This window comes from Kitasatospora sp. NPDC058190 (assembly GCF_042883685.1).
Taxonomy (GTDB): Bacteria; Actinomycetota; Actinomycetes; order Streptomycetales; family Streptomycetaceae; genus Kitasatospora.
Genome location: NZ_JBHVVI010000016.1, coordinates 1 through 109,541 on the forward strand (window position 1 = coordinate 1; position 109,541 = coordinate 109,541).

Sequence of the window (109,541 nt, forward strand, 5' to 3'; positions counted from 1 at the left end):
AGGTCGTCGATCTCGCCGGTGACGGTGGAGGCGACGGTGGTGGTGGTGCCGTGGTCGAGGTGGGTGCGGGCGGCGAGCAGGGCCTCCTCGGCGATGCCGGAGGCGTAGGAGGCACCGCCGCCGCCGTGGACGTGCAGGTCGACGAAGCCCGGGACGACGGTGTGGCCGGTCAGGTCCAGGTCGCCGGGCTCGGTCGCACCGCCGAAGCCGGCGATGCGCTCGCCCTGGACGGCGATCCGGTCGCCCTCGACGACGCCGCCGGGCAGGACGAGTCGGGCATTCGCCAGGGAAGTACGGTCACGGTCCGCGGTGGTCACGCGGTCACCTCCATCGAGAGCAGGTCCCAGGCGAGCAGGCCCGCGCCCAGGGACGCGGCGGTGTCTTTGAGCATGGCGGGTACGACCTCCGGGGGCATCTGGAAGGTCAGGCGCTCGGTGACCGCCGCGCGCAGCGGAGTGAGGAGCGTGTCGCCGGCCTCGGCCAGTCCGCCGCCGACGATCACCGTCGACGGGTCGAGCAGGCTCTGGGCGAGCACGATGCCGTCGGCCAGGGCGTCGACGGCCCGCTGCCAGACGGCGAGCGCGCGGTCGTCCCCGGCGTCCACCGCGGCGGCGCAGGATGCCGCGTCGGCGTCGGGGTCGCCGCTGGCCTCGGCCCAGGCGCGGGAGACGGCGGAGGCGGAGGCCAGCGTCTCCAGGCAGCCGCGGGCGCCGCAGCCGCACTGCGGTCCGCCCGGGCGGACCACGACGTGGCCGATCTCGCCGCCGTAGCCGTGGGCGCCGGCCTCGATCCGGCCGCTGATGCCGATGGCGCCGGCGATGCCGGTGCCCAGGGCGATGAACAGGAAGCGGTCCACGCCCCGGCCGGCACCGAGCCGGCCCTCGGCCAGGCCGCCCGAGCGCACGTCGTGGCCGAGGGCCACCGGCATCGCGGGGCCGCCGGGGGCGGCCAGGCGCTCGCCGAGCAGTGTGCGCAGCGGGAGGTCGCGCCAGCCGAGGTTCGCGGAGAAGACCGCGATCCCGTTCTTCTCGTCGATCGTGCCGGGGACGGCCACGCCGGCCGCGAGCGGGGCGACGCCGAAGCGACTGCGGCCCTCGTTCGCCAGATCGGCGGCGAAGTCGAGGATGGCGGCGACGACGGCGTCGGGGCCGTGCTCCCGCCCGGTCGGTCGGCGTGCCTCGAACAGCACGGAGCCGTCCTGGGCGAGCAGCGCGGCCTTCATGCCGGTGCCGCCTACATCGAGTGCGATGACGTGCTTCACGGAGGACAGTTTCCCTTGGTCGGGCCGAAGAGGTCTAGTCCAGTTCCTGGATTGGTCTGGTCCATACTGGGTGAGCTTTGTCTCGGGTGCGGGGGCGTCCGCCGGGCCCCGGCCGTCGGTGCGGGCGGTGTGTCGGCCGGCTGTTGCGCATCGTGCAATGAAGCCGGGCACTTCGGTAACTACTCGGCGGGTGGGGCCGAGTGGTGTGGACCAGTGGACAGCGGGTTTGGCAGTCTTGCGCGTCCCCCCTGCCGGATTCCCTCACAGTTCATCCCCTGAAGGCGGTACCCGCGTTGAACAGGCGCGCCCACGTTTCCACCCGTGTGTTCGGTAGTGCGATGGCCGGAGCGCTGGTGCTCACCGCGGTCAGCGCGTGCAGCGGGCAGGGCGCCGGGCCGGTCACGCTCAAGCTGGTCGCCGCGGACTACGGGGAGAGCGCCGAGACCAGCTCCAAGCACTACTGGGACGACGTCTCCAAGGCCTTCGAGGCCGCCAACCCGGGCATCAAGGTCCAGGTCGAGGTCGACAGCTGGACCGACATCGGCAAGAAGGTCGACGACATGATCGCGGCCGGGAAGTCGCCCGACCTGCTGCAGACCGGCGGGTTCGCCGACCAGGTCGCGGCGGACCGGCTGTACCCGGCGGCGGACGTGCTCTCGATGGACACCCAGGCGAAGTTCATGGACAACTTCGCGCACGCCGGGCAGGTACTGGGGACCCAGTACGGGATCCCGTTCGTGTCGTCGTCGCGGGTGCTCTTCTACAACAAGGCGATCTTCAGGCAGGCCGGCGTCACGCAGCCGCCGACCACCTGGAACGAGCTGCGGGCCGCGGCCGAGAAGATCAAGGCCAAGGTGCCGGGGGTGACCCCGTACGGGCTTCCGCTGGGGCCGGAGGAGGCGCCGGCCGAGTCGATGCTGTGGACGCTGAGCGGCGGCGGGAGCATCTCGGACGACGTCGGCAACTACACCATCGACAGCGACCAGAACCAGGCCACCTTCAGCTGGCTGAAGAACAACCTGGTGAGCACCGGGCTGACCTACGCCGACCCGGGCAAGATGAACCGCACGCCGGTGTTCCAGGACTTCGCGTCGGGCAAGGTCGCGATGTTGAACGGGCATCCGACGCTGCTGCGGATGGCGTCCGCAGGGAAGATCGACTTCGGGACGGCGCCGATCCCGAAGAAGGACGGGGTGGGGAAGACCGGGAGCCTCGGGGTCGCGGACTGGATGATGGCGTTCAAGGCCAACGGGCACAAGAACGAGATCAAGAAGTTCCTGTCCTTCGTCTACTCGCGCGACTACCAGCTGAAGTTCGACGAGCAGTACAACCTGCTGCCGGTGACCCAGGACGCGTTCAACCGGATGTCGTCCGATCCCAAGCACGAGGACCTCAAGCAGTTCGCGGTCGGGCTGACCAACGCGAGCTTCTACCCGTTCGGGGACCCGGCCTGGGGTGAGGTCAGCAACCGGATCAAGGCCGGGATCGGGCAGGCGGCCACGGGGGACCCGAAGCAGGTGCTCGGCGGGCTGCAGGACGCGGCGGTGAAGGAGGCGGCCCGGGTCCGCAAGCAGTAGGACCCGGGGCTTCCCGGTCTCAGCCGGGGAGCGTGATCGCGTAGGCCTTGCGGAGGGTCTCGTGGACGGTCCAGGTGGTGCGGTCGCCCTCGCGCAGGACGGCGCAGTCGCCGGGGCCGACCCGCAGGGTCGGGCCGCCCTCGATCTCGATGGTGGCCCGGCCGCTGAGCACCACGAACATCTCGTCGGCCTCGACGTCGGTGACCACGCCCGGGGTGATCTGCCAGATGCCGCGCAGCTGGCGGCCGTCGGGGGACTCGGCGAGGACCTTTCCGGTGACCTCGGGGGTTCCGGAGACGATCTGGGACGGGTCGAGGGGCTCGGGGGCGAGCTCGGCGGCGGGGATGTGCACGGCGAAGCTGATCATGGGTCGACGGTAGCCGTGCGGTGGGGCGTGGTCGTCCCGCAGAGTGTGTCAGGGTTCGGCGGGAGAATGACACTCCGTAGTGATGGGCGGAGGTGTCCTCGGTGGGCGAGCTGAGTGAGCGGGACCGGGCGGTGCTGGCGCTGGAGGGGCGGCAGTGGCGGACGGCGGGGGCCAAGGAGCGGGCGATCCGGGAGGAGTTGGGGCTCTCCTCCACGCGGTACTACCAGCTGCTGAACGGGCTGTTGGACCGGGAGGAGGCGTTGGCGGCCGCGCCGGTGCTGGTGAATCGCTTGCGGCGGGTTCGGGAGGCACGGCGGGGGGCTCGTTGAGGGGGCGTCTGTTGGTGGGGGGCTTTCGGGAGGGTGGGTGGGGGGTGCTGTAGGTGGGTTGGTGCGGGGGTGGGGGTATGGGCTGATGTATGGGCCTTGAAGAGATGGTCGTGCCGGTCACTGATGCCGGGCGGGACGGGTTGCGGGCGATTCTGGCGGCGCCGGGGGATGCGGTGGTCGCCCTGGACTTCGATGGGACCTTGGCGCCGATCGTGGCGGATCCGGCGCTGGCCCGGGCGCATCCGGGGGTGGTGGGGGCGCTGCGGGGGTTGGGGGCCGTGGTGGGGGCCGTGGTGGTGGTGACGGGGCGGCCGGCCGGGCTGGCGGCCGAGTACGGGGGGTTCGACGGGGTGCCGGGGCTGGTGGTGCTGGGGCACTACGGGGCCGAGCGGTGGGAGGGCGGCGTGGTGACCGCGCCCGAGGTGCATCCGGGGGTCGCGGGGGTGCGGGCGGCGTTGCCGGAGTTGTTGGAGCGGGTGGGGGCGCCCGAGGGGACGTGGGTGGAGGACAAGGGGCGCTCGGTGGCGGTGCACACCCGGCGGACGGGGGCGCCGGAGGAGACGTTGGAGTTGTTGCGGGCGCCGGTGGGGGAGTTGGCCGCCGAGTACGGGCTGGTGGTGGAGCCCGGTCGGCTGGTGTTGGAGCTGCGGCCGCCGGGGGTGGACAAGGGGGCGGCGCTGACCGGGTTCCTGCGGGAGCGGGGGGCGCGGTCGGTGCTCTTCGCGGGGGACGACCTGGGGGACGTGGCGGCCTTCGCGGCGGTGGAGGAGCTGCGTGGGCAGGGTGTGGCGGGGCTGCTGGTGTGCGCCGGCGCGGTGGGGGACGCGCCCGTGCGCGAACTCGCCGACCGGGCGGATGTGGTGGTCGACGGGCCCGAGGGTGTGGTGGAGCTGTTGGGTGCTTTGGGGGAGGCGGTCAGAGGGCGTTGAGCTGGTCGAGGAACCACTGCTGCGGGGGGAGCGCGGTGGCCGCGGCGGCGAGGCGCTTGGTGCGGTCGGCGCGCTCCCCCGGGCTCATGGTGAGGCCGGTGTGCAGGGCCTCGGCGGTGGCGATGACGTCGTAGGGGTTGACGGTGAGGGCGTCGTCCTTGAGTTCGCTGTGGGCGCCGGCCTCGCGGGAGAGGACGAGGGCGCAGCCGTTGTCGGAGACGACCGGTACTTCCTTGGCGACCAGGTTCATGCCGTCCCGGATGGGGTTGACGAGGGCGACGTCGGCCAGGCGGTAGGCGGCGAGGGAGCGCGGGAAGTCGTCGTTGACGTGCAGGATCAGGGGTTGCCAGGTGGGGGTGGCGAATTCGGTGTTGATGGCGTCGGCGAGGTGCCGCACCGACGCCGTGTAGTCGCGGTATTCGGCCAGGTCGGTGCGGGAGGGGTAGGCGAAGGCGATGTGCACGACCCGGTCGTGCCACTCGGGGTGGGTGCGGAGCAGGTGCCGGTAGGCCTGGAGGCCGCGGACGATGTTCTTGCTCAGCTCGGTGCGGTCGACCCGGACGATGGTGCGGCGGTCGCCGACGGAGGTGCGGAGGGCGGCGAGGCGCTCGTCCACGTCGGGGCGGTGGGCGCGTTCGCGGAGGAAGTCGGCGTCGGCGCCCAGGGCGTGGACGCCGAGGTGGGTGGTGCGGCCGTTGTGGGTGACGGTCATCGCGTCGTGGTCGACGGTGGCGCCGAGTTGGTCCTCGCAGCAGGCGGCGAAGGCGCGGGCCCAGCGTTCGGTGAGGAAGCCGGCCCGGTCGGCGCCGAGGATGCCGGTGAGGACGGCGCGGGCGACGTCGTCGGGGAGCATCCGGTAGTACTCGGGCGGGGCCCAGGGGGTGTGGGAGAAGTGGCCGATCCGCAGGTCGGGGCGGGCCGCGCGGAGCAGGGCCGGGGCCAGGGAGAGGTGGTAGTCCTGGACCAGGACCGCGGCGTTCGGTGCGGCTTCGGCGGCCAGGGCCTCGGCGAAGGCCGCGTTGTAGGCCTGGTAGGCGGCCCATTCGGTGCGGAAGCCCGCGTCGAAGGAGGGCGCGGTGGGGGTCGCGTAGAGCAGGTGGTGGACGAACCAGAGGGTGGAGTTGGCGACGCCGTTGTAGGCGTGGGCGAAGGTCTCCGGGTCTATGTCCAGCATCCGTACGGCCTGGCCGCCGACGTCGTGGCCGGCCAGGTCGAGGCGGCCGTCGGGGGCTTCTCCCGCGGCTCGGCGGTCGGCGTCGCCGAGGGCGGCGCACACCCAGACGGCGTTCGGGTCGTCGATCGCGGAGAGGCCGGAGACGAGGCCTCCGCCGCCGCGGCGCAGGGTCAGCGTGCCGTCGTCGGCGGCGCTGAACGACACCGGTCCCCGGTTGGAGGCCACCAGGACGGGGGCGGTGCCGGTCGCGCTCGAACGTTCGGTCGTGAGATCGCCCATGGTTGGCATCTTGCCGGGGGCTTGGGTCGGCAAACGTTTCAGTGGCGGGTCGCGTATTCGGGCACGGTGTGCATCGGGGGGCGTTCCAGGGCGGTCACGGGGTGGCTGTGGGCGGTGAAGGCGCGGGTTTCCGGGTCGCGGGTGAACTGGGTGAGGTGGGGGTGGACCAGGTCGGCGGAGGCCTTGAGGCGGTGGGTGCGGTCGAGGCGTTCCAGCGCGGTGCGGTAGATGGTGGCGGCCATCCGGCCGAGGGCCTGGCCGTCCTGGTGTCGGTGGTGTCGGACGCCGACGTCGACCTGGGCCAGGGCGTCCAGGCCGACCAGCTCCAACGCGTCGACCAGGAGGCCGAGTTCGACACCGTAGCCGGTGGGGAAGGGCAGCCGTTCGAGCAGTGAGCGGCGGGCCGCGTACTCGCCGCCGAGGGGCTGGACGAAACCGGCGAGTTCCGGCCAGTGGAGGTTGAGCAGGGGGCGGGCGACGAGTTCGGTGACCCGGCCGCCGCCGGCGGGGAGGATCGCGGCGGACTCCCCCGCGGCGGAGCCGCTCATCGTCACTTCGAGGGGGCGGTCGTACATGGCCTTGACCAGCTGGATGTCGGGTTCGGTGAGCAGGGGGCCGAGGATGCCGGAGACGAAGGCGGGGTCGAACTCGCGCAGGTCGGCGTCGACGAAGCAGACGATGTCGCCGCGGGTGACCAGCAACGAGCGCCAGAGCACCTCGCCCTTGCCGGGGACGGCGGGCAGCCGGGGCAGGATGGCGTCCCGTTGTTCCACCCGGGCGCCGGCCTCGGCGGCGACGGTGGCGGTGGCGTCGGTGGAGCCGGAGTCGAGTACGACCAGTTCGTCGACCAGAGGAAGCCGGTCCATCAGTTCGCGCCGGATGGTGCGGACGATGTCGCCGACGGTGGCCTCCTCGTCGAGTGCGGGGAGGACGACGCTGACGGTCTGCCGGGTGCGCCGCTTGGCCTCCAGCAGGGTGTGAACCGGCCGGTCGGCCGCGCTCCACGAGCGGCGGTGCAGCCAGGACGCCGCCTGCGGGAGGAGTGCGGGGGTCGGTTCGGCGGGCACGGTGAATCTCCTCGGCGAGGTCGGGTGGAACGGGCCATCTCGCGTGGCGGACGGTCCCTTTCAGGGTGGACGCCTTCGGATACAGTCTTCGTACAGCGGTCGGACCTTCGCACGCCGGGGTCGCCGCTGAACCACAACTTCACAAGCTCATCCAGAGGGACTGAGGGAACGGCCCGTTGACGTCCCGGCAACCTTCTCGCTCGGCTGTCCACAGGCCCCGGCGGGACAGGTGCCAATTCCGGCCCGTGGCGCGACCGCGCCACGGGGAAGATGAGGAGAGAGGCCTCCGCCATCATGGCTATCGACACTGCCGCACCCTCCCCCAGCCTTCGGCCGGGGGGACCCCCACCGGTCGACCTCGGCCCCGCCGCCGCCCTGTCCTGTCGGGAGTGCGGCACCCGCTTCCCGCTCGGCCCCAGCTTCGCCTGCCTGGAGTGCTTCGGGCCGCTGGAGATCGCGTACGAGTTCGGGAGCGAGCGGGCCGAGGAGCTGCGCAAGCGGATCGAGGCCGGTCCGGCCTCCATCTGGCGTTACGCGCCGCTGCTGCCGGTGCCCGCAGACGTGGCGTCCAAGCCGAACCTGAACCCGGGGTGGACCCCGCTGGTGAAGGCGGACAACCTGGGCCGGGAGCTCGGGTTCACCGCTCCGCTGCACGTGAAGGACGACTCCGGGAACCCGACGCACTCCTTCAAGGACCGGGTGGTGGCCTGCGCCATCGAGGCGGCGCGCGCGTTCGGGTACACCACGCTGTCCTGCTCCTCGACCGGCAACCTGGCCGGCGCGGTGGGCGCGGCGGCGGCCCGGGCCGGGTTCCGGTCCTGTGTCTTCATCCCGCACGACCTGGAGCAGGGCAAGGTCGTGATGGCCGGGGTGTACGGCGGCGAGCTGGTGGGCATCGAGGGCAACTACGACGACGTGAACCGCTTCTGCTCGGAGCTGATCGGGGACCCGGCCGGCGAGGGCTGGGGTTTCGTGAACGTCAACCTGCGTCCGTACTACGGCGAGGGCTCCAAGACGCTGGCCTACGAGATCTGCGAGCAGCTCGGCTGGCGGCTGCCGGAGCAGATCGTCATCCCGATCGCCTCGGGCTCGCAGCTGACGAAGATCGACAAGGGGTTGCAGGAGCTGATCAAGCTCGGCCTGGTGGAGGACCGGCCGTACCGGATCTTCGGCGCCCAGGCCGAGGGCTGCTCGCCGGTGTCGGCCGCGTTCAAGGCGGGCCGGGACGTGATCAAGCCGGTCAAGCCGGACACCATCGCCAAGTCGCTGGCGATCGGCAACCCGGCGGACGGTCCGTACGTGCTGGACATCGCCCGTCGGACCGGCGGGGCGGTCGAGGACGTCACGGACGAAGAGGTCGTGGCGGCGATCCGGCTGCTGGCCCGGACCGAGGGGATCTTCGCGGAGACCGCGGGCGGGGTGACCGTCGGCGTGCTGAAGAAGCTGGTCGAGACCGGTCAGCTGGACCCGGCCAAGGAGACCGTCGCGATCAACACCGGCGACGGCCTGAAGACGCTGGACGCCGTCTCCGACGCCGGGATGACCGCCGTCATCCGCCCGACGCTGGAGTCCTTCCGCTCCGCCGGTCTCGCGTCCGCCTGAACCACCCCCCACCCCCGCTAGGAGAGCCATGAGCGCCAAAGTCCGCATCCCCACCATCCTGCGCACCTACACCGGCGGCGCGGCCGAGGTGACCGCCGAGGGGGCCAGCCTGGCCGAGGTCATCGCCGACCTGGAGCAGAACCACGCGGGCATCTCCGCCCGGATCCTGGACGACACCGGGAAGCTGCGCCGCTTCGTCAACGTGTACGTGAACGACGACGACGTGCGGTTCGCCGAGGGCCTGGCGACCGAGATCAAGGACGGCGCGAACGTCTCGATCATCCCGGCGGTGGCCGGCGGCTGCTGAGCCGTCGCGTCCCGCTTCCCGGCCGCCCGTACGTACGGAATTCGACTCTCCGTATGTGCGGGCGGCCGCTGGCATTTCGGCGGGAATATTTCCGGGTCAAGTCGGAGTAGAGTGTGGCTCTGCTGGGAACGGGGCTTCCCTTCCGACTCGCGCAGTGCTTGGCCGGAGGTCGTCCGGACGCTGAGACCGACTCGCGTCCCGGGCCGTGAAACATGTCAGGCGGATGTCAGAATTCCTGCGGGGTTTTGGGTAATTCGTCCGCTATGTCCGGCAGGAAATGCCGATTTCACCCCGATTTGTTCGGCCTTGTCTCTTGACGGGGCTATGGAATTCCTGGCGGCTGGCCCTGTTGCAGAGGGCGTCGATCCGGATACATTCAGCGGCGGTCGGCGCAATCGACCGCCCATCGGAAGCCGTTCGGCTTTCTGTGCGGAGGATTGCGGCGTGCACGGCTGCGCTCAGGGGGGGTTCCCCGGGCCGGCCTTCAACCAGACCCGGGCCCGCGACCTGCGGGCACGTGAAGGGCCAGCACAGCACTAGGGGAGTTCGGAATGGCTCAGGGCACCGTCAAGTGGTTCAACGCGGAGAAGGGCTACGGCTTCATCGCGGTCGACGGTGGTGCGGACGTGTTCGTCCACTACAGCGCGATCCAGATGGACGGCTACCGCACCCTCGAGGAGGGCCAGCGGGTCGAGTTCGAGATCTCTCAGGGACAGAAGGGCCCGCAGGCGGACATGGTTCGCGCGGCGGTCTGACCCCTTCCGACTCCAGGAGCTCGGCGCGGCCCACCGCTGGTGGACCTCCTGCTTCTCGACGGGCCCGCACGACACGCGTCGTGCGGGCCCGTTCGCGTTCCCGTTCGCGTCCTCGTCCGCGCTCGCGGACGGGGCTCGACGGCGGCTCGCGGGTTGCCGATTGGGCTTGCACTCGACCACCCGGAGTGCTAATCATTGGCGTTAGCACTCACAGCGTGAGAGTGACAGCGGACCGGGTCGGTGAGGCCCCCGGGAGCGGTAGGGGAATGGACCCCCGCACACCAGGGCCGTCCGTCGCGGGCACCCCTTGGTCCGAGCAGTCGACCGTGTCCCGGAGGACCACTTCAGATGGCCAAGATCATCGCCTTTGATGAGGAAGCTCGCCGCGGCCTTGAGCGTGGCATGAACCAGCTCGCCGACGCAGTGAAGGTCACGCTCGGCCCCAAGGGTCGCAACGTCGTGCTGGAGAAGAAGTGGGGCGCCCCCACGATCACCAACGACGGTGTCTCCATCGCCAAGGAGATCGAGCTCGAGGACCCGTACGAGAAGATCGGTGCGGAGCTCGTCAAGGAGGTCGCCAAGAAGACGGACGACGTCGCGGGTGACGGCACCACCACCGCCACCGTGCTGGCCCAGGCCCTGGTTCGCGAGGGTCTGCGCAATGTCGCCGCCGGCGCCAACCCGATGGCCCTGAAGCGCGGCATCGAGAAGGCCGTCGCCGCCGTCTCGGACCAGCTGCTGGCCCAGGCCAAGGACGTGGAGACCAAGGAGCAGATCGCCTCCACCGCCTCCATCTCCGCCGCTGACACCCAGATCGGCGAGCTCATCGCCGAGGCCATGGACAAGGTCGGCAAGGAAGGCGTCATCACCGTCGAGGAGAGCAACACCTTCGGTCTGGAGCTCGAGCTCACCGAGGGCATGCGCTTCGACAAGGGCTACATCTCCGCCTACTTCGCCACCGACCTGGAGCGCATGGAGGCGACCTTCGAGGACCCGTACATCCTCATCGCCAACTCCAAGATCGGCTCGGTCAAGGACCTGCTCCCGCTGCTGGAGAAGGTCATGCAGAGCGGCAAGCCGCTCGTCATCATCGCCGAGGACGTCGAGGGCGAGGCCCTGTCGACCCTGGTCGTGAACAAGATCCGCGGCACCTTCAAGTCCGTCGCCGTCAAGGCCCCGGGCTTCGGCGACCGCCGCAAGGCCATGCTCGGCGACATCGCCATCCTCACCGGCGGCACCGTGATCTCCGAGGAGGTCGGCCTCAAGCTGGAGAACGCCGGCATCGACCTGCTGGGCACCGCCCGCAAGGTGGTCATCACCAAGGACGAGACCACCATCGTCGACGGTGGCGGCGACAGCGAGCAGGTCGCCGGTCGCGTGAACCAGATCCGTGCCGAGATCGAGAACAGCGACTCGGACTACGACCGCGAGAAGCTCCAGGAGCGCCTCGCCAAGCTGGCCGGCGGCGTGGCCGTCATCAAGGCCGGCGCGGCCACCGAGGTGGAGCTCAAGGAGCGCAAGCACCGCATCGAGGACGCCGTCCGCAACGCCAAGGCCGCCGTCGAGGAGGGCATCGTCGCCGGTGGTGGCGTCGCCCTGCTGCAGGCCGGTGTCGCCTTCGACAAGCTGGAGCTGGACGGCGACGAGGCCACCGGTGCCAACATCGTCAAGGTCGCGCTGGAGGCCCCGATCAAGCAGATCGCGACCAACGCCGGCCTGGAGGGTGGCGTCGTGGTGGAGAAGGTGCGCAACCTCCCCGCCGGTCACGGCCTGAACGCCGCCACCAACGAGTACGTCGACCTGGTCGCCGCGGGCATCATCGACCCGGCCAAGGTCACCCGCTCCGCGCTGCAGAACGCCGCCTCCATCGCGGCGCTGTTCCTCACCACCGAGGCCGTCATCGCCGACAAGCCGGAGAAGGCCGCCGCGGCCGCCGGCGGCGGCATGCCGGGCGGTGACATGGACTTCTGATCCTGATCGCTTCGATCGGATCGGTTGATTCCTCGTCCGCGTGGGCGGCTCCCTTCGGGGGGCCGCCCACGCGGCGTTTTCGCGCATCGACGGAGAATGGACGGATGGCTGACATCGAGACCGCCCTGCACAACGCGCGGGCACTGATCCTGGCCGACCTCACCGCGCGCGACGTGGCGGACGCCGCCGTCGTCTCGCTGGTGGAGCAGGCCGTCACGCACCGCCGCTGGTGGCTGGAGCAGTGGCCGGACGGCACCGAGTACGTGCTCGGGCTGGTCGCCCAGGACGTCCAGGACGCGCTACTGGAGGCGTACGGGCGGTGGCCGCTGTGCACCGCCTGCGCGGCCGACGGGGACCCGCACGCGCTGAGCGTGGAGCCGGAGTTGGGGCCGGAGCCGCACTGGGTGTGCGGCAAGCACGGCTCGGTGGTGGCGCCGGTGGGGGAACTGGTCTAGTTCTCCAGCCGCTTGAGCTCGGCCGTCAGGTTGGTGCGGGCGGCCGCGGTGAAGCGCTCGCGGGCGACGGGGGTGCGGTAGAGCGCCGGGAGCGCGAGGAGTTGGCGCAGCACGGCGGCCCGGCCCGCGCGGAAGTCCGGCTCCGGGACGAAGTCGTACTCCGCCCGGACGGCGGCCGCGTACGCCGCGTACGCCTCGGGGGAGCCGCCGAGGACGGCGAGGTCCGCGTCGCAGAGCACCTCGCCGTCGCGGTCGCCCGGGGAGGGGTCGTGGGTGACGGTGAGCAGGACGAGCCGTTCGACCTCGGCGACCCGCCCGGCGGGCAGGCCGGCGGCGGTCAGCGCGCGGACGGCCAGGGCGGCGCTGCGCTCCTCGTTCTCGGTGCGGTCGGGCCGGTAGACGGCGTCGTGGAACCAGGCGGCGAGCCGGACGGCGTCCGGGTCGGCGGCGTGCCCGGCGAGCTCGTCGACGTGCCGTAGGACCGCGCGCAGGTGCTCGGGGGTGTGGTAGCGGCGCTGCGGCTCCGACCAGCGGCGCAGCAGCTCCCGTCCGTACGGTTCGGGGTCGTCGCCGGCGCCGCAGTGGTGCAGCAGGGCGGTCCAGGCGGGGAGCAGGTCCTCGGTCGCGGTGGGCATGCGGCTCATTCTGTCGGCTGGTTCGGGTGGACGGTATATGCCGGTCAGCGATATATATAGACGCATGACAGAACGCTCCATGCAGGAGCCGACGCTGCTTCTGCTCACCGCGCTGGCCGACGCCCCGAGGCACGGCTACGCGCTCATCCAGGAAATCGCCGCGATCTCGGACGGCCGGGTCACGATGCGCACCGGCACGCTCTACGGCGCGCTCGACCGGCTGCTGGGCCAGGGCCTGATCGAGGTCGCCGCCGAGGAGGTCGTGGACGGCCGCGCCCGGCGCACCTACGCGCTGACCGACGCCGGTCGGGGCGCGCTGGCCACCGAGGCCGAGCGGCTGCGGGCCGTGGCCACCGAGGCCGAGCGCCGACTCTCCGTCGCCGTTGTCCGTCCGAGGGTCAGGGGGGCCTTCGCATGAATGAATCGACTGTTGCCGTACGGACCGCGCTGGCGCTCTACCCGGGCCGCTACCGCCGCGAGCGCGGCGACGAGCTAGCCGTCGTCTTCGCCGACACCACGGCGGAGGCGGGCAGGTTCGCCAAGGTCCGGGAGCTCTTCGACCTGGGTGCGTACGGGCTGCGGATGCGGACCGGGCTGACCTCGACCTCGCCGGGCGGGCGGCTGGCGGCGCTGACCGCGCCGCTCGCGGCCGGGGCGGTGGCGGGGATCGCGGCGGTGATGATGTACGCGGACGAGGGTGGGTACCAGGCTCCGAATTCCACGCGGGTGCTGCTGAGCCTGCTGGCCTTCTGGGTGTTGAACGGGTCGGCGGTGCTCTCGGCCGGCGCGGTGCTGCTCGGGCGGTGGACGGCGGCCCGGCTGCTCGCCGGGGCGACGGCCCTCGCGGTGGTGGCGGACCTGCTGCTGCAGCTGAGGGCGTCGATCGGCGGTGGGCTCTGGGAACTCCTCTACGACTTCCAGTGGGACGGGCCGTTCCTGCTCTGGGCCCTGGTGCTGCTGGCCGCGCCGCGCGACGCGCTGCCGTCGCCGACCTGGCGGGAGCGGGGCATGGTGGTGGCGGCGGCGCTGTCGAGCCCCTTCCTGGTGCTCTCGACCTCCTTCTACCGCAGCTGGCACCACCTGGACCTGCCGTGGCGGGCCGCGATGGTCTGCGTTCCGCTGCTGATGGCGCTGACCGCGCTGCGCGGGTGGTACGTGGTGGCCGTTCCGGGGCTCGCCGCGCTGCCGTGGACACTGAGCGTCAACCTCAACGCGATCTGGCAGCAGGTCGGTGGGACGTGGCGGCTGCTGCCGATGGCCGCGGTGACGGTCGCGGCGATGGTCGCGCTGGTGCTGGTGGGCCGCCGCAAGGGCCCGGCCGGGCCGGGTGGGCGGCAGCTGGCCTGAGGCCCGCGCCCGGAAAGGGGGCCGGAAAGGGGGTGCGGTCTCGCCGGGGGTGATCGGATGTGGCAGGCTGTCGAATATGTCTAGACCAATTTTCGAAGTCATCGCGCTGACGCCCCAGGACGCCCAGGCCGCCGAGTCGGGCGGTGCCGACCGGCTCGAACTGGTCACCGACATGGCCGCCGACGGACTCACCCCGTCCGTCGAGGACTTCGCCCGGATCCGGGCCGCCGTCGGCATCCCGCTGCGCGTCATGCTGCGGATCCGGGACGGCTTCGCCCCCGGCGACCTGGACGAGCTGTGCGAGCGGGCCGCCGCCCTGCGGGCCGAGGGGGCCGAGGAGTTCGTCCTCGGCTTCCTCGGCGTCGACGGCGCCGTCGACCTGGCCGCCACCACGGCCGTCGCGGAGGCGATCGCCGGTTGCCGCTGGACCTTCCACCGGGCGATCGACCACAGCGCCGACCGGGCCGCCCTGCGCGCCGCCGTCGGCTCCCTGCCCGGGCTGGACACCTTCCTCACCTCCGGCGCGGCCGCCGGGGTCGACGCCGGGCGCGAGGCGCTGGCGGCCGAGCTGGCCCGCGCGGGCCAGCCCGGGTACGGCCAGCGGATCCTGATCGGCGGCGGCCTGCGGGCCGAGCACCTCAAGGAGCTGCGGGCGGAGGGCTTCGACGCCTTCCACGTCGGCGGCGCGGTGCGCGTCGACGGGTGGGAGACGCCGGTGGACGCGGCCAAGGTCGCCGAGTGGCGGGCACTGATCGACGGCTGAGCGTGGAAGCGCCGACAGTCGGGCGAGCCGTGCCCGTCGTGCGGGGAGGGGGCCGGGGCGTTCGAGACCCGGCCCCTTCCGCGTCGTCAGCGCAGCTGCTCCGGCAGCGGCTCGGCGTGCAGGACCGTCAGACCGGAGACCGCGCGGGTCAGCGCCACGTACAGCCGGCGCAGGCCGGTCCGCTCGTCCGGCTCGCCGGCGATCACCGCGGCCGGCTCGTCCAGCACCACGTAGTCGTACTCCAGGCCCTTGGCCAGCGAGGCCGGGACCAGGGTCAGCCGGGAATCGGCGCTGGTCTCGGTGCCGGGGGTGAGGTGCGGCAGCCCGGCCGCGGTCAACGCCGCGGCGAGCAGCGGGATCCGGGCGTCGGCCGCGATCAGACCGGTCGAGCCCTCGTGCGCCAGCGCCTCCCGGCAGGCTTCCAGGACCGCCTCTTCCCACTCGGTGATCCGACGGATCGTCAGCGAGCCGGGGGTGTCGCGGACCGAGGTCGCCGGGGCCAGGCCCGGGGCGATCGCCGGGAGCAGCCGGGAGGCGTACGCGATGACCTCCTCCGGCACCCGGAAGCCCTTGGTCAGCTCCTCGACGTGCGCCTCCGGCTTGCCCAGGTGGTGCAGGGCGTCCGGCCAACTCGCCGTCGCCCACGGGGTGGTGCCCTGGGCGAGGTCGCCGAGGACGGTCGCCGAGCCGGTGGTGCAGCGGCGGCCGACCGCGCGGTACTGCATCGGGGAGAGGTCCTGGGCCTCGTCCAGCACCACGTGCCCGAGCGAGGGCGTGCGCTGCACCAGGTCCGTCGCCTCGTCCACCAGGACGGCGTCGGCCTGCGTCCAGCGGGCGGTCTTCACCGAGCGGCCGGGCTTGGGCCACAGCACCGCCTGCTGCTCCTCGGGGGTCAGCACGCCCTCGGCGCACTCGGCCAGGAACTCCGGTTCGGAGAGCAGCCGCAGCACCAGCTTGGCCGGGTCGACGGCCGGCCAGCACTCCTTGACCACGGTCTTGACCGCGCTGTTGCGGGCCACCGCGTCCTGCACCCGGTCGTCCGGGGCCTCGCCGCCCTGCTCCATCTTCAGCAGCACGGCGTGCGCGATGCGCTGCGGCAGGGCGTCCCGGGCGGCGCCGTAGCGGACGTCACGGGCCTTCAACTCCTCGATGATCTCGACCAGTTCGTACGCCGGAACGCGCCAGCGGCGGGAGCCGCGGACCACCACGCAGGGCTCGGTGGGCAGCGTGATGCCCGCCCGCACCGCCCGGCGCAGCACCTCGGCCATCCGGGCGTCGCCCTTCAGCCGGGCCGCCTCCGGGTCGTCCTCGCCCTTCACCTCGACGTGCGCGACCAGCTGCTGCACCGTGGCCTGGGCGACGTCCAGCTCGCCGAGGGCCGGGAGCACCTGCTCGATGTAGGAGAGGAAGGCGGTGTTCGGGCCGATCACCAGGGTGCCGGTCCGGGCCAGCCGCTCGCGGTGCGCGTACAGCAGGTAGGCGACACGGTGCAGGCCGACGGCGGTCTTCCCGGTGCCGGGCGCCCCCTGGACGCAGATGGTGCCCGTGACGTCGGAGCGGACGATCTCGTCCTGCTCGGGCTGGATGGTGGCGACGATGTCGCGCATCGGGCCGACGCGGGGCTTCTCGATCTCGGCGGCGAGCAGCGCGGAGGCGGTATCGAGCTCGGCCGGGTCGGTGAGGTGCTCGTCCTCGTAGGCGGTGAGCTCGCCGCCGGTGTAGCCGAAGCGGCGGCGGCGCTCGACGTCCATCGGCTCGGTGCGGCTGGCCCGGTAGAACGGCTGGGAGACCGGCGCGCGCCAGTCGATCACCATCGGGTCGCCGTCGGCGTCGTGGACGTGGCGGCGGCCGATGTAGAAGTTCTCTCCCACCCGTCGCCCACCACCACCCTTGCTCGACGCGCTTCGCGCGGCACCTCTTGTGCCGCCCTCGCTCAGCTCCTCGCTGATCGCGTGCAGGTAGTCGAGGCGGCCGAAGAACAGCGGGGTGTCGGCGAGGTCGGCCAGGGCGGCGATCCTGGCCTCGATCTGGTTCTGGAGGATGACGGCGGACACCCAGGTGCCGGTCACGTCGCGCAGGTCGAGCGACTGGACGTCCTCGCGCATCGCTCGCAGCGCGGCCCGGGACGCGGCGAGGTGGTCGCGTTCGCGCTGGAGGGGGTCGGTGGTGGGGGTGGCGGGCACAGCGAACCTTCCCGGCTGCCCCGGTCGCGGGTGCAGCGGATCGATGGAGCTCACGGTGAGTACAGCCGACCGGTTGCCGTGCGGTCGGCACCTCCCCCGGCTGCCTGCGGGACACCGCCAGGTACCACGGTTCGGGAGGGGGCAGGCGGACGATCTTAGACCCGTCCGTCTCAGGGTTCCAGCCCTGCAGGTCTCAGGGGGTGCCGTACACCCGGAGGACGACCGCCGTCCCGGTGGATACGGCCTTTGGAGTGATGCCGGGGGCCGGTCGGGTGCCTACCGTTGAAGACATGAGCACCCAGAACAGCACCTCCCGTTCGGGTCCGGCCGGCGCGACCGCCGTCCAGGGCCGCCACCGCAACCCGCTGAGCGCCGTCGTCCGCAACGTCGGCATCGCCCTGGACACCGCCGCGCGCGTGATCTTCCTCGGGCGCGACGGTGTCCGCTACTGAACGTTCCTACGGTTACAGCACGTCGTCCGCGTCGATGATGCGGTACGCGTACCCCTGCTCCGCCAGGAAGCGCTGCCGGTGGGCGGCGAAGTCCTGGTCCACGGTGTCCCGGGCGACCACCGAGTAGAAGTGCGCCGCATGCCCGTCCGCCTTGGGGCGCAGGACGCGGCCGAGGCGCTGGGCCTCCTCCTGGCGGGAGCCGAAGGTCCCGGAGACCTGGATGGCCACGGTGGCCTCGGGCAGGTCGATCGAGAAGTTCGCGACCTTGGACACCACCAGGACGCCGATCTCCTTGTTGCGGAACGCGTCGAAGAGCTTCTCGCGCTGGGCGTTGCTGGTCTCGCCCTTGATCACGGGGGCGTCCAGGACCTCCCCGAGCTCGTCCAGCTGGTCGATGTACTGGCCGATGATCAGCGTCTGGTCCTTCTCGTGCTTCTTGACCAGCGCCTCCACCACCCGCCGCTTGGTCGCCGTGGTGGCGCAGAAGCGGTAGCGCTCCTCCGGCTCGGCGGTGGCGTAGGCGAGCCGCTCGGAGTCGGTCAGGGTGACCCGTACCTCGCAGCAGTCGGCGGGCGCGATGTAGCCCTGCGCCTCGATCTCCTTCCACGGGGCGTCGAAGCGCTTCGGGCCGATCAGGCTGAACACGTCGCCCTCGCGGCCGTCCTCGCGCACCAGCGTGGCGGTCAGGCCGAGTCGGCGGCGGGCCTGCAGGTCGGCGGTGAACTTGAACACCGGCGCGGGCAGCAGGTGCACCTCGTCGTAGACCACCAGGCCCCAGTTGCGGGCGTCGAACAGCTCCAGGTGCGCGTAGACGCCCTTCCGCTTGGTCGTCATCACCTGGTAGGTGGCGATGGTGACCGGGCGGATCTCCTTCCTCGTCCCGCTGTACTCGCCGATCTCGTCCTCGGTGAGCGAGGTGCGCTTGACCAGTTCGTGCTTCCACTGGCGGGCCGAGACGGTGTTGGTGACCAGGATCAGCGTCGTCGACTTGGCGTGCGCCATCGCGGCCGCGCCGACCAGCGTCTTGCCGGCGCCGCAGGGCAGCACCACCACGCCCGAGCCGCCGTGCCAGAAGCCCTCGACGGCCTGCGCCTGGTACGGGCGCAGCTGCCAGCCGTCCTCGTCCAGGTCGATCGGATGCGCCTCGCCGTCCACGTACCCGGCGAAGTCCTCGGCGGGCCAGCCGAGTTTGAGCAGTACCTGCTTGATCTGCCCGCGCTCGGAGGGGTGCACCACCACGGTGTCCGGGTCGACCCGGGCGCCGACCAGCGGCACGATCTTCTTGGAGCGCAGCACCTCCTCCAGCACCGGCCGGTCGGTGGTGGTGAGCACCAGCCCGTGCGTCGGGTGCTTGACCAGCTGGAGCCGGCCGTAGCGGCCCATGGTGTCGGCCACGTCCACGAGCAGCGCGTGCGGCACCGGGTAGCGCGAGTACGTCACCAGGGCGTCCACCACCTGCTCGGCGTCGTGCCCGGCCGCGCGCGCGTTCCACAGCCCGAGCGGGGTCACCCGGTAGGTGTGCACGTGCTCGGGCGCCCGCTCCAACTCGGCGAACGGCGCGATGGCGCGGCGGCAGTCGGCGGCCTTGGGGTGGTCGATCTCCAGGAGAAGAGTTTTGTCGCTCTGGACGATGAGCGGTCCGTCGTTCACGCGGGGGAGCCCTCCACTGGCTGACAGGCTGGATTGACGCAGACCCTCCAGTGTCGCTCATTCCGCGCGGAACGTGGGCGGGCTCCTTCCACTCGCCGGCGTCCGCCCGTCAGTCGCTGCGAGTGACCACGGTCCGTACTCGCTCGTTGAGCAGGTCATGAAGACCTCGAAGCGTGTTCTCACCGCCCTCGCCCTGATGGGCACGGCCTTCGCCGCCACCGCCTCCTCGGCCGGTTCCGCCCACGCCCTCGCGGGCATCGGCGAGGGGCCCGGCGGTCTGCTGGCGGCCCCCGGATTCCTGATCGCCGACCAGGTCGGCGGCGGCTCGCTGCCGGTCGGGCAGGGGCAGATCGGCAGCCTGGCGGACCAGGCGGTCAAGGAGAAGATGAAGGAGGCGCACAGCCACTGACGCCCCGTCGCGAACGGTTACTCGTCCAGCTCCGCGACGCCGGTGATGCGGTGGAGGGCGAAGGTGCGCAGTTCGTCGGCGTGGTGGTCGAAGGCGGTGACGAAGCCGCCTTCGACCTTGACCGGGTCGATGATGCGCTGGCTGGCGATGCCCTCGGCGTTGAGGTAGCCGATCCACATCCGCTCGCCGAGCAGGACGGCCGTCTGCAGGGCGGCCAGGGTCTCGGCCGCGGCGGTGCGGGGGAGCTGGCGGGGGTCGGGGGTGGGCTCGCGGCGGGCGGCGGTGGCGGCGCGGTCGCCGGCCCGGATGGCCTTGATGGCGGCGGCGAGCAGGGTGTCGTCCGGGCTGGGCGGGCCGTCGGGGACGGGCGATGGCGGCGTCCGGGGTGGGGTGCGGTGGCTGTCCGGGCGGGTGATCAGCACGTCGCCCTCGGCGGACTCGGCGGCCGGGGCGTAACCCATCGTGCGCAGGGTGGCGAGCAGCACGTCCGGGGCGGCCTGGGAGGCGAGGACGGTGGGGGCGAGCAGCCGTAGCCGCAGGTCGGCGGCGCGGCGGTCGGCGAGCACCTCGCCGAGCAGCGACGGGTCGTCGCAGCGCAGGTAGGAGGAGGCGGCGCCGACCCGCAGGATGCCGTGGCGGCGGGCGACGTCGTCGATCAGGTAGCCGAGCGGCTGCGGGACGGGCGTACGGCTGTGCTGCGCCAGGAAGGTCTGCAGGTCGGCGGCGGTGCGTCCGGCGTCCAGGGCGCGGCGGACGGAGCCCGGGGTGAACCGGTAGACGGTGGCGCCGCCCTTGGACTCGATGTCGGCGCAGAGCGCGAGTGCCTGGGCGAGCGGGGTGAGCAGCGGGCCGGGGGCGATCGCGGTGAGGTCGGGCTGCAGGATCACGTGGTCCAGCGGCTGCGGCAGCAGCGGGGCCAGTACCTCGGCCGGGTCGGACTCGGCGGTGAGCAGCGCGCGGGCGGGGGCGGCGAGGGCGCCGCGGCCGGTGATGCCGAGGAGTTCGGCCTCGGCGAGGGTCCAGGTGGTGAGGTCGTCGCGCAGCTCGCGGCCGTCCGGGCCGGTCGGGCCGCCGCGCAGCGGGCGCTGCCAGCGCAGGGTGGGCAGCAGCTCCTCGGCGGTGGCCGGGGTGCCGGGCGGCAGTTCGGCGAGCAGGGCGAGGGTGGCGCGGCGGACGGACGGGGCGAGGGTGCGGTCCAGTTCGGGGCCGAGGGCGGCGCGCGGCTTGCCCTTGCCGTCCGGGGTGCCGGTGAGGGCGGACACCCGGGTGGCGGTGAGCCAGGCGGTGGCCAGCGCGGACCAGCGCTCGGCGGTGTCCAGCTGCAGCCAGCTGTCGTACCCGGGGGTCGGCGCCCAGCACTCGTCGGCCTCGCCGTCGGGGGCCAGCAGGCCCGCCGTGTAGGCGAGTTCGAGCCAGAAGGCGGCCAGCTGCTCGGTGGTCTCCAGGGTCTGGGCGGTGCGCTTGAGGTCCCGTACGCCGAGGCCGCCGGCCCGCAGGGTGGGCGGCGGGGTGAGGCCCCAGGCGTCCAGCAGCTCCTCGACGGTCTTCACGGCGGTGTGCGCCTGGCCGGCCGCGGCGCCGTCCACGGTGTGTGGATCGCGCGGGGCGGCGGCGGGCGCCGGCTCGGGCTGCACCGGTTCGACGGTGCGGTGGGTGCGGCCGCCGCGCAGGTGCAGCGCCAGTTCGCGGGGCAGGACGACGCTGCCCGGGCTGGTGGGCAGCAGCAGGCCGCGGGCGAGCAGCCACTCGACCGGGCTCTGCGCGTCCTCGGCGGTGACCGGGCGGGTGGCGTCCGGGACGGTGCCGGTGGGCGGGCCCCAGACCAGCCGCTCCAGCAGCCGCAGCGCGGGCTCGGGGGCGGTGTCGAGCAGTGCGGCGCAGCGGGTGCGGTCGGTGAGCAGGGAGGTCAGGGCGGCGACGGCGGTGACCGGGTCCGGGGTGGCCGGCTGCCCGGCGGAGGCGAGCAGCTGCTGCAGCCGGGCCGGGGACATGCCGACGGTGGCCTCGGCGAGGGTCGGGCCGAGGCCGGTGCGGCCGGGGTTGGCGGCGGTGGGAGCGAGCGCCTCGCGCACGGCGAGGACCAGTCGCAGGCCGTTGTCCGGGCCCCAGAGCAGCGCCCGGTCGCGCAGGGTGGCGATCGCGCGGGGGAGCGCGGTGGCGACGGCGGACCGGTCGGCCGGGGTGAGCGGGGTCGCGCCGGGGTGCGGCTTGACCTTGCTCGGGCCGGTCAGCAGGGTCCGTACGGCGGCCAGGCCGGTGCCGTCCGGGGCGGTGGCCAGAGCCTCGGCGACCTGCAGGGTGAAGCGGTCGAGCCGCTCCAGGGCGCGCAGTGCGGAGGCGCGCGAGGACAGCCGGGCGGACAGCTGGGTGAGGTCGCCGGGGACGGGGTTCAGCAGGTCGGGGCGGGAGCGGAGCAGGGCGGCGAGCGCGTCGTCGGGGCGTGCCCGCAGCTCCTCGGCGAGGGTGCGGGGGCCGGCGGGCGTCCTGCCCTGGCGTTGAGGGCCCTGCTGTGTGGTCATTCGACCTAGGTTAGTCGGGTGGGCGGACGACGGGATCCCCTCGTGCGGCCGGGCGCCCTTGCGGGGGAGCGATGCGTACGGGTGATCGCGGCGGACTCGCGCGGGCGGGGCACGGTGGGTAGCGTCACGGCCGAGGGCGGTTCGGTGGGCGGCCGCGCTCTCCATGGGCGAGCCGGGCGAGGCGGGGTGTCGGTGATGACGGACGGCGAGTGGTGGCGCAAGAGCGGGCCTTGGAGCGAGCGGGTGGGGGCGTCGGGCTCGTCGGGTTCAGCTGGTTCGTCTGGTTCGTCCAGCTCCTCCGGTGACGGTGCTGCGGCCTCGGGTGTTCCCGGCGTTCCGTCCGAGGACAGTGTGTACGGCCCGTCGGCCGCGCCCGCCGCGACCGGCGGCATCCCGAACGTGTCGCTGGACCTGCCGGGCGTCGCCGGGCCCGAGACCGGTTCGGAGGTGATCCCGCCGCCGACGGTGCAGAGTTCGAGCCCGTGGACCATGACGATGCTCGACTTCTCGGACACGCCGCAGCCCGCGTCGAAGCCGGTCCCCGAGCAACGGGCGGCGGAGGAGGCGGCCGCGCAGGCGGCTGCGGCCGCCGAACAGGCCGCGGCGAAGCCGAGGAAGCAGAGGAAGGCGAAGGCCGCCCCCGCCATCGCCGGCAAGGCCCCGGGCAAGGGCGCCCGCAAGCCGTCCCCGCTGATCCTGCTCTCCTGCGGACTGCTGGTCGGCGGCGCGGTGTCCGGTTTCTTCCCGGCCATGCTGGCGGGTTGGGGGCTGGGCTACCTGACCCGTCAGATCTCCGACACGATGCGCAAGTTCGTGATCCTCGGCATCCCGCTGGTCACGATGAGCGCGTCCACCCTGTTCGCGATGAATCACGCCAAGCAGGGCGGCGGCGCCGTCCAACCCGGCTCCCCGCTGGGCCAGTTCAGCTGGTCGATGGCCCCGGGCGTGCTGCGCACCGCGGCGGTGCTGACGGCGGTGGTCCTGCTGCTGCTCGGCCTGCGCCGCCGCCCGCCGCAGCAGGGCTGAGCACGGGACCGGCCCCGCACCAGGCGGTGCGGGGCCGGTCGTACGGCTGTGGGGCGCGGTCAGGCCCGGCGGCGACGCCACCAGACCATGGCCGCGCCGCCCGCCAGGAGCGCGGCGGCGGTGCCGGCCAGGGGCAGGACGTTCGCGCCGGTGCGGGCGAGGCTTCCGCCGCCACCGGTGCTGCTGCCGCCACTACCGCTGCCGCTGCCGCTGCCGCCGGCCGGGGCCGGGGCCGGGGAGGGGCTGGCGCTGCCGCCACCCGCCGGGGTGCTCGGCGCGGTGGTGGGCGTACCGGTGGGCGTGGCGCTCGGGGTGTCCGTCGGGCCGCCGGTGGGAGTGCCGGTGGGAGTGTCGGTCGGCGTCGGCGTCGGAGTGTCCGTCGGCGTCGGGGTCGGCGTCGGGGTCGGCGTCGGGGTCGGCGTCGGAGTCGGGCCGTTGTCGACCGGCCCGCCACCGCCGAGGAGCAGCAGGTCCGCCGTGTCGGCCTTGTCGGTCATCGCCTTCACCGAGGTCTGCGCGGAGCGCGGCAGGTCCTTGTGCTTGGCGGTGAACTCGGTCGCGCCGATGTCCTGCTTGGGTGACTGGGAGAAGTCCACGCCGCCCTCGAAGCAGACCTGCCCGTTGTTCCCGCAGGGGAAGCTGTAGTCGCCCTGGGTGAAGGACTTCACATAGTCCTCCCAGGTCTGGCGTGGCGTCCAGCTCTTGTTCCCGCCCCGGAGCGGCCACTGGGAGACGTCGTTGCTGTCGATGATCGACCGGTAGTCGGTGGCCTCCTGCTGGTCCTGCTGCCGCACGTACTCGGCGGCGACCCGGGCGCTGTAGACGCGGCGCAGGTCCGCGTACAGCGGGGCGGTGTTGACCTTGTGTTCGACGTCTGGGACGACGATCTCGCGGAACAGGCCTTCAACGGTCTTGCGCTGGGCGTCGGTGACCTGGCAATCCCCGTTCGGGCCGGGGGTGTTGATGGTTGTGGTCTCGGAGTTGACCTTCAACGGGGCGTCGATGATGTAGACACCGTTCTCGTCGGCGCGGATCTTCGCGGGATCGGGCACGATCCAGTTGCGGATGGCGGGCCGGCAGGGCACACCGGCGGCGTGCATGGCGTCCTCGAACTTCTTGCCGATGCCCTGGCGTGGGTCCACGTCCCGGGCGAAGTCGTGCTTCATCTCCAGGTCGGCCTGGAGCAGGACTCGCCCGGCGTCGGTCTTCCCGAAGGTCGGGTCCATGATCTTGTCGGGCTGGTCGGGGTTGAGGTTCACCCAGAACTTGTCCGGTGTCAGCGCGAGCCAGGTGAAGAAGGAGTCCGAGATGAGCTGTGCCTTCTCCTGGCCGCCCCAGCCGAGGTTCTCCTCGTCCTCGTCGGCCTTCTTGGCGGCGAACGCGTAGTTCAGCGCCTGCCCCTTGACCGGCTTGCCGACGTAGGAGAGCTGCAGGGTGGAGAAGTCCACGCCGCCCGGGCCGCGCACCCGCAGTCCGGTCGGGTCGTCGGCGCGGATGCGTGCCATCCGCTCGGCCATGTCCTTCGGGGTGGGCATGGAGCCGTCGACGATCCGGGCGGCGCCACCGGAGGGCTGCTTGGCTCCGGTGTTCATGTACGGGTCGGGCTTGGAGGTGTTCGGGTCGAACTTGGAGACGGGGACCCCGGTCGACCGGTGCTCGTAGCTGCGCACCCGAGGGTCCGCCGGGTCCGAACCCACTTCCTTGTTGACCTTGGCGATGTACTTCGTGGTCGCGCTCTTCTTCTCCTCGCCGAAGACGTACGTGACGCGTGCGTCCTTGCGCTGGGGGTCCTGCAGGAAGGCCTTGTTCGGGGCGTCCTGGTCGGTGTCACGGCCGCCGCCGGCCTTGAACTCCAGGAAGTCGTTGGTCTTGTAGTTGACCGCGTCCCACTTGCGGACCATCGGCTTGCCGTCCTTGCCGAGGACGGGGTTGCCGTCCTTGTCGAGGATCGGGATCTCCTCCTGGCAGAGCCAGTCGGGGCCGATCAGCCCGAGGTCCTTGACCACCTTCTCCTCGTAGAAGGCGCCGCGCCGGTTGTTGTTGTTCGGCAGGATGTAGGCGTCGGAGAGCCACTTCTCGAAGGTGCCGTACTTGTTGCCCCCGGTGCGATTCACGTAGTTCTTGAAGCGTGCGTAGACGCGCTCCTTGGTGTTCTCGGGGTATTTGGTGTAATCCTCGTCGAACTGGTCGAGGAAGGCCTTCTGTTGGGCGGGATCCGACGGGAGCGTGAGTCCGTCGAAGGCCTGGCGCGGGGCGTCGAAGTCGTACGAGTCCCAGGCGGACTCGTCCCGGACGCTGTCGGGAGACTTGTTCCAGGGGAAGGACGTCCCCTGCTGGCCGCCCCTGGCGCTCGGGTAGATGTCGTCGCAGCGCTTGCCCTTCGCCGCGTAGGCGGTGCCCTGCAGGCCGGGCAGGCCGGTGACCGCCAGGAGGGCGGTGCAGGCGAGTGCTAGGCCGCCGCGCGCCCAGATGCGCGCGCGGCGGGATATCAGGTCTGTCACGTGGCTACTCCCCCAAGGAGCCCGCTGATAACGGCAGTTGCGTGGACGGCGCCGAGACGGGCCCCCGATTGACGTGTGCGCCGCCAGAGTTTGAACAGTAGACGGCGGGAGGCGGTCGCGTCTCCTTGATTCGACGCCTTGCTGAACGTCAACCCACCTTGCACACAGGACTGTTACGCCTTGTCGCAGCGCTCGGCCCGTAGGCTGGTCGCATGGATGAGATCGACAGTCCGGAGTGGGCTGACAACCCCAGGCTGGCCGGATGGCTCGCCGCGCAGCGCCGGGCGTTTCCCGCGTGGACGGAGGAGCACGACGGCGACTGGGACTTCACGCCCGCCTCGCTCGACCGGCTCGAAGCGCTGATTCGCAGTCGGTTCGCGGACTGGGAGGCGGTCTACGGGGCCGCCGAGACGCCGCTTCTGACAGTCGCTGCCTGGTACCTGGGCGAGACGCTCATCCGGCGCTGCGGGGTGATGTGGCGCTGCAGCCCCGTCCCGCCTCCCCCGGACACCCCGGCGGGCGGCTACCCGCTGGTGACGTATGCCCGGGACAGCCTGACGGAGTACGAGCAGGATGTGCTCGATGATCTGGACGAGCGCCTGGTGTACTCGATGCCGCTCCTCGACCCGGCGGGTGCCATCCGGTCGCTGTTCGCGGCCCCGGACAGTCGACTGGCCAACGCCGTCGACCGGTTCGACCGGTTCCAGGAGTGGCGCCGAAGCCTCCCGGACGACATCTACTGATCCCGCCTGCCCGGGGCCCCGCCGGCTAGCGGAGTGCCGCGAAGCCCGTGCAGAGCAGCCGGATGCTGCGCGCGAACTTCTCGTCCTGGCTCAGCCGTGGGATCAAGTCGCCCATGACCAGGGGGAAGCGCTCGCACAGTTCGGCGTAGAGCTCGGCGGTGACGGTGGGCGCGGCGGCCGGCTGGTTCTGTTCCTGGAGCACGAAGCCGGTGACGTGGCTGAGCAGGGTGTCGGCGGCGATGCCGCAGTGGGCGGGGGGCAGTCCGGCGTCGAGGAGGGTGCGCAGTAGGCGTTCCATCAGGGCGAGGCCGCCGGTGCTGAGTGTGCCGGGGCTCTCGGCGAGGAGCTGGGCGCCGCCGGGGTGCTGCTTGATTTCGAGGCGCAGGGCGGCGGCCTGGGCCTCGACGCGGTCCTGCCAGGTGGCGGTGGGCGGGAGGGCGGCCAGGGCTTCGGTGCCCGCGTCGTGGGCCCGGCGGCAGACCCGGTCGGCCATCAGGGCGAGCAGTTCGTCCTTGCCGCGTACGTGGTAGTAGAGGCTGCCGGCGTGGGCGTCGAGTCGGTCGGCGACCTGCCGCATGGACAGGTTCTGGTAGCCGACCTCGGCGAATACGGCCATGCCCGCGTCGACGATGCGCTCCTTGGTGAGCTTCATGGATCCACCGTACATCGTTTTCCAACACCGTTCGAAAACTGTGCTAGCTTTGCGCCATCAGGTTTCGAACGGTGTTGGAAAACGCCGGAGTCCGGGGGGAGTGGCAGTCATGGGGGCGATCGTCTTCAACGTGACCACGGCCGCGCTGATGGTCATGATGGTCAACTGCGGGCTCGGCGTGGTCGGTCGCGACACCCTGCGCGGGCGGCCGGTCCCGTGGGCGGCGGTCGCCCTGACCGCGATCGCCGTCGGCGGCGTCCTGCTCCAGCTGGTCTGGTCCGGCGCCATGGACGCGCTGGACGCGGACCCCGCCAAGTCCGGCTGGTGGCGCGAGTTCACCTCGGTCTTCATGCAGAACGGCGGCCTCTTCGGCGGCCTGTGGAACCTCGTCACCCTCGCCGCCGTGGCCGCGCTCGCCCAGTGGTACTGGGGCGGCCCGCTCACCCTCGGCTTCTTCCTGGCCGGCATCCTGCTGCCCGGCCGGATCGACAGCCTGCTCGGCTTCGGCGGCGGCCCCAGCACCGACCCCCGCAACTTCGCCGGCAGCTCCGGCGCCACCTACTTCCTCGGCGCCACCCTCGCCCTCGCCTTCCTCACCCGCACCCGCCTGCCCAAGGAACTCGCCCTGGCGGCCGGCGTCCCGGCGCTGGGCCTGGCGATGTGGTTCGCCCAGGAGAACGGCCACGGGCTGGTGTCCGTCTACGGCTTCGTCCTCGGCGGAGCGGTCTGGGCGGTCCGCCGCCAGGTGGCGCGGCGTCAGGCGGCCCGCCGCCAGGTGGCGTGACGGTGGCGTGGGCCCCGGGCCCGTCGTCGGACTCCCGTTCCCGGGGGACGGCGGCGGGCCTGCGTCCGTTCTGCGACCCGGAGGGGCTCAACCGACCTGCCGCGCGGCCATGCTGAGGATCCCCGTGATGACGGCCGCCGGGTCGTCGGTCGGCAGCGAGTGCCCCGCGCCGGGCACGATTTCGACCCGGGCGGCCGGGACGAGCCGGTGCAGCCGCTCGGAGACGGTCCGGGCGTCGTTCATGGCGCTGCGCTCGCCGAGCAGGAAGAGCGCGGGGGCGCTCAGCCGGCCCAGCTCCTCGTCGGTGAGGGTGGTGGCCAGTGGCAGGCGGCGGCGGAAGCCGATCGAGGCGCGCATCAGGGTCATCAGCTCGGTCTCCAGGATGGCGCTGTTGCCGATCGCCCGGGCGAGTCGGGGCCGGAGCGCGCGGGGGGCCGTGGCGGCGAGGCCGCCGAGGATGAGCCAGGTGTAGAAGCGTCGGCCGACGTCGGCGAGGCCCGCCGTGTCGACCAGGGTGAGGCCGGCGGTCCGCCCGGGGTGGCGGATCTGGTGGTGGAGGGCGATCCAGCCGCCGTAGGAGCAGCCGACGACGTGGGCGGTCGGGAGGTCGAGGGCGGCGAGCAGTTCCTCCAGCCAGTCGGCGGCGTCGGGGCCGCCGGTGATCGGGGCGGTCTGCACGCTGGCGCCGGGTTCGCCGACGGTGTCCACGGCGATGACGGGGTGCTGCCGGGAGAGCTCGTCGATGTACCGGTGCCACATCAGGGCGTTGCCGCCGGAGCCGGGGAGCAGCACGATCGGCTGTCCGTGCGCGGGGCCGGTGCGGTGGACGCGGGTGGTGCCGAAGCCGGTCGGAACGTCGATCGGCGTCCGCTGTCCGGGCCAGAGCTGGGTCAGCGCGCGCTCGTAGGCGGCGCGGAAGCGGTCTTCGGCCTTGCCGTTCTTGAACTCGCTGATTCGCATGATACATATGTATCACATGCATGATACGGGTGTACCAGGAGTGGAGGGCGGACTGTGGAGGACGCGACATGACCGGGAATCCGACGGGCAACCCGACGGGCAACCCGACGGGCAAACCGACGGGCAACCCGACGGGCAACCCGACGGGCAAACCGACCGGGAATCCGACGGGGAAGGTCGACCACGAGGAGCGCCGACGGCAGATCGCCGAGGCCCTGCTGCGCATCGCCGACACCGAGGGCCTGCAGTCGGCCAGCATGCGGGCGGTCGCGACCGAGGCCGGCGTCTCGCTGAGGCTCGTCCAGTACTACTTCACGACCAAGCAGGGCCTGCTGCTGGACGCCCTGGCCAGGCTCGGCACCCAGCTCCAGGCCCGGATGGAACGCTGGATCGGCGAGGCGCGCGCCCCCCGGGAGGTGGTGACCGCGATCCTGTCCTGCATCCTGCCGACGGACGCCGAGAGCCGCCGGATCACCAGGACGTACGCGGCGTACTACACGCTGGTGCTCAGCGACCCCGAGGTGCTGGAGCAGCAGGCCGCGCAGCCGCCCGTCGTCCTGGAGGGCTTCCTGGTCAAGCAGCTCCGCGCCGCCCAACAGGCCGGGCAGATCGCGCCGGAGCGGGACGTCGAGATGGCGGCCGCCGGGCTGCTGGCGATGGTCAACGGGCTGGGGTCGAGCGTCCTCGGCGGCCAGCGGGACGGCGAACAGGCGCTGGCGATCCTCACCCACCACCTGGACGAACTCTTCCGGCCGTAATCCGTTCCGCGGGTCCGTCACATCCGCCCGCCGCGATCCGTCGGGACAGCAGTGGAGCACCACCGACGGCAGGAAGGGACGGCAGCGAGATGCTGACCGACATCATGTACGTGACGGTCTACGTCACCGACCAGGAGCGCGCCCTGGAGTTCTACGCGGGCCGGCTCGGCCTGGAGAAGCGCGTCGACTACCCGGGCCCCGACGGGCGGTTCCTGACCGTGGCCGTCCCGGGCAGCCCGCTGGAGATCATCCTCTGGCCGCACGCCCCGGCCGCGGGACAGCCCGCCGGACGCGAGTCCGGCGCGGCCGCGCCCGGCCCGCTCCTCATCGAGTCGGACGACCTGCGGGCGGACTTCGAGGTGCTGCGCGAGCGAGGCGTGGTCTTCGAGCAGCCCGAACCGGAGGACTACGGCTTCGGCGTCCGCACCGAGACCGCGGACCCGGACGGCAACCGCGTCTCCCTCCGCCAGCGCGCCGCCTGGCAGGGCGGCGGCAAGGCCTGAGTAGCCACGGTTGCGGGGTGGCCCCCTCATGCGGAGGGGGCCACCGTGCTGGGTCGGCTCGGTTGGGTCAGAAGCCGAAGGTGAGCAGGGCCGCCACCGTGTTGCCCTCGGCGTCCAGGCACGCGGTCGTGCTGGAGCCGTCCGGGCTGACCAGGATGCCCAGCACGGTGCCGGTGCCGGCCTCGTCCGGGATCATCAGCCACTCGTTCGCGAAGTCGCCCTCGACCGGTTCCACCGGCCAGTCGGTCGGGTCCACCGAGGAGCGCTGGAGCATCTCGCGGAGGTTCTCCAGCATCCATCCGTCGCCCTCGGCGGCGCGTGCGTGCAGTACGGCCCAGGCGCGCTTGAGTATCTGGGCGGCCGGTTCGATCCAGTTGTTGGTGGGGTTCGCGTGCAGCACGGCCAGGCCGGAGGGGGTCGCCACACGGTCGCCCCAGTCCTCCGTCCGAACCGGGATGGTGTCGCTGGGGTGCACCAGAGCGGCCACCGGGTCATTGGGTGAGTCCTCGCGGGAGACCAGGTAGACCGGAGTGCCGCCGGGCCGCATCGGAAAGCCCGAGCTTTCCGGCCCCAGCGGGTCGTAGATCGTGCCGTAGTCGGCGGACCCCTGGACCAGGCCGAGCCGCGCGATCCGCCAGCCGTCGATGGTCCACTCCTCCTCGGACGGATCGGTCAGGGCCGTGATCAGCGCGGGCAGGTACTCGTATTCGTCGTCATCGTCGTAGGACATCCGGTCTTCCTTAGGACTCGTAGGTGATGGGGAGCGTAGACCGTGACTCCGACACGCCGTCCCGCGAGGCCGGGGCGTCTCGGGCCTGCTGACGCGTTTCCTGGTGTGGGGGGGTTAGCACCCGTACGGGACGGGTGCTTTCCCCGTTCTTCGCAGCCGCCCGTCGAACCAGACTCGGGGCATGCCCACACAGTCCGTGACGATGACCAAGGCTCCCGAGGCCGCCCTCGCCGCACAGCCGGAGGGCGGTGGCAGCGACTTCGCCCGGTTGAGCCGTCGGATAGCCGCCGAGGGCCTGCTCGACCGGCGCCCCGGCTACTACGCCGTCCGCGCCGGCCTGGTGCTCGCCGCGTTCCTCGGCGGCTGGTGGGCGCTCTTCGCGCTGGGCGACACCTGGTGGCAGCTCGGCCTGGCGGCGGCGATGTCCGTCGTCTTCGCCCAGATCGGCCTGCTCTCACACGACCTGGCGCACCGCCAGGTGTTCAACCGGCGGCTGCCGAGCGAGATCGGCGGCCGGGTCGCGGCCAACCTGCTGATGGGCATGAGCTACGGCTGGTGGATGAACAAGCACACCCGCCACCACGCCAACCCGAACCACGAGGAACGGGACCCGGACGTCTCGCCCGACCTCGTCGTGTGGTCCCAGCGGCAGGCCCGGCAGGCGAGCGGACTCGCCCGGTTCATCGGCCGCCGGCAGGCGTACCTGTTCTTCCCGCTGCTCCTGCTGGAGGGCCTCAACCTCAGCTTCAACAGCTTCCGCGCACTGCGCAGCCCGGTGCTGAAGCGGCCGCTGCTGGAGGGCGCCCTGCTGGTCGTCCACTTCGCGGCCTACTTCGGCCTCGTCTTCGCTGCTCTGCCGCCTGGCAAGGCGGTCGCCTTCCTCGCCGTGCACCAGGCGCTGCTGGGCGTCTACCTGGGCTGCGTCTTCGCCCCGAACCACAAGGGCATGCTGATGGTGACCCCGGAGATGCGGCTCGACTTCCTGCGCCGCCAGGTGCTCACCTCGCGCAACGTCCGCGGCGGCCCGGTCCTCGACTCGGTGATGGGCGGCCTCAACTACCAGGTGGAGCATCACCTCTTCCCCAGCATGCCCACCCCCGCACTCGGGCGGGCCGCCCGGATCACCCGGGAGTTCTGCGCGGAGAAGGGCATCCCGTACTACGAGACGGGCCTGCTCCGCTCGTACCGCGAGATCCTCGGCCACCTGCACCGGACGGGCGAGCCGATCCGCTCCGGCGGCTGAGGGGGCGAGGGGGACGGAGTGGGAAGTCGGCGGGGCCGACTTCCCACTCCGTCTGGTCGGTGTCCTCAACCCCGGGAGGGCACGGGGTTGTTCGGGCTGTCCAGCCACACCGTCCGGCCGCCGTCGGGGGCGACGGTGAGCCCGAAGCGGTCGAAGCCGGGGCGGCCCTGGTCGTCCCACCACCGCCAGGCGGTTTCCACCTCGTCCCAGAGGCTGCGGGGGCCGGACTGGACGACCTCGTAGTCGGTGCGGTCGGGCTCCCAGTCGACGGTGGCCCAGGACGTGACGGCCGTGTCGTGCAGCCACAGGGTGTAGGTGCCGTCGGTGTACCGCTCGATCAGCGGGAAGGCTCGCGGTACCTGCACCCCGATGGCGAACATCGTCAGCCAGCCGCCGACTTCCTCCGGGGATAGGCGAGTTGACGATTTCGCTCCGTCGGCCGGCCACGGGCCGGACAGGTACTCCAGGCTGCCGGGCCGGGCGGTGCGCTGCTGGCGCAGCCGCATGAAGGCGGAGGATGCGACGAAGCGGCCGCACGCCGTACCGTCGCCGGCGACGGTGAGTCGAACCACGGCTTCCCCGCCGTACTCGGGGCCCCACGGGGCGACGATCACCCCGCCGGGCTTCGTTTGGGCCACCCAGGTGGGCGGAACCCGGCGGACCGAGCAGGTGGCGATCACCCGGTCGTACGGCGCGCTGTCCGGGTGGCCCTTCGACCCGTCGCCGACGACGAGGGTCGGGGAGTGCCTGGCGCGTGCGAGCCGGAGCTGCGCCTCGGCGGCGTTGTCCCGGTCGACCTCGACCGTGACGACGTTCCCGGAACCGAGGCGGTGGGACAGCAGGGCGGCGTTCCAGCCGGTGCCGGTGCCGATCTCCAGCACCCGGTGGCTGTCTTCCACCTCCAAGGCGGCGAGCATGGAGAACACCATGGTGGGCATGGAGTTGGAGGACGTGGGCACGGTGCCACGGGCTTCCCCGGTGTGGTCGCCGTCGTCCCACTGGGTGGTGAGCGGGACGTCGGAGTAGACGGCGTTCCACCAGGCGATCGGGTCGGCATGCCGGTTGACCGCTTCGCCCTGGCGCACCCCGTCACCCTGGCCGGGCCAGATCTGGGCCGGGACGAACCAGTGGCGCGGGACGGCGTTGTAGGAAGCCAGCCAGTCCGAGGTGAGAGACCCGTTCGCGATGAGCGCGGAGGCCAGCCGGGCCCGGCCGGCCTCCGCTTCGTGCATCTCGCTCACGCGTCAGCGACCCGTCGCCGGACCGCTGCCGTCCGAGGTGTTGCCGCCCTCGTCGCTGCCGCCCCCGCCGTGCTTGTTGCCGCTGCTGGAGTCGTCCTGCTGGCCGCCACCCTGGCCGTTGCCGGACCCGCCGCCGTGCTTGCCGTCGCTCAACATGGGCATGTGTGCTTCCCCCTTTTCCCGGTGGCGCCGAATGCCACTGTTGAGCAGCACGTTAGGTGGACGGCGATCGCCGATGCGTGGGTGATTCTCGAATATTCCGACACCGATCAGATGCGGTTCGCGAGCTTATTCGAACAGCTCTGAGAGACGGCTGTGAAGCGCCACCTGTGGCGCTTTGGGTATCTGAGAATAATCGAGAATCACCCCTGACGGAGGGCGAGTTGGCGTCGATCATGGGACTTCTCTGACAGTTCGGAGAGGGGAACGGCTATGGCAAGGCGGCTGCGGGTCATGGGTAGCACCTCGGGGGTCGGGGACTGTCCGACGCTGTACGAGGACGTCGACACCGGTGAAGTAGTGGTGCAGGGGTATGCCGTGACGGACCCGGAAGACGTGGCGCAACTCAAGTACGTGAAGGAGGATGAAGGCTTCGTAGTGGTGCCTCGCGAACTGCTCGTGAGGTTCGCACCGAAGGAGTCGACGCCAGTGCCGGAGTTCGTGCCTCAGCAGAAGATCACCGAGTTCATCAACGATGGGTTCGAGCACACCGCCTGGCGGTTGGAGACAAGGACGGGTTACCTCTCCGACAAGCAGATGCCGTCCTACGCAGAGTTCCTGCGGACGGGGGACACCGCAGGGGAGGTCGGGCACCCCTGGTTCGAGAACGTGCGCCGCATGGTGGACAAGGGCAAGAGGTTCGAGCGGGTACGTCTGGTGGACGAGCCGCCGACCGAGGGACAGCGGTACCTGTTGGCGTGCGCAAGGACCAACGTGGCGGCCGGCGAGGACATCCGGTACATGTGGCGGTCGGACGCCGAAGAGGCCGGGCTGGCAGGCCTGTCGGACTTCTGGCTCTTCGACTCCCGTACGGTCGCGCGCTTCCACTTCGAGGGGGAGCGCACTGTCGGCATGGAGCTGGTCACCGACCCGCTGGAAGTCCTTCGCGCCTGCCAGGCCCGGGATGCTGCCTGGCACCACGCAACCCGCTACGCGGAGTTCCGGGCTCAGGTACCTTCCGCCATGTGAGCACCGACTTTCAACAGGCGCGGGTCGCTCTCGGCGCCCGGATGCGTGAACTTCGCACCGAGAGCGGCCTGTCCGGGCGTGCCGTGGCCGCGCGGCTGGGATGGCCCCAGTCCAAGGTCAGCAAGTTGGAGACCGGCAGGCAGTCGCCCACCATGACCGATGTGGGCGCATGGGCCGAGGCCGTTGGGAGGCCCGATGCCGCTGCCGAGTTGGTGGGCAGGCTGCGGACACTGGAGACGCAGTACCGGTCATGGCGACGCCAACTCGCCGGCGGTGTCCGGCCGGTGCAGGAGGCGCACGCCGCACAAGGGAAGAAGACCACCAACCGTCAGTCGTTCGACCCGACCTTGGTTCCCGGTCTGCTGCAGACGGCTGATTACGCCCGCGCGGTACTCACTCGATTCGCCAGGGTTCATCCATCAATCCGCGATGTCGAGGCTGCGGTGATGGCCCGGATGGAACGCCAGAGAGCCCTCAACGATCGGATGAGATCATTCCACTTCCTGGTGTGGGAAGGCGCCCTTGTCTCCTGGCTCTGCTCTCCGGCCGTACTGGCCGATCAGCTGGAGTCCCTCGTCCCTTGGCTGGCGCGCGGGAACGTTCGACTCGGGATAGTGCCTTTCGACGCCGACCTGCGAGTGCCCGCAGGGGTCGGATTCTCGATCCATGACGGCACGTTGGTCATCACCGAGTCCTGGCACGCGGAGATGTGGTTGGACGATCCGGCGGACGTAGCGCTGCACATCCGGGCGTGGGATGCGTTGGCGGAGAGTGCTGTCTATGGTTCGGCGGCTCACCGGGTGATTGCTCGGGCCTGCCAGGCGCTTTGTCGGAATCGCTGAGAGTCACCCGCCGGCTCGGTCGTGCTCCGTTTGAATGTTCGCTTGAGTCCGACCGGCAATAGGCATTGGCGAGGTGGATTGGACGATAGAACGGGCATGGGCCCACGCGATCATGGAGTTCTCCACGTTCAGTGATCACGACGGGCGGCCGTGCCCGCGTTGCCGTCTCGCCTGCTCGAACCCATCTGGGGCCAACTCACCGCACTCCTGCCCAGCGATCCATCTGCCGGTCGGCTTTATATCCATGCGTGATCCATGCGTGCGGCTGACGCTCTGGACATGACATATGTGGACTGTATGGAAATATGGAATATATGGCACTTGGTGCTGAAGACTGGCGAGAGGAGCGCATCATGATCGCCAAGCTGCTCAGCAAGCTGTCCTTCACCCGCGACTACGGTGCGTACGGCGAGCACGACTGGGGTGCCTGACGCACTGTCGGTGGGCGCCCCCGGGCGCCCGCCGGCTCCTGGCCACACTGCCGGCGGTATCGGCCTGACAGGTGCGAGGGTCAGGGACGATCTCATGGGACGGATGAACGAGCCGCCGCGGTTGCCCGGAGGCGGCTTCGGGGTCTGGAGCCGCGACCGGCTGGCACTGGCGCGCCGTGGCGCTGAGGAATGCGGGGACGTCTGGCAGCTGGAGCCAGGCGTCTACGTCACTGCTACGGCCGGGCCGTGTGAAGAAGTCCTGCACCGTGCGCAGGACTTCCCCAAGCCGCCCTCGCCCCTCTTCCCGCCGTTGAAGCGGTCGAGCGGAGCGGTGCCGCCCGAGGAGCGGGCGCACGCTCACGCCGCCCGCATGCGCGGACTGCGCCCGCAGGCGGTTGCGGCCCGGATCGGTGAGATCGCGTCCGGGACCGCTCGATTCGCCGACCAGTGGCCCACGGGCCAGGACGTCGAGGTTCTGCCCCCGGTCCGGCACGCCCTGGCGGAGATCGGCGTGCGCTACCTCTTCTCCGAGGACGCTCCCACCCTGCTGCCCTTCGCCTCACAGCTCTTCCTGGCCCGGGAGGTGGTCGTACGCCCCTCACGCTGGGTATGGCCGCGCTGGGTCCCCACACCGGCACGGCGGTTCCGCACCCGGCAGCAGGTCGCCTTCACCGACGCCTTGCGGTCCGTCGTCCGCCGGCGCCGTTCATCGGGCCACCTCGGTGACGACGTGCTGGGACAGATGCTCCGGCCCTCCTCCCGCTACGGCCTGTTGCCGGAAGAGGCCGTCTTCGACAGTCTCCCCGGAATCACCGTCGCCACCTTCGAGACGCCTTCCCGGGCAGCCGGATGGATCCTGCTCCACCTGGCCCGGTACCCCCGGGCGGCGGCCCGTGTCGCGGCCGAAGCCGCCGTGCTGCCCGTGGACCCGGCCGAGACGACCAACGCGCACTTCGACGGCCTGCGATACACCCAGGCGCTGGTACGCGAGGTGCTCCGACTGCACCCCCCGAGCTGGCTGCTGACCCGGCGCGCCACGCGACGGACTCAGCTCGCCGACTACACCATCGACGCCGGTTCCACCGTTCTCGTCTGCCCCTACACCGCCCAGCGCGACGCACGGGAACACTCCGAGCCGGACCGGTTCCAGCCCGAACGCTGGCTCGATGATGCGGGCTCGCCGGCGAAACCCGGGGTCTTCCTCTCCTTCGGTACCGGGCCGCATGGCTGCGAGGGCGCCGCTCTGGCCATGGCGGTGCTGACGCTCCTGACCGCGCAGACCGCCCGCCGCTACGACGTGAGCGAGCCGCCCGGGCCGGAGCCCAGCTACCGGCTCACCACCTTCGGAGGTCTCACACCTGTCGGCCTGCGCCTGCGCGCCACCTCGCGCGGTTGAGGGCGGTCCCGCTCCGTGGGCATGGCCAGGCGCACATCCGAGGTGACGGTCCATCCGGCCGACGCCCGCCGGCCGCTGAACACTCGGTAGTCCAGGGCGACGAGCTCGTCGGCGAGATGGTCCGCTCCTACCTGGCGGCGCCTCACTCCAGGCGGACAGCTGTCCCACGATGTCCGTGGGAATCTCATGGTGTCCGAGCAATGTCGGTGACATCGCAGGTCGGCGCAGTAATTCCGACGTACTGACGGGTTGGGACGAAGGTTGAGACGCGGATCAGTCGAACATCCGTGTCCCGCGTCCCAGAATGATCAACAACGGCGGCGCCCGGGATGCCGGCCACCGGACCGGGCACATGGCCCGCCATCACGCAGCTCCCTTCAGCCGAGGCCTGTTCGCCGCTTTGGCGGACGGGCGCCTACAAGGAAGAAATCTCATGGGTATCCGCAAGCGCCTCACCACCACGCTGGCCGCCACCGCCCTGTGTGGGGCCGTCCTCGCCGCCACCGCCGGCACCGCGCAGGCTGCTACCGGCGCCTCCTACATCAGTGAAGGCCAGAGCGGGCTCCCGGTCTACTGCGTGCAGGTTGGCGTCAACTGGGGTTGGAACTTCGGCAGCAGCGCCCACATCGACAACGTCGACGGTTCGTTCGGGCCGAACACGCTCGGCCAGCTCGAGCAGTTCCAGAGTGCCACCGGTCTGACCCCCGACGGCGTGGTCGGGCAGGACACCGGCAGCAAGCTCTGGCAGGCTCTCCAGATCGCGATCTCCAAGGATGGCGACTTGAACACTCCGTGGGGCGTCCCGCTCAGCAACTGCTACCAGGTGCTTCCCACCCACAGCTGACGGCTTTCGCGCGTCGACGTGAGAGCCGGACCCCGACGTGCTGCCGCAGTCAGGCCGGGCTGTGGTTCCGGACCGAGCGCGGCGCCCGGATCGCCGTGACCTTCACGGATCTCGGGTGGAGATGCTGGAGCAGCTCGGACAGCCGGAGGCCCTGGGGTGGCCTGGTGGGCACACGACCCGGCCCGGGGCGGTGCCCGTGGTCGGCGTTACGCTGCTGCGGTTTCGAGAAGGCGCCGGAAGGCCGTCACCTGCGGGTGGCGGCCTTCCGGCTTCTACCGTGTCGGGTTTCCCCGGTGGGGTGGAATCCGCGGCTTCGGCTAGAGGATGTCGGCGACGGCCACCGTGGTGGTGCGGTCGTCGGCCTCGGCGAGGAGGGCGCCGCCCGGGGCCCACAGGGCGGCGCCGCCGCAGCCGGTCCACGGGCCCGACGGGCCGACGTGGTTGGCGAGGACGACGTGCATGGTGGAGTCCTTGGCGATGCCCGGGTAGACCGTCGCCCGTTCGTGGATGCCGTTGCCCGTGCCGTAGAGCGAGCTGGCGAGGTGGACGTGGCAGCCGTCGGCGGCGCCACGGGCGGTGAGGTCGGGGAAGTGGTTGTCGAAGCAGGTGGCGAGCGCGAAGCGGAGGCCGTTGAGTTCGAAGCGGCCGTCGCGGTCGCCTGCGGTGAAGATGCCCTGCTCGTTCTCGTAGAGGTGCTGCTTGAGGTAGGTGGTGATCAGCTCGCCGTCGCTGCCGTAGACGAAGGTTCCGAGGGCGGGCCGGGGGCCGTCGGTCGGGACGGCGCAGTTGACGACGGTGACGATCCCGGTGGATCGGAGGGCGTCCAGGCGGGCGTCGTCCGGGGGCGTCCAGAGGTTGGGATCGGCGGCTATGGCTTCGAGCTCGTACCCGGTGAGGGCGAGTTCGGGGAAGACGATCAGCTCGGCACCCTGCTCGCGCGCCTCGTTGGAGAGGGCGACGATCTGCCGGACGTTGGCGGGGATGTCGGCGGGGACGCAGGACAGTTGGGCTGCGGCGATCTTCATGGTGGTCAGGATGGCACGTCAGGCGTGGTGGTCGAACTCGCCGGCCTTGATGCCGTGGAGGAGGTCGGCGAGGGCGGTGGGGGTGGTGCGGATGATGATGTGGCCCTCGTCGGACTCGCGGAGTTCGACCGCCCCGTTGGCTGTACGGACCTCCACGCACTCGTTAGAAGCCCCGCTGTAGCTGGACTTCTGCCACATGGAGTCACGCATACTTGCCTCGCATTTCATCCCCGATGGATCGAATGAACTCCCGCGACTCGGGCTCGGAGAGCGCAGCGGAGTTCAGGTGCGCGAACACGTCTCGATGGCGGACCAGGCTTGGCTGGGCGTCAAAGTACATGCTGCCCATTGCAGTATCCATCTGGAGTGTGGCGAGTTCAGGCACGGGGCCCTCGATGAACATGATGTTCTCACCACCGCCGGGGAAGGTGTCGAGGTCGAAGGGCACTACACGGACCGAGATCCGACCAGCCAGTGAGTCATCTACGAGATGGTCGAGCTGATCGGCGAGAACCCGGGGTCCTCCGAACTGCATTCGCAGTGCCGCTTCGTGGATGAAGGACGCATACGGCACTCCGCCTTGCCGGACGGCCTCCTTCCGCCGCATACGGAATGACGTCCGGGCATCGAGGTCGTGGCTGGGGAACGAAGGGGCGAACCGGGAGAACACCGCAGCTGCGTAGTCCTCGGTCTGCTGCAGGCCAGGGATGTAAGTCGTGGCCCAGGTCGAGATGCTGTGTGCGTTCGCCTCAAGCTCGGCGATCTCCAGGAAGTCGGCGGAAAGCGTCCCGCGATACTTCTCCCACCAGCCCTTCCCACGCTCCGAGGTCATGTCGGCCAGCGCATTGATCAGCGGCTGGTTGCTGCACAGGCACGCGGCGGCGATGGTCCGCAGCCGCTCGACGCTGATTCCGCTCTTCCCGCTCTCCATCTGGGTGACCTGGGCTGCGTGGATGCCGAGTTGGCGTGCCAGCTGCAGGCCGCTGAGGCCAGCCTGCTCACGCATCCTTCGCAGCTCAGTCCCCACCCGCCGTTGGCGCAGAGTGGGGTTCGGTCGAAGGGCCATGGCGTCCTCTCTGCGGGTGGTGAGACCAGTGTGCCCCACGTTAGAGGGAAGTTTTTCGCGAAGGTCTTAAGCGAAAGACCGCGTGCGCTATGGTCGTTCTCACATCGATCCGATGGATCGTCAGTAACGCCTGCTAGCGGGCGCCGCAGAGCAGCCATGCCCATCTGCCTGGCCTGGCTCACGGCGACGTGTGTCCGCCGGATCTTCCTTCCCAACCACGCCCGGGAGAACTCCCATGCGTCACCTCAACACGCCCTCCTTCGCCCTCACCCGACAGTCCCTCCGCGACGCGATGATCCGCTCCGGCTGGCACCCCTCCGCCACCTTCGACGCCGAACTCGCCCTCGGCGAACTCCTCGTGAACGCCTGGCGGCACGGCCGCACGCCCGCGCCGATCGTCCAGATCCTCTTCCTCCACAAGGTTCTCCGGGTCTCCGTCTCCGACGAGAGCCCGATGCTCCCCGAGTCGCAGCCCCTCGCCCTCCTCGCCGAGTCCGGCCGGGGCCTCCAGCTCGTCGCCGGCCTCACCAGCCGCTGGGGCGTCGACCCGCAGGAGCGCGGCAAGTCCGTCTGGTTCGAGTGCGACCTGGACGCCGCCTGATGAGCGTCCGCCGCCACCCCATGAAGCCGACCGATCCCCGGATCCGGGCCTTCACCGACGACCACATCCGCACGCTCCTCGCCGAAGTCCAGGAGCGCGGCAGGAAGTTCGGCCTCATCTGGCCCTCCGCGAGCACGGACAAGACCATCGACGGCCGGGTCCTCGTCCGCTTCAACACGGCTCCGGCCTCAACCCTCCTCAACCTCCTCACGCTGCTCCTCGACGCCGAGCGGGACACTCCGTGCGGTTCCTGATCGGGGCGGCCTTCGCCGTCCTCCTCGCCCTCGCGATCGCCACGGTCGCCCTGGGCGTCATCACCGCCCTCAGGGCGACCCCGCCCGACGAGGACGCCTGAGCGCGGACAGCCGAAGAGGGCCGTCACCGCCCCGGCGATCACGGCCCTCCTGTTTTCCCGCAGAGTCCCTGTTCAGCTCTTCTTCTCGAAGCCCGCCAGCAGGCCGCGCGGGTCGAAGGTCACCCGGATCCGGGCGATCTTCCCGTTCTCCACGTGCATCCAGTTCGCCGTCGGCGCCGGCGGCGCAACCGTGGTGCACAGCTCGAACCAGGTGATCACCTCGTCGCCATCGGCCACCCGCACCTTCACGTCGATCTTCTCCAGCACCTGCCCGAGGCCCTTCAGCCCGCCCAGCGCCTCCTCGATCCCCGACGCCGTGCCCAGCGCCCCGACGAAGTCCACGTCGTCGGCCAGCAGCCCCCGGACGGTGTCGAAGTCGCCCGCCTCCCAGGCGGTGAAGTAGGTCTCGGCCAGCTCGCGCGCAGTCTTCGTCGTCGTCATGCCTCCATCCTCCCGACCACCCATCCATCCGTCCAGCAGATGGATCGGATGCCAGCTATCATCACGAGTTATGGAGATGCACCAGCTGCGCTACTTCGCCGCCGTCGTCGACGAGGGCTCCTTCACGGCGGCCGCCAACCGCCTGCACGTCAGCCAGTCCGGCATCAGCACCCAAGTGGCCAAACTGGAGCGCGAGTTGGATCAGCAGCTGCTCGACCGCTCCGGACGGCGCGTCCAGCTCACCCCCGCCGGCGAGGCCGTCCTCCCGCTCGCCAAGAACGCCCTCGCCACCCTCGACGCCATCCAGCACACCGCCGCCGAGTTCGCCGACGCCGTGCGCGGCCGGGTCCGCCTCGGCATGATCACCGGCTGCTCCATCCCGCCGTTCCTGGACACCGTCGCCGACCTCGGCCGCACTCACCCCGGCATCGAGCTGAGCCTGCACGAGGGCCACTCCGAGCTGCTGCAATCGCAGGTCCTGTCCGGCGCCCTCGACCTGGCCCTGATCGGCTACGCGGGCGAGGTGTCCCCGGGCCTGGAGGCCACCGTCGTCATCGACGAGCCGCTCGCCGCCGTCGTCCCGGCGGGACACCCCCTCGACCGAGCCGAGTTGCAGCTGCAGGACCTGCGCGGCGAGAAGATCCTCTGCCTCTCCGCCGGCACCGGCATCCGCGCCGCCTACGAGCGCTCCTGCGCCCACCTCGGTCTCGACGCCCGCGTGGACATCGACGCCAGCTCCCCGGTGGCCCTGCTCCGCCTCGCCGAGCGCGGCGCCGGGGTCGCCGTCCTCAGCGCCTCCTCCGCCCAGGGCGCCGGCCTGCGGGCCGTCCCACTCACCGACGCCGCCACCTACGCCCGCCTCGGGCTCATCGCCCGCCGCGACCAGCAGTCCCCGGCCGTCCGCCTCCTGCGCGCCAGGCTGCGGAAGGCGTTGGCGGGTTCCTAGCACTTCGGCCGCCTGCCTCGCCGCCCGCGTTCGGACCAGCGCGGGCGGCGAGGCGGGCGGTCGCGTGGCAGGGTGGCGCATATGAGTGCGAATCCAGCCGTTCCGGCCTCCTCCAGTACGGCGGGCGCACTGCGGGATGTCGTCCGGCCGGTTCCGGGCGACGGCCACGGTGAGCCGCTGCGCGTGCTGGTGCTGTCGGGGTCCTATCGGGCGGGATCGTTCAACGGGCAGCTGGCCGGGCTGACCGCCAAGCTGCTGTCCGAGAACGGCGCTGCCGTCGATCTTGCCCACCTGCGGGACTTCGACATGCCGTCGTACGACGGGGACGTCGAGACCGTTCAGGGCCAGCCGCGCAACTCCGTCGTCCTGCGCGATCGCCTTCAGGCGGCGCAGGCGTTCGTGCTCGCCTCGCCGGAGTACAACGCATCGGTCCCCGGCGTGGTGAAGAACGCGATCGACTGGCTGTCGCGCTTCCGCCCGCAGCCGTTCAAGGACAAGCACGCTCTGCTGGTCTCGGCTTCTCCCTCCATGATGGGAGGAAACCGAGGACTGTGGGCGCTCCGCGTTCCGCTGGAACATCTCGGGGCCCGTGTCTATCCGGACATGTTCAGCCTGGCGAAGGCCCACCAGGCGTTCGGTGACAGCGGCGACCTGAACGACACCGAACTGCAGGATCGGCTCGGTGCCACCGTGAAGGCGTTTCTCGGTCTCGTCGAGGCGGCCACGAACTACCCGGCGCTGCAACGCTGCTGGTACGAGTTCCTCGGCGACCGGACCAGCGCCCAGGTCACCCAGCGCGCCGAGACGTAGCCTGCCCGCCCTTCCCGGCAGGAGGCCCTTCCCCCGTCAGCCCTTCCAGCGCGGATCGCGCCCGGAGGCGGCCAGCGCGCGGTCCCACGCCGAGGTGTCGTCCGGCACGGGAACGACCTCGGCGAAGCCCGCGTACTGCCGGTACAGCTCGGCGTTCTCCTCGACGATCTCGCCCACCAGCTCGGCGAGTTCCTCGTCGACCTCGATCTCCCCGCCGACCGCCCGTGCGACGTCCCAGCCGTGCAGCACCAGTTCCAGGATCAGCATCCGGGCGATCCCCACCGCCGGAACCGGCGATCCGCCGAGGTCGACGTCCCCCTCCCAGGCGGCCGGCTCGCCCCAGGCCGCGACGGCCCGCTCCAGCTGCGCCGCGTAGGCGGAGCGCCAGTCGGCGTCCACGGTGAAGTCCCGGGCGATCAGCTCCTCGGGCAGCTCGGCCCGCCGGGCCCGGTGCTCCAGGCCGTGCGAGGTGTAGAGCACCCAGTGGTTGATCAGCGCGCGCGTGTCGAACTCCCCGCAGGGCGTCGGCGCGTCCAGCCGCTGACCGGCCGGGACGGCGGCGGCGACACCGGCCGCGGCGGAGGCGGCGCGGGCCAGGAACGGGTGCATCGGGTGAGCGTTCATGCCCCGATCCTGCGCCGGGCCGCACCGCGAGGTCTTGAAGAAACGCGACGACTAGCCTGGCCGCCATGGACTCTCCCGATCTCGGCCGAGGCGTGCTCCACCCCGCCAAGGCCGCCGAGCTGATCAGCGTGGAGCGGCTCGCGCCCGCGCCCGCCGTGGCGCGCTTCGTGGAGTTCTACTGGCTGGTGCGCTGGGACCTGACCGGCCTGCCCCCGTACGAGCAGAAGGTGCTCGCCCACCCCAACGTCCACCTGGTCTTCGAGGCCCCGCGGGCCCGCGTGTACGGGGTGGACCGCTCGCTCTTCGTCCGCCGCCTGGAGGGTGCCGGGCACGTGCTGGGCGTGAAGTTCCGCCCGGGGGCCTTCCGGCCCTTCGCGGGGCACCCGGTGAGCGCCCTCGCCGACCGGTCCGTCCCGGCCGCCGAGTACTTCGGCGCCGAGGCGGACCGGTGCAACGCCCGGATCCTCGACGAGCCGAGCGCCGAGCGGGCCGACGCCTTCCTGCTGCCCCGCCTCCCCGCGCCCGACCCGGTCGCCGAGGAGGTCGCCGCCGTGGTGGACCGGATCACCGGCTCCCCGGACCTGTTCCGGGTGGACGATCTGGCCCGCGAGCTGGGCGTGACCGTCCGCAGCCTCCAGCGGCTGTTCGCCGAGTACGTCGGCGCCTCCCCGAAGTGGGTGCTGCGCCGCGCCCGGCTGCACGAGGCCGCCGAACGGGCGGCGGCGGAAGGAGAAGTGGACCTGGCGGCGCTGGCCGTGGAACTCGGCTACGCCGACCAGGCCCACCTCACCCGGGACTTCACCGCAGCGGTCGGCATCTCCCCGGCCCGCTACGCGAGTTCGCGCTGAATCAGGCGGTGGCCGCGGCCGCCTCGGCGGCGGCCCGGCCCCGGGCGCTGGAACGCTTGGCGTAGACCATGGTGAAGTACACCAGCCCGCCGAGCACCACGAACGGGAGGATGTTGTTGATCGCCACCACCGTGCCGTGCGACAGGGTGTAGACGAACACGATCCGCAGCGCGGCCTCCAGGATGAAGGCGATGCCCCACACGACGGTCAGGTTGCGCTGGACCCGCCGGAAGTTCTCGTACTGCCACATCGAGTTCCACCAGGCCACCATCTCGGGCGTGCCGTCCGTGGCGAACTTGCGCCCGAAGAAGAACATGATCGGCTTCGGCGCGGCCAGCGACACCAGGTAGAGCACGCCGAGCAGGCCGGAGACGAAGGAGTCCTTGGCCAGCAGCATCTTCGGGTCGGTCGGGCCGATCAGCGCGACGATCAGGCTCAGGGCGACGAAGACCAGCGAGACGATGGCGAACTCGTCGATCCGGCGGTGCCAGGCCAGGTAGATCGCGGTGTCGACCACCGGGCCGAGGCCGGAGAGCAGGATGGCGGTGGACTCGCTGTAGCCGTGGTCGTGCAGCTGGTTGTAGATCATGATCGGCGCGACCACGTTGAACGCGATGCTGATCAGCCAGCCGAGTGCGGCGGCCTTTCCCTTGCGGTCGGGAGCGGTCGGAGCTGCCGCAGTTGACATGGTGTTTCCCCCCGGTCGGATGTGACGATGGCGGCCCATTGTGGCGGAAGCACCGGTCGGCCGCACAACCCCCGTCAAGTCGACTTGTCGTCAGTGGACGGACTACGCCCCGGGGAAGCCGAGGAAGCGCTGCAGCTCGTCCAGCATGAAGTTGGCGCCCGTGTACCCGATCCCCTGGAACCACAGCTGGTCCTCCACCGGGAACGCCCGGTGCGCCTTCACCGCCCCCAGCGCCTGCCAGCCCGGGCTCGCCAGCGTCGCGTTTTTGCCCGCCCGCTCCGGATCGCCGTAGGTCGCGTACAGCAGCAGGTCGCCGTCGGCCTTGCCGATCTGGTCCGGCGGGATCTCGAAGTCCGACTGGTCGACGTTCTGCGGATCCGGCCGCCCGACCCCGGCTTCGGCGAGCACGCTCCCGGGGAAGCTCTGCCGCCCGAACAGCCGGATCCCGCCGCCCTCCGTGAACCGCACCAGGCTCACCTTGCGCCCCGACAGCTTCGCCGCCGCCAGCGCCTGGGCGACCTGCCCGGCGTGCTTCTGGTACGCGGAGGCGAAGGCCGCGGCCGCCGTCACCCGGCTCAACGCCTGGGCGTGCAGCTGGAAGTTCGCCTTCCACGGCGCCCCGGTGGTCTGGGTGAGCACGGTCGGGGCGAGCGCGCTCAGCTGCCCGTACCGGTCGCCGTCGCGGGTCTGGTTGGAGAGGATCAGGTCCGGCCGCAGGGCCCGCACGGCCGCGAGGTCCGGCGCGCCGGCCGGGCCGACCATCCGGATGCCCGCCGTACGGGAGACCGGCCAGTAGCCCGGGAAGCGGGTGTCGGCGGCCGGGAGCGCGGCGCCGATCGGGGTGATGCCGAGCGTCAGCGCGGAGTCGAGCACATCGGTGTCCAGCACGACCACCCGCAGAGGCTCGCCGGGCACCACCACCGGCCCGGTCGCGGCGTTCACCGTGACCGGCGGCGCCGGGTTGGGGGAGGGGGGCGCGTTCGTCCCGAGGTTGTCGGGGGTCGGCGGGGCCGACTGCCCGGACGTGCACGCCGCGAGCGCGGCCCCGCCGAGGCCGACGAGGAACGGACGGCGGGCGATCCGGGGCATCGGCGGGTCCTCCGGCGTAGGTGGTGCGGCAACGGGCGGGAGCGCGTCGATTATGTCTGAAATGATGCCTAAAGTGCCGTTAAGCGGCCACGAACGACGTCAGGAACCCACGCATGGCGTCAGGCGTCCGCCGCTTCCTCCGCCGCCACCCACGGAGCACCCGGAACGACCAGCGGCGTGCCCGTCACCGGATCCGGCACCACCACCGACTCCAGCCCGAACACCTCCCGCACCAGCTCCGCCGTCACCACCTCCCCGGGCGCGCCCTGCGCCACCACCCGGCCGTCCCGCATCGCCACCAGGTGGTCGGCGTACCGGGCGGCCTGGTTGAGGTCGTGCAGCACGGCGACGACCGTCCGGCCGCGCTCGACGTTCAGCCGGCGCACCAGGTCCAGCACCTCGACCTGGTGGGCGATGTCCAGGTAGGTGGTCGGCTCGTCGAGCAGCAGGATGTCCGTGCCCTGGGCGAGCGCCATCGCGATCCAGGCGCGCTGGCGCTGCCCGCCCGACAACTCGTCCATGCTGCGCTCGGCCAGCCCCGCCGTGGAGGTGCGCTCCAGCGCCTCCGCGACCGCCGCCTCGTCCTCCGCCGACCACTGCTGCCACCAGCTCTGGTGCGGCTGGCGGCCCCGGGAGACCAGGTCCGCCACCGAGATGCCCTCCGGGGCGGTCGGCGACTGCGGCAGCAGGCCGAGCCGCTGGGCGATCCGCTTGGTCGGGATCCGCGCCAGCTCCAGCCCGTCGAGCAGCACGGCGCCCCGGACGGGCCTCAGCAGCCGGCCGAGGGCGCGCAGCAGCGTCGACTTGCCGCAGGCGTTCGGGCCGACGATCACCGTCACCCGGCCGTCGGGGATGCGGACGTCGAGGCCCTCGACGACCGTGCGCGCCTCGTAGGCCAGGGTGAGGCCCCGGGCCTCCAGGCGGTGCGTCCTCGGGGTCATCAGGAACCTCCACGGCGGATGGGGGTACCCCCGAACGGAGTTTGGGGGAGGATGAGCAGCCACATCAGGTACGGCGCGCCGACCATGCCGGTCACCACGCCCACCGGCAGCTCGGTCGGGGCGAGCAGACGCCGGGCGATCAGGTCGGCGAGCACCACGACGAGCGCGCCGGTCAGCGCCGAGCAGAACAGCGGGATCTGCGCCGAACGGGCCAGCCGCAGCGCGATCTGCGGGGCCATCAGCGCGACGAAGTCCACCGGCCCGGCGGCGCCGGCCGCGCAGGAGGCCAGCACGATGCCCAGCAGTGCCATGCCCAGCCGGATCCGGTCCAGCCGCAGGCCGAGGCCGACGGCGGTGGCGTCGTCGAAGGAGATCGACCGCTGGGCGCGCGCCGCCCACAGCGCCACCGGCAGGGCCGCCAGCAGCACCCAGGCCAGCCGCCCGGCCTGGTCGTAGCCGGAGCCGTTCAGACTGCCGGTCATCCAGACCTTGGCGGCCTGTGCCTGGAAGCCGTCGCCCTTGGTGAGGAAGACCGAGGTGAGGGAGGACAGCGCCACGCTGATCCCGATGCCGATCAGCACGAAGCGCTGCGCGTGCAGCCCGCGCCGCCAGGCCAGCGCGTACACCAGCAGCCCGGCCGCCAGTCCGCCGGCGACCGCCGCGTACGGCGCCTGCCCGGTGGAGCCGACCACCCCGTACGCCATCAGCCCGACGACGGTCGCGGTCGCACCCCAGGTCACGCCCACCACATCGGGGCTGGCCAGCGGATTGCGGGCGACGGTCTGGACCAGCGCCCCGGCCAGCCCGAGCGCCGCCCCGACCAGCAGCCCGACCACCACCCGCGGCAGCCGGAACTCCCCGACCACCAGCTCGTCGGGGCTCGGCCGACCGAGCACCACCTTGACCACCTCGCCGGGCGAGACGGTCGACTCGCCGAGGCAGAGCGAGGCGACGGCGGTCGCGGCGAGGACGACGAGCAGCCCGACGGCGGCGGCCGCGGAGCGCCGGTGGAGGAGGAGGGACGCCCGCCCGGCCCGCACCACGGAGTACCCGCGCAGGGACACCGCACTCATGCGGCGACCACCTTCCTGCGCCGGACCAGTGCCACCAGCACCGGCACTCCGACCAGTGCCGTCATCACGCCGGCCGGGACCTCGGACGGCGGGAAGAGCACCCGGCCGAGGGTGTCGGCGAGCAGCAGCAGGGCGGGGCCGAGGACGGCGGAGAAGGCGAGGATCCAGCGGTGGTCGGCGCCGGCGACGGCGCGGGCGGCGTGCGGGACGGCGAGGCCGACGAAGGCGATCGGGCCGGCCGCGGCCACCGCGGAGCCGGTCAGGACGGTGGCACCGAGGGCGCCGACCACGCGGACCAGGCCGGTCTTGGAGCCCAAGCCCTTGGCGGTGTCCTCGCCGAGCGCCAGCGCGTCCAGGCCGCGGGCCACCGCGACCACCAGCAGGGTGCCGATCGCGAGGAACGGCAGCAGCTGCCAGGCGACGTCCGCCGTGCGCCCGGAGAGCGACCCGACGTGCCAGAAACGGAACTGGTCCATGGTGGCCGCGTCCGTGGTCAGCACCAGGGCGTTGAGCGAGGCGATGAAGGCGGACATCGCCGAGCCGGCCAGCGCCAGCTTGATCGGGGTCGCCCCGCCCCGGCCGCGCCCGGCGAGGCCGTAGACCAGCACGGTGGCGATCACCGCGCCGGCGAAGCCGAACCACACGTACCCGGTGAGGGTGGAGACGCCGAAGCCGGAGATGGCGACGACCACGCCCGCCGCCGCGCCCTGGGAGACGCCCAGGATGCCCGGGTCGGCGATCGGGTTGCGGGTCAGGCCCTGCATCACGGCCCCGGCCAGGCCGAGCGCTGCGCCGACGGAAAGCCCGACGACCGTCCGCGGCAGCCGCAGCTCCCGGATCACCACGGCGTCGGCGCCGTCGCCGCCGTGCAGCAGCGCGTGGACCGTCCCGGAGAACGGGATGGTGCGGCTGCCGACCGCCAGGCTCAGCAGCACCGCGAGGGCCAGCGCGGCCAGCGCGGCGGCGAGCCACAGTGCTCGGCGACGGGGTGCGCGCCGCGTTCCCGGTGGTGCGGTGGTGTGTGGTGCGGTGGTGTCGGTCATGAGCCCTCTCCGCAGACAACTCAGGTAAACCTAAGTTCCGTCCGGAAGCCGGGGCAAATCCCTTCGTCGCCCTCGGTGTCCGTTGGATAGCCTGGCGGCATGCCCGTGATCCCCACCGCCCCGCTCACCGTCGGTTTCGACCTCGACATGACGCTGCTGGACACCCGTCCGGGTATTCGCGCCACCTACGAGGCGCTCTCCGCCGAGACCGGTACGCACATCGACGCCGACCTGGTGGTCACCCGGCTCGGCCCGCCGCTGCTGAACGAGATCCGCAACTGGTTCCCGGAGGACGAGGCGGAGCGGGCCGCCGCCCGCTACCGCGAGCTGTACCGGGACCACGCCTTCGCCCCGACCGTGCCCCTCCCGGGCGCGCACGCCGCCGTCGAGGCGGTCCGCGCCCACGGCGGCCGGGTCGCGGTGATCACCGGCAAGTACGAGCCGAACGCCCACCTCCACCTGGAGCACGCCGGGATATCGGCGGACATCGTGATCGGCGACCTCTGGGCGGAGACCAAGGGCGAGGCGCTGCGCGAGCACGGCGCGAGCGTCTACGTCGGCGACCACCTCGGCGACATCCGGGGCGCCCGGCACGCGGAGGCGGTCGCGGTCGGCGTGGCCACCGGCCCGTACGGCGCGGACGAGCTGCGCGAGGCCGGGGCGGACGTGGTGCTCGCGGACCTCACCGGCTTCCCGGAGTGGCTCGACCGGCACCTCGGGGTGGGCAGGTCCTAGGCGGGCTGCCGGGGCTCCACCCGGCGGCGCTGGGCCCGGGCGTTCAGGAACAGCCCGGTCAGCGCGGACAGGAAGCCGGCCGGCATCAGCATGCTCAGCCAGTACATCGCCGTCGGCAGCGGCGTCAGGTGCAGGAACAGCGGGACGAAGGTGACCATGGTGGCGAGCGCACCGAGGGCGAAGACGACCGTCCCGGCCTTGACGTACACGTCGCCGGGGTCGGCGCTCTGGCTGCTCACGACTGCTCACTCCTCCGGGGCTGCGCTGGGTGCCCCCAGTCTGGCAGAGCGACCGCCGGGGCGGCCCACCGGAGCGGGGCGGTCACGTTGCGCAGTTTCCCGGCAGCTGAACGTTTTGATCCCTGCTGGGCGGGGGTATGCAGGGGGTGCCGAGGGGCGCTGCAGGTGCGTCCCGTGTCCTCAGACCCGGGGGTGTGAGCCGATGGACTGCGCTGAGAAGCGCCCCGGCCGTGCCAGTACCGGGTCGCCCGTGGCCGCGAGATCCCCGCGCTCCCGTCGCCCCGGGCGGGCCTCGGAACGCGCCTCCTTCGCGGAACGCTGATGAGGCAGTGACGGACCGTTAGTCTGCTCCCGACAACGCGCCGACCGTGAGCGCCCTTGGGCGTCGAGCCGAGGTCGGCCGTCCTTTTTCCCACACCACCCAGTGATCCCCGGCCAGGGCCGGGATCCCTCACACCCATTCGAGGACTGTTCGAGATGCCCACCGGCCAGGTCAAGTGGTTCAACGAGACGAAGGGTTTCGGCTTCCTGTCGCGCGACGACGGTGGCGACGTCTTCGTCCACACCAAGGCGCTGCCCGCCGGTGTCACCGTGCTGAAGCCGGGCCAGCGGGTCGAGTTCGGCGTGGTCGCCGGCCATCGCGGGGACCAGGCGATGGCCGTGCAGCTGCTGGAGGCGCTGCCGTCGGTGGCCGCCGCCCAGCGCAGGAGCGCCGACGACATGGCGCCGATCGTCCAGGACCTGATCACCACCCTGGACGCGGTGCTGCCCGGCCTCCAGCGCGGTCGCTACCCGGCCAAGCCCACCGGCCAGAAGCTGGCCGGCCTGCTGCGCGCGGTGGCCGACCAGTTCGACGTCTGAGGCACCCCGGCGCCCTCGCGTTCGGGTGCCCTGGAGTCCCTGGAGTCCGGGGCTACCCGAACGCGAGCGCACCCGGGTCGAGCGGGGGCACCAGCCCCTCCGCGGCGGCCCGGGTGAGCAGCGCGCGGACGGCCTCGTAGCCCTCCTCGCCGAGGTCGGCGGTGAACTCGTTCACGTACAGCCCGATGTGCTGGTCGGCGACCGCCGGGTCCATCTCCTGGGCGTGCGCCAGCACGTACTCCCGGCTGGCCGCCGGCTCCGCCCAGGCCTGGCGGACGGAGGCGCGGATCGTGTCGGCGAGGGCGCGCAGCCGCTCGGCGCCCAGCGAGCGCTTGGCGACGATCGCGCCGAGCGGGATCGGCAGGCCGGTCCGCTCCTCCCAGGCCTCGCCCATGTCGGCCAGGCTGTGCAGGCCGTACTGCTGGTAGGTGAAGCGGGCCTCGTGGATCACCAGGCCGGCGTCCACCCGGCCGTCCCGGACGGCGGGCATGATCTCGTGGAACGGCAGCACGACGATCTCGCCGAAGCCGCCCGGTACCGCCTCGGCCGCCCAGAGCCGGAACAGCAGGTAGGCGGTGGAGCGCTCGGACGGCACCGCCACCGTCTTCCCGGCGAGCTCCGCGGGGGAGCCCACGCCCGGCAGGGTGAGCACCAGCGGGCCGCAGCCGCGCCCGAGAGCGCCGCCGCAGGGCAGCAGGGCGTACTCCTCCAGGACCCAGGGCAGCGCGCCGTAGCTGATCTTCAGCACGTCCAGCTCGCCGCGCTCGGCCAGGCCGTTGGTGATGTCGATGTCGGCGAAGGTCACCTCGGGGGCGTCCGCCCCGGGCACCAGGCCGTGCGCCCAGGCGTGGAAGACGAAGGTGTCGTTCGGGCAGGGCGAGTACGCGATGCTCAGCCGTTCAGCCACGGCCGGCCTCCTCGATCAGTTCGGCGACGGGCAGCGCGGCGAAGGCCCGCTCCAGGGCCTCCAAGGCCTCGCCGATCCGCCAGGCGGCCCGGTCGCGCGGGCCCACCGGGTTGGACACGGTCCGCAGTTCGAAGGCCGGCACGCCGTACCAGGCGGCGGCCTCGGCCACGCCGAAGCCCTCCATCGCCTCGGCGGCGGCGCCCGGATGGCGGGCGGCCAGCTCGTCGGCCCGCCCGGCGCTGCCGGTCACGGTGGAGACGGTCAGCACCGGGCCGGCGACGACGTCGATGCCCTGCGCGCCCAGCGCCCGGGCGGCCAGCTCCACGGCGGCCGGGGCAGGGGTGTGCCGGGTGGTGCCGAAGCCCAGCTCGGTGACGTCGGCGAAGCCCTCGGGGGTCTCGGCACCGAGGTCGGCGGCCACGATCGCGTCGGCCACCACGGTGGCGCCGACCGGGGCGTGCGGGGCGAAACCGCCGGCGATCCCGGCCGACGCGACCAGCCCGTACGGACGGGCGGCCAGCGCGGCGGAGGCGCCCGCCGCAGCGGCGCCCGGGCCGACCCCGGCGGCCAGCACGTCCACCGGAGCACCGTGCGCCCGGTGCAGCACACCCCCCTGCAGCGGCAGGGCGGCGGCCCCGCCGGGCAGGCCGCGCAGGACGGCCTCGGCCTCGGCGGGCACCGCGACGACGACGAGCAGCCGGGCCCGTTCGGGGCCCGACTGCTCGGGGTGCGCGTCGGTGACGTGCGCGGTCATCGCAGGATCGTCAGCTGGTCTGGGTGTTCAGCTGGAAGTACCAGACGGCGATCGGGTTGTCCGAGTTCTTGTCGCCCTCGACCACGGTGACCACGGTCTTGCCGCTGGCGTTCAGCGCCTTGCTGGCCTGCTGGGTGCCGGAGAAGGTCGGGCCCTGGGCGTACGAGAACAGGCTGAAGCGGCCGCCCTGGCTGGTCGAGCCGCCGTTGGTGAAGGCCCACCAGCCGGACTTGGCCACGTTCGGGCTGACACCGACGCCGAGCTGGTCGCTCGCCGTCACATCGCGGGTCGGCAGGGTGCCGTCCTTCAGCGCCTGGGCGGCGTCGTCCTGGCACTTCTGCTGCATGTCCTCGGTGATCGGGCTGCCGCCGTTCCAGCACAGCGGGTCAGCGGTGATCGAGGAGTTGCCGACCGTCAGGGTGGCACGGTGGGAGTTGTGCTCGGTCTGGCCGGCGGCGATCGCGACGGAGGTGCCCACCGTGGCGGCGCCGACCACAACGACGGCGCCGATGGCGGCGATGGCACGGGCATTGAGGCTCATGCGTCAGAATCTACCGGGCCGGGCCGATCACGCTACGCGGGGGTCGGCCACCGCGTGTTGCCCCACCGCCGGGCAGGGCCTGTCCGACAGGCCCTAGGCCACCCGCGGCGCGGCCGGGTGCCGCCACCGGCCCAGCCGCAGCAGCGAGTGGACCGTCCACAGCAGCACCAGACCGACCACCGCGGCCGCGATCGACAGGCCCAGCACCCCGTTCAGCGGCAGCACGATGCCGACCCCGCCGCCCGCCACCCAGGACAACTGCATCAGGGTCTCCGAACGGGCGAACGCCGAGGTCCGCACCGCCTCCGGGACGTCCCGCTGGATCAGCGCGTCCAGCGCCAGCTTGCCCAGCGAGGCCGCCATCCCGGCCAGGCCCGCGACCAGAACCACCGTCACCACGCCGTACCAGAGCGCGGCCGCCGCCGTCACACAGGCCGCCACCAGCAGCATCGCGGTGACCGTCGCCTCCGGGCCCCGGGTGCGCAGCCAGGAGCCCAGCAGCGAGCCCAGCGCGTTGCCCGCCCCGGCCGCCAGCGCCACCAGGCCCAGGGCCACGGTCGGCCGCAGGCCGCCGATCGGGTCGGTGCGCAGCAGGAAGGCCAGGAAGAACACCAGGAAGCCGACCAGCCAGCGCATCGCCGCCATCGCCCGCAGCGCCAGCACCACCGAGGGGCCGACGGTGCGCAGCGAGGCCTTCACCTTCGGCGGCTTGTGGTGGATCAGGTGCGAGCCCTCGCCGTGCACCTCGGCGTGCAGGACGGCCCGCTGCTCGCCCTTCGCCGAGTCGACCTCGTGCGGCAGGTGGAAGGCCATCAGGGTGCCGATCACGAACACCAGGAAGGCACCGCGCAGCGGCCAGCCCGGCCCGATCAGGTGCAGCAGCCCGCCCACCGCGGCCGCCACGCCGGTGGCCAGCAGCCCGGCCAGGGTGACCCGGGAGTTCGCCTTCACCAGGGACAGCCGGCTCGGCAGCAGCCGGGGCACCACGACGCTGCGCACCACCCCGTACGCCTTGGACGCCACCAGCACGCCCAGCGCCTCCGGGTAGAGCGCGATGCCGCCGCCGGAGATCACCCCGGCCATCGTCCAGGCCAGTGCGGCCCGGGCCAGCATCGACATCGCCATGGCCGCCCGGCGGCCGTGCGGGATCCGGTCCAGCAGCGGCCCGATCACCGGAGCCAGCAGGGCGAACGGGGCCATGGTGATCAGCAGGTAGAGGGCGACCCGGCCGCGGGCCTGGCCGGTGGGGACGGAGAAGAAGATGGTGGAGGCCAGCGCGATGGTGATCAGCATGTCGCCGAAGGAGTTCAGCGCGTGCAGCTCGATCAGCTTGGCGAGGCCGGACTCGCCGGCGCCCTCGGCGGAGGTGGCCCGGCGGATCCGGCGGCCGGTGCCGTGCACCAGCTTGCCGGCGCGGATGCCGGCGGCGGAGGCGACGCGGACCAGGAAGTGGCGGCGGGGCTCGGGGAGCTCCCCGTCCAGGTCGTCGTCGAGGGTGGGGAGGTGACGGGTGGGGGCGTCGTCCAGGTCGTCCGGAATGTCGTGAGCGTCCTGCTTCTCCAGGCTGACCCGGGCGGCGGGCGCCTCGGCACCGTCCCCCGACCGCGGTTCACCCGCAGCGGGGACAGGAGGTCGGTGTCGCGGCACGGCGTCCGCCTCGCCGGGGCTGACGGCCGGCGAGGGGCGCAGTGCGTGCTGCGACGGGTTGTCGTCCGCCACAAGCCCATCCTGCCCCAGATTCGCCGTGGCGACGCGGGATTCCGGTCCGCTCGGCGCGGTCGCGGAACGCTCGGCTCCGCCCCGGACTGTGCCGGGGTGCCGACCGGCGGGTAGCCTGCCCAAGGTCCGCCCGCCGGGGCGCCGGGCGCCCTCAGGCCGGTCGAGCGGCGCGGTCGGTACCCGCGGCGGCCCCGGGTCGCGCAGAATGGACGAGGGACTACCGAGCCGCGACGGAACAGGCAACACGCCGTGGGCGACAGAAGAACTGGGAGAGAATCGACGCCGTGAGTGCTGCGATGCGAAGCCGTACCCCCGACCGGCTCTGTGCCGAGGCCGTCGAACTCGCTCGTCAGGCTGCCGAGGAGGCCGTCGGACCCGAGGCGGTCGGTCCGCACCTGGGCGTCCAGGCGGACGCCGACCGCGTCGTCACCCACAGCTTCGACTGCCTGGACGCGGCCTACCGCGGCTGGCACTGGGCGGTCACCGTGGCGCGGGCGCCGCGGGCCAAGAACGTCACCCTCGACGAGGTCGTGCTGCTGCCCGGCCCCGACGCCGTGCTGGCGCCGGAGTGGGTGCCGTGGAGCGAGCGGCTGCGCCCGGGCGACATGGGCCCCGGCGACCTGCTGCCCACCGGCGCCGACGACGCGCGGCTGGAGCCCGGCTGGAGCGGCGAGGACGAGCCCGCGCCGAACTCCGTGGTCGCCGCCCTCGCGGCGGAGGAGGACGTGGTCGTCACCGACCCGCACGTCCAGCCCGCCCCGGCCCGCGCCCAGATCAACGCCGTCGCCGAGGAGCTCGGCATGGGCCGCAGCCGGGTGCTCTCCCGGCTCGGGCTGCACCTGGCCGCCGACCGCTGGGAGAAGTCCCACGGCCCGCAGACCCCGATGGCCCAGGCGGCGCCCGCCGCGTGCGGCAGCTGCGGCTTCCTGATCCCGATCGGTGGCTCGCTCGGGCAGGCCTTCGGCGTGTGCGGCAACGAGTTCGGCCCGGCCGACGGGCAGATCGTCTCCTTCGCGTACGGCTGCGGCGGGCACTCCGAGGCGGCCGTCATCCCGGCCCCGCCGGCGCCGTCCGAGCTGATCCTGGACGAGCTGGTGGTCGAGCCGCTGCAGCTCCACCCGGACCGCGCCTCCGGCTCGGTCGAGCCGGACGCCCCGGCGGAGGAGCTCGGGCACTCCTGAGCCGGTACTGTCCTGGGCCCGGGCGCTCCTGAGCCCGCGTCGCTCGACGGCCCGTCCCACCGGACCGGTGGGACGGGCCGCGGCGTTCCCGGGCATCCCCCGTGTCGTGGGCGACCGGCCTCCTCCGTGCCCCCGGTCCCGGCCTGCCGCCCGAGGACGACCCCGGCTCACGGCCGTTGGCCTGCGGATCTTTCGGGTACGGGCGCAGTCGGGCCGGGCCGTGGTCGGGAGTAGTCGGTGGGGCAGGGAAGAATGCCCTTACGACGTACAGGGCGGCGGAAGGCGGCAGGTCCAGTGGAACCTCGGATCATCGGCAGCGGCACGGACGAGCACCTCGCGGACCCGTTCGGGAGCGCCGCGCTGCGGCGCCGGGTGCTGGACGCCTGGGCCGCCTCGCCGGCCCGGTTCCGGGAGGACGCCAACGCCGAGGAGGAGCTGGCGCTCGGCGGCTACCGCGACCGCCTGGTCGTCGAGTTGGCGCAGAACGCGGCCGACGCGGCGGTGCGGGCCGGGCGCGGCCCCGGGCGGCTGCGGCTGACCCTGGCCGACGGCGTGCTGGCCGCCGCCAACACCGGCGCCCCGCTGGACGCGGCCGCCGTCGAGTCGCTGTCCACCCTGCGCGCCTCCTCCAAGCGCGGTGAGGAGCCCGCCGTCGGCCGGTTCGGCGTCGGCTTCGCCGCCGTCCTCGCCGTCACCGACGAGCCCGCCGTGCTGGGCTCCGCGGGCGGGGTGCGCTGGTCGCTCGGCGAGGCCCGCGCGCTGGCCGAGGCGCAGCCCGCGCTGACCGACGAGCTGCGCCGCCGGGACGGCCACGTGCCACTGCTGCGGCTGCCGTTCGCGGCCGAGGGCCCGGCCCCCGAGGGCTACGACACCGTGGTGGTGCTGCCGCTGCGGGACGTCGCCGCCGAGGACCTGACCCGCCGGCTGCTGGCCGGCATCGACGACGCGCTGCTGCTCACCCTGCCCGGCCTGGCCGAGGTGGTGGTGGAGACCCCGGACGGCACCCGGACGCTCACCCGCAGCGCCGCCGAGCCGCGCCCGGACGGCGTCACCGAGGTCACCGTCACCGACGACGCGGGCGGGCTGCCGCGGCAGACGGTCTGGCAGACCGTCGGCGCCTCCGGCCGGCTGGACGCGGAGCTGCTCGCCGACCGGCCCACCGAGGAGCGCACCCGCCCGTACTGGACCGTGACCTGGGCCGTCCCGGTCGCCGAGGACGGCGCCCCGCAGCGGCCCGCGATCGAGCCGGTGCTGCACGCGCCCACCCCCAGCGACGAGCCGATCGGCCTGCCCGCGCTACTGATCGCCTCCTACCCGCTGGACTCCACCCGCCGGCACCTCGCCCCCGGCCCGCTCGCCGACTTCCTCACCGAGCGCGCCGCCGACAGCTACGCCGAGCTGCTGCGCGCCCGCGGCGCCGACCTGGGCTCGCTCGGCCTGGTGCCGGGCCCGCTCGGGCAGGGCGCGCTGGACAACGCGCTGCGCGCGGCCGTGCTGTCCCGGCTGCCCGGCACGCCGTTCCTGCCGCACCCCGGCGTCGTCGAGGAGGGCACGCCCGCGCTGCGGCCCCGGGACGCGACGCTGCTGGAGGGCGCGGACGGCTCGGTGGTCGAGGCGCTGGCGCCGATCTTCCCGGGGCTGCTGCCGGCCGGGCTGGAGCGCCGCACCGAGCTGCGGGTGCTGAACGTGCGCCGGGTGCCGCTGGCCGAGGTGGTCGACCAGCTCGGCGGCCTGGACCGCGACCCGGCCTGGTGGCGCAACCTGTACGCGGCGCTCGGCGCGGCCGACCCGGAGGCGCTCGGCGCGCTGCCCGTGCCGCTCGCGGACGGGCGGACCGTCACCGGGCCCCGGCGGGTGCTGCTGCCCTCCGAGGACGCCGACTGGGCGGCCTTCCCCGGCTACCCCGAGACGCTGGCCGGGGCGCTCGCCGCGCTGGACCTGCGGCTGGCCCACCCGGAGGCCGCCCACCCGCTGCTGGCCAAGCTCGGCGCCGGCACCGCCACGCCCGCCGGGGTGCTGGACACCCCCGAGGTGCGGGCCGCCGTCGCCCGCTCGTACGAGGTGGCCGAGGACGACCTGGACGCCGCGCTCGAACTGGCCGACGCCGTCCTGGCCCTGGTGAAGGCCGCCGCCCCGGCGCCCGGCGAGCACCCGTGGCTGGCCCGGCTGGCGCTGCTGGACGACGAGGGCGAGCCCGCCCGCGCGGGCGAACTCGTGCTGCCCGGCAGCCCGTTCGCCGCCCTCGCGCGCGAGGAGGACGCCGGCTGGGTGGACGACGAGGTGCTGGAGCGCTGGGGCCCCGAGGTGCTCACGGCCGTCGGAGTGCTGGCCGACTTCGTGCTGGTGCGCGCCGAGGACGTGGTGCTCGACCCGGACGACCTGGAGCGCCTCGACCCGACCGCGCCGGCCGACCGGGCGGCCGGCGGCCACCCCACCGGCCTGCTGGACGAGGCGCCGGACGGGCTCGCCGACTGGGCCGAGGACGCCCTGGAGGCACTGCACGCGGACGAGGTGGTCGGCGTGCCGCCGGTGGCCGCCGAGCTGCTGGCCGTGCGCGACCTCGACCTGGTGGACGACGACGCCTGGCCCGAGGCGTTGGCCGCGCTCGCCCGCCCGCCGTACCGGGACGCCGTGGTCAACCCGGTGCGCACCCTGCTGCCGGACGGCTCCTACGCCGACCTGCCGCCGTACACCGCCTGGTGGCTGCGTGACCACCCGGTGCTGGCCGGCCGCGAGCCCGCCGGGCTGCGCGCCGCCGGGGCCGACCCGCTGCTGCGCGGCCTGTACGACGAGGCGCGCACCACCCTGGACGAGCAGTTCCTGCACGCGCTCGGGGTGCGCACCACGCTGGCCGCGCTGCTCGCCGAGAGCCACGGCCCGGACGAGGTGCTGGACCGGCTCACCGACCCGGACGCCGAGGTCGGGCACCGCCAACTGCACGGCATCCACAGTGCGTTGGCCCGGGTCGAGCGTGGGCGGATCGAACCGCTGGACGTGGTGCGGGCGCTGCCGCCGCTGGACCCGGACACCGGGCGCCGCCCGGACCACACAGTGGTGGTGGACGCCACCGAGGCGGTCGTCGCCGACGCCCCCGACCTGGTCCAGCTCCTGCACCCGTACCCGCTGCTGCCGGTCGCCCCGGCGCTCGCCGCGGACCTCGCCGAGCGGCTGCACGTGTCGCTGGCCAGCGAGGTGGCCGGCGGCCGGGTGCTCTCCGAGGGCGTGCTGCACCGGGTGCCGGCCGTGGTGCGGGAGCTGCTGCCCGGCTGCCCGGTCGCCTACGAGGAGCACGAGGAGCTCCTGGTGGTCGGCCCGGACGGCGGCGAGGCCGCGGTGGACTGGCGTTGGGACCGGGAGGCGGACGCCCCGGAGCCGCCGTACGACCCGGAGCTGGCCGAAGCCGCCGACGAGGACGACGAGTTCGAGATCCCGCCGGTGCCCGGACTGCTGCACGCGGCCACCCCGGAGGGCCTGGCGGCCGGGCTCGCCTGGTCGGTCGGGCAGTGGCACCGGCGCTTCGAGGTGCTGGCCGCGCTCAGCGAGCCGGACCGGGCGTACGAGCTGTCCGCGGCCCGCGACTTCGAGGGCTGAGTTTCAGCCGTTGCGCGGCTTGAGCCGCAGGTAGACGGTGGTGGTGACGGTCAGCCAGACCGCGCCGAGCGTCACCATCGCCGCTGCCTTCAGTGCGGGCGTGGGCCTGACCGCCAGGCCGACGCCCGCCATCGCCAGCGCCGTCAGCCCGGCCGCCAGCAGTCCGCCCAGGAAGGCGATGAACGCCTCCAATTCCCCACCCCTGCGCGCCATTCGGCACCCCCTTTCAGGGAGATGCTAAGCGCAGGGGGCGGTCATTCCAGGCCGCGACGCTTCATCCAGTGCCAGGCGGACTCCAGCGCCACGCCGCAGATCAGCGCGATGCCGACGCCCGTCCACGGGTCGCGCCCGCCGACCAGGGAGAGCTCGAAGAAGTCGGACAGCGCCGGGACCAGCAGGACCAGGGCGAACGCGCTGCCCATGGTGGCGATCAGCAGCAGCCGCCACCAGTTGTACGGGCGGGCGACGATGGCGAGCACCCAGATGGCGATCAGGAAGAGCGTCAGGGTGGCCACGCTGGTGTCGCCCTTGAGGTCGGTCGCGTGGTCGGAGCGGGCCAGCGCGTAGGCGACGAAGGTGCCGGTGCCGGCGATGACGCCACCGGGGATCGCCAGCCGCAGGACGCGCTTCACGAAGCCGGTGCGGGCCCGCTCGTTGTTGGGGGCCAGGGCCAGGAAGAAGGCCGGCACGCCGATGGTGAGGGTGGACAGCACGGTGGAGTGCCGGGGCAGGAACGGGTACGGCGAGTGGGTGAAGATCACCAGGAGCGCCAGCAGCACCGAGTAGACCGTCTTCACCAGGAACAGCCCGGCGACCCGCTCGATGTTGCCGATCACCCGGCGACCCTCGGCGACCACCGAGGGCATGGTCGCGAAGGAGTCGTTGAGCAGCACGATCTGGGCGACCGCCTTGGTGGCGTCCGAGCCGGTGCCCATCGCCACGCCGATGTCGGCGTCCTTGAGCGCGAGCACGTCGTTGACGCCGTCGCCGGTCATCGCCACGGTGTGGCCGCGGGACTGCAGCGCCCCGACCAGCCGGCGCTTCTGCTGCGGGGTGACCCGGCCGAAGACGCTGGTCCGGTCGGCCGTCTCGGCGAGTTGCTCGGGGTCCTCCGGCAGGGTGCGGGCGTCCAGCGGGCGGTCCGCGCCGGGCAGGCCGAGGTGGCCGGCCACCGCGCCGACCGAGACCGCCGCGTCCCCGGAGATCACCTTGGCCCGGACGTTCTGGCTCTCGAAGTAGCGCAGGGTGTCGGCGGCGTCCGCGCGCAGCCGCTGCTGGAGCACCACCAGGGCGAGCGGGGTGAGGTCGGCCGCCGGGTCGGGGGAGTCCAGCGGGATGGGCGTACGGCCGAGCAGCAGCACGCGCAGGCCCTGGGCGCCCAGCTCGTCCACCTCGGTGAGCGCCGGGTGACCGGCGGGCAGCAGCACGTCGGGGGCGCCGAGCAGCCAGCTGGCCTCGCCGCCCTGCGGCTCCAGCAGCTGGACGCCGCTCCACTTGCGGGCGGAGGAGAACGGCATCGCCTCGATCACCCGCCAGCCGTTGCCGCCCGGGCCCCCGCCGTCGCCCCGCCCGTACGCGTCGATCACGGCCTGCATCGACGGGTTGGGGCGGGCGTCGGCGCCGGCCATCACGGCGAGCGCGTGCTTGATGGTGTCCGGCTCGACCGGGGCGGGCTCGCCGTTGGAGATCACCCGCAGGTCGATCACGTCCATGCCGCCCTCGGTGAGGGTGCCGGTCTTGTCCAGGCAGACGGTGTCCACCCGGGCCAGGCCCTCGATCGCCGGGAGCTCCTGGACCAGGCACTGCTTGCGGCCGAGCCGGATCACGCCGATCGCGAAGGCCACCGAGGTCAGCAGCACCAGGCCCTCGGGGACCATCGGCACGATGCCGGCCACCATCCGGCGGACGGCCTCGCGCCAGTCCCGGCCCTCGACGGCCAGCTGGCTGACGATCAGGCCGAGCGCGGTGGGGATCAGCAGGTAGGTGATGAACCGCAGGATGCTGTTGATGCCGCTGCGCAGCTCCGACTTCACCAGGGTGAACTTGCTGGCCTCCTCGGCCAGCTGGGCCGCGTAGGCCTCGCGGCCGACCTTGGTGGCGGTGAAGGCGCCCGCGCCGGCCACCACGAAGCTGCCGGACATCACCTGGTCGCCGGGCTGTTTGAGGACCGGGTCGGGTTCGCCGGTGAGCAGCGACTCGTCGATCTCCAGGCCGTCCGCCTCGGTGACGTCGCCGTCCACGATCACCTTGTCGCCGATGCCGAGCAGCACGGTGTCGTCGAGGACGATGCCGGAGACGGCGACCTGCTGGACGGTGCCGTCCCGGCGGACCTGGGGGCGGGCCTCGCCGATCAGCGCGAGGCTGTCCAGGGTCTTCTTGGCGCGCAGTTCCTGGAAGATGCCGATCGCCGTGTTGGCCACGATGACCAGGCCGAACAGGCCGTCCTGGATCGGCCCGACGATCAGGATGATCCCGAACATGATGCCGATGATCGCGTTGAACCGGGTGAAGACGTTGGCCCGGACGATCTCCTTGGCGGACCGGCTGGACCGCACCGGGACGTCGTTGACCTGGCCGCTCGCGACGCGTTCGGCCACCTCGGCGGTGGTCAGTCCGCCGCGCCGCCCGGGCAGCAGCCCGAGGGGGTGCGCGCCGTCGGGGCGGTCTCCGTCGGCCGGCTGCTCTTCCGGGGGTTGGGCAGGCTGCGTCATGGCACCGACTCTACGGGTGCCTTATGTCCGATGCGTGCTACTAAAGGACTATTAGTCCGACTGGGCGGCCGGACCCGTGCCGTCGCCGGTGCCGTTGCCCGTGCTGTTGCCGTCGGCCTCGCGCAGGGCGGCCTCGGCGGCGCGGCTGCGGGCGATCGCGTCCCGCCGGGCGCGGCAGTACCAGAGGCCGATCAGGCCGAGCAGGCCGCCGGAGAGGCAGATCCAGGGCCAGCTGCCGTGCTTGTGGTCGGAGAGGGTGCCCTGGAAGGGGAGCAGGACGAGGAAGGCGACGAACCACAGCACCGTGCCGCCGCCGACGATGGCGACGTCGTTGGCCTCCAGCGGAGGGGGCGAGGGGTGCAGCGGCGTCTTGGGCATGGGGCCTAGCGTACGGTGCGGCGGGGGCGCGGCGGGGCCCCTGGGGGCGCTCCGGGACCCCCTGCGGGCTCTACGCGCGAAGATAGCGCGTGTGCGATCCGGAAACCATACTTAAAGGTCCACGCCCGGCCACCGTCGCCACGGGCGGTCCCCCTCTCCTCAGCACCCCCACAGAGGACGCCCAGCCATGCCAGTGGTCCAGCCGACCACCGAGTCGCCCGAGCCCGCCGACGCCGCGCCCCAGCCCCCCACGGGTGCACTGGACCGCTACTTCCGGATCAGTGAGCGCGGCTCCACCCTGCCGCGCGAGATCCGCGGCGGTGTCGCCACCTTCTTCACCATGGCGTACATCCTGGTGCTGAACCCGATCATCCTGGCCAGCGCCACGGACATGACCGGGGCCCACCTGAACAGCGCCCAGCTGGTCACCGCCACCGCGCTCACCGCGGGTCTCACCACCCTGCTGATGGGCGTGGTCGGCAACGTGCCGATCGGCCTGGCGGCCGGCCTCGGCGTCAACACCATCGTGGCGCTGCAGCTCGCGCCCAGGATGACCTGGCCGGACGCCATGGGCATGGTGGTGCTGGCCGGCTTCGCGATCATGCTGCTGGTCGCCACCGGCCTGCGCGAGCGGGTCATGAACGCCGTCCCGCTCGGCCTGCGCAAGGCCATCGCGATCGGCATCGGCCTGTTCATCAGCCTGGTCGGCCTGGTCGACTCCGGCTTCGTCACCCGCATCCCGGACGTCGCCCACACCACCGTCCCGCTGCAGCTCGGCGGCAACGGCCACCTGCTCGGCTGGCCGGTGCTGGTCTTCGTCGTCGGCCTGGTGCTCACCCTGATCCTGGTGATCCGCAAGGTGCCCGGCGCGATCCTGATCAGCATCGCGAGCTCCACCGTGCTCGCCGTGGTGATCGACAAGGTGGTCGACATCCCGGCGCTCAAGTGGGGCCTCACCGTCCCGACCTGGCCCGGCAACCCGGTGGCCGCCCCGGACTTCGGCCTGGTCGGCAAGGTCAGCCTGTTCGGCGGCTTCGAGAAGGTCGGCGTGCTCACCGGCCTGCTGTTCGTCTTCACCGTGCTGATGTCCTGCTTCTTCGACGCGATGGGCACCATCCTCGGCGTCGCCGACGAGGCCCACCTGCTGGACCGGAACGGCGACCTGCCGGGCATCAACAAGGTCCTGATGGTCGACGGCATCGCCACCGCGGCCGGCGGCGCCACCTCCGCCTCCGCCAACACCTGCTTCGTCGAGTCCACCGCCGGTGTCGGCGAGGGCGCCCGGACCGGCTTCGCCTCGATCGTCACCGGCCTGCTCTTCATGGTGGCGCTCTTCCTCACCCCGCTGGCCACCATGGTCCCGGCCCAGGCCGCCACCCCGGCGCTGGTCACGGTCGGCTTCCTGATCCTGGCGAACTCCGTCAAGGAGATCGACTGGGCCGACTACTCCATCGCGATCCCGGCCTTCCTGACCATCGTGATGATGCCGTTCACCTACTCGATCACCAACGGCATCGGCTTCGGCTTCATCGCCTTCTGCATCCTGCGCGTGGCCGCCGGCCGCGGCCGCAGCGTGCCGGCCCCGCTGTACGCGGTGGCGGCGGTGTTCGCCTTCTACTACCTGATGCCGGCCTTCGGCCTGCTCTGACGGCCGTCCTGCCCGCTTCGCGGCCCCGCCCTCCGGTCCTGGAGGGCGGGGCCGCGTCGTGCCCGCACCGGGTCAGTGGACGCAGAACTCGTTGCCCTCCGGGTCCTGCATGACGGTCCATTCGCCGCCGGGCTCCTTGACGTCCCGGAGCGCGGTGGCGCCGAGGGCTCCGAGGCGGGTGACGGTGGCCGCGCGCTCGCCCGGGCCGGGGTGGACGTCCAGGTGGAGGCGGTTCTTGCCGCGCCTGGTCTCCGGGACGGCCTGGAAGAGGACGCGGCGCCCGAGGCCGGTGTCCGAGGCGGGGTCGTACGGGTCCTCGGGGTGGCGGACGGCGGCGAGGGTGCGCCAGGCGGGGCGGCCGTCCAGCTCGGTGAGGTCCTCCGAGGTGATCGCGCCGGCGCCGAGCAGGCGGGTGATCAGGGTGCTGTGGTCCTCGACGGTGTAGTCGAGGGCGGCGCCCCAGAAGGCGGCCTGGCGGTGCGGGTCGGTGCAGTCGATGACGAGCTTCCAGTGCAGCGGCATGTAACCGTTTATATCGGTTACGCGGCGGCGCGGGCAATCACCGACGGTCGGAGGATCGCGCCGAAGCTGTCAAAAAGGCGATCGTGTAGGGCAATTGACGGTGGGCATACTGCCTGGACGGAGACGGGGAGGGGACTCGACCGATGGTGCAACAGGATCCGCCGGGGGGCGTTGAGGCGCGGCTGCTGCCGGAGTTGTTCTGGCGGGCGGACAAGGCCTCGCTGGACGGCCAGCGCGAGACGCTGCGCTGGCACCGCGGACTGATCGCGATGCTGGTGATCGCCGCGCTGATCGGGTCGCTCCCGGGCCCGGACCACAAGGGCGACAGCGATATCAAGCCACTGTTCTCGGTGGCCGCCTTCCTGATCGCCGGCTACTTCTGGTCCCGGCTGCGCCGCGGCAACCCGCAGGGCCGCTGGTACGAGGCGCGGGCGGCGGCCGAGTCGGTCAAGACGCTGGCCTGGAAGTACAGCGTCCGGGCCCGGCCGTTCGGCGGCGAGGCCGAGTCGGCGGACGCCGACCGCGGCTACCTGCTCCAGGTCGAGGACGTGCTGCGGGCCTTCGAGGACCCGGAGATCGTGCCGCCCGGCGCCGTCCCGGAGATCACCGAGGAGATGCGGCGCGCCCGGGCCGACAGCCTGACCGCCCGGCGCACCCTCTACCTGCGCACCCGGGTGGAGGGCCAGCGCACCTGGTACCGCTCGCGGGCCGAGTCCTGCGAGTCCCAGGCGGTCTCCTGGGGGCTCGGCATCGCGGCGCTGATCATCATCGGTGCGGCGGCGGCGATCGCCCAGGCCACCGGCGCCCTTGAAGTGCACATCTTCGGAGCCAGCTCGGCCGCGGCCGCCGCGATCATCGCCTGGACGCAGCTCAAGCAGCTGCGCCCGCTGGCCGCCGCCTACCAGCTGGCCGCGCGCGAGCTGGAGAACGTCGGCAACCAGCTCTCCGACCTCGACCTCAAGACGCCGGACGCCGAGGAGCGCTGGGCACGGCTGGCCGCCGAGGCGGAGGACGCGGTCTCCCGCGAGCACACCACCTGGCGGGCCCGCCGGGCGTTCCCGCGCTAGGGGCGCCCGGGCGCCTCCCGGCCGGGCCGGTGGGGTCCTCCCGGCCGGGTCCGCCAGTCCAACTCCGGGAAGAGGCTGGGGAGATCCGGCGAAGCACGGGCCACGCCGGGGCCACAGGTGTGCGGGGTGCGTGAGGGTAGGGCGGCAAGGGCCGGACCGTGACCATTACGTGTCCATGCCCTGGTTTCATCGCCTCCGCGCGCACCCGAAGCACCTGCCCGGAGGCCCCCCCTTGCGCATTCTCCTGATCGCGACCGCGTTCAACAGCCTGACCCAGCGTGTCCACACCGAGCTGCGCGAGCGCGGCCACCAGGTGGCCGTCCAACTCGCGCTCGGCGACGACCAGATGCGGGCCGTGGTGGCCCGGGTCGACCCGGAGCTGATCCTCTGCCCGATGCTCACCAAGGCCGTCCCGGCGGACATCTGGTCCACCCGGACGGTCCTGATCGTGCACCCGGGCCCGAAGGGCGACCGCGGCCCCTCCTCGCTCGACTGGGCGATCACCGAGGGCGTGCCGCGCTGGGGCGTCACCGTGCTGCAGGCCGTCGAGGAGATGGACGCGGGCGACATCTGGGCGTCCGTCGACTTCCCCGTCCCCGACTGCGGCAAGAGCGAGCTGTACCGGGGCGAGGTCGCCGACGCCGCCGTCGAGGCCGTCCTGCTGGCCGTCCAGCGGTACGAGGGCGGGTTGTTCACCCCCGAGCCGCTGGACTACGCCCGCCCGGACGTGCGCGGCGAGCTGCGGCCCTTCCTGCGCCAGGAGGCCCGCCGGATCGACTGGGAGCAGGACGACACCGCCACCGTGCTGCGCAAGCTGCGCGCCGCGGACTCCCAGCCCGGCGTCCTGGACGAGCTGTACGGGCGGGAGTTCTTCCTGCACGGCGGCCACCCCGAGGACGAGTTGCGCGGCCCGCGGCCCGGCGCGGTCATCGCCACCCGGGACGGCGCGATCTGCCGGGCCACCGTGGACGGCGCGGTCTGGATCCCGCAGCTGCGCCCGCGCCGCACCCCCGGCGGGCCGGTCACCTTCAAGCTGCCGGCCGCGACGGTGCTCGCCGACGAGCTGCACCGGGTCCGCGAGGTGCCGGTGACCCCGGTCGAGGCCGCCCGCCGGGACACCTGGTCGGAGCTGCGCTACCGCGAGGACGGCGACGTCGGCTACCTCGAATTCGCCTACGCGGGCGGGGCGATGAGCACCGAGCAGTGCCGCCGGCTGCTCGCCGCCTACCGGATGGCCGCCGACCGGCCCACCTCGGTGCTGGTGCTCGGCGCGCCCCGGGACTTCTACTCGAACGGGATCCACCTCAACGTCATCGAGGGCGCGGCCTTCCCGGCGCTGGAGTCCTGGGAGAACATCAACGCGATGGACGACCTGGTCGAGGCGATCCTGACCACCGGCGACAAGCTGACCGTCGCCGCGCTGGCCGGGAACGCGGCGGCCGGCGGCCTGATGCTGGCGCTCGCCGCCGACGAGGTGTGGTGCCGGGAGTCGGCGGTGCTCAACCCGCACTACCGGCTGATGGGCCTGTACGGCTCCGAGTACTGGACGTACACCCTGCCCGCCCGGGTCGGTGCGGAGCAGGCCGAGCAGCTCACCACCGAGGCGCTGCCGGTCGGGGCCGAACACGCCCGTCGGATCGGCCTGGTGGACCGTACGACCGGCGGGGACGCCGCCGAGTTCCGCCGCTGGGTGGCCCGGGAGGCCGCCCGGCTGGCCGACTCGCCGGAGCTCACCGGGCGGCTGGTGGACAAGAAGCGCCGCCGCGCCGAGGACGAGGAGGCCAAGCCACTGGCCGAGTACCGCGCGGAGGAACTGCGCCGGATGCACGCCAATTTCTACCGGGCGGGCGAGCCGTACCACGGGCTGCGGCGGGACTTCGTGCGCAAGGTCTGCCCGGTGGCCACGCCGGAGCACCTGACCGGGCTGCTCGGGCAGCCGGAGTAGTCGGATTGCCGCAGTAGCCGGAGCCGTCAGCCGGAGGCTCAGCGGTGACGCGGCGACGCGGTGACGCGGCGACGAACGAAACGACGTCCGGCCGGGGTGGGGGACCCGGCCGGACGTCGTTCCGTTCGTCACCGCCCCGGTTCAGCGCCGGGCGCCCGCCTCGCCCACCGGCCGCCGCTGCTGCTGCGGCGGCACCCGGCCGGGCTGTCCGGCCTTCGGGGTGAAGGAGGCGCGCGGCGGCAGCGGGGCGGCCGGGCCGGCCAGCAGCGGCTGCGCGGAGGTCTTGCTCGGCGAGACCGCGAAGGCCAGCGCACCGAAGAACACGTAGCAGCCCAGTCCGACCCCGAGCGGGAAGATGAACTCCAGCGCCATCACACCGTCCGCGGTGGAGTGCGAGTAGTCCAGCTGGACCGACAGCGCCGCCATCCCGGTGTAGTGCATGGCGCACACCGCCACGCCCATCACCGGCGCCGCCGCCAGGACGGCGAGGGTGCCGCGGATGTTCAGCGCGGCCCAGAGCGCGGCGGTCGCCGCGACCACGGCGATGGCGATCGAGCCGGCCACGGTGAGGTGGTCGTAGCCGAGGTGGCCGGGCAGCACCATCGCGGCCATGCCGAGGTAGTGCATCGCGGCGACCCCGAGTCCGGTGGTCAGCCCGCCGATCAGCAGGGACAGGACGGGACGGCTGCGCCAGTACCCGACAGTGAACAGCCCGATGCCGACGACGGCGACGGCGACCAGCAGGCTGAGCACGGTCAGCCCGGGCTGGTAGGTGATGTCGACGCCGCTGACCGAGAAGCCGAGCATGGCGATGAAGTGCATGGACCAGATGCCGGCACCGAGCGAGGTCGAGGCGAACAGCAGCCAGACGACCCGGCTGCGGCCCTGCGAGATGAGCGCCCAGCGGGCGCTGCGCAGGGCGACGAAGGCGCCGAGGCAGGCGACGAAGTACGAGACCGCCGGTGTCACCCAGCCGTGGTCGGCATGATGGATCTCACCCAAGAGAGCTCCCTGGACGGATGCGGGGATGCGGGCGCCAGGGCTCGGGCGGAGACGGGGGACCGGGGGCGGGGGGAACGGTGGAACGCGCGGAGACGGGCGCGGAGGGGGCTCCGCCAAGGGGAGACCTGGCGTGTGGTGCCCCTGACAACGGGGACAGTATCCACTGACCGGTGGTCGCACAAGGTTCGTGTTTTTCGTGAAGTCCCAGGTCAGCGTGGACCTTTACGTGTCCTGCAAGATCTTGGCACCAAGCCCTGACACCGCCTGCGCACGGCCCCCAGGCCCGTTTGTCGGTTACTCCAGCGGGGCTAGCCCGAACGGGTGGCCGGCCGGGTCGATCAGCACCTTGAGCGTGCGGCCGTGCTGGTAGCTGGGCTCGGTCGCGCCCAGCTCGAGGGCCTTGGCGGTCGCCTCGTCCAGGTCGTCGACGTAGAAGTCGAGGTGGAAGTGCTTGCTGCCGTCCGGCTCGGTCCACGGCTGGGGCCGGTAGCCCGTCACCCGTCCGAAGCCCAGCGGGCTGCCGCCCTCCGGGTTGTCCAGGATCGCGAAGTGCTCGTCCACGTGCCGGGTCTCCCAGCCCAGGAGCTCGCCGTAGAAGGAGGCCAGCGCGACCGGGTCGGCGCAGTCGATGGTGACCATGGCGAGCCGGGCGAAGCCGGTGTCGTCCTGCCCCTGCGGCCCGGACTGCCCGGACTGCCCGGGCGTGGCGGACTGCTCGTACGGCGCGGGCGGCGCGTACGGCACGTACGGCCCGGTTTGCTCGGCGGCGAGATCGGACATGGCTGGTCGGGCCTTCCTGGAGTCGGGAGTGGTGACCCATGACCAATATGGCACCGGGTCGATCTTCCGGCGCGGTGGGAACCCGTTTTTCCTTAGCGAGAGTAATGACGTAAGCTAAAGAGATGCCCGAGATGTCCGAGCAGGACCTCGCAGCGATCTCACAGCTGCGGTCGTCCACGATGCGCCTCTCCCGACGACTCAAACACCAGCGGGTGGAGGAGTCGCTGAGTCCCACCGAGATAGGGGTGCTGGGCACCCTCGCCCGGTGCGGGAAGGCGACACCGGGTGAGCTCGCCCGGAAGGAGCACGTACAGCCTCCTTCGATGACCAGGATCGTCGCGATGCTGGAGGAGAAGGGGCTGGTGCGGCGCGAGCCGCACCCCGAGGACCGCCGCCAGGTGGTCGTCAGCAGCACCGAGCAGGCCGAGGCGATCCTCGCGGAGAGCCGTCGGCGCCGAAACGTCTGGCTCGCCGAGCTCGCCCAAGGGCTCGACGACGAGGAGTGGGCCGTCCTCCGGGAGGCCGCGCCCGTGCTCTACAAGCTCGCACACCTCTAGGCATACCGACTCCGGCAAGCCGCCGGGAGAAGAAGGAGTCCGCATCACCGCAGGACCGACCACCGACACCAGGAGCGCGACGGCCACCGCCAGGGCCGTCGCGCCGCGAGGGGAGACCACAGTGACACCGCCGGCCGCAGCCAGCGCCGCCGCCATCCGTACCGACGACCCGACCACCGCCCCCGCCGCGGACAGTGCCGCGGCCGCCGACGCCCAGGCCCCCGCCCCCAGCGGGCTGCCCGGCAGCGGCGACGACGACCCCGACGAACGCACCGCGGCGGACCCCGCCGCTCAGAGCCGAACCCCATCGGCCCGCCCGTCGCCCGCCACCACCCTTTCAGCGACGAGCTCCACTCGGCCCCTCTCATCTCCCACAGGCGCCCGCTTCACGAGGCCCGGGGGGATGTTCTCCTCCCTGCGCGTTCGCAACTACCGCTACTACTTCGCCGGCCAGGTGGTGTCCAACACCGGCACCTGGATGCAGCGGATCGCCCAGGACTGGCTGGTGCTGAGCCTCACCGGCAGCCCGCTCGCGGTCGGCATCACCACCGCCATGCAGTTCCTGCCGATGCTGCTGCTCGGCCTGTTCGGAGGCGTGCTCGCCGACCGGATGCCCAAGCGCCGGCTGCTGATCTACACCCAGGGCACGATGGGCCTGCTCGCCGCGGGCCTGGCCGTGCTGACCGTCAGCGGCATCGTGACGCCGTACTACGTGTACGCCTTCGCGCTGCTGCTCGGCCTGGTCACCGTGGTGGACAACCCGACCCGGCAGGCCTTCGTCTCCGAGATGGTCGGGCCCAAGGACCTCGCCAACGCCGTCAGCCTGAACGCCGCGAACTTCCAGACCGCCCGCCTGGTCGGCCCGGCCGTCGCGGGTCTGCTGATCGCCGCGGTCGGCAGCGGCTGGGCGTTCGCCGTCAACGCGCTGTCCTTCGCCGCCGTGATCGGCGGGCTGCTCGCGATGCGGGAGAGCGAGCTGCGCCCGACCGAGCCGATCGCCCGCGAGAAGGGCCAGCTGCGCGAGGGCCTGCGCTACGTGAAGGAGCGGCCCGAGCTGCTCTGGCCGATGGTGCTGGCCGGGTTCATCGGCACCTTCGGCTTCAACTTCCCGACGCTGCTGTCCGGTTTCGCGTACGACACCTTCAAGGTGGGCGCCGGGCAGTACGGCCTGCTGAACACCGCGATGGCGGTCGGCTCGCTGGCCGGTGCGCTGCTCGCCGCCCGTCGGGGCGCGCCGCGGCTGCGCCGACTGGTCGGCGCGGCGCTGGCCTTCGGCACGCTGGAGGTGGTCGCGGCCTTCGCGCCCGACTACTGGACCTTCGCGCTGCTGCTGATGCTGATCGGGGTGTTCGGGCTGAGCTTCAACACCTCGGTCAACTCCATGCTGCAGCTGGCCACCGACCCCGAGATGCGCGGCCGGGTGATGGGCCTGCTGGTGCTGGTCTTCACCGGCGGCACGCCGATCGGCGCCCCGGTCGTCGGCTGGGTCACCGCCTCGTACGGGCCCCGGCTCGGCCTGCTGGCCTGCGGCGTGGTGTCCGCGCTGGCGGCCGCCGCGATCGGCGTGGTGCTGGCCCGCAGTGCGGACCTGCGGGTGCGCTTCGACCTGCACCCGGGCCGTGGCGGCCGGGTGGTGGCCGTCGTGCCGCGGACCCGCACGGCGAGCAAGTCGGAGCTGGCTCCGGCCTGCTGACGGTTCATCAGGTTCGTCGGGACTGCCAGGACCCCCGGGGGCTGCCCTCCGGGGGTCCTGCCGTGCGTCAGAGGCGGATGGCCAGCACCTGGCCCGGCCAGATGCCGGTCGGCTGCTCGACCTCGAAGGTCTCGGTCTCGGTGAAGCCGAGCGCCCGGTACTGGGCGACCAGCCTGCGGTCCGCGCCGCCGTAGCAGTCCACCCGCAGCAGGCCGATGCCGCGCCGGCGGGTCTCCTCGATCGCGTCGGCGATCAGCGCGGCGCCGATGCCGGAACCCTTGCGGCTGCGGTCGGTGACCAGATTGCGGACGTACAGCTCGCGCTCGTCCACGGCGGGGATCCACCGGCCGCGCTCCTCGGAGAGCACGCAGCAGCCGACCGTGCGGCCGTCGTCGTCCACGGCGAGGCGGATCAGGAAGGGCTCGGCGGCGTACGAGGAGACCTGGTCGACCCGGGCCGGGTTGGTACTGAACGGCTGGTCGCCCCACTGGCCGGTGCGGCCCTGGCCGGCCAGCCAGGACACGGCGCCGTCGAGCAGGGACAGGATGTCGGGGATGTCCGCGGAACCCCCGTTGCGGATCTTCATGGAGAACCGTTCTACTCCAAACGGCCGATCGAGGGAAGATGGGCCCATGAGGTTGTTCGTGGCGGTCCTCCCGCCGGTCACGGCGCTGCAGGGGCTCGCCGACGCCGTCGCCCCGGTGCGCGGGCTTCCCGGGGCGGACCGGCTGCGCTGGACCACCGCCGAGGGCTGGCACCTCACCCTGGCCTTTCTCGGCCAGGTGCCGGCCGAGCGGCTGCCCGAGCTGGAGACCGGCCTGGCCGCCGTCGCCGAGGTGCACCCGGTGCACCGGCTGCGGATCGCGGGCGCCGGCCGGTTCGGCGACCGGGTGCTCTGGGCCGGGGTGGAGGGCCAGACCTGGGCGCTGCGCCGGCTCGCGGAGGCGGTCGCCGAGGCCACCGCCGAGGCGACCGGGGACACCGACGCCTTCGCCTTCCACCCGCACCTCACGCTGGCCCGGGCCGGCTCCCACCGCGGCCAGCGGCGGGCCGTCCTGCGGGTCGCCGCGGCCGAGCTGGACGCCCTGGCGGCGGCGTTGGCGGAGTACCGGGGGCCGGAGTGGGAGGCCGCCGAGCTGCACCTGATGGAGAGCCGCCAGGACGGGGGCGCCACCCACTACGCGTCGCTGCACTCCTGGGCGCTGACCGACTGGAGCTGAGGCCGGGCCCGGGGGCGGGTCGGTCGTGCCGCCCCCGGGCCCGACGTGGGTCAGCCGGTGTAGTAGCCCTGGACGTCGGCTACGAGGTCGACGTTGCCGTGCGGGTTGTAGAGGTCGATGTAGCCGTCGGCGCTGACCGGGACGATGGTCATGGCGGCGGTGTCCTGCGAGGCCGCGTAGTTGAGGTTGGACGTGCCGGGCACCGGGTCGCCGGACTTGAAGGCGGTGATGTGGCCGTCCTGGTCGGCGTTGGTGCCGGTCAGGTTGATCACGACGGCGGCGATGTTGTCCGGCACGCCGTTGAGGCCGGTGACCTTCACGCGGGTGGTGGAGCCGGGGCCGGGCTGGGCCTGCGGGGCGCCGATGCCCTTGCGGGTGTCGAGCACCCGGGTCGGGGCGGCCGGGATGAACAGGCCGTGCGTGGACGGCACGGTGCTCGCCTGGTTGCCCTCGAACTTGCCGACGTAGTCGACCACCACGTGGGCCGCGCCGGAGTTGGTGTAGAGGGCGAGCTTCCCGTCGCTACCGGTGTAGGCGTACGACAGGTTGGTGACCGTCTGGCCCGCCGAGTAGTTGACGTCCGAGACCCGCCAGGGCTGCTGCCCGGCCGGGTACATGGTGAGGTGGGCGTCCTCGGTCGGCTCGGTGACGGTGGCCTGGACGACCAGGCTGCCGGTGGTCGCGTTCACCGAGGAGACGTCCAGGTTGTAGACGTTGTCCACGCCGCCGAGCAGCTTGCCCGGGTGGCCGCCGATGTCGGTGCGGGTGTCCAGCAGGCGGGTGGGCTTGCCGAGCGAGAAGGTGAAGCCCGGCGCGAGGGAGGGGTTGTCGCTCCGCGGGCTGTACCAGCCCTGCAGGTCGGCGACCAGGTGCACGTTGCCGACGTGGTTGTACAGGTCGACGATGCCGTCCTTGCCGACCTGGACGGTCACCCGGTTGCTGGTGACGTGGTGCCGGGGGTCGATGTTGAGGTTGGACACCGTGGGCACGGTCCCGCCGTCCGGGAACGCGGTGACGAAGCTGTCGTCCGTCGCGTCGACGGCCGTGACGTTCATGACCACGGCGGTCGGCAGCCGGTCGACCGGGACCTGCAGGAGCTTGGCGAAGTCGAGCTTGGTGACGCTGTTCGGGCCGACCTTGCCGCTGGGCGCGCCGTTGCCCACCCGGGTGTCCAGGACGCGGTAGTTCGAGGTCGAGTACCAGACGCTGGCCGGGCCGGTCTGGGTGGCGCCGTCGGCGAAGGCGGCCGGGGCGGCGGGCAGCACGGTGCCGGCCGCGAGGGCGATCGCGGCGATGGCCGCGGCGCGGGATGCGCGCATGGATGTTCCCCCTGATGAGTGGTGGTGTGGCGAGCGGTGGGGCCGGGCCCGACGTGGGTCAGCCGGTGTAGTAGCCCTGGACGTCGGCCACGAGGTCGACGTTGCCGTGCGGGTTGTAGAGGTCGATGTAGCCGTCGGCGCTGACCGGGACGATGGTCATGGCGGCGGTGTCCTGCGAGGCCGCGTAGTTGAGGTTGGACGTGCCGGGCACCGGGTCGCCGGACTTGAAGGCGGTGATGTGGCCGTCCTGGTCGGCGTTGGTGCCGGTCAGGTTGATCACGACGGCGGCGATGTTGTCCGGCACGCCGTTGAGGCCGGTGACCTTCACGCGGGTGGTGGAGCCGGGGCCGGGCTGGGCCTGCGGGGCGCCGATGCCCTTGCGGGTGTCGAGCACCCGGGTCGGGGCGGCCGGGACGAACAGGCCGTGGTCGGCGGCGTCACCGGTGGCGTTGAGGAACTTGCCGAGGTAGTCGATCACCACGTGCGTCGCGCCGGAGTTCGTGTAGAGCGCGAGGCCGTCGCGGCCGGCGTAGGCGTAGGAGACGTTGGTGACGGTCTGGCCCGCGTCGAAGTTGACGTCGGAGGTCTTCCACGGGTCCTGGAGCGCCGGGTACATGGTGAGGTGGGCGGGCTCGGTCGGCTCGGTGACGGTGGCCTGGACGACCAGGCTGCCGCCGCCCGACGCGACCGAGGAGACGTCCATGGCGAAGACGCCGTCCTCCCCGCTGGTGAGCTTGCCCGGGTGGCCGCCGACCTCGGTGCGGGTGTCCAGCAGGCGGGTGGGCGCGGCCAGGGCGAAGGTGGAGCCCGGGTAGCCGTTGGCGCCCCTGGCCGTGTAGAAGCCCTGCAGGTCGGCGACCAGGTGCACGTTGCCGACGTGGTTGTAGAGGTCGACCATGCCGTCGGCGCCGACCTGGACCGTCACCCGGTTGGTGGTGACCAGGTGCTTCGGGGAGACGTTGAGGTTGGACACCGTCGGGACGGCCTGGCCGTCGGGGTAGGCGGTGACGAAGCTGTCGTCGGTCGCCCCGACGGCGGTCACGTTCATGACCACGGCGGTGGGCGTGGCGCCGCTGGTCAGCCCGAGGATCTTCTTGATGTCGAGCTTGACGACGCCGTCGGGGCCGACCTTGCCGCTGGGCGCGCCGTTGCCGACGCGGGTGTCCAGGACGCGGTAGTTCGACACCGGGAACCAGGTGCTGTCGACGCCGACCTGGGCGCCGTCCGCGGCGGAGGCGGTGGCGGCCGACGGCAGGACGGTGCCCGCGGCGAGGAGGAGGGCGGCCAGAGCGGCCGTCCGGGATGCGCGCATGAGAAGGTTCCCCCTGATTTTGTGAAGATCACATGATCGTGTCGGGGGTCATGGTAGCGGGGTGCTCGGAGCGCCGGTCAACGGGATAACTTCCTTGCGACCGAGCCTGGTTCGAGTGCGGACGAAGCGGCCGTCGCCGACCGCCGTCGCGGGTGCCGGGTGGCCTCGCCGACCGGCCCGGGGTGAGCCGGAGGTACGCTCGTTGACCGTGGACCCAAAGACTCGCATGCGTATCGTGACCGGCACCCTGCTGCTCCTGCTGGTCATCGTGCTGATCAGCTCGCTGGCCGGCAAGTAGGCCCGGAACGGCGTGAGGGCCACCGCCCGCAGGCGGTGGCCCTCAGTCGCGCTCAGGTGGCGCGTCGTGCTCGGGAGGTGGTCAGAGCTGCTCGACCACGTAGTCGATGCACTGGGTGAGCGCCTCGACGTCCGCCGGGTCGATCGCCGGGAACATCGCGATGCGCAGCTGGTTGCGGCCCAGCTTGCGGTACGGCTCGGTGTCCACGATGCCGTTGGCGCGCAGTGCCTTGGCGACCGCGGCGGCGTCCACCGACTCGTCGAAGTCGATGGTGCCGACCACCTGGGAGCGCTCGGCGGGGTTCGCCACGAACGGGTTGGCGAAGGAGGACTTCTCGGCCCAGGCGTACAGCCGGGACGAGGAATCAGCCGTACGGGCGACCGCCCAGTCCAGCCCGCCGTTGCCGTTCAGCCACTCCAGCTGGTCGGCCAGCAGGAACAGGGTGGCGATCGACGGGGTGTTGTACGTCTGGTCCTTCGACGAGTTGTCGACGGCCGTCGGCAGCGAGAAGAACGGCGGGATGTAGCGGCCGGAGCCGGCGATCTCGGCGGCGCGCTCCAGGGCGGCCGGGGAGAAGGTGGCCAGCCACAGGCCGCCCTCGGAGGCGAAGGACTTCTGCGGGGCGAAGTAGTAGACGTCGGTCTCGGTGATGTCCACCGGCAGGCCGCCGGCGCCCGAGGTGGCGTCCACCAGGACCAGCGAGCCCTCGTCCGCGCCCACCGGGCGCTTGATCGGCATCGCGACGCCGGTCGAGGTCTCGTTGTGGGTGAGGCCGTAGACGTCCACGCCCGCCTCGGCGACCGGCAGCGGGTGGGTGCCCGGGGCGGTCTTGATCACGGTCGGCTCGGCCAGCCACGGCGCGGCCTTGACCGAGGAGGCGAACTTCGAGGAGAACTCGCCGAAGTCCAGGTGCTGGGACTTCTCCCGCACCAGACCGAAGGCGGCGATGTCCCAGAAGGCCGTGGAGCCGCCGTTGCCGAGGACGACCTGGTAGTCCTCCGGCAGCGAGAAGAGGCTGCTCACGCCCTCGCGCACGCGCTTGACCAGGTTCTTGACCGGGGCCTGGCGGTGCGAGGTGCCGAGCAGGGAGGTCTGGGTGGCGGCGAGGGCACTCAGTGCCTCGGGGCGCACCTTGGACGGTCCGCAGCCGAAACGGCCGTCTGCGGGCTTGATGTCAGCGGGGATCTGGATCTGAGCCACGCGCGCAGCCTACCGGCCGGGGCCTCGCCCGGGGTACGGTCGTCCGCCCGCTGAGACTGTGATCTTCGCTGCCCGCCGGACGCCGACAGCGGGCCCGGCCGAGGCCGGACCCGCTGGTCAGAGGTGGTGCACGGGGACGCGCTCAGCGTGCTCAGCGGGCGATGGCGTCCCAGCCCTCGATCTCCTCGGGGCGGCGCGGGCCGGGGCCCACGTAGCGCGCGGAGGGGCGCACGAGGCGACCGGTGCGCTTCTGCTCCAGGATGTGCGCCGACCAGCCCGCCGTCCGCGCGCAGGTGAACATCGAGGTGAACATGTGCGCCGGGACCTCGGCGAAGTCCAGCATGATGGCGGCCCAGAACTCGACGTTGGTGGCCAGCACGCGGTCCGGGCGGCGGTTGTGCAGCTCCTCCAGCGCGGCCTTCTCCAGCGCCTCGGCGACCTCGAAGCGCGGCGCGCCGAGCTCCTTGGCGGTGCGGCGCAGCACGCGGGCGCGCGGGTCCTCGGCGCGGTAGACGCGGTGGCCGAAGCCCATCAGCCGCTCGCCCTTGTCCAGCGCGTCCTTGACCCACTTGGTGGCGTCGCCGGTGCGCTCGATCTCCTCGATCATGCCCAGCACACGGGACGGCGCGCCGCCGTGCAGCGGGCCGGACATCGCGCCGACCGCACCGGAGAGCGCGGCCGCGACGTCGGCGCCGGTGGAGGCGATGACCCGGGCGGTGAAGGTGGAGGCGTTCATGCCGTGCTCGGCGGCCGAGGTCCAGTAGGCGTCGACGGCCTTGACGTGCTTCGGGTCCGGCTCGCCGCGCCAGCGGATCATGAACCGCTCGACGACCGTCTCGGCCTTGTCGATCTCGCTCTGCGGGACCATCGGCAGGCCCTGGCCGCGGGCGGACTGGGCGACGTAGGACAGCGCCATCACGGCGGCGCGGGCGAGGTCGTCGCGGGCCTGCTCGGCGGAGATGTCGAGCAGCGGCTTGAGGCCCCAGACCGGGGCGAGCATGGCGAGCGCGGACTGGACGTCGACCCGGATGTCGCCGGAGTGCACGGGGATCGGGAAGGGCTCGGCGGCCGGCAGGCCGGGGTTGAACTTGCCGTCCACCAGCAGGCCCCACACGTGGCCGAAGGAGACGTGGCCGACCAGGTCGTCGATGTCGACACCGCGGTACCGCAGCGCGCCGCCTTCACGGTCGGGTTCGGCGATCTCGCTCTCGAACGCGACGACTCCCTCAAGCCCGGGTACGAAGTCGGACATACGACGGCTCCTTCAGTTCTGCGATCGGTGCTCCGCCGTGGTGGGGCGGCGCGCCAGTGACCGAATCGTGGTTGGCACTCGGTGCCAGAGTGACAGGCACGGGGTGCATTGCGCCATACACCACCGTGGTGATGTTGCCCGCGGGCCCGGTTGACTTTCCGCCGAGGGTCGGTCGTGCCCGGGGGAGACCCGGAACCAAACATCTGGTTCCGGACAATTCCCCGTACGGCGGGCGGCCAAGCGGTGGCGAGTCACCATATCTCCGACCCGGGTTTGTCCTGAGGGAGCAGTGCCGGTTGCTTGTCGTACGGGATGATGTTGGCGTGCAGACCCCGGAACGCGCCCAGTCGACGCCCCTGAGCCCCGCCAGCCGGACCCTGGCCGACGAGCCCCGCCCCGGTCCGGACCTCACCGTGATGCGCAAGCACTACACCCACGAGGGCCTGGTCGAGGAGCGGCTCGCGCCCGAGCCGATCGGCCAGTTCACCCGCTGGTTCCTCGACGCGGACGACGCCGGGGTGGTGGAACCCAACGCCATGGTGCTCTCCACCGCCGACGCCGAGGGGCGGCCCAGCTCGCGCACCGTCCTGCTCAAGGGCTACGACGCGCGAGGATTCGTCTTCTACACCAACTACGGCTCCCGCAAGGGCTCCGAGCTCGCCGCGAACCCGCACGCCGCGCTGCTCTTCCCGTGGGTCGCGCTGGCCCGCCAGGTGATCGTCCAGGGCCGGGTGGAGAAGGTCGGCCGGGACGAGACCGCCGCCTACTTCCGCACCCGCCCGCACGGCTCCCAGCTCGGCGCCTGGGCCAGCGAGCAGTCCAGCCCGGTCAGCGGCCGGGACGTCCTCGAACAGCGCTACGCCGAACTGGAACGCCGCTACCCCGAGGGCGAGGGCGTCCCCGTTCCGCCGTTCTGGGGCGGCTACCGGGTGGTCCCGGAGAGCGTCGAGTTCTGGCAGGGGCGCGAGAACCGCCTGCACGACCGCCTCCGCTACCTCTCCGACCCCTCCCGCCCGACGGGGTGGCGGGTGGAGCGCCTCTGCCCGTGAGGGCGGGGCGGCTCCGGCCGTCAGCCACCTGGCCGTTTCCCGCGCTGCGATGACGCGCGACTGACGGTTCGTCAGTGTTAGAGTGCTGCCCGCGCGGACCAGGTCGGGTTTCTCCGGCCGGTAGCCTGCTGTGCCGGCACGATCGAGTGAGGGACTGATGGGCGTCACCGGTGTCGAAACCACCGCTGGACTCGGCTCCGACCTGGTCGACGTCGCCGCCCTGCCGCTCGACGAACTCGATTCTCTGCCCGACACCGTCCTCGGTGATCTGCTGCGCCGGGTCGTGGCGGAGGCGCTGACACCCGGCGCGGAGCCGCTCGCCGCCTTCCAGTCGGCGCTCGAACGCCAGGCTCTCCCCGCTGACCGGCCGCTGACCGCCGGTTAAACCCCCGAGCCAACCGAATTTCACCCAACTTTGCAGTTTGCCGGTGGAGTTCACGACATGCTGGGTACTAGACCAGCGCCGCCGTGGCACCGACCGGCTCGGGGGGACTCAGGTGATCGAACGGGAACAACGGCCGTACTTCTTCTTCAGCTACGCGCGTCGAGACTTCATGGAAGACGCCTTCGTCGACCAGTTCTTCAACGACCTGCGGGACGAACTCGGCCGCATCCTCGGCCCGGCCGTCCAGGCCGACGAGCTCGCCTTCCGTGACACCGAGCAGCTGCGCCTCGGCGACGAGTGGGCCGAGAAGCTGGCGCTGATGCTCGGTCGCAGCCGGACCATGGTCGCGCTCTACTCGCCCGCCTACTTCGCCAGCCTGTACTGCGGCAAGGAGTGGACCGCCTTCCGCGGCAGGGTCCGGCGCCACCACGAGGACACCGGGGAGCTGGTCTCGGCGCTGGTCCCGGTGCTCTGGGAGCCCGTCACGCCGAGCGAACTGGCCGGCGAGGTCACCAAGATCCAGTGGGCCCAGCCGGACATGGGGGACGCCTACGCCCGCCACGGTCTGCGCGCCCTGCTGCGCACCGCCCAGCAGGACGCCTACCGGCAGGTCGTCAGGGTGGTCGCCGGGCGGATCCGGGACGCGGCGGTGCGGCGGCTCGGCGACCTGCCCGAGTTCGACCTCGACGCCGTCCGCGGCTACTTCCCCGGGCCGGACGCGCCGGCGTCGGCCGAGCCCGGCATGGTGCGGCTGTTCATCGCGGCGGGCCGGGTCTCGGAGGCCGCCGCCGCGGGCGACGCCTGGACGGGCGGCCTGTACGGGGCCAGGCCCTGGCACTGGGCGCCGTACCACCCGCCCGTGCAGCCGTCGCTGGCCTCGCGCGCCCAGCGGGTGATCACCAACGCCGGGCACACCACCACGCTGGAGGAGATCGGTCCGGGCCTCGGCGAGAAGCTCGACCAGGCCCGCGAGGACAGCCAGGTCAGCGTCCTGCTGGTGGACCCGTGGGTGACCGACAGCGAGCGCTACCGGGCCGCGCTGCGCGAGTACGACGAGCAGAACCATCCGGTCACCGGAGTGGTGGTCCCGATGGGCAGCAGGGACCCGAACGGGGAGCGCGAAATGCCGTGGACCGGCGTACGCGGCGTGTTCCGCCGCAACTGGTTGCGCCGGAGCGACCTGGAGCACTTGTTCCGGGTGAAAGTGAATCAGGAGAGCTTCGATCGCGACCTCACCATCATGGTGACGGTTGCCCAGAACAAGCTGATGGACGACAACTTGGATTGGCGGGACGATGGCGAAGGCGCCTTCGGCCTCGGATCCGGTGGCGACGCCTTCGGCCTCGACGGCGGACCGGACATGCCCGGGCTGTCCATCCCGGCCGGCCCGCCGCCCGGTCCGCGTCAGAGCCCGCCCACGCGACGCGAGCCGGATCCGGACCCGAAGGAGATGCCCGGCCAGCGCCGGGGCGGCCACGACGGTTCCGTCCCGCTGAGGGGAGACGAGGACGATGACCATTGAGCCCGGCGCAGAGCCGGAGCGTGGCGGACCGGGTTCGGTCGTCACGTTCTACTCGTTCAAGGGCGGCACCGGCCGGACCATGGCGCTCGCCAACGTCGGCTGGATCCTCGCCAGCCGGGGCCTGCGCGTCCTGGTGGTCGACTGGGACCTGGAGGCACCCGGCCTCCACCGCTACTACCACCCGCTCCTGGTCGACCCCGAACTGCACGCCACCGACGGCCTGATCGACCTGCTGCGCACCTACGTCAGGCAGGCGCTGCCCACCGCCTCCGGGCCGGCCGGCCAGTCCCCGGCCGCCTGGCTGGACGAACCCGGCCGGCTGGACGGCTACATCTGCGGCCTCGCCCTCGACCTGCCGCCCGGCGGCCGGCTCGACTTCCTGCCCGCCGGCCGCCAGAACGCCGCCTACGCGGCCGCCGTGACCAGCTTCAACTGGCGCAGCTTCTACCACGGCCGGGACATCCGCGGCGGCGAGTTCCTGCGCGGGCTGCGCGACCGCTGGGCCCGCAGCTACGACTACGTGCTCATCGACAGCCGTACCGGGGTCAGCGACACCTCCGGCATCTGCACCGTCCTGATGCCCGACACCGTGGTCGACTGCTTCACCTTCAGCGCCCAGAACATCCGCGGCGGGGTCGACGCCGCCCGGGCCATCGCCGAGGCCGAGGAGCGGGCGATCCGCGTCCTGCCGGTGCCGATGCGGGTCGAGGACGCCGAGCAGGAACGCCTGGAGGCCGGCCGGGACTTCGCCCGCGAGGCCTTCGCCCCCTACCTCGGCCGCTGGCTGCCCGGGGACCGCCGAGCGGCCTACTGGGCCGACGTCGAGGTGCCGTACAAGCCGTTCTACGCCTACGAGGAGGTGCCGGCCACCGTCGCCGACCGGCCGCAGGAGGCGCGCAGCCTGCTCAACGCCTTCGAGCGGCTGGCCGAATGGGTCACCGACGGCCGGGTCCGGTCCCTGCGCCCGCTCAGCTCCGAGTCCCGCCGCCGGCTGTACGGCGCCTACCTGCGCTCCGCCCGCGCGGTCCCCCGACAGGTCTTCGTCAGCTACGCGCCCGAGGACCGGATGTGGGCCGAGTGGGCGGCCAACGCCCTCACCCGCTTCGGGTACCAGACCTCCCTGCACAACGCCTCCGAGCCGTACACCGGCCAGCGGCCCCCGGAGGTCGCCGGACCGCTCGACGGGCAGGGCCGGCTGCTCGCGCTGCTCTCGCCCGAGTACACCGCGCTGCCCCGCGCCGCCGAGGCCTGGCAGCTCCTGCAAGGCCGCGAACTCGCCTCCGGCGCCTCGGCGTTGGTCGCCTTACGGCTGCAGGACTCGGACGAGCCGGTGCCCCGCCCGTTCATCGGTCAGGCGGTGCCCGACCTCGTCCGGGCCTCCGCGACCGGCGCCGAGGCCCAGCTGTACGCCGAACTCGGCCCGCCGCCCGGCAGTAGCCGCCAACTGGACTCCGACAGCGGCGAGTTCCTCGCCCCCGCGCTCTTCCCCGGCACCGAGCCGCAAGTCCAGGAGGCGCCCTCGCGCAACGCCTCCTTCATCGGTCGCGGCAAGCTCCTCGAACTGCTCCGCAACCGCTTCACCGGAGGCCCGGGCGCCGTCCTCAGCCAGGTCCTCTACGGCTTCGGCGGCGCCGGCAAGTCGCAGATCGCCGCCGAGTACGCGCACCGCTTCAAGTCCGCCTACGACGTCATCTGGTGGGTGCCGGCCGAGGAACCCGCCAACATCCCGCAGAAACTCGCCGAACTCGCCCCGCGGCTCGGCGTGCCCACCAGCGACGACGTCGCGCACACCGCCGCCGCCGTCCTCGACGCGCTGCGCCGCGGCCGGCCCTACCGCCGATGGCTGCTCGTCTTCGACAACGCCGGCACTCCCGAGGAGCTCGCCCCCTGGCAGCCGGTCGGTTCCTCCGGCGGGCACGTCCTCATCACCTCCCGCAACCAGGGCTGGGCCCGGCACGCCGGCTTGGTCGAGGTCGACGTCTTCCTGCGCGAGGAGAGCGTCCGGCTGCTGCGCCGCTTCAACAGCGGCCTCTCCCCGGAGGACGCCGACCAGGTCGCGGACCGCCTCGGCGACCTGCCGCTGGCCGTCGGCCAGGCCGCCGTCTGGCTCCAGGAGACCTCGATGCCGATCGACACCTACCTCGGACTGCTGGCCGAAGAGCTCACCGAGATGCTGGAGCGCACCAGGCTGCGCCCCACCGACTACCCGCACTCCGCCGCCGCGACCTGGCGCATCTCGGTCGAGGAACTGCGCCGGATGAACGCCCCGGCCGCCCAGATCCTGGAGATCTGCGCATTCTTCGGCCCCGACGCGATCCCGATGCGGCTGCTCTACAGCCGGGCCGTCACCCGCGCCCTGCGGCTGCCTCCGCGCATGCCCCGCGACAAGCTCGCGATCGCCGAGTTCCTGCGTGCCAGCAACCGGTTCGGACTCGCCCGCACCGACCAGGGCAGCGAGACGATCACCGTGCACCGGCTGGTCCAGGCGGTGCTCCGGGACCAGGTCGAGGAGGACCGGCAGGCCGAGCTGCGCGCCGTCGTCCACGAGGCCCTCGCCACCGCCAACCCCGGCGACCCGGACGCCCCCGCCAACTGGGCCGAGTACGCCGCACTCCTGCCCCACCTCTGGCCGTCCGGCGCCGTCGACAGCGCCGACGAGGACGTCCGGCAGTGGATCATCGACTCGGTCCGCTACCAGTGGAAGCGCAGCCTGCACGAGTCCGGCCGGGAGCTGGCCGAACGGACCCTGGAGCGCTGGCGCCAGGACGGCTACGGCGGGACCGACTTCGACGTCGACAACGACGCCCAGACGCTCACGCTGCGCACCCAGCTGAGCAACATCCGCCGCTCCCAGGGCGCCCTCCAGGAGGCGTACGAGATGGACCGCGACATCCTGGAGCGCATCACCGCCAAGCTCGGCCCCGAACACTCGCACACCCTCGCCGTCGCCAGCAGCCTCGGCGCCGACCTGCGCTTCCTCGGCCGCTACGACGAGGCCAGGACGCTCGACCGCCGCACCCTCGACGCGGCCCGGCGCACCCTCGGCCCGGACCACCCGCGCACCCTGATGATCACCAACAACCTCGCCGTCTCCGACTACCTGGCCGGTGACCGCTACGCCGCCCTGGAGCGGCACCGCAGCAACTACCTCCAGCAGCGCAGCACCCTCGGCGCGCACAGCCTGTACACGCTGTCCTCCGCCTCCAACTACGCCCGCGACCTGCGCGAGACCGGCCGGCTGCGGGAGGCCCTGGACCTGCTGGAGGAGACCGTCCGGACGTACCAGCAGACCATCGGCGACAACCACACCGACACCCTGCGCGCCCGCAAGAACCTCGCCGTGGCGCTGCGCCGGGCCGGGCGGTACACCGAGGCCCTGGAGATCGACGAGGACATCTACCAGCGCTACCTGGACATCAACGGCCCCGAGCATCCGGACACCCTGGCCGCCGCCACCAACCTGGCCAGCGACTACAACGCGCTCGGCGACACCGACCGGGCCATCCCGCTCGCCGAACGGGCCCTCGCCCGCTACCGCGACTACCTGGGCGAGAACCACCCGGTGACGCTGGCCGGCGCCAACAACCTCTCGGTCTACCTGCGGCTGGCCGGCCGCCTGGCCGAGGCCCGGGAGCTGTCCGGGCGGACCCTCTCGCAGTTCCGGGCCGTCCTCGGTCCGCACCACCTCTACATCCCGATCGCGATGATGAACCACGCGAACGACCTGGCGCTGGGCGGGGAGATCCGGGCCGCGCTCGCCCTGGAACAGGAGGCGGCACCGCTGATGACCGAGGCGCTCGGCCCGGACCACTACGACTCCATCGGGATCAACTCCAACCTCGCGCTGTCGCTGGAGGCGGTCGGGGAGACCGAGCGGGCCGCCGAACTGCGGGAGGACTGCATCCGCCGGGCCCAGGTGACGCTGGGGGAGAAGCACCCGACCACCGTCGCCGTGAAGGCGAAGGCGCGACTCGACTCGGACGTGGAGCCTCCGCACGTGTGACGGACGGTCAGTGATGTCGCCGGGGCGGTGCTAGGTTCACGGGCATGGTGCCGTTCCGGCAGTTCCTGCTGAAGATCCACAGTCGGTGCAACCTGGCCTGCGACTACTGCTACATGTACGAGAGCGCCGACCAGAGCTGGCGCGACCGGCCGCGGCGGATGGAGCTGGCGACGGTCCGCCGGACCGCCCGGCGGATCGCCGACCACGCGGACGAGCAGGGGATCGACGAGGTCTCCGTGGTGCTGCACGGCGGCGAACCGCTGCTCGTCGGCGCCGCTCATCTGGACGCGCTGCTGGCCGAGTTGGCCGCCGTCGGGCCACGGGTGCGGTTCAGCCTGCAGACCAACGGGCTGCGGTTGCTGGACGAACCCGCGCTGCTCGACGTGCTGCACCGGTACCGGGTCGGCGTCGGGGTGTCGCTGGACGGCGCCCGGGCCGACCACGACCGGCACCGGCGGTCACCCTCCGGTGCGGGCAGCTGGGCCCGCACCGCGGAGGCGGTGCGGCTGCTCGGCTCGGACCGGCACCGGGAGCTGTTCGCCGGGCTGCTCTGCGTGGTCGACCTCGCGGCGGACCCGGTGGGCACCTACGAGGCGCTGCTGGAGTTCGCGCCGCCCCGGCTCGACCTGCTGCTGCCGCACGCGACCTGGCAGACACCCCCGGTGGGGGTGCGCAGGGTCCCGCCGTCCTCGCCGCCGTCGGGGGACGAGCCCGCGCCGTACGGGGAGTGGCTGATCGCCGCCTTCGACCGCTGGTACGACGCCCCGTACCGGGAGACCGGGGTCCGGTTGTTCGAGGAGCTGTCCGTGCTGCTGCTGGGTGGCCGGGCGGCCAGCGAGGCGGTGGGGCTGGCCCCGGTCGACCTGGTGGTGGTCGAGGCGGACGGCACCATCGAGCAGGCGGACAGCCTCAAGGCGGCGTACGACGGCGCCGCCGCGACGGGCCTGGACGTGTGGCGGCACGGCTTCGCGGACGCCGCCGCGCACCCGGCGTTCCGGGCCCGCCAGCGCGGCTTCGCCGGGCTGGGACCGGTCTGCGCGGCCTGCCCGCTGGCCCGGGTCTGCGGCGGCGGCCTCTACGCGCACCGGTACGCGGGTGACGGGTTCGCTCACCCGTCCGTGTACTGCGCGGACATGGACCGGTTGATCCGGCACATCGCCGGCAGCCTCCGGGCCGGGGTGGCGGAGCTGGCCGGGGCGGGGCGCGGGCGGCCGCGGGGATGCTAGGCCGTTCGGGTCATGCACGGGCCCGGACCGGCTGAGCCGTCGTCGCGCGGGGAGACTGCGGGCGGACACGGCGGGTTACTGCGAGGAAGGACGAAGCGGTGGCGGGTACGGGCGAGGTGGTGGCGGCCGGGGTGCCGGGCGCGCGTGGGGCGGACGGGCTGCCCCGGCACGGCGTGGACCGGGCGACCTTCCGGGCGATCGCGGGCGCGCGCGGCGGTCCGGAGGCCGTCCGGCTACTGCGCGCCGGGCAGTTGAGCAAGCGGGCGCTGCTGCTGCTGGCGCTGCGCCGGGCGGCGCCGCAGGACGAGGGGTACCGCGAGGCGTACGGGCAGGTGCGCGCCATGCAGCGGGACGACCGGTCGAGGTGGGAAGAGGTGCTGCTGCGGCCGGAGTTGGACGCCTGGGCGGCCGACTGCCTACGCGCGTTGTCGGGCGGCACAGCGGTGTCCCTGGACGGGCTGGGCGAGTTCGTCCGGGCCGAGGCGGGCCCGGCGCTCGCGCTGGAGTGCGACGGGCTGCGCTGGGAGCCGGTGGTCGACCACGTCGGGCCGCGTCGGGTGGACTTCGGGCGGCCCCCGGCCGGGCCGCTGTCGCCCGGTGAACTCTCGCTGTGGCACGAGCAGTTGGCCGAGGCCTGGCGGATCCTGGTCCGTCGCCACCGCCGGCACGCGCAGGCCCTCGCGGCCTGCGTCGGCACCGTCGTCCCGCTGCGGCCCGCGCCCGGCGGGGAGGGGGTCAGTGCCGCCGCCCGGCGGGCGTACGGGGCGGTGGCGGCCTCGCTGCCGGGGGATCCGGCGCTGCTCGCGCTGGCCCTGGTCCACGAGTTCCTGCACGTCCAACTCGGCGCCCTGCTGGACCTGGTGCCGCTGCACCGGCCCAACGGACCGGTGATCTACCACGCGCCCTGGCGGACCGATCCGCGTCCGGTCGGCGCGCTGTTGCAGGGGACGTACGCGCACCTGGGCGTCGCGTCCTTCTGGTGCGCCGAGGCGGCCGCCGGGGGAGCTGGAGGGGCCCGCGCGGAAGGCGAGTTCGCGCGCTGGCGGCAGCACACCCTGACCGCTGCGGAAACCCTGTTGGCGTGTGGCGAACTCACCTCGCAGGGATCGGAGTTCACCGAGGAGTTGGTCCGTTCCGTCCGCGAACTGGACGGCCCGGATCCGGGTGCCTGAACGCATTCCGCCATCCGGGCGCCGGGCGGGTGTCCCGGGGCCGCTGCCGCGCACCGGCGCGCGTCTGTGCGGAGGCGGGTCGGCGGGCTCGAACACCTGCTCCGATAACCGCGCTTCGGCGGGCGCAAAGGCGAAGTGTGCGACCGCTGAACGGGTGAATTCTTGGGGTTCCGGGCGCTGTGGTATGGCGTCGACTGGCTGGGCAGACCAACTTGAGGAGGCAAGGTGCCGCGCGGAGCCCGCGCGGGCACTACATTGGTCGCAACCGGGTGACCTACCCGCACTCGGCAGGTCCTAACCGCGTCTAAGGAAACGAATATGACTCCGGTAACCAGCACCAGGCCGGCCGGCAACCTCGCTGACACTCAGGAGACGCCGGAACGCCCGTCCCTCGCCGAACTCGCCGCACTGGGCGCCGAGGAACTCGCCGCCCGACTGCAGCGCGCTCTCCCCGGCGTGGAATCCGGCCTCGTGCCGGTCGCAGCCTTCAACTCATCGATCTGACCCGGCCCCGGAACACCGAACGGACCCCTGGCCGAGCTGAACCTGCCACACCTATGACGACGCGAATTCCGGTGCCACTGACGCAATTCGTGGTCAAGATGCACAGCCGGTGCGATCTCGCCTGCGACCACTGCTACGTCTACGAGCACGCGGACAGCAGCTGGCGCTCCCGCCCCAAGGTCATCGGGGACGAGATCCTGGCCAAGGCCGCCGAACGGATCGGCGAGCACGCGGCCGCCCATCGGCTGTCCGCCGTCCGGGTCGTCCTGCACGGGGGAGAGCCCCTGCTCGCCGGCCCGGACCGGTTGCGCCGCGCCGCCGAAGCGCTCCGGGCGGCACTCCCGCCCGGCTGCGCCCTCGACCTGCGCATCCACACCAACGGCGTGCTGCTGAGCCGCGCCTTCCTCTCGCTGTTCGCGGAGCTGGACGTCAAGGTCGGCATCTCGCTGGACGGCGACAAGGCCGCCAATGACCGCCACCGACGCTTCGCCGACGGACGCAGCAGCCACCCGATGGTGCTGCGGGCGGTCGCGCTGCTGAACGAGCCGGACCACCGGCACCTGTTCGCCGGGCTGCTGTGCACCATCGACATCGAGAACGACCCGGTCGCCGTGTACCGGGCGCTCGCCGAACTCCAGCCCCCCGCCGTCGACTTCCTGCTGCCGCACGCCACCTGGGAGGACCCGCCGAAGCGGGTCCCGGGCGGCGGCGAGACCCCGTACGCCGACTGGCTGCTCACCGTCCACAGGCTGTGGGAAGCGGACCGGCGACCGTTCGCCGTGCGGACCTTCGAGTCCGTGCACCGGACCCGGCGCGGGCTCTCCAGCCTCACCGAGTCGCTCGGCCTGGAGCCCTCGGACCTGGCGGTCCTGGAGACGGACGGCACCTTCGAGCAGGTCGACAGCCTCAAGACCGCGTACGACGGCGCGCCCGCCACCGGGCTGAACGTCTTCGAGCACAGCCTCGACGACCTCGCCCTCCACCCCGGCATCGTCGCCCGCCAGGCCGGTCTGGCCGGGCTGAGTGCCGACTGCCGTGCCTGCCCCGTGGTCCGCTCGTGCGGTGGCGGGCTGTACGCCCACCGCTACCGGGCGGACACTGGTTTCGACAATCCCTCCGTCTACTGCGGTGACCTCATGACGCTCATCAACGGCATTGCGGGAGGCGGTGGTTCGGCCCCGGTGCCCGCACAGGGTGGCGAGCCGCTGCTGCTGGCCGCGCTCGCTCCGGATCAACTCGACGAACTGGCCCGGGGGTACGGAGGGGCCGATACGGTTGCCGCCCTCGGGCGCTCCCAACTCTCGCTGACCCGCGCGATGCTGGCCGCCGCCTGGGACGCGTCCGGGCAGGGGCGATCCGAGGCGTGGGGGCTGCTGTCGGAGCTGGATGCCGCGAAGGATCCGGCCGTGGACGCGGTGCTGGCGCATCCGTACACGCGGGCCTGGGCGGCGCGGAGCCTCGGCGGTGACCTGTCGGTCGGGCTCGGGGAGTTGGCGGCGCTGGCCGCCGCGGCGGCGGTGCGGGCCAGGCGGGGGGACGCGGTCGCGGTGCCGGTGCGGGGCGGGTGGCTGCACCTGCCGACGCTGGGGCGGATCGCGGTGCCGGACGGGGAAGCGGTGGTCACCGGGCTGGCGGACGGGTTCGAGGTGCGGGCCGCCGACGGGTCGGTGTTCACCTCGTACGACCAGCCGCTGCGGCGGGTCCGGCTGGCGGGCGGGTGGACGGTCGCGCTGGAGGACGTCGACCCGCTGCGGAACAGCCACGGCCACGCGGTGGCCGGGAGGCTGTCGGGCGGCGAACTGCTGGGCTGGACGGGTGCGTTGCGGGAGGCCTGGGAGCTGCTCGGGCGGGACCTGCCCGGGTACGCGGAGGGCATCCGGGCCGGGCTGACGACGGTGACCCCGCTGCGGCCCGGGCCGGCGGGGCGGGACGTCAGCTCGGCGGCCCGGCAGGCGTACGGCGCGGTGGGCATCGCCCGGCCCGCGACGGCGCCGACGCTGGCGTTGCTGCTCGCGCACGAGTTCCAGCACGTGAAGCTGGGCGCGGTGCTCGACCTGTTCGACCTCTACGACCAGGCCGACGACCGGCTCTACTTCGCCCCCTGGCGGCCCGATCCGCGCCCGCTGGAGGGGCTGCTCCAGGGGACGTACGCGCACCTGGCGGTGACGGAGTACTGGGGCACCCGGACGGCCGCGTACGACGGGCTGCCGGGCGAGGCCGCCGACCGGGCGCGGGCGCAGTTCGCGCTCTGGCGGCGCTACACGGCGGAGGCGGTCGAGCGCTTGGCCGAGTCGGGGGCGCTGACGGCGCTCGGGCGGCGTTTCGCCGACGGGATGCGGGAAAGTGTTTCCCCGTGGCTCGCGGTGTCGCTGCCGGCGAAGGCGGAGCGGGACGCCGAGCGGGCGCGCCGGGAGCGTGACCAACTCCGCCTCACCGAGGCCTGATTCGCAGGAGCCGCTGTGTTGGCTGTCGCCGCCCTCGCCGATCGGTTCGCCCGGCTGGGAGTCCGCCCGGGCATGGTGCTGCACGTCCAGGCGTCGCTGCGAGCGCTCGGGCCGGTCGAGGGCGGGGCGGGCGGCGTGGTCGACGCGCTGCTCGAAGTCCTGGGGGAGGAGGGGACGTTGGTGGCCTACACGGCTACCCCCGAGAACTCCTCCACCTCGCGGATCTACCAGGCCGCCGTCGCTGGGCTCTCCCCGGCCGAAGTCGACGCCTACCGCGCGCGGATGCCGCGCTTCGACCCGACGACCACCCCGGCGTCCCCGACCATGGGCGCGCTCTCGGAGGCCGTCCGCAGCCGGCCCGGCGCCCTGCGCAGCGCCCACCCGCAGACCTCCTGGGCGGCGGTCGGGCCGCTGGCGGGGGAGATCACCGGGCACCACCCGCTCACCTCCCACCTGGGGCCGGACTCCCCGCTCGGGCGGTTGTACGACCTGGACGCCCGGGTACTGATGCTCGGCGTCGAGATGGCCCGCTTCACCCCCTTCCACCTCGCCGACCTGCGCCAGCCCGGCGTGCGGGTCCGCGAGTACCGCTGCGTCGCCCCGGACGGGTGGATCAGCTTCGAGGCTCCCGACCTGGACGACCTGCACTTCGGCGACCTGGGCACCCGCGTCCTCGCCGCCGCCACCGGCGTCACCACGGCCCGCATCGGCACCGCCGACTGCCGCCTCGTGCCGGTCCGGGAGGCCGTCGACCTCGCCGACCGGTTCCTCCGTACCTGAACGCTCCCGCGAAGGTCGGACTGCGGAGAGCCGTGTCACGCAAAGGAGCCCCCGCCGGCCTTCACCGGGCGGGGGCGGGGGCAGGGTCGGTCAGTGGTCGAGGTCGATCGTGAAGCGCCTCGTGCCCGGAGCGATCGTGTCGGCGTGGATCATGCCACGAGCCCGGTCGAAGTCCCCGGTGCCGCCGGTGATTCCGTTGTCGAACGAAGGGGGAGGGCCCGGGTTGAGGAACCCGATGACCATCCCCTGCGAGGAGAGCTGGCCGCCCGGGAGGTTGTAGGTCACGACGCACTCCTCCACTCCGCCGTTGTCGACCTGGGTGGTGGTGCAGGTGCCGCCGGTTTCGCCGACCTGGTTGCCGTCCTGGTCGAAGAGGATCGAGCGGAAGACGGCCCGATCGCCCTGGGCGGGGGCGCCGCCGGGGTTGACGGGGAAGCGGGTCTCCTCCGCGAGCCGGCCGATGAGGGTGAAGACCCGGCCTCTTCCCTTGGCGTGGGCGGAGTCGGTGTCCGTCGCGGCGGCGGCCGCGACAGGGGCGCAGGCGAGAAGAGTGGCCAGCGCAGTGGCCGTACCGAGACAGGCTGCTCTGAGGGGGCGCATCGTGTGGCTCCTGAGGTTGATGTCCGCGGAGGTCGAATGACGAACCGTCATCCGATCGCATTCATAACCTCGGCTCTGTCGCCGCCCGGAACGTCCGGCGCGACCCACCGGCAGATCCGACCGATCGGACCAAGCCGGGATTCGAGGCGGCCGACGGCTGACGGCTACTGGCTTTGCCGCCACTCGGCCCGGGTGAGCTCGTACTCGACCTCGCCGTGCTCGGAACCGGGGATCACGTCCGGCCAGTCGCCGGTGAAGTTTCGCAGGAACGACAGGCCGGACTTCTCCATCACGCGCCGGGAGCGGGTGTTGACGGCCATGGTGTTCGCCGTGACCCGCTCCACTCCGAGGTCGGTGAAGCCCTTGTCGATCAGCTCCCGGGACCCTTCGGTGGCGTAGCCCTTGCCCCAGGCGGCCTGGTTCAGCCGGTAGCCGAGCTCCACGACGGCGGGGCTGTGCTCGTCGAGGGGGCGGAACTCGAACCAGCCCAGGAAGGCGCCGGTGGCCTTCTCCTCGGCGGCCCAGAAGCCACGGGTGCCGAAGCACGGGTAGTCGTGGCGGAGGCGCGGCAGGATCCTCGCCCGGACCGTCTCCAGGCTGGTCGGCTTGCCGCCGTTGATGAAGCGCATGACCTCGGGGTCGTTGTCCAGCGCGAAGAGGTGGTCGGCGTCGGTTTCGGTGAACGGGCGTAGCACGAGGCGCTCGGTCTCAAGGAAGACATGCATGCCGCGATCTTGTCCGTTCGTCATCGGGCAGGCCACCGGATATCCGCTCCGAGGGTGTCTCCGCGGTAGCGTTCACTCTTCATCCATTGCAACGAGCTGAACGGTAGTTGTTGCATTCGATTCACGCCCACTGCAACGATTTCACCGCATCCACCTGCAGAGATGGCATTTTGACGCAACGATGGTGTTGCCAGATGCGCGAACGCAACGTAGCTTTTCCGTTGTCGAAAACGACGGGCCGACAAGGGGCCCGCCGCCGGAGAAGGAGAAGCAACCATGCAGAAGTTCGCCACCACCGCCCCGATCGCCGCCGTCCTGGACATCCCCGCCGGCCGCGTCCAGTTCATCGCCGCCGACCGCACCGACACCACCGTCGAGGTCCGCCCCGCCAACCCCGGCAAGAACCGCGACGTCCAGACCGCCGAACAGGCCGTCGTCTCCTACACCGACGGCGTCCTGCGCATCCACACCGCCGAGCCCGCCAACAAGCTGCTCGGCCCCGGCGCCGTCGAGGTCACCGTCCAGCTGCCCGCCGGCTCCCGCGTCGAGGCCCGCACCGACAGCTGCGAACTGCGCGTCGTCGGCCGCCTGGGCGACGTCGACTTCCAGGGCGCCTACCGCCAGACCAAGATCGACGAGGCCGCGAGCCTGCGCCTGAAGGCCGTCGACGGCGACATCGAGATCGGGCGCCTCACCGGCCCCGCCACCATCAGCACCGCCCGCGGCGACATCCGCGTCACCGAAGCCGTCCGCGGCACCCTCACCCTGCGCACCGAGATGGGCAGCATCACCGTCGGCGCCGCCGCCGGCACCTCCGCCTCCCTCGACGCCGGCACCAGCCACGGCCGCGTCACCAACTCCCTGCGCAACGACGGCACCACCGAGCTCGACATCCGCGCCACCACCAACCACGGCGACATCACGGCCCGCAGCCTCTGACCCGGCATCCGCCCCCCGTACCCCTCCACAGCGAGAGAAGGAACCGCCATGAGCACCATTGAGCCGCTCGCCGCCCAGGACCGCCCCGAGCTGCAGAAGGCCGTCCAGGACTTCGTCGACGCCGGCTTCGCCGGGGTGCAGATGCGGGTGCACGACGAGCGCGGCGAGTGGGTCGGCAGTGCCGGGGTGCACAAGCTGGGCGAGAGCGCCAAGCCGTCGACGGACGGGCAGTTCTGGGTGGGCAGCACCACCAAGACCTTCGTCGCCGCCCTGGTGCTGCACCTGGTGGCGGACGGCTTCATCGGGCTGGACTCCCCGGTGGCCGAGCACCTGCCCCGGTTCGGGCTGGACGAGCGGATCACCGTGCGGATGCTGCTGCAGCACACCAGCGGCGTCTACAACTGCACCGGCGAGTTGGACGAGGAGGGGACCTTCGTGCCCGGGCTGCCCTCGATCGGCAAGCCGTGGGTGGACAACCGGCTGCACAGCTACCGGCCGGAGGAGCTCGTCCAGTTCGCGCTGTCCCAGCCGGCGCGGTTCGAGCCGAGCGCCGACCAGAGCTACTCCAACACCAACTACACGCTGGCCGTGCTGCTGGTCGAGGCGCTCACCGGCCACTCGTACGCCGAGGAGATGGAGCAGCGGATCCTGCGGCCGCTCGGCCTGCACGGCACCGTGGTGCCGGGCGACTCGCCGGACATCCCCGGCCCGCATGCCCACGGCTACTACCGCTACCAGGACGGCGAGGAGTGGAAGGTGGTCGACGTCGCCCGCCAGAACCTCTCGCTGCTGATCGGCTCCGGGGACATGATCTCGACCACCCGGGACCTGCAGACCTTCTTCTCCGCGCTGCTCGGCGGCAGGCTCCTGCCGGCCGCACTGCTGGCCGAGATGCGGACGCCGCACGGGATGCTCGGCTACGGACTGGGCCTGTTCGTCCAGGAGTTGGGCCCGGACGACGGCGACGTCACCATCGTCCACCACAACGGCGGCGCCCCCGGCGGCTACGGCGCGCTGATGATCGCCACCCCGGACGGCAGCACCACCCTGACCGCCGGACTGACCACCGGCGACTCGGATGCGGACCCGGCCCAGGAGTTCCCGAAGGCGCTGGACCGGCTGATCAAGGCGGTGTTCTGCTGACCCTCCCCCTTTGCCCGGCCGCCCGTCGCCGCTTCGGCCCCGCCGAAGCGGCGACGTTGTGTTGGAGCCCTTCGGCGGGGCCTGTGCCTGACGGGCGGGGCTCAGCGGCCGGGCTTGTACTCGCGGTTGTCGCCGACGACGGCGCCGAAGGCCTTCCCCACCCACTGGGCGCAGTTCTTGCAGGGCGGTGCGACCTTCCCGTTCACGTCAACGGTCTTAAGCAGGTAGTACTTGGGGTTGACCCCCTTGCCGACCATCTCCGCGTAGAGGTGCGCCTCCGCGCAGTTGTGCGCCGGCCAGCCCTCCAACTGCTTGATGTCCGCCCATGGCGGTCGCCACCCCTGACCGACGGGGGTCCCCTGGGCCTCCTCGGAGAGCTCCTTGGCCTCCATGGTGCCCCGCTGATCCCGCGAGAAGCTGTCGTAACCGCTCGTCGCCGAGAAGATGTCGGAGTCGCGCTTCTTCCCGCCCTTGCCGTTCTTCTGGTTCAGCGGGGTCGCCGTCGCGAACTTCGTCGAGGGCTTCTGCACGGCGACCTTGTCCATCTGGGCGTCGAGGGTCTTCTTGCCCTTGGCCCGCTGGATCGCATGGCCCACCGCGGCATTGCCCACGGCTCGCTGGAGAGCGGTGGCCGTGGCCGGTGTGATGTGTGCGCCGGCTCGCACCGGAGGGGCTTCGGCCGAGGACGTCGCACGATTGCGCGGCCGCGACCGAGCCTTGAGCTGCTCAGGCTGCCTTCCGTAGTCACGCGCGCCCACGAGAACCCCTTCCGGTCGTCCGAACTCCCGCCACCAGCCTGGTGGTTGGTTCACGACCGTGGGAAGGCCCGTGAGGGCAGCGTTCGCTGCCCTCACGGGCCGGGGGTCAGGCGACGAAGTGGTCGAACTCGCCGGCCTTGGCGCCGTTGATCCAGGCGTTGAGCTTGGCGCGGGTGGTGGTGACGATGTGGGTGGGGTCGTCGGACTCGCGGATGTAGACGACGTCGCCCTCGGAGGCGATCTCTACACAGTCGGCCTTGTCGCCGCTGAAGCTCGACTTCTGCCAGTTGAGTTGGCTCATGGCTATCTTCCCTGGAGCTTGTAACGAACGTGCTGGATCAAGCCCAGCGAATCGCGCTGGGTGGATGACGGAGAGCGCGTAGCGGAATGCAGGGGAGGTAGCGCCAGGCCCCTGATCCGCTCGAACTTCCGTCGGAATGCTGCCACGTCCTCAGGGTCTCCCAAGAAGTACGAGCTGTGCGGCTGTTCCAGCAGAACGGTGTCCAGGCGTGCGTGAGCTCCGCGCATCAGGACGAACGGTGTCTCGGTCGACGAGTAGGTGGTGCAATCGAACGGGAGGATCTGGATCGTCACATGTGGCAACCTGCTGACTTCGATGAGGTGGTTCAGCTGGTCGCGCATGATGGTCGGTCCCCCATACATCATGTGCAGGGCTGCTTCATGGATCACCGTGCGGAACGGCGGTGCGTTCTCGACGGTCAGAAGTTCCTGGCGACGCTGGCGGAACTCGACCTTCTTCTCCGCGTAGTCGTGGATGACCTCGCTGTATGCCTTGGTCTGCAGGAGCCCGGGGATCAGCAGCGTCTGGTAGCTGTCCAGGGCTGTCGCGCTGGCCTCGAACTCCGCGAGATCGAGTGCGCTGGGGACTACATGAGGCTTGAACTCGGTCCACCAACCCTTCCCGGTGCTCTCGCTCATGGACGTGAGGCCAGCTCGGTACTCGGGGTCCGTTACCTCGCAGAGGTCGAGCCAGGTCTTCAGGCGCTCAAGTGTGAGGCCAATCCTGCCGGCCTCGATGTGGCTGATGTTCGGGCCCTTCACGCCCAGAGCCTCTCCGACTTCTGAGGCCGAGAGTCCAGCGGCATCCCGAACTCGGCGGAGCTCCTCGCCGAGGCGCCGCTGCCGCTCGTTGATCCCACTCCTGAAGCCCATGGGGCATGCCCTCCTCGCAGACCGTTGCCTACGGAAAGTATAGGTACATGTGCGGACCGTGTTGAAAACTTCCAGTGGATTCGCTTAAAGTCTTAACACGCCGCGCATCGTGGGTAGTTCCGATGCGCCTCCACTACACCGCTGGGAGATTCCCCATGTGTGACCCCAACCTCAACTCCCCCTCCCTCACCGTCTCCCGCGAGGCGTTGCGCGACGCCATGGAGCGCGCCGGGTACCGCGACCCCGTCATCGCGGACGCCGAACTCGCGCTCGTGGAGCTGATCGTGAACGCGTGGCGGCACGGGCTGACCGCCTCGCCCGTCGTCGTGGTCGAGATCGTCGCCGGCACCACGCGCGTCACCGTCGCCGACCGCAGCTCGACGCTGCCCCAGCAGCAGAAGCCGGACTCGCTCGCCGAGTCCGGCCGGGGGCTCCAGTTGGTCGAGGGGCTCACTCACCGCTGGGGCGCGGAGCCGCAGAAGCTCGGCAAGCGGGTCTGGTTCGAGCTGGAGCTGGGCGGCGCCGCGTGAACGCCCTCCACCCCATCCACCCGGCCGATCCGGCGATCCACCACCTGACCGGCTCGCAGATCACCGAGCTGATCGTGGAACTCCGCACCGAGGGGCGTGAGTTCGGGCTGCTCTGGCCGTCCGCCAAGCCCGGCGAGACCATCCTGAACGGCCGGGTCCTCGTCTCCCTCGGCAACGTCCCAGCCAGCACCGTGATCAACCTCCTCGCGCTGCTGCGCGAGTTCAAGCGCCACCGGAGCTGAGCGCAGCACTCGGGGATGGGTGCCAACTGTGGCACGCGGGCCCCGTCCGTCGAACGGGGCCCGCGCCGTCATCGATGTCCGTCCCTGTCCTTACGATCACGGCATGTCTGATGCCTTCACCGTCCTGTGGACCCAGGGGACCTGCCGTGAGCTGCGCAAAGCGGGTCTCGTGGGCGAGCGGCCGGCGGTCGCCTACAGCGGGATACACCAATCACTGCCTTCCTGGTCGGGTGCCCGTGCCGGGGACGACGTGTACGCGATGCACGTCAACCGGGGCGAGGTCTTCGTGGTGAGCCGGATGCAGGTGCTCGACCTGGAACGGCGCGACTGCTGCGACTCCGGTCACGGCGGCTGGTGGATTCTCGGTGAGGGCGGCTGCGGTGCCTCGGAGGTACACGTGGACGGGACGCCGGTGCGCTTCGACCAGCCGATACCGGGCGAGCTGCTGGAACGGCTCACCTGGCGCAACCGTAGAGGCCAGACCCGTGGCCTGAAGTATGTGGTGGACGGCCGCCTCGAACGCGCGGTCAGCCTCCAGGGCTTCTACCGGCTGATCCCCGAATCGGCCGACGAGCTCGCGGAGCTCGTCGGCCCGTGAGGCCTGCGCGGGAGGTCGACCACGGTGTACCGGGTCGTCAAACCGCTCCGAGCGCCTTGGCCACAGCCTCTCGCACCGCTCCTTCGGCAGGGGCGGGTCGGCCCGTGGCAGCAGCCATTTCCGCAAGCGAGGTCATTGCCACCTCGGGCAGCCCGCAGGCCGTGAAGGCCGAGAACGCTGCCAGGTCCGGTGCGATGTTCAGAGCGAACCCGTGGCTGGTCACGCCGCCACGAATCCTCATGCCGATCGAGGCGACCTTCCTGTGCTCCGGTGTCCAGACCCCCACCAAACTCTGGGCCTTGGGTGGGGTGTCGCGCCGAACGGCCGGCAGGCCCAGTGAGTCCAGGGCACTGATCAAGCCGTGCTCCAGCCAGCGCACGATGTCGCCGGGGCCGCGCTCGCGGAGATTGATCACCAGGTAGCCGATCAGCTGTCCCGGTCCGTGGTAGGTCGCCTGCCCGCCCCTGTCCACCTCGACGAGAGGGATCCCGGTGTGCGCGGGCAGTTCATGGCGCGGTGTCCGGGCGCTGTAGGTGATCACTGGGGGGTGGGTGAGCAGTACCAGCCGGTCGGCGATCAGCCCCTCTTGGCGCTGTCGGACCCAGGTGCCCATCTGCTCGACCGCTTCTGTGTAGGGGATCTCGCCCAGATCAACCCGTTCCAGCTCGCGCTCGCCCATATCCGACCCTCCCAGCGCCAACCCCGTTCGACGGACAGGCCGAGCGTACGCCGGAGCGCGTAGGAAGTCGGCCCGGCCGACTTCCTACGCAATGCAGGCCTACCCCGTTACGGGTTCCAGCCGGAGGTGCTGGTGCGACCAGGATGGCGGCTCGGCCAGGCCGAACCACACGCAGACGTCCTCGCCGGTGCGGATGGGAAGTTGGGGAAAGTCGTTCTCGGCGTGCTCGGTGCGGTGCACCGCATGCTCCGGGCGCAGGTGCCGGGCGGCGTAGGTGTCGAAGGTGGCCGCATCGGAGGCGGGGTGGCAGATGGTGGCGAGCACCTCGCGGGTGCCCGGCGCCGGGGTGAAGCCCGGCCCTTGCAGCAGCAGGACGTCGTCGCTGTCGACCATGGTGGCGTTGGCCGCGTCGCGGTGCTCCCGCCAGACCGGGCCGCCGTAGAAGGCCTCCAGCGAGCGGCGGCGCTCGACCATGTCGGGGAAGGCGCGCAGCCAGACGAAGCGGTCCGGGTCGTCCAGGTCGCGGAAGCGGCCCCCGAGGGTGATGCCCACCGCCTGCTGGCCGGTCACGAACTCGCGCTCGAAGAGCTCGATCAGGGTTTCGCGGGCGCCGGGGTGCAGGGTGTACTGGCGCAGTTCGACGACGAGGCTCATGCGCCGAGTCCCCCCAGGGCCGGTCCGGTCCGGGTGAAGTCCATCGTCCAGTTGAGCTCCCAGGTGGCGCCGCCGTCGGCCGAGAACTCCTGCTCCCAACGGGCGGTGTCCGGACCGAGGCGGTACCAGGTGAAGTGCACCCGGATCGGGCGGCCCTGGTACGTGTCCTCGCCGTGGAAGTCGCCGCGCTCGCCGGTGAAGCCGCCGATCACCGGGGGGTCGAGCCGTCCCGTCCGACTGTCGGACCAGTAGATCGACCACTGCTCGGTCGCACGGTCGAACAGCCGCAGGGTCGCGCCTCGGCGGTCGAGGGTGGGGAAGGCGATCTCGTCGATGTTGCCCGCACCCCCGAACAGCGGCCGGATCACGGACTGGCCGGGGAACTCCTCCCAGGTGCCGCCGCCGGTGAGCGGTGCGGTGAGGCGGCGGTTGGCCACGTCCCAGGAGCCGTGCAGGAAGTCGAAGTCGTTCATGGAGCGGAGGCTAGGACCGCTCCACTGACATCTGCTGTCAGTGGATACTGGGCGGCATGCGCGCGAGTCGGCTGGTCGCCCTGCTCCTCCTGCTGCAGAACCGTGGCCGGATGACCGCCCAGCAGCTGGCCGAGGAGCTGGAGGTCTCGGTCCGTACGGTCTACCGGGACGTCGAGGCGCTGGTCGCCGCCGGCATCCCGCTGTACGGCGAGGCCGGGCACGCGGGCGGCTACCGGCTGGTCGACGGCTACCGGACCCGTCTCACCGGGCTGACGGCCGACGAGGCGCAGGCCGCCTTCCTCGCCGCGCTCCCGGGCACCGCCGCCGAACTCGGCCTGGGCGAGGCGCTCGCCACCGCCCAGCTCAAGCTGCGGGCCGCCCTTCCAGCCGAGCTGCGCGAGCACGCCGGGCGGATCCAGGAGCGCTTCCTGCTCGACGCCCCCGGCTGGTACGGCGAGGCGGACGACACCCCGCACCTGGCGGCCGTCGCCGCTGCGGTGTGGGCGCGCCGGGCGGTGGTGCTGCGGTACCGGCGGTGGCGGGCGCCGGAGGAGATCGAGCGGCGGGTGGAGCCGTACGGGCTGGTGCTCAAGGCCGGCCGCTGGTACCTGGTCGCCGCCGGGCCGTCCGGGACGCGCACCTACCGGGTCGACCAGGTGATCGAACTAGGCGAGCTGGACGAGGAGTTCGCCGTACCGGACGGCTTCGACCTGGCAGCCTACTGGAGGACGTACCTGGAGGACTTCCGCGCCCGGCTGCACACCGGGGAGGCGCTGGTGCGGCTCACCCCGGAGGGCGCCCGCCGCCTCGGGGTGGCTCCCGCGAAGGAGGCCTGGGTGCCGATCGAGTCGATCGACCACGCCCACGGGGAGTTCCTGCGCTTCGGTGCCGACGTCGAGGTGCTCGAACCGGCCGAACTCCGCGACCGCATCGCCGACACCGTCCGGACCCTGGCCGCCCGCTACGACTCGTAAGGATCAGAGGCCGACGAAGTGGTCGAACTCGCCGTCCTTGGCGCCCAGGATCCAGGCGTTGAGCTTGGTGCGGGTGGTGGTGACGACGAGGTCGGGGTTGTCCGACTCGCGGATGTAGACGAACTCGCCCTCGGAGGCGATTTCGAGGCAGTTGGTGTTGGTGCCACTGAAGCTCGACCTCTGCCAGTTGAGCTGGTCCACGGGTGCCTCCCCTGATCGTTTCGCGATGGCCGAAACGAGGGTACTGCTCTACAGCGAGCACAGCGGCATCGTTTCGGTCATGTCAATTCGTGCGAGGCGTTGTGCTATTCCATTGGGGTGTCAGTCGTTCCTACACTGAAGCCCCGCCGCACGGGGGCTGCGGGAACCAGGTTGCCGACGGGCCCGGGGGAGGCACGTGTGACTGACCGTGGCTGGGACGAGGACGACGCCCGGCCGTACTTCTTCCTCTCCTACGCGCACACCCCCAAGTCCGGTGCGCGCGGAGCCGGAGACCCGAACCACTGGGTTCGGCAGCTGTACCGGGACCTGTGCGAGGCGGTGCTGCAACTCACCACCGTCCCGGCCGGGGTGCCGGTCGGGTTCATGGACGAGTCCATGCATCAGGGCGAGTTGTGGGCCGACCGGCTGTCGGAGGAGTTGGCGACCTGCCGGGTGTTCGTGCCGCTGTACTCACCCCGCTACTTCAACAGCGTTCCGTGCGGCCAGGAGTGGCACGCCTTCACCCGCCGTCCGGTCTATCCGGCGACCATCGACGCGGAGCGCACCAGTGGCGTCGTTCCGGTGCTCTGGGCGCCGATGAGCCGCTACCGGCTGCCCAAGGTGGCCAGTGAACTGCAGTTCAACCACGCGGGGTTCGGGCCCGACTACGCCACCGAGGGCCTGTACGCGCTGATGAAGCTGACCTACTTCCGCTCCGCCTACGAACTGGCCGTGCACCGGCTGGCGGCGCGGATCGTGCAGGTGGCGGAGGAGACGGTGATCCCGGTCGGGCGGCGGCTGGACTTCAACACGCTCCCCAGCGCCTTCAACGTGACCGCCCCGACCAAGCAGCTGCGGATCTCCGTACTCGCCTACCACCAGGGGGAGTTGCCGCCGGACCGCAATCCCGACTTCTACGGCGCCAAGCGCACCGACTGGCACCCCTACCGCCCGGCCGGGTCGCCGATCGCGCAGCACGCGGTGCGCCTGGCACGGCAGTTGGGGTTCCAACCGACCGTCCACGAGTTCGACGACGAGGTCGAGTCGATCATCGAGGGCAACGCCGAGGCCCCCGGACTGCTGCTGCTGGACCGGTGGGCGCTGCGCGACCCGCGCCGGCGGGAACTGGTCCGCCGCTTCGACCGCTCCGACGCCACCTGGGTGAGCGTCCTCGAACCGTGGAACACCGACGACCCCGAGTGCGACGGAGACGGCGGCGAGCTGGTCGGGTTGAGCGACCAGACGCTGCGGATCACCCGGCGCGCCGGCCGCCCCAGCTTCCTCGGGGTGACCGGCCCGACCGGGCTGAACACCCTGGAGGACTTCGACGACGCGCTGCCCCGGGCGGCGATGAAGGCCAAGTACGCCTTCGAGAGCCGCACCAGAGCCGAACCGGAGGAGCCGCCGGCACCCCGGCCGAGCCTGCGGGAGGCCTTCCGGCGCGGCCCGAGTCCCTACGGCCCGGACGGCCCCGAAGAAGGCGGGCACCGGGTCGACTCCTTCGGCCCGGACCCGCACGACCCCGACCGCAACGACCGCACCGACCGTGACAACGGCGATGACCCCGATGACGGGATGGCGCCCTTGGGAGGACCACGATGAGCGAGAACCGCACCAGGAACCTCCGCCTCGGCGGCCTCACCGCCGCCGAACTCGCCGCCCAGCGCGAGGCGGCGGTGCAGGACCGCAACGGCCGGATCATCACCTTCTACTCGTACAAGGGCGGCACCGGCCGCACCATGGCCCTCGCCAACACCGCCTGGATCCTGGCGGCCAACGGATTCCGCGTGCTCACCGTGGACTGGGACCTGGAGGCGCCCGGCCTGGCCAAGTTCTTCCACCCCTTCCTCGACCCGGCCTCCCTGGCCGGCACCACCGGGATGATGGACCTGATCGCCGAGTACCGCGAGGAGGCGCTGCGCCCGGTCGAGCACGCCGAGGGCTGGCACCTGGACTTCGCGCGGGTGCACCCGCACGCGCTCTCGCTCTCCTGGCCGCACTTCCCCTCCGGCGGCAGCCTGGACTTCCTCTCCGCCGGCCAGTTCAACCGGGACTACTCCGAGGCCGTCACCCACCTCGACTGGGACATCTTCTACGACCGCTTCGACGGCGGGCAGTTCTTCGACGCCCTCAAGGCCGACATGGCCAAGCGCTACGACTACGTGCTGATCGACTCCCGCACCGGCCTGTCCGACATCGCCGAGATCTGCACCGTGCAGATGCCCGACGACCTGGTGGTCTGCTTCACCCTCAGCGACCAGTCCATCGACGGCGCCTCCCGGATCGCCCAGCACATCCACGACCGCTACCGCGAGCGCGGCATCCGCATCCTGCCCGTCCCGATGCGCATCGACGAGGGCGAGAAGGAGAAGGCGGACGCCGGCCGCGCGCTCGCCCGGGTCCGCTTCGACGGCCTGCCGTCCGGCCTGGGCGGCGACGAGCTCGCCCAGTACTGGGGCTCGGTGGAGATCCCGTACCGGCCGTTCTACGCCTACGAGGAGATCCTCGCCACCTTCGGCGACCAGACCGGCACCCCCACCTCGATGCTGGCCGCCTGCGAGCGGCTCACCTCCATGATCACCGAGGGGCGGGTCACCGGCCTGCCGTCGATGGACGAGGAAGTGCGGCTGCGCTACGTGGACGCCTTCACCCGCCGCCGTCCGTCCGTCCCCGCCGACCTCTACCTGTCCTACGTGCCCGAGGACCGGATGTGGGCGGACTGGATCGAGTCGGTCCTGACCAGGGCCGGCTTCCGGGTGCTGCCGCGCGACCTCAGCGCCGGCACCGACCCGCGCGAGGAGACCGAGCGCGGCATCGACTCCGCCTACCGCACGGTCGCCGTGCTCTCGCCCGCCTACCAGCGCTCCCCGCAGGCGCGGGCGCTGTGGGAGTCGGTGGTCAGCTCCGACCCCTCCGGCACCCGGCGCCAGCTGCTGCCCGTGCGGGTCGGCGACGTCCGGCTCACCGCGCCGTTCAGCAACCGCAACCCGGTGGACCTGGTCGGCCGCGACGAGACCCAGTCGATCCAGAGCCTGCTACGGGCGCTCGGCCGCGGCGACGTCGCGCTCGACGACGCCCCCAGCGGCGGGCCGCGCTTCCCCGGCAGCAAGCCCTCGGTGTGGGACGTCCCGCCGCGCAACCCCTCCTTCACCGGCCGCGCCGCCGTCCTGGAGCAGCTGCGCAACCAGCTGCGCGGCGGCATGGCGGCCGTACTGCCCACCCCGCAGACCCTGTACGGGCTCGGCGGCGTCGGCAAGACCCAGGTGGCGCTGGAGTACGCCCACCGCTTCATGTCCGACTACGACCTGGTGTGGTGGATCGACGCCGAGCAGACCGAGCTGGTCGCCCCGGCGCTGGCCGAACTCGCCCGCCGGCTGGGCCTGCGGGTCGGCGACTCGGTCACCGAGGCCGCCGAGGCCGCCCGCGAGGCGCTGCGCCGCGGCGTGCCCACCTCGCGCTGGCTGCTGATCTTCGACAACGCCGACGAGCCCGCCGAGATCCGCCGGTTCTTCCCCGGCGGCTCCGGCCACATCCTGGTCACCTCCCGCAACCAGGCCTGGACCGGGCACGCCGAGGCGCTGGAGGTCGACGTCTTCACCCGCGGCGAGAGCGTCGAGCACCTGTGCCGGCGCGCCCGCAGCCTCTCCCGCGCGGACGCCGACCGGGTCGCCGAGGCCGTCGGCGACCTGCCGCTGGCCGTCGAGGTGGCCGCCGCCTGGCTGGACACCACCGGCACCCCGGTGGAGACCTACGTCGCCCAGCTGCACGCCGAGGCGGCCCGGGCGCTCGCCGTCGACCACCCCACCGACTACCCGACCCCGGTCGCCGCGACCTGGAACGTCTCGATCGGGCGGCTGCGCCAGCAGTCCCCGGCGGCGGTGCGGCTGCTGCAGCTGTGCGCCTTCTTCGCACCCGAGCCGATCTCGATGAACCTCTTCTACAGCGACCAGATGATCCGGGCGCTGGTGAAGTTCGACGCCGACCTCAGCGACAAGTTCATGCTGGGCAAGGTGATCCAGGCGATCGGCCGGTACGCGCTGGCCAAGGTCGACGCCGGCAGCAACAGCTTCCAGGTGCACCGGCTCGTCCAGGCGGTGATCCGGGCCGGGATGAGCGACGACGAGCAGGAGATCGCCGTCCACGAGGTGCATCGCATCCTCACCGGCGCCCGGCCCGTCCTCGGCGACACCGACGACCCGGCCAACTGGCCCGCCTTCGACGAGATCTGGCCGCACCTGTCGCCGTCCAAGGCGCACAACTGCGACGAGGCGGACACCCGCCAGCTGCTCATCGACCGGGTCCGCTACCTGTGGAAGCGCGGCGAGCTGGACCGCGCCCGCGACCTCGGCCACGCGCTGGACGCGGAGTGGACCAGCAAGCTCGGCGAGGACGACCGGCAGACCCTGCTGCTGCGCTTCCAGCTCGCCAACGTGCTCCGCTCCCAAGGCAATTACGCCGAGGCGCTGGCCCTGGACGAAGCCACCCTGGAGCGCCAGCGGGCGCTTCTCGGCGAGCACCACCCCTACACCCTGATGACGGCCGGCTCGCTCGGCGCCGACCGCCGGGCGCTCGGCCGGTTCCAGGCCGCACTGGACCTGGACCAGGAGATCCTGGAGCAGTTCCGGGAGTTGTTCGGCGACGACAACCCGCGCACGCTCTCCATGGCGAACAACCTGGCGATCGACTACCGGCTGGTCGGCAACAGCGAGGCCGCCCGCGAACTCGACCAGGAGACCCTGGACCGGCGCACCGCCGTGCTCGGCCCCAGGCACCCCTACACCCTGTCCACCAAGTCCAACCTGGCCCGCGACCTGCGCGAACTGGGCGACTACCGCGGCTCGGTGGACCTGCTCCAGGAGGTCACCTCCGACCTCGGCGACGTGCTCGACCCGGACCTGCCCGAGAACCTGCGCAACGCCAAGTCGCTGGCGGTCTCGCTGCGCCGGATCGGCCAGCTCGCCGAGGCCCGCCGGATCACCAAGGAGACCTACGAGCGCTACCTGGAGCGCTACGGCGCCGACGCCCCCGACGCGCTGGCCTGCGCGCTCAACCTGGCCGCCGACCACAGCGCCTCCGGCGACAAGGAGGCCGCCCGGGACCTCTGCTCCACCGTGTTCGAGGGCCACCGGCGGCTGTTCGGCGACGAGCACCCGTTCACCCTGGCCTGTGCCAACAACCTGGGCATCTACCTGCGCGGCAGCGGCGACGTCCAGGGCGCCATCGAGCGCGGCCGGCTCACCGTCGAGGGGCTGACCCGCTCGGTCGGGGCGGCGCACCCGTACACCCTCAACGCGGTGATCAACCTGGCCAACGCCTACGGCGACGACGGGCGGACAGAGCTCGCCGAGGAGCTCGGCCGGGCCGCCTACCAGGGCCTGTGCGAGCGCTACTCGCCGCAGCACCCGGACGCGGTGGCCTGCGAGGCCAACCTGGCGATCACCCTGCGGGCGGCCGGCCGGCACACCGAGGCCGCCGAGCGGCGCGCCCGGGCGATCGCCGAGCTGATCCGGCAGCTCGGCGAGGAACACCCCAACACGGTGTCGGCGCGCGGCTGGAAGCGGATCAACCGCGACCTGGAGCCGCAGCCGGTGTGACCAGGAGGGGGCGGGGTACGCTGCCGAACCATGAGTGACACCCCGCCCCCGGTTCTGGTCACCCGGCGCCTCGCGCCCGGCGTCATCGAGCGGCTCACCGCCCGGTACGCCGTCACCTGCCGCGACACCGACGTGCAGATGGACCGGGCCGAGCTGCTCGACGCCGTCCGCGGCCGCCGGGCCGTGCTCACCACCCTGAACGACCGGGTGGACGCGGAGTTCCTGGAGGCGGCGGGCCCGCAGCTGGAGATCGTCGCCAATCACGCGGTGGGCTTCCACAACATCGACCTGGCCGCCTGCGCCGAGCGCGGCGTGCACGTCACCAACACCCCCGGGGTGCTCACCACCGCCACCGCCGAGACGACCTGGGCGCTGCTGCTGGCCGCCACCCGCCGGCTCGGCGAGGGCGAGCGCCTGCTGCGCTCGGGCACGCCCTGGACCTGGGGGCCGAACTTCCTGCTCGGCCTGGAGCTGGCCGGCACCCCGCTGGGTGTGCTCGGCATGGGCCGGATCGGGCAGGCGGTGGCCCGCCGGGCCCGCGCCTTCGACATGCCGGTGAGCTACCACAACCGCCGCGAACTGCCACCGGAGCAGGCCGAGGGCGCGGAGTGGAAGCCGCTGGAGGAGCTGCTCGCCACCTCCACCGTGCTGGTCGTCACCTGCCCGTGCACCGAGGAGACCCGGCACCTGCTGGACGCCCGCCGACTGGCGATGCTGCCGCGCGGCGCGGTGGTGGTCAGCATGACCGCCGGCGTGGTGGACGAGGAGGCCCTCGCCGCCGCGCTGGAGTCCGGGGCGCTGTTCGCCGCCGCCGTCGACAACTTCGAGCACGAGCCGGACGTCCCGGCCACCCTGCTCGCCCAGGAGCGCGCGGTGCTGGTCCCGCACCTGGGCAGCGCCACCGTCCGCACCCGGCAGGCGATGGGCGGCCTCGCGGTGGACAACATCGTGGCCGTACTGGGCGGGGGCGAACCCTTGACCCCGGTGAAGGCCTAGCCAGGCCAGCCGCGCCCCGGTCCTAGCCGGCCGCCCACGCCAGGGCGGTGGTCATCACCCGGAACGCCCCGAAGTGCGCCGCCCCGGGTTCCAGGAACAGTTCGGAGCCCGGGATGTGGTCGCCCAGCCAGCGGGAGTGGTCGACCGGCGAGAACTGGTCGTCCGCGCCGTGCCACAGCCAGGTCGGCACCCGGATCGACCCGACCTCGAACCCCCAGTCGGCGGTGAAGGCCAGCACGTCGTCGATCCAGCCGTCCGCGCCGTGCCGGAACGCCTCCCGGTAGTTGCTCTGCAGCATCTGCCGCAGCCCGCTGTCCGCCACCACCTCCCGGTCGGCGGGGGAGAGTTCGGTGCGCAGCCCCTTCAGCAGCCGGACCGGGTCGTCCTTGATCTGCCGCGAGCGGAACTCCATCGAGTCCGCGATCCGGCTGTGCCCGCGCTCCGCCTCCCGGTAGGCGCGGATGTTGGACGGGGTCATCCCGGCGTACCAGTCCAGGCCGGTCGCGTCGCGCGGCGCGAGGCCCACCAGGACCGCGACCCGGCTCACCCGCTCCGGCAGCAGGGCCGCGCAGGCCAGGGCGTGCGGGCCGCCGCCGGAGCGGCCGAGCACCGCGAAGCCGCCCAGCCCCAACTCGTCGGCGATGGTGCGGACATCGGCCGCCGCGTGGGCCACCCGGCGGCCGAACAGCCGGGTGGAGTCGCCGTAGCCGGGCCGGTCGTAGGAGATCAGCCGCACTCCCAGCCGGTACAGCACGGTGCTGCGCGGGTGCGGGCCGACCCGGCTGCCGGGCATGCCGTGGAGCAGGAACACCGGACGGCCGCGCGGGTCGCCGAGGGACTCGACGGCAAGGGCGCGGCCGTCCGCCGTTTTGACCATCCGTAACGCCACGCGTTCCTCCTCAGTGCTCCCGGTCGGTGGTGGTGCGCACCTCCCGGCGGGCCTGCCAGGTGGTGTGCTCGCGGGACACCGCGTCCTCGGCGTCCCGGGCCAGCCGGGCCCAGATCTCCTCGGCGTCCACCGACTCAAGGTCCAGTTGGGCGAGTTGGAGGCGGATCAGCTCCAGCTCGTCGGCCGCCAGCCCGTACGCGGCGGCCAGGGGGCGGTACTGGCGCAGCTGCGCCCAGGCGGTGACCGAGGCGGCCACCGCGGAGACCGTGCCCAGTGCGTCGTAGGTGTACGCGCCGAGCGCCCGCAGCACCGCCAGCGCCAGGCCCAGCGCCGGCAGCAGCACGCCCAGCACGCCGGCCCAGTGCCCGGCCCGGGCGCAGTAGCGGGCCTTGGTGCGGTACCAGTCGTGCTGCACCCGGATCCGCTCGTTCAG

At 72.3% G+C, this 109,541-nt stretch carries 108 protein-coding genes and 1 riboswitch (1 of these 109 running past the window's edge); of the genes, 56 read left to right on the top strand and 52 right to left on the bottom strand.

The annotated features are described in order from the left end of the window. Both ACFVWU_RS10025 and ACFVWU_RS10030 read right to left on the bottom strand, forming a co-directional pair. A partial coding sequence (locus ACFVWU_RS10025) for an amidohydrolase family protein (protein ID WP_387617677.1) occupies nt 1-317 on the bottom strand: 317 nt, incomplete at its 3' end. Next, entirely contained in the window at nt 314-1,261 is a 948-nt protein-coding gene (locus tag ACFVWU_RS10030) for an ROK family protein (protein WP_387617679.1), read from the bottom strand. The genes ACFVWU_RS10030 and ACFVWU_RS10025, both read right to left, overlap by 4 nt. A 338-nt stretch (nt 1,262-1,599) precedes the next feature. On the opposite strand from ACFVWU_RS10030, the gene ACFVWU_RS10035 reads away from it, so the two are divergent. Beyond that, nucleotides 1,600-2,838 carry an extracellular solute-binding protein gene (locus tag ACFVWU_RS10035; RefSeq protein WP_387617680.1) on the top strand — a complete coding sequence of 413 codons (1,239 nt, stop codon included), beginning with the start codon at nt 1,600-1,602 and terminating at the stop codon, nt 2,836-2,838. Nucleotides 2,839-2,857: 19 nt separating this feature from the next. Here the strand turns inward: ACFVWU_RS10035 and ACFVWU_RS10040 are convergent, their stop codons facing one another. After that, complete coding sequence (locus tag ACFVWU_RS10040) at nt 2,858-3,205, bottom strand: cupin domain-containing protein (RefSeq protein ID WP_387617681.1); 348 nt, start codon at nt 3,203-3,205, stop codon at nt 2,858-2,860. Nucleotides 3,206-3,306: 101 nt separating this feature from the next. Here ACFVWU_RS10040 and ACFVWU_RS10045 point away from each other — a divergent pair, with 101 nt between their 5' ends. Both ACFVWU_RS10045 and otsB read left to right on the top strand, forming a co-directional pair. Beyond that, nucleotides 3,307-3,534, top strand: a complete 228-nt coding sequence (locus ACFVWU_RS10045) for a DUF3263 domain-containing protein (protein WP_387617682.1) — start codon at nt 3,307-3,309, stop codon at nt 3,532-3,534. Nucleotides 3,535-3,638: 104 nt separating this feature from the next. Further along, nucleotides 3,639-4,463, top strand: coding sequence for a trehalose-phosphatase (gene otsB, locus ACFVWU_RS10050; RefSeq protein WP_387617867.1), 825 nt, complete (start codon nt 3,639-3,641; stop codon nt 4,461-4,463). On the opposite strand, the gene ACFVWU_RS10055 is transcribed toward otsB, so the two are convergent. Then, nucleotides 4,450-5,916 carry a trehalose-6-phosphate synthase gene (locus ACFVWU_RS10055; protein WP_387617684.1) on the bottom strand — a complete coding sequence of 489 codons (1,467 nt, stop codon included), beginning with the start codon at nt 5,914-5,916 and terminating at the stop codon, nt 4,450-4,452. The two genes, otsB and ACFVWU_RS10055, sit on opposite strands and share 14 nt — an antisense overlap. Nucleotides 5,917-5,954: 38 nt before the next feature. Then, a complete protein-coding gene (locus tag ACFVWU_RS10060; RefSeq protein ID WP_387617686.1) occupies nt 5,955-6,983 on the bottom strand; it encodes a glucosyl-3-phosphoglycerate synthase in 1,029 nt (342 codons plus the stop codon). A gap of 144 nt (nt 6,984-7,127) precedes the next feature. Then, nucleotides 7,128-7,260: riboswitch (SAM riboswitch) on the top strand. A 17-nt stretch (nt 7,261-7,277) separates the two neighbouring features. On the opposite strand from ACFVWU_RS10060, the gene thrC reads away from it, so the two are divergent. The 5 genes from thrC to ACFVWU_RS10085 all read left to right on the top strand — a co-directional run bounded on the left by thrC (nt 7,278) and on the right by ACFVWU_RS10085 (nt 12,073). Beyond that, nucleotides 7,278-8,585, top strand: coding sequence for a threonine synthase (gene thrC, locus ACFVWU_RS10065; RefSeq protein ID WP_387617688.1), 1,308 nt, complete (start codon nt 7,278-7,280; stop codon nt 8,583-8,585). A gap of 28 nt (nt 8,586-8,613) precedes the next feature. Beyond that, nucleotides 8,614-8,892 (top strand): MoaD/ThiS family protein, encoded by a 279-nt coding sequence (locus tag ACFVWU_RS10070; RefSeq protein ID WP_387617690.1) that lies wholly within the window; start codon nt 8,614-8,616, stop codon nt 8,890-8,892. Between the two features lie 551 nt (nt 8,893-9,443). Then, complete coding sequence (locus ACFVWU_RS10075) at nt 9,444-9,647, top strand: cold-shock protein (protein ID WP_030289665.1); 204 nt, start codon at nt 9,444-9,446, stop codon at nt 9,645-9,647. Nucleotides 9,648-9,995: 348 nt separating this feature from the next. Then, on the top strand, nt 9,996-11,618 hold the full coding sequence (gene groL, locus ACFVWU_RS10080) for a chaperonin GroEL (RefSeq protein WP_045692318.1): 1,623 nt from the start codon (nt 9,996-9,998) through the stop codon (nt 11,616-11,618). Nucleotides 11,619-11,722: 104 nt separating this feature from the next. Next, nucleotides 11,723-12,073 (top strand): hypothetical protein, encoded by a 351-nt coding sequence (locus ACFVWU_RS10085; RefSeq protein WP_387617692.1) that lies wholly within the window; start codon nt 11,723-11,725, stop codon nt 12,071-12,073. Here ACFVWU_RS10085 and ACFVWU_RS10090 read toward each other — a convergent pair. Continuing rightward, a complete protein-coding gene (locus ACFVWU_RS10090; protein ID WP_387617694.1) occupies nt 12,070-12,708 on the bottom strand; it encodes a hypothetical protein in 639 nt (212 codons plus the stop codon). The genes ACFVWU_RS10085 and ACFVWU_RS10090 overlap by 4 nt on opposite strands. Nucleotides 12,709-12,772: 64 nt before the next feature. On the opposite strand from ACFVWU_RS10090, the gene ACFVWU_RS10095 reads away from it, so the two are divergent. The 3 genes from ACFVWU_RS10095 (at nt 12,773) to ACFVWU_RS10105 (ending at nt 14,818) form a co-directional block, all read left to right on the top strand. Then, on the top strand, nt 12,773-13,126 hold the full coding sequence (locus ACFVWU_RS10095; protein ID WP_387617696.1) for a PadR family transcriptional regulator: 354 nt from the start codon (nt 12,773-12,775) through the stop codon (nt 13,124-13,126). Beyond that, nucleotides 13,123-14,055, top strand: a complete 933-nt coding sequence (locus tag ACFVWU_RS10100) for a hypothetical protein (RefSeq protein ID WP_387617698.1) — start codon at nt 13,123-13,125, stop codon at nt 14,053-14,055. Before ACFVWU_RS10095 ends, ACFVWU_RS10100 begins: the two co-directional genes overlap by 4 nt. A 76-nt stretch (nt 14,056-14,131) precedes the next feature. Beyond that, nucleotides 14,132-14,818, top strand: coding sequence for a copper homeostasis protein CutC (locus ACFVWU_RS10105; RefSeq protein ID WP_387617700.1), 687 nt, complete (start codon nt 14,132-14,134; stop codon nt 14,816-14,818). An 86-nt stretch (nt 14,819-14,904) separates the two neighbouring features. On the opposite strand, the gene ACFVWU_RS10110 is transcribed toward ACFVWU_RS10105, so the two are convergent. Further along, nucleotides 14,905-17,001, bottom strand: a complete 2,097-nt coding sequence (locus ACFVWU_RS10110) for a HelD family protein (RefSeq protein ID WP_387617702.1) — start codon at nt 16,999-17,001, stop codon at nt 14,905-14,907. Between the two features lie 290 nt (nt 17,002-17,291). On the opposite strand from ACFVWU_RS10110, the gene ACFVWU_RS10115 reads away from it, so the two are divergent. Next, nucleotides 17,292-17,453 (top strand): hypothetical protein, encoded by a 162-nt coding sequence (locus ACFVWU_RS10115; RefSeq protein WP_380613236.1) that lies wholly within the window; start codon nt 17,292-17,294, stop codon nt 17,451-17,453. Between the two features lie 12 nt (nt 17,454-17,465). Here ACFVWU_RS10115 and ACFVWU_RS10120 read toward each other — a convergent pair whose 3' ends face one another. Beyond that, entirely contained in the window at nt 17,466-19,103 is a 1,638-nt protein-coding gene (locus ACFVWU_RS10120; RefSeq protein ID WP_387617704.1) for a DNA repair helicase XPB, read from the bottom strand. A gap of 157 nt (nt 19,104-19,260) precedes the next feature. Between ACFVWU_RS10120 and ACFVWU_RS10125 the strand changes: the two genes are divergently transcribed. Continuing rightward, nucleotides 19,261-19,512, top strand: coding sequence for a hypothetical protein (locus ACFVWU_RS10125; RefSeq protein WP_387617706.1), 252 nt, complete (start codon nt 19,261-19,263; stop codon nt 19,510-19,512). A gap of 17 nt (nt 19,513-19,529) precedes the next feature. Here ACFVWU_RS10125 and ACFVWU_RS10130 read toward each other — a convergent pair whose 3' ends face one another. After that, nucleotides 19,530-22,031, bottom strand: coding sequence for a helicase-associated domain-containing protein (locus tag ACFVWU_RS10130; RefSeq protein WP_387617708.1), 2,502 nt, complete (start codon nt 22,029-22,031; stop codon nt 19,530-19,532). A gap of 351 nt (nt 22,032-22,382) precedes the next feature. Here ACFVWU_RS10130 and ACFVWU_RS10135 point away from each other — a divergent pair, with 351 nt between their 5' ends. Further along, on the top strand, nt 22,383-23,057 hold the full coding sequence (locus ACFVWU_RS10135) for a hypothetical protein (protein WP_387617710.1): 675 nt from the start codon (nt 22,383-22,385) through the stop codon (nt 23,055-23,057). Between the two features lie 59 nt (nt 23,058-23,116). Here the strand turns inward: ACFVWU_RS10135 and ACFVWU_RS10140 are convergent, their stop codons facing one another. Continuing rightward, nucleotides 23,117-25,558 (bottom strand): hypothetical protein, encoded by a 2,442-nt coding sequence (locus tag ACFVWU_RS10140; protein ID WP_387617712.1) that lies wholly within the window; start codon nt 25,556-25,558, stop codon nt 23,117-23,119. A 212-nt stretch (nt 25,559-25,770) separates the two neighbouring features. On the opposite strand from ACFVWU_RS10140, the gene ACFVWU_RS10145 reads away from it, so the two are divergent. Continuing rightward, a complete protein-coding gene (locus tag ACFVWU_RS10145) occupies nt 25,771-26,301 on the top strand; it encodes a hypothetical protein (RefSeq protein ID WP_387617714.1) in 531 nt (176 codons plus the stop codon). A 25-nt stretch (nt 26,302-26,326) separates the two neighbouring features. On the opposite strand, the gene ACFVWU_RS10150 is transcribed toward ACFVWU_RS10145, so the two are convergent. Beyond that, complete coding sequence (locus tag ACFVWU_RS10150; protein WP_387617716.1) at nt 26,327-26,953, bottom strand: TetR/AcrR family transcriptional regulator; 627 nt, start codon at nt 26,951-26,953, stop codon at nt 26,327-26,329. 109 nt (nt 26,954-27,062) lie between these two features. On the opposite strand from ACFVWU_RS10150, the gene ACFVWU_RS10155 reads away from it, so the two are divergent. Then, nucleotides 27,063-27,737 carry a hypothetical protein gene (locus ACFVWU_RS10155; RefSeq protein WP_387617718.1) on the top strand — a complete coding sequence of 225 codons (675 nt, stop codon included), beginning with the start codon at nt 27,063-27,065 and terminating at the stop codon, nt 27,735-27,737. 87 nt (nt 27,738-27,824) lie between these two features. Here ACFVWU_RS10155 and ACFVWU_RS10160 read toward each other — a convergent pair whose 3' ends face one another. Then, nucleotides 27,825-28,697, bottom strand: a complete 873-nt coding sequence (locus ACFVWU_RS10160) for an alpha/beta fold hydrolase (RefSeq protein WP_387617720.1) — start codon at nt 28,695-28,697, stop codon at nt 27,825-27,827. A gap of 68 nt (nt 28,698-28,765) precedes the next feature. On the opposite strand from ACFVWU_RS10160, the gene ACFVWU_RS10165 reads away from it, so the two are divergent. Beyond that, nucleotides 28,766-29,455 carry a TetR family transcriptional regulator C-terminal domain-containing protein gene (locus tag ACFVWU_RS10165; RefSeq protein WP_387617722.1) on the top strand — a complete coding sequence of 230 codons (690 nt, stop codon included), beginning with the start codon at nt 28,766-28,768 and terminating at the stop codon, nt 29,453-29,455. 89 nt (nt 29,456-29,544) lie between these two features. Then, on the top strand, nt 29,545-29,958 hold the full coding sequence (locus ACFVWU_RS10170) for a VOC family protein (RefSeq protein ID WP_387617724.1): 414 nt from the start codon (nt 29,545-29,547) through the stop codon (nt 29,956-29,958). 67 nt (nt 29,959-30,025) lie between these two features. Here the strand turns inward: ACFVWU_RS10170 and ACFVWU_RS10175 are convergent, their stop codons facing one another. After that, a complete protein-coding gene (locus tag ACFVWU_RS10175) occupies nt 30,026-30,688 on the bottom strand; it encodes a hypothetical protein (RefSeq protein ID WP_387617726.1) in 663 nt (220 codons plus the stop codon). Nucleotides 30,689-30,890: 202 nt separating this feature from the next. Here ACFVWU_RS10175 and ACFVWU_RS10180 point away from each other — a divergent pair, with 202 nt between their 5' ends. Continuing rightward, a complete protein-coding gene (locus ACFVWU_RS10180; RefSeq protein ID WP_387617869.1) occupies nt 30,891-31,931 on the top strand; it encodes a fatty acid desaturase family protein in 1,041 nt (346 codons plus the stop codon). 65 nt (nt 31,932-31,996) lie between these two features. On the opposite strand, the gene ACFVWU_RS10185 is transcribed toward ACFVWU_RS10180, so the two are convergent. Together ACFVWU_RS10185 and ACFVWU_RS10190 are read right to left on the bottom strand one after the other, a co-directional pair. Continuing rightward, a complete protein-coding gene (locus tag ACFVWU_RS10185) occupies nt 31,997-33,163 on the bottom strand; it encodes a methyltransferase domain-containing protein (protein ID WP_387617871.1) in 1,167 nt (388 codons plus the stop codon). Between the two features lie 12 nt (nt 33,164-33,175). Continuing rightward, nucleotides 33,176-33,334: a hypothetical protein gene (locus tag ACFVWU_RS10190; protein ID WP_380611141.1), complete on the bottom strand. Its 159-nt coding sequence runs from the start codon at nt 33,332-33,334 to the stop codon at nt 33,176-33,178. 270 nt (nt 33,335-33,604) lie between these two features. On the opposite strand from ACFVWU_RS10190, the gene ACFVWU_RS10195 reads away from it, so the two are divergent. The 4 genes from ACFVWU_RS10195 (at nt 33,605) to ACFVWU_RS10210 (ending at nt 37,873) form a co-directional block, all read left to right on the top strand. Then, a complete protein-coding gene (locus ACFVWU_RS10195) occupies nt 33,605-34,360 on the top strand; it encodes a DUF6879 family protein (RefSeq protein ID WP_387617728.1) in 756 nt (251 codons plus the stop codon). After that, nucleotides 34,357-35,202, top strand: a complete 846-nt coding sequence (locus tag ACFVWU_RS10200; protein WP_387617730.1) for a helix-turn-helix domain-containing protein — start codon at nt 34,357-34,359, stop codon at nt 35,200-35,202. Before ACFVWU_RS10195 ends, ACFVWU_RS10200 begins: the two co-directional genes overlap by 4 nt. A gap of 534 nt (nt 35,203-35,736) precedes the next feature. Then, nucleotides 35,737-37,029 carry a cytochrome P450 gene (locus tag ACFVWU_RS10205; RefSeq protein ID WP_387617732.1) on the top strand — a complete coding sequence of 431 codons (1,293 nt, stop codon included), beginning with the start codon at nt 35,737-35,739 and terminating at the stop codon, nt 37,027-37,029. Between the two features lie 433 nt (nt 37,030-37,462). Continuing rightward, nucleotides 37,463-37,873 carry a peptidoglycan-binding protein gene (locus tag ACFVWU_RS10210; RefSeq protein WP_387617734.1) on the top strand — a complete coding sequence of 137 codons (411 nt, stop codon included), beginning with the start codon at nt 37,463-37,465 and terminating at the stop codon, nt 37,871-37,873. Nucleotides 37,874-38,190: 317 nt separating this feature from the next. Here ACFVWU_RS10210 and ACFVWU_RS10215 read toward each other — a convergent pair whose 3' ends face one another. From ACFVWU_RS10215 to ACFVWU_RS10225, 3 genes are read right to left on the bottom strand one after another with little or no spacing between them, the layout of a single operon-like run. Beyond that, on the bottom strand, nt 38,191-38,898 hold the full coding sequence (locus ACFVWU_RS10215; protein ID WP_387617736.1) for a carbon-nitrogen hydrolase family protein: 708 nt from the start codon (nt 38,896-38,898) through the stop codon (nt 38,191-38,193). A gap of 18 nt (nt 38,899-38,916) precedes the next feature. Continuing rightward, nucleotides 38,917-39,126: a DUF397 domain-containing protein gene (locus ACFVWU_RS10220; RefSeq protein WP_387617738.1), complete on the bottom strand. Its 210-nt coding sequence runs from the start codon at nt 39,124-39,126 to the stop codon at nt 38,917-38,919. After that, nucleotides 39,101-39,964 carry a helix-turn-helix domain-containing protein gene (locus tag ACFVWU_RS10225; protein ID WP_387617740.1) on the bottom strand — a complete coding sequence of 288 codons (864 nt, stop codon included), beginning with the start codon at nt 39,962-39,964 and terminating at the stop codon, nt 39,101-39,103. Before ACFVWU_RS10225 ends, ACFVWU_RS10220 begins: the two co-directional genes overlap by 26 nt. Nucleotides 39,965-40,199: 235 nt before the next feature. Between ACFVWU_RS10225 and ACFVWU_RS10230 the strand changes: the two genes are divergently transcribed. Both ACFVWU_RS10230 and ACFVWU_RS10235 read left to right on the top strand, forming a co-directional pair. Then, nucleotides 40,200-40,565 (top strand): ATP-binding protein, encoded by a 366-nt coding sequence (locus tag ACFVWU_RS10230; protein ID WP_387617742.1) that lies wholly within the window; start codon nt 40,200-40,202, stop codon nt 40,563-40,565. Next, a complete protein-coding gene (locus tag ACFVWU_RS10235) occupies nt 40,565-40,819 on the top strand; it encodes a hypothetical protein (RefSeq protein WP_387617744.1) in 255 nt (84 codons plus the stop codon). Before ACFVWU_RS10230 ends, ACFVWU_RS10235 begins: the two co-directional genes overlap by 1 nt. Nucleotides 40,820-40,992: 173 nt before the next feature. Here the strand turns inward: ACFVWU_RS10235 and ACFVWU_RS10240 are convergent, their stop codons facing one another. Further along, nucleotides 40,993-41,361, bottom strand: coding sequence for a nuclear transport factor 2 family protein (locus ACFVWU_RS10240; RefSeq protein ID WP_387617746.1), 369 nt, complete (start codon nt 41,359-41,361; stop codon nt 40,993-40,995). A gap of 70 nt (nt 41,362-41,431) precedes the next feature. Here ACFVWU_RS10240 and ACFVWU_RS10245 point away from each other — a divergent pair, with 70 nt between their 5' ends. Continuing rightward, entirely contained in the window at nt 41,432-42,307 is an 876-nt protein-coding gene (locus ACFVWU_RS10245) for a LysR family transcriptional regulator (protein ID WP_387617748.1), read from the top strand. 81 nt (nt 42,308-42,388) lie between these two features. Then, nucleotides 42,389-43,117 carry an NADPH-dependent FMN reductase gene (locus ACFVWU_RS10250; RefSeq protein WP_387617873.1) on the top strand — a complete coding sequence of 243 codons (729 nt, stop codon included), beginning with the start codon at nt 42,389-42,391 and terminating at the stop codon, nt 43,115-43,117. A 36-nt stretch (nt 43,118-43,153) separates the two neighbouring features. Here ACFVWU_RS10250 and ACFVWU_RS10255 read toward each other — a convergent pair whose 3' ends face one another. Further along, nucleotides 43,154-43,741 carry a TIGR03086 family metal-binding protein gene (locus ACFVWU_RS10255; protein ID WP_387617750.1) on the bottom strand — a complete coding sequence of 196 codons (588 nt, stop codon included), beginning with the start codon at nt 43,739-43,741 and terminating at the stop codon, nt 43,154-43,156. Nucleotides 43,742-43,806: 65 nt separating this feature from the next. Here ACFVWU_RS10255 and ACFVWU_RS10260 point away from each other — a divergent pair, with 65 nt between their 5' ends. Further along, nucleotides 43,807-44,589 (top strand): DUF6597 domain-containing transcriptional factor, encoded by a 783-nt coding sequence (locus tag ACFVWU_RS10260; RefSeq protein ID WP_387617752.1) that lies wholly within the window; start codon nt 43,807-43,809, stop codon nt 44,587-44,589. Nucleotide 44,590: 1 nt separating this feature from the next. Here the strand turns inward: ACFVWU_RS10260 and ACFVWU_RS10265 are convergent, their stop codons facing one another. The 5 genes from ACFVWU_RS10265 to ACFVWU_RS10285 all read right to left on the bottom strand — a co-directional run bounded on the left by ACFVWU_RS10265 (nt 44,591) and on the right by ACFVWU_RS10285 (nt 49,423). Beyond that, nucleotides 44,591-45,277 (bottom strand): VC0807 family protein, encoded by a 687-nt coding sequence (locus ACFVWU_RS10265; RefSeq protein WP_387617754.1) that lies wholly within the window; start codon nt 45,275-45,277, stop codon nt 44,591-44,593. A gap of 102 nt (nt 45,278-45,379) precedes the next feature. Then, nucleotides 45,380-46,366, bottom strand: coding sequence for an ABC transporter substrate-binding protein (locus ACFVWU_RS10270; protein WP_387617756.1), 987 nt, complete (start codon nt 46,364-46,366; stop codon nt 45,380-45,382). A gap of 119 nt (nt 46,367-46,485) precedes the next feature. After that, entirely contained in the window at nt 46,486-47,307 is an 822-nt protein-coding gene (locus ACFVWU_RS10275; RefSeq protein ID WP_387617758.1) for an ABC transporter ATP-binding protein, read from the bottom strand. Then, the gene (locus ACFVWU_RS10280) at nt 47,307-48,380 is read right to left on the bottom strand and encodes a FecCD family ABC transporter permease (RefSeq protein ID WP_387617760.1); all 1,074 of its coding nucleotides are present in this window, start codon (nt 48,378-48,380) and stop codon (nt 47,307-47,309) included. Before ACFVWU_RS10280 ends, ACFVWU_RS10275 begins: the two co-directional genes overlap by 1 nt. Then, nucleotides 48,377-49,423 carry a FecCD family ABC transporter permease gene (locus ACFVWU_RS10285; protein WP_387617762.1) on the bottom strand — a complete coding sequence of 349 codons (1,047 nt, stop codon included), beginning with the start codon at nt 49,421-49,423 and terminating at the stop codon, nt 48,377-48,379. The genes ACFVWU_RS10280 and ACFVWU_RS10285 overlap by 4 nt, the downstream gene beginning before the upstream one ends. A gap of 99 nt (nt 49,424-49,522) precedes the next feature. On the opposite strand from ACFVWU_RS10285, the gene ACFVWU_RS10290 reads away from it, so the two are divergent. Continuing rightward, nucleotides 49,523-50,158 (top strand): HAD family hydrolase, encoded by a 636-nt coding sequence (locus tag ACFVWU_RS10290; RefSeq protein ID WP_387617764.1) that lies wholly within the window; start codon nt 49,523-49,525, stop codon nt 50,156-50,158. Here ACFVWU_RS10290 and ACFVWU_RS10295 read toward each other — a convergent pair. Continuing rightward, nucleotides 50,155-50,397, bottom strand: a complete 243-nt coding sequence (locus ACFVWU_RS10295) for a hypothetical protein (protein ID WP_387617766.1) — start codon at nt 50,395-50,397, stop codon at nt 50,155-50,157. The genes ACFVWU_RS10290 and ACFVWU_RS10295 overlap by 4 nt on opposite strands. A 477-nt stretch (nt 50,398-50,874) precedes the next feature. Between ACFVWU_RS10295 and ACFVWU_RS10300 the strand changes: the two genes are divergently transcribed. Continuing rightward, the gene (locus tag ACFVWU_RS10300) at nt 50,875-51,258 is read left to right on the top strand and encodes a cold-shock protein (protein WP_270144901.1); all 384 of its coding nucleotides are present in this window, start codon (nt 50,875-50,877) and stop codon (nt 51,256-51,258) included. A gap of 52 nt (nt 51,259-51,310) precedes the next feature. Here the strand turns inward: ACFVWU_RS10300 and ACFVWU_RS10305 are convergent, their stop codons facing one another. From ACFVWU_RS10305 to ACFVWU_RS10320, 4 genes are all read right to left on the bottom strand, one after another. Further along, nucleotides 51,311-52,165, bottom strand: coding sequence for a 1,4-dihydroxy-6-naphthoate synthase (locus ACFVWU_RS10305; protein WP_380611163.1), 855 nt, complete (start codon nt 52,163-52,165; stop codon nt 51,311-51,313). Continuing rightward, nucleotides 52,158-52,919, bottom strand: a complete 762-nt coding sequence (locus ACFVWU_RS10310) for a futalosine hydrolase (RefSeq protein WP_387617769.1) — start codon at nt 52,917-52,919, stop codon at nt 52,158-52,160. The genes ACFVWU_RS10305 and ACFVWU_RS10310 overlap by 8 nt, the downstream gene beginning before the upstream one ends. A 10-nt stretch (nt 52,920-52,929) precedes the next feature. Further along, on the bottom strand, nt 52,930-53,460 hold the full coding sequence (locus ACFVWU_RS10315; protein WP_387617771.1) for a hypothetical protein: 531 nt from the start codon (nt 53,458-53,460) through the stop codon (nt 52,930-52,932). A gap of 93 nt (nt 53,461-53,553) precedes the next feature. After that, nucleotides 53,554-54,906 (bottom strand): MFS transporter, encoded by a 1,353-nt coding sequence (locus ACFVWU_RS10320; protein WP_387617875.1) that lies wholly within the window; start codon nt 54,904-54,906, stop codon nt 53,554-53,556. 569 nt (nt 54,907-55,475) lie between these two features. On the opposite strand from ACFVWU_RS10320, the gene ACFVWU_RS10325 reads away from it, so the two are divergent. Together ACFVWU_RS10325 and ACFVWU_RS10330 are read left to right on the top strand one after the other, a co-directional pair. Then, nucleotides 55,476-56,360: a DUF3027 domain-containing protein gene (locus ACFVWU_RS10325; RefSeq protein ID WP_387617877.1), complete on the top strand. Its 885-nt coding sequence runs from the start codon at nt 55,476-55,478 to the stop codon at nt 56,358-56,360. A 294-nt stretch (nt 56,361-56,654) separates the two neighbouring features. Beyond that, nucleotides 56,655-59,951 carry a sacsin N-terminal ATP-binding-like domain-containing protein gene (locus tag ACFVWU_RS10330; RefSeq protein WP_387617773.1) on the top strand — a complete coding sequence of 1,099 codons (3,297 nt, stop codon included), beginning with the start codon at nt 56,655-56,657 and terminating at the stop codon, nt 59,949-59,951. 3 nt (nt 59,952-59,954) lie between these two features. Here ACFVWU_RS10330 and ACFVWU_RS10335 read toward each other — a convergent pair whose 3' ends face one another. The 3 genes from ACFVWU_RS10335 to ACFVWU_RS10345 are packed head-to-tail and all read right to left on the bottom strand — an operon-like array spanning nt 59,955 to nt 63,040. Beyond that, nucleotides 59,955-60,164: a hypothetical protein gene (locus ACFVWU_RS10335; protein ID WP_387617775.1), complete on the bottom strand. Its 210-nt coding sequence runs from the start codon at nt 60,162-60,164 to the stop codon at nt 59,955-59,957. Nucleotides 60,165-60,205: 41 nt separating this feature from the next. Beyond that, the gene (locus tag ACFVWU_RS10340; protein WP_387617777.1) at nt 60,206-62,662 is read right to left on the bottom strand and encodes an HAD-IC family P-type ATPase; all 2,457 of its coding nucleotides are present in this window, start codon (nt 62,660-62,662) and stop codon (nt 60,206-60,208) included. A 51-nt stretch (nt 62,663-62,713) separates the two neighbouring features. Next, nucleotides 62,714-63,040 (bottom strand): DUF2530 domain-containing protein, encoded by a 327-nt coding sequence (locus tag ACFVWU_RS10345; protein WP_387617779.1) that lies wholly within the window; start codon nt 63,038-63,040, stop codon nt 62,714-62,716. Between the two features lie 187 nt (nt 63,041-63,227). Here ACFVWU_RS10345 and ACFVWU_RS10350 point away from each other — a divergent pair, with 187 nt between their 5' ends. Further along, nucleotides 63,228-64,688 (top strand): NCS2 family permease, encoded by a 1,461-nt coding sequence (locus ACFVWU_RS10350; RefSeq protein ID WP_387617781.1) that lies wholly within the window; start codon nt 63,228-63,230, stop codon nt 64,686-64,688. A 72-nt stretch (nt 64,689-64,760) separates the two neighbouring features. On the opposite strand, the gene ACFVWU_RS10355 is transcribed toward ACFVWU_RS10350, so the two are convergent. Then, nucleotides 64,761-65,210, bottom strand: a complete 450-nt coding sequence (locus ACFVWU_RS10355) for a VOC family protein (protein WP_387617783.1) — start codon at nt 65,208-65,210, stop codon at nt 64,761-64,763. A 143-nt stretch (nt 65,211-65,353) separates the two neighbouring features. On the opposite strand from ACFVWU_RS10355, the gene ACFVWU_RS10360 reads away from it, so the two are divergent. Then, nucleotides 65,354-66,277: a DUF4231 domain-containing protein gene (locus ACFVWU_RS10360; RefSeq protein ID WP_387617785.1), complete on the top strand. Its 924-nt coding sequence runs from the start codon at nt 65,354-65,356 to the stop codon at nt 66,275-66,277. A gap of 232 nt (nt 66,278-66,509) precedes the next feature. Further along, complete coding sequence (locus ACFVWU_RS10365; protein ID WP_387617787.1) at nt 66,510-68,222, top strand: hydrogenase maturation protein; 1,713 nt, start codon at nt 66,510-66,512, stop codon at nt 68,220-68,222. 141 nt (nt 68,223-68,363) lie between these two features. Here ACFVWU_RS10365 and ACFVWU_RS10370 read toward each other — a convergent pair whose 3' ends face one another. Further along, the gene (locus ACFVWU_RS10370; RefSeq protein WP_387617789.1) at nt 68,364-69,224 is read right to left on the bottom strand and encodes an MHYT domain-containing protein; all 861 of its coding nucleotides are present in this window, start codon (nt 69,222-69,224) and stop codon (nt 68,364-68,366) included. A 294-nt stretch (nt 69,225-69,518) separates the two neighbouring features. Next, complete coding sequence (locus ACFVWU_RS10375) at nt 69,519-70,004, bottom strand: VOC family protein (protein ID WP_387617791.1); 486 nt, start codon at nt 70,002-70,004, stop codon at nt 69,519-69,521. A gap of 122 nt (nt 70,005-70,126) precedes the next feature. On the opposite strand from ACFVWU_RS10375, the gene ACFVWU_RS10380 reads away from it, so the two are divergent. Continuing rightward, nucleotides 70,127-70,561, top strand: a complete 435-nt coding sequence (locus ACFVWU_RS10380) for a MarR family winged helix-turn-helix transcriptional regulator (RefSeq protein ID WP_387617793.1) — start codon at nt 70,127-70,129, stop codon at nt 70,559-70,561. 43 nt (nt 70,562-70,604) lie between these two features. Beyond that, entirely contained in the window at nt 70,605-72,254 is a 1,650-nt protein-coding gene (locus tag ACFVWU_RS10385) for an MFS transporter (protein WP_387617879.1), read from the top strand. Between the two features lie 67 nt (nt 72,255-72,321). Here the strand turns inward: ACFVWU_RS10385 and ACFVWU_RS10390 are convergent, their stop codons facing one another. Further along, a complete protein-coding gene (locus ACFVWU_RS10390) occupies nt 72,322-72,840 on the bottom strand; it encodes a GNAT family N-acetyltransferase (protein WP_387617795.1) in 519 nt (172 codons plus the stop codon). Between the two features lie 46 nt (nt 72,841-72,886). On the opposite strand from ACFVWU_RS10390, the gene thpR reads away from it, so the two are divergent. Beyond that, a complete protein-coding gene (gene thpR / locus ACFVWU_RS10395) occupies nt 72,887-73,474 on the top strand; it encodes an RNA 2',3'-cyclic phosphodiesterase (RefSeq protein WP_387617797.1) in 588 nt (195 codons plus the stop codon). A 50-nt stretch (nt 73,475-73,524) separates the two neighbouring features. Here the strand turns inward: thpR and ACFVWU_RS10400 are convergent, their stop codons facing one another. The 4 genes from ACFVWU_RS10400 to ACFVWU_RS10415 all read right to left on the bottom strand — a co-directional run bounded on the left by ACFVWU_RS10400 (nt 73,525) and on the right by ACFVWU_RS10415 (nt 78,855). After that, nucleotides 73,525-74,793 carry a hypothetical protein gene (locus ACFVWU_RS10400; RefSeq protein WP_387617799.1) on the bottom strand — a complete coding sequence of 423 codons (1,269 nt, stop codon included), beginning with the start codon at nt 74,791-74,793 and terminating at the stop codon, nt 73,525-73,527. Between the two features lie 58 nt (nt 74,794-74,851). Then, entirely contained in the window at nt 74,852-76,105 is a 1,254-nt protein-coding gene (locus ACFVWU_RS10405; protein WP_387617801.1) for a hypothetical protein, read from the bottom strand. A 379-nt stretch (nt 76,106-76,484) separates the two neighbouring features. After that, on the bottom strand, nt 76,485-77,603 hold the full coding sequence (gene serC, locus ACFVWU_RS10410) for a phosphoserine transaminase (RefSeq protein WP_387617803.1): 1,119 nt from the start codon (nt 77,601-77,603) through the stop codon (nt 76,485-76,487). 151 nt (nt 77,604-77,754) lie between these two features. After that, nucleotides 77,755-78,855, bottom strand: a complete 1,101-nt coding sequence (locus tag ACFVWU_RS10415; protein ID WP_387617805.1) for a citrate synthase 2 — start codon at nt 78,853-78,855, stop codon at nt 77,755-77,757. Between the two features lie 416 nt (nt 78,856-79,271). Here ACFVWU_RS10415 and pdxH point away from each other — a divergent pair, with 416 nt between their 5' ends. The 9 genes from pdxH (at nt 79,272) to ACFVWU_RS10460 (ending at nt 91,940) form a co-directional block, all read left to right on the top strand. Next, nucleotides 79,272-79,904 (top strand): pyridoxamine 5'-phosphate oxidase, encoded by a 633-nt coding sequence (pdxH, locus tag ACFVWU_RS10420; RefSeq protein ID WP_387617881.1) that lies wholly within the window; start codon nt 79,272-79,274, stop codon nt 79,902-79,904. 157 nt (nt 79,905-80,061) lie between these two features. Next, nucleotides 80,062-80,289 carry an FxSxx-COOH cyclophane-containing RiPP peptide gene (gene fxsA, locus ACFVWU_RS10425; RefSeq protein ID WP_387617807.1) on the top strand — a complete coding sequence of 76 codons (228 nt, stop codon included), beginning with the start codon at nt 80,062-80,064 and terminating at the stop codon, nt 80,287-80,289. Nucleotides 80,290-80,401: 112 nt separating this feature from the next. Continuing rightward, nucleotides 80,402-81,811 (top strand): TIR-like protein FxsC, encoded by a 1,410-nt coding sequence (locus ACFVWU_RS10430; RefSeq protein WP_387617809.1) that lies wholly within the window; start codon nt 80,402-80,404, stop codon nt 81,809-81,811. Continuing rightward, nucleotides 81,801-85,814 (top strand): FxSxx-COOH system tetratricopeptide repeat protein, encoded by a 4,014-nt coding sequence (fxsT, locus tag ACFVWU_RS10435; protein WP_387617811.1) that lies wholly within the window; start codon nt 81,801-81,803, stop codon nt 85,812-85,814. Before ACFVWU_RS10430 ends, fxsT (ACFVWU_RS10435) begins: the two co-directional genes overlap by 11 nt. 44 nt (nt 85,815-85,858) lie before the next feature. Continuing rightward, the gene (locus ACFVWU_RS10440; protein WP_387617813.1) at nt 85,859-87,040 is read left to right on the top strand and encodes an FxsB family cyclophane-forming radical SAM/SPASM peptide maturase; all 1,182 of its coding nucleotides are present in this window, start codon (nt 85,859-85,861) and stop codon (nt 87,038-87,040) included. A 98-nt stretch (nt 87,041-87,138) separates the two neighbouring features. Further along, nucleotides 87,139-88,212 carry an aKG-HExxH-type peptide beta-hydroxylase gene (locus ACFVWU_RS10445; protein ID WP_387617815.1) on the top strand — a complete coding sequence of 358 codons (1,074 nt, stop codon included), beginning with the start codon at nt 87,139-87,141 and terminating at the stop codon, nt 88,210-88,212. A gap of 318 nt (nt 88,213-88,530) precedes the next feature. Next, on the top strand, nt 88,531-88,716 hold the full coding sequence (locus tag ACFVWU_RS10450) for a hypothetical protein (protein ID WP_387617817.1): 186 nt from the start codon (nt 88,531-88,533) through the stop codon (nt 88,714-88,716). Nucleotides 88,717-88,787: 71 nt separating this feature from the next. Then, nucleotides 88,788-91,160, top strand: coding sequence for an FxsB family cyclophane-forming radical SAM/SPASM peptide maturase (locus ACFVWU_RS10455; RefSeq protein WP_387617819.1), 2,373 nt, complete (start codon nt 88,788-88,790; stop codon nt 91,158-91,160). An 18-nt stretch (nt 91,161-91,178) separates the two neighbouring features. After that, the gene (locus ACFVWU_RS10460) at nt 91,179-91,940 is read left to right on the top strand and encodes an aminoglycoside N(3)-acetyltransferase (protein WP_387617821.1); all 762 of its coding nucleotides are present in this window, start codon (nt 91,179-91,181) and stop codon (nt 91,938-91,940) included. 90 nt (nt 91,941-92,030) lie between these two features. Here the strand turns inward: ACFVWU_RS10460 and ACFVWU_RS10465 are convergent, their stop codons facing one another. After that, complete coding sequence (locus tag ACFVWU_RS10465; RefSeq protein ID WP_387617823.1) at nt 92,031-92,540, bottom strand: hypothetical protein; 510 nt, start codon at nt 92,538-92,540, stop codon at nt 92,031-92,033. Nucleotides 92,541-92,704: 164 nt separating this feature from the next. Continuing rightward, complete coding sequence (locus tag ACFVWU_RS10470) at nt 92,705-93,265, bottom strand: GNAT family N-acetyltransferase (RefSeq protein WP_387617825.1); 561 nt, start codon at nt 93,263-93,265, stop codon at nt 92,705-92,707. Nucleotides 93,266-93,541: 276 nt separating this feature from the next. Here ACFVWU_RS10470 and ACFVWU_RS10475 point away from each other — a divergent pair, with 276 nt between their 5' ends. Both ACFVWU_RS10475 and ACFVWU_RS10480 read left to right on the top strand, forming a co-directional pair. Continuing rightward, nucleotides 93,542-94,204, top strand: a complete 663-nt coding sequence (locus ACFVWU_RS10475; RefSeq protein WP_387617827.1) for a DUF4097 family beta strand repeat-containing protein — start codon at nt 93,542-93,544, stop codon at nt 94,202-94,204. Nucleotides 94,205-94,252: 48 nt separating this feature from the next. Then, the gene (locus ACFVWU_RS10480) at nt 94,253-95,347 is read left to right on the top strand and encodes a serine hydrolase domain-containing protein (protein WP_387617829.1); all 1,095 of its coding nucleotides are present in this window, start codon (nt 94,253-94,255) and stop codon (nt 95,345-95,347) included. Between the two features lie 101 nt (nt 95,348-95,448). Here ACFVWU_RS10480 and ACFVWU_RS10485 read toward each other — a convergent pair whose 3' ends face one another. From ACFVWU_RS10485 to ACFVWU_RS10495, 3 genes are all read right to left on the bottom strand, one after another. Next, on the bottom strand, nt 95,449-95,943 hold the full coding sequence (locus tag ACFVWU_RS10485) for a hypothetical protein (RefSeq protein WP_387617831.1): 495 nt from the start codon (nt 95,941-95,943) through the stop codon (nt 95,449-95,451). Between the two features lie 268 nt (nt 95,944-96,211). After that, a complete protein-coding gene (locus tag ACFVWU_RS10490) occupies nt 96,212-96,406 on the bottom strand; it encodes a DUF397 domain-containing protein (RefSeq protein WP_387617833.1) in 195 nt (64 codons plus the stop codon). 2 nt (nt 96,407-96,408) lie between these two features. Beyond that, nucleotides 96,409-97,278, bottom strand: coding sequence for a helix-turn-helix domain-containing protein (locus ACFVWU_RS10495; protein ID WP_387617835.1), 870 nt, complete (start codon nt 97,276-97,278; stop codon nt 96,409-96,411). Nucleotides 97,279-97,433: 155 nt separating this feature from the next. Between ACFVWU_RS10495 and ACFVWU_RS10500 the strand changes: the two genes are divergently transcribed. The 3 genes from ACFVWU_RS10500 (at nt 97,434) to ACFVWU_RS10510 (ending at nt 98,648) form a co-directional block, all read left to right on the top strand. Beyond that, nucleotides 97,434-97,808 carry an ATP-binding protein gene (locus tag ACFVWU_RS10500; protein ID WP_387617837.1) on the top strand — a complete coding sequence of 125 codons (375 nt, stop codon included), beginning with the start codon at nt 97,434-97,436 and terminating at the stop codon, nt 97,806-97,808. Next, nucleotides 97,805-98,050, top strand: coding sequence for a hypothetical protein (locus ACFVWU_RS10505; protein WP_387617839.1), 246 nt, complete (start codon nt 97,805-97,807; stop codon nt 98,048-98,050). Before ACFVWU_RS10500 ends, ACFVWU_RS10505 begins: the two co-directional genes overlap by 4 nt. Before the next feature lie 103 nt (nt 98,051-98,153). After that, nucleotides 98,154-98,648 (top strand): hypothetical protein, encoded by a 495-nt coding sequence (locus tag ACFVWU_RS10510; protein ID WP_387617841.1) that lies wholly within the window; start codon nt 98,154-98,156, stop codon nt 98,646-98,648. A gap of 37 nt (nt 98,649-98,685) precedes the next feature. Here ACFVWU_RS10510 and lipB read toward each other — a convergent pair whose 3' ends face one another. From lipB to ACFVWU_RS10525, 3 genes are all read right to left on the bottom strand, one after another. Continuing rightward, on the bottom strand, nt 98,686-99,327 hold the full coding sequence (gene lipB / locus ACFVWU_RS10515; protein ID WP_387617843.1) for a lipoyl(octanoyl) transferase LipB: 642 nt from the start codon (nt 99,325-99,327) through the stop codon (nt 98,686-98,688). A 99-nt stretch (nt 99,328-99,426) separates the two neighbouring features. After that, entirely contained in the window at nt 99,427-99,981 is a 555-nt protein-coding gene (locus ACFVWU_RS10520) for an NIPSNAP family protein (RefSeq protein WP_387617845.1), read from the bottom strand. After that, a complete protein-coding gene (locus ACFVWU_RS10525) occupies nt 99,978-100,454 on the bottom strand; it encodes a hypothetical protein (RefSeq protein WP_387617847.1) in 477 nt (158 codons plus the stop codon). The genes ACFVWU_RS10520 and ACFVWU_RS10525 overlap by 4 nt, the downstream gene beginning before the upstream one ends. Nucleotides 100,455-100,510: 56 nt before the next feature. On the opposite strand from ACFVWU_RS10525, the gene ACFVWU_RS10530 reads away from it, so the two are divergent. Further along, a complete protein-coding gene (locus ACFVWU_RS10530) occupies nt 100,511-101,428 on the top strand; it encodes a helix-turn-helix transcriptional regulator (RefSeq protein WP_387617849.1) in 918 nt (305 codons plus the stop codon). 3 nt (nt 101,429-101,431) lie between these two features. Here the strand turns inward: ACFVWU_RS10530 and ACFVWU_RS10535 are convergent, their stop codons facing one another. Continuing rightward, complete coding sequence (locus ACFVWU_RS10535; RefSeq protein ID WP_387617851.1) at nt 101,432-101,629, bottom strand: DUF397 domain-containing protein; 198 nt, start codon at nt 101,627-101,629, stop codon at nt 101,432-101,434. Between the two features lie 198 nt (nt 101,630-101,827). Here ACFVWU_RS10535 and ACFVWU_RS10540 point away from each other — a divergent pair, with 198 nt between their 5' ends. From ACFVWU_RS10540 to ACFVWU_RS10550, 3 genes are read left to right on the top strand one after another with little or no spacing between them, the layout of a single operon-like run. Continuing rightward, the gene (locus tag ACFVWU_RS10540) at nt 101,828-103,231 is read left to right on the top strand and encodes a TIR-like protein FxsC (RefSeq protein ID WP_387617853.1); all 1,404 of its coding nucleotides are present in this window, start codon (nt 101,828-101,830) and stop codon (nt 103,229-103,231) included. Next, nucleotides 103,228-107,223, top strand: coding sequence for an FxSxx-COOH system tetratricopeptide repeat protein (fxsT, locus tag ACFVWU_RS10545; protein WP_387617855.1), 3,996 nt, complete (start codon nt 103,228-103,230; stop codon nt 107,221-107,223). Before ACFVWU_RS10540 ends, fxsT (ACFVWU_RS10545) begins: the two co-directional genes overlap by 4 nt. A gap of 30 nt (nt 107,224-107,253) precedes the next feature. Further along, complete coding sequence (locus tag ACFVWU_RS10550) at nt 107,254-108,219, top strand: 2-hydroxyacid dehydrogenase (RefSeq protein WP_387617857.1); 966 nt, start codon at nt 107,254-107,256, stop codon at nt 108,217-108,219. A gap of 22 nt (nt 108,220-108,241) precedes the next feature. Here ACFVWU_RS10550 and ACFVWU_RS10555 read toward each other — a convergent pair whose 3' ends face one another. Further along, nucleotides 108,242-109,096 (bottom strand): alpha/beta fold hydrolase, encoded by an 855-nt coding sequence (locus ACFVWU_RS10555; RefSeq protein WP_387617883.1) that lies wholly within the window; start codon nt 109,094-109,096, stop codon nt 108,242-108,244. A 22-nt stretch (nt 109,097-109,118) separates the two neighbouring features. Next, nucleotides 109,119-109,541 carry the end of a DUF4231 domain-containing protein gene (locus ACFVWU_RS10560; protein WP_387617859.1) on the bottom strand. The gene runs 486 nt beyond the window's last position, so the window shows 423 of its 909 coding nt (coding positions 487-909); the start codon falls outside the window, past its right edge; the stop codon is at nt 109,119-109,121.

Bases quoted from the DNA above. Each gene is read 5' to 3' on its own strand.
- ACFVWU_RS10035 (WP_387617680.1), top strand. From the start codon at position 1,600: ATGGCCGGAGCGCTGGTGCTCACCGCGGTCAGCGCGTGCAGCGGGCAG.
- ACFVWU_RS10040 (WP_387617681.1), bottom strand. From the start codon at position 3,205: ATGATCAGCTTCGCCGTGCACATCCCCGCCGCCGAGCTCGCCCCCGAG.
- otsB (WP_387617867.1), top strand. From the start codon at position 3,639: ATGGTCGTGCCGGTCACTGATGCCGGGCGGGACGGGTTGCGGGCGATT.
- ACFVWU_RS10055 (WP_387617684.1), bottom strand. From the start codon at position 5,916: ATGGGCGATCTCACGACCGAACGTTCGAGCGCGACCGGCACCGCCCCC.
- thrC (WP_387617688.1), top strand. From the start codon at position 7,278: ATGGCTATCGACACTGCCGCACCCTCCCCCAGCCTTCGGCCGGGGGGA.
- ACFVWU_RS10070 (WP_387617690.1), top strand. From the start codon at position 8,614: ATGAGCGCCAAAGTCCGCATCCCCACCATCCTGCGCACCTACACCGGC.
- ACFVWU_RS10075 (WP_030289665.1), top strand. From the start codon at position 9,444: ATGGCTCAGGGCACCGTCAAGTGGTTCAACGCGGAGAAGGGCTACGGC.
- groL (WP_045692318.1), top strand. From the start codon at position 9,996: ATGGCCAAGATCATCGCCTTTGATGAGGAAGCTCGCCGCGGCCTTGAG.
- ACFVWU_RS10085 (WP_387617692.1), top strand. From the start codon at position 11,723: ATGGCTGACATCGAGACCGCCCTGCACAACGCGCGGGCACTGATCCTG.
- ACFVWU_RS10090 (WP_387617694.1), bottom strand. From the start codon at position 12,708: ATGCCCACCGCGACCGAGGACCTGCTCCCCGCCTGGACCGCCCTGCTG.
- ACFVWU_RS10095 (WP_387617696.1), top strand. From the start codon at position 12,773: ATGACAGAACGCTCCATGCAGGAGCCGACGCTGCTTCTGCTCACCGCG.
- ACFVWU_RS10100 (WP_387617698.1), top strand. From the start codon at position 13,123: ATGAATGAATCGACTGTTGCCGTACGGACCGCGCTGGCGCTCTACCCG.
- ACFVWU_RS10105 (WP_387617700.1), top strand. From the start codon at position 14,132: ATGTCTAGACCAATTTTCGAAGTCATCGCGCTGACGCCCCAGGACGCC.
- ACFVWU_RS10115 (WP_380613236.1), top strand. From the start codon at position 17,292: ATGAGCACCCAGAACAGCACCTCCCGTTCGGGTCCGGCCGGCGCGACC.
- ACFVWU_RS10125 (WP_387617706.1), top strand. From the start codon at position 19,261: ATGAAGACCTCGAAGCGTGTTCTCACCGCCCTCGCCCTGATGGGCACG.
- ACFVWU_RS10130 (WP_387617708.1), bottom strand. From the start codon at position 22,031: ATGACCACACAGCAGGGCCCTCAACGCCAGGGCAGGACGCCCGCCGGC.
- ACFVWU_RS10145 (WP_387617714.1), top strand. From the start codon at position 25,771: ATGGATGAGATCGACAGTCCGGAGTGGGCTGACAACCCCAGGCTGGCC.
- ACFVWU_RS10150 (WP_387617716.1), bottom strand. From the start codon at position 26,953: ATGAAGCTCACCAAGGAGCGCATCGTCGACGCGGGCATGGCCGTATTC.
- ACFVWU_RS10155 (WP_387617718.1), top strand. From the start codon at position 27,063: ATGGGGGCGATCGTCTTCAACGTGACCACGGCCGCGCTGATGGTCATG.
- ACFVWU_RS10160 (WP_387617720.1), bottom strand. From the start codon at position 28,697: ATGCGAATCAGCGAGTTCAAGAACGGCAAGGCCGAAGACCGCTTCCGC.
- ACFVWU_RS10165 (WP_387617722.1), top strand. From the start codon at position 28,766: ATGACCGGGAATCCGACGGGCAACCCGACGGGCAACCCGACGGGCAAA.
- ACFVWU_RS10170 (WP_387617724.1), top strand. From the start codon at position 29,545: ATGCTGACCGACATCATGTACGTGACGGTCTACGTCACCGACCAGGAG.
- ACFVWU_RS10175 (WP_387617726.1), bottom strand. From the start codon at position 30,688: ATGTCCTACGACGATGACGACGAATACGAGTACCTGCCCGCGCTGATC.
- ACFVWU_RS10180 (WP_387617869.1), top strand. From the start codon at position 30,891: ATGACCAAGGCTCCCGAGGCCGCCCTCGCCGCACAGCCGGAGGGCGGT.
- ACFVWU_RS10185 (WP_387617871.1), bottom strand. From the start codon at position 33,163: ATGCACGAAGCGGAGGCCGGCCGGGCCCGGCTGGCCTCCGCGCTCATC.
- ACFVWU_RS10190 (WP_380611141.1), bottom strand. From the start codon at position 33,334: ATGCCCATGTTGAGCGACGGCAAGCACGGCGGCGGGTCCGGCAACGGC.
- ACFVWU_RS10195 (WP_387617728.1), top strand. From the start codon at position 33,605: ATGGCAAGGCGGCTGCGGGTCATGGGTAGCACCTCGGGGGTCGGGGAC.
- ACFVWU_RS10205 (WP_387617732.1), top strand. From the start codon at position 35,737: ATGAACGAGCCGCCGCGGTTGCCCGGAGGCGGCTTCGGGGTCTGGAGC.
- ACFVWU_RS10210 (WP_387617734.1), top strand. From the start codon at position 37,463: ATGGGTATCCGCAAGCGCCTCACCACCACGCTGGCCGCCACCGCCCTG.
- ACFVWU_RS10215 (WP_387617736.1), bottom strand. From the start codon at position 38,898: ATGAAGATCGCCGCAGCCCAACTGTCCTGCGTCCCCGCCGACATCCCC.
- ACFVWU_RS10220 (WP_387617738.1), bottom strand. From the start codon at position 39,126: ATGAAATGCGAGGCAAGTATGCGTGACTCCATGTGGCAGAAGTCCAGC.
- ACFVWU_RS10225 (WP_387617740.1), bottom strand. From the start codon at position 39,964: ATGGCCCTTCGACCGAACCCCACTCTGCGCCAACGGCGGGTGGGGACT.
- ACFVWU_RS10230 (WP_387617742.1), top strand. From the start codon at position 40,200: ATGCGTCACCTCAACACGCCCTCCTTCGCCCTCACCCGACAGTCCCTC.
- ACFVWU_RS10235 (WP_387617744.1), top strand. From the start codon at position 40,565: ATGAGCGTCCGCCGCCACCCCATGAAGCCGACCGATCCCCGGATCCGG.
- ACFVWU_RS10240 (WP_387617746.1), bottom strand. From the start codon at position 41,361: ATGACGACGACGAAGACTGCGCGCGAGCTGGCCGAGACCTACTTCACC.
- ACFVWU_RS10245 (WP_387617748.1), top strand. From the start codon at position 41,432: ATGGAGATGCACCAGCTGCGCTACTTCGCCGCCGTCGTCGACGAGGGC.
- ACFVWU_RS10250 (WP_387617873.1), top strand. From the start codon at position 42,389: ATGAGTGCGAATCCAGCCGTTCCGGCCTCCTCCAGTACGGCGGGCGCA.
- ACFVWU_RS10255 (WP_387617750.1), bottom strand. From the start codon at position 43,741: ATGAACGCTCACCCGATGCACCCGTTCCTGGCCCGCGCCGCCTCCGCC.
- ACFVWU_RS10260 (WP_387617752.1), top strand. From the start codon at position 43,807: ATGGACTCTCCCGATCTCGGCCGAGGCGTGCTCCACCCCGCCAAGGCC.
- ACFVWU_RS10265 (WP_387617754.1), bottom strand. From the start codon at position 45,277: ATGTCAACTGCGGCAGCTCCGACCGCTCCCGACCGCAAGGGAAAGGCC.
- ACFVWU_RS10270 (WP_387617756.1), bottom strand. From the start codon at position 46,366: ATGCCCCGGATCGCCCGCCGTCCGTTCCTCGTCGGCCTCGGCGGGGCC.
- ACFVWU_RS10275 (WP_387617758.1), bottom strand. From the start codon at position 47,307: ATGACCCCGAGGACGCACCGCCTGGAGGCCCGGGGCCTCACCCTGGCC.
- ACFVWU_RS10280 (WP_387617760.1), bottom strand. From the start codon at position 48,380: ATGAGTGCGGTGTCCCTGCGCGGGTACTCCGTGGTGCGGGCCGGGCGG.
- ACFVWU_RS10285 (WP_387617762.1), bottom strand. From the start codon at position 49,423: ATGACCGACACCACCGCACCACACACCACCGCACCACCGGGAACGCGG.
- ACFVWU_RS10290 (WP_387617764.1), top strand. From the start codon at position 49,523: ATGCCCGTGATCCCCACCGCCCCGCTCACCGTCGGTTTCGACCTCGAC.
- ACFVWU_RS10300 (WP_270144901.1), top strand. From the start codon at position 50,875: ATGCCCACCGGCCAGGTCAAGTGGTTCAACGAGACGAAGGGTTTCGGC.
- ACFVWU_RS10310 (WP_387617769.1), bottom strand. From the start codon at position 52,919: ATGACCGCGCACGTCACCGACGCGCACCCCGAGCAGTCGGGCCCCGAA.
- ACFVWU_RS10315 (WP_387617771.1), bottom strand. From the start codon at position 53,460: ATGAGCCTCAATGCCCGTGCCATCGCCGCCATCGGCGCCGTCGTTGTG.
- ACFVWU_RS10325 (WP_387617877.1), top strand. From the start codon at position 55,476: ATGCGAAGCCGTACCCCCGACCGGCTCTGTGCCGAGGCCGTCGAACTC.
- ACFVWU_RS10335 (WP_387617775.1), bottom strand. From the start codon at position 60,164: ATGGCGCGCAGGGGTGGGGAATTGGAGGCGTTCATCGCCTTCCTGGGC.
- ACFVWU_RS10340 (WP_387617777.1), bottom strand. From the start codon at position 62,662: ATGACGCAGCCTGCCCAACCCCCGGAAGAGCAGCCGGCCGACGGAGAC.
- ACFVWU_RS10345 (WP_387617779.1), bottom strand. From the start codon at position 63,040: ATGCCCAAGACGCCGCTGCACCCCTCGCCCCCTCCGCTGGAGGCCAAC.
- ACFVWU_RS10350 (WP_387617781.1), top strand. From the start codon at position 63,228: ATGCCAGTGGTCCAGCCGACCACCGAGTCGCCCGAGCCCGCCGACGCC.
- ACFVWU_RS10355 (WP_387617783.1), bottom strand. From the start codon at position 65,210: ATGCCGCTGCACTGGAAGCTCGTCATCGACTGCACCGACCCGCACCGC.
- ACFVWU_RS10360 (WP_387617785.1), top strand. From the start codon at position 65,354: ATGGTGCAACAGGATCCGCCGGGGGGCGTTGAGGCGCGGCTGCTGCCG.
- ACFVWU_RS10375 (WP_387617791.1), bottom strand. From the start codon at position 70,004: ATGTCCGATCTCGCCGCCGAGCAAACCGGGCCGTACGTGCCGTACGCG.
- ACFVWU_RS10380 (WP_387617793.1), top strand. From the start codon at position 70,127: ATGCCCGAGATGTCCGAGCAGGACCTCGCAGCGATCTCACAGCTGCGG.
- ACFVWU_RS10390 (WP_387617795.1), bottom strand. From the start codon at position 72,840: ATGAAGATCCGCAACGGGGGTTCCGCGGACATCCCCGACATCCTGTCC.
- thpR (WP_387617797.1), top strand. From the start codon at position 72,887: ATGAGGTTGTTCGTGGCGGTCCTCCCGCCGGTCACGGCGCTGCAGGGG.
- ACFVWU_RS10400 (WP_387617799.1), bottom strand. From the start codon at position 74,793: ATGCGCGCATCCCGCGCCGCGGCCATCGCCGCGATCGCCCTCGCGGCC.
- ACFVWU_RS10405 (WP_387617801.1), bottom strand. From the start codon at position 76,105: ATGCGCGCATCCCGGACGGCCGCTCTGGCCGCCCTCCTCCTCGCCGCG.
- ACFVWU_RS10415 (WP_387617805.1), bottom strand. From the start codon at position 78,855: ATGTCCGACTTCGTACCCGGGCTTGAGGGAGTCGTCGCGTTCGAGAGC.
- pdxH (WP_387617881.1), top strand. From the start codon at position 79,272: ATGCGCAAGCACTACACCCACGAGGGCCTGGTCGAGGAGCGGCTCGCG.
- fxsA (WP_387617807.1), top strand. From the start codon at position 80,062: ATGGGCGTCACCGGTGTCGAAACCACCGCTGGACTCGGCTCCGACCTG.
- fxsT (WP_387617811.1), top strand. From the start codon at position 81,801: ATGACCATTGAGCCCGGCGCAGAGCCGGAGCGTGGCGGACCGGGTTCG.
- ACFVWU_RS10440 (WP_387617813.1), top strand. From the start codon at position 85,859: ATGGTGCCGTTCCGGCAGTTCCTGCTGAAGATCCACAGTCGGTGCAAC.
- ACFVWU_RS10450 (WP_387617817.1), top strand. From the start codon at position 88,531: ATGACTCCGGTAACCAGCACCAGGCCGGCCGGCAACCTCGCTGACACT.
- ACFVWU_RS10465 (WP_387617823.1), bottom strand. From the start codon at position 92,540: ATGCGCCCCCTCAGAGCAGCCTGTCTCGGTACGGCCACTGCGCTGGCC.
- ACFVWU_RS10470 (WP_387617825.1), bottom strand. From the start codon at position 93,265: ATGCATGTCTTCCTTGAGACCGAGCGCCTCGTGCTACGCCCGTTCACC.
- ACFVWU_RS10475 (WP_387617827.1), top strand. From the start codon at position 93,542: ATGCAGAAGTTCGCCACCACCGCCCCGATCGCCGCCGTCCTGGACATC.
- ACFVWU_RS10480 (WP_387617829.1), top strand. From the start codon at position 94,253: ATGAGCACCATTGAGCCGCTCGCCGCCCAGGACCGCCCCGAGCTGCAG.
- ACFVWU_RS10490 (WP_387617833.1), bottom strand. From the start codon at position 96,406: ATGAGCCAACTCAACTGGCAGAAGTCGAGCTTCAGCGGCGACAAGGCC.
- ACFVWU_RS10495 (WP_387617835.1), bottom strand. From the start codon at position 97,278: ATGGGCTTCAGGAGTGGGATCAACGAGCGGCAGCGGCGCCTCGGCGAG.
- ACFVWU_RS10500 (WP_387617837.1), top strand. From the start codon at position 97,434: ATGTGTGACCCCAACCTCAACTCCCCCTCCCTCACCGTCTCCCGCGAG.
- ACFVWU_RS10510 (WP_387617841.1), top strand. From the start codon at position 98,154: ATGTCTGATGCCTTCACCGTCCTGTGGACCCAGGGGACCTGCCGTGAG.
- lipB (WP_387617843.1), bottom strand. From the start codon at position 99,327: ATGGGCGAGCGCGAGCTGGAACGGGTTGATCTGGGCGAGATCCCCTAC.
- ACFVWU_RS10520 (WP_387617845.1), bottom strand. From the start codon at position 99,981: ATGAGCCTCGTCGTCGAACTGCGCCAGTACACCCTGCACCCCGGCGCC.
- ACFVWU_RS10525 (WP_387617847.1), bottom strand. From the start codon at position 100,454: ATGAACGACTTCGACTTCCTGCACGGCTCCTGGGACGTGGCCAACCGC.
- ACFVWU_RS10530 (WP_387617849.1), top strand. From the start codon at position 100,511: ATGCGCGCGAGTCGGCTGGTCGCCCTGCTCCTCCTGCTGCAGAACCGT.
- fxsT (WP_387617855.1), top strand. From the start codon at position 103,228: ATGAGCGAGAACCGCACCAGGAACCTCCGCCTCGGCGGCCTCACCGCC.
- ACFVWU_RS10550 (WP_387617857.1), top strand. From the start codon at position 107,254: ATGAGTGACACCCCGCCCCCGGTTCTGGTCACCCGGCGCCTCGCGCCC.
- ACFVWU_RS10555 (WP_387617883.1), bottom strand. From the start codon at position 109,096: ATGGTCAAAACGGCGGACGGCCGCGCCCTTGCCGTCGAGTCCCTCGGC.